Consider the following 115343-nt stretch of genomic DNA (forward strand, 5'->3'; position numbering starts at 1 on the left):
ACCGGCGGGCCTCGCTGTCCTGCTCAAGAGGACGGCGCGCCCGCCGGGGCGCGGCGGCGCTACCGGTGCAGCGAGATCTTGTGGAGCTCGTTCGCGAGATCGTCGCCTTCCTTGAGGAGGCCCGGCGTCTCGGTGGCGGGGTTGTCCTTGTTGCCGTTGAGCAGCTGGTTGATGTCGCGGATCGCGCCCCGGAGCTTGAGCGCGATCTGATCGCTCGTGAGGCCGGCGACGGACTGAGGGTCGACCGGGAGGGCCTGCAGATCGCCGCCGGCGAGATCGCCCTTCGTCCAGCGGGTGGCCTCCTTCTCGACCTCCTTGGCGCCCTGCTGCGAGCGCTCGACCCGGGTCACCGAGTACTTCGCCGGCCAGTCCTTGCCGAACGGGAACGGCGCCTTGTTCGGGACGAGCTCCGCGAGCGTCTTGTCGCCGTCGCGGCGGAAGACGACGGAGAAGTTCACCACCGGCTCGTCCTGCTCCTTCCACGCCTTCTCGACGGGCGCCTGCGCGGCGGAGAGGACGTTCTTGAGGCTGTCCTTGGTCTTGTTGAGATCCTGGACCGCGGTGGTGTAGGCGAGGACCTGGCGCAGCACCTTCCCGGGGAGGCTGCCGACCTGCTTGCCTTCCAGGTTGGTCGCGTCGAACGGGATGTTGATGGCGCCCAGCTCGGTCGAGAGCTGCGCCGGGAAGCTCCTCTTCGACAGCTGCTCCGCGCCGGCGGCGAGCTTGTCGTTGAGCTCCTGCATCTTCTCGTTCGCGGTGCGCACGTCCTTCTCGAGGGCCGCGGCGCCCTCGACGGCGAGCTTGCCGCGGTCGCCGCGCTCCTTCTGGCCGCCGGCCACGAAGCCGATGCCGATGCCGATGAGCGCCGCCATGGCCGCGAAGAGCGCGGTCCGCTTCGAGGCCTTCCGGCGCTCCTGCTCGATCTCCTCGCCGACCTCGACCTTGATCGTCTGCGCGGCCGCCGTGGGCTTGGGCGGCGGCGTCTGGATCTGCGGGCGCGGGGCCGGCGCGAACGCGGGCAGCGGGATGCCTGGAGAGATGCCCGGCGGAGGGGCGATGCCTCCCACCGACGGCATGGGCGGCCGCGCGCTCTGGTGCGGCGGAGGCACAGCCCCCGCGCCCCCATCAGGCGGCGGCCCCGATCCAGGCTGCGGGCCCGGCACGGGGAGGGGGACGGCCGCTCCCTGTGCCCCGCCCATGCTCGTCTTGCCAAGCCGAGCCTTCAGATCGATTTTGCTCTTCTTCTTTTCTTCAGCCATCGGCTCCTCGGGACGGGATCGCTGCACCACTTCGCCCAGAACCTCCCAGCCCGCCCGAGATGGCCGACCCACCACGGCCCGGTCCGGAGCTGCGCCTGCGGGGACAGGTGGTGACACGGGCCGGCGTCCAGTGGGCCGACCTGGGAGCGGGGGAGGAAAAGATCAACAAACAGCGGGAGCGCCGGGCAAGCGGACGACCCGCCCGGCACGTTAGCGGCGCGCCGCCAGGAATGTCAACGCGATGGCGATCGCGGCGCGGCATGTGGTTCGATACGCGACAGGCAGGCCGCGCGGGGACGCGGGCGCGCGGCCGCGTCATCGCCGGAGGATGAGCCCGTCGTCGGCCTCCTCGAAGGCGGGCGCCGCCGGCGGCATGGCCCTCCGTGGAGGGACCGGGTAGGAAGCAGAGGCTCATGGTCTCTTTCAGATCGGGCGGGGACCGGACTCTGCCGCCCTCTTCCATGTTCGGCGGGGGTCGGCCTCCGGCGCCGCCGCGGCGACCGCCTCTCCGGATGGAAACCCGGCGGGTGACGAGCTTTGATGGAACCGAGATCGCCTACCGCGTGACGCGGCCGCCCTTCGAGGGCGCCAACACGGTAATCCTGGTCAATGGACTGGGGGGCCCTTACCTCGCCTGGCGAGGACAGATCGAGTACCTGTCCGACCAATACCGCTTCATCACGTGGGATTACCGCGGGATGTACGAGTCGCAGCGCCCCTCGCCGGATGTCCCGGGCGCCTACGCCGTCGCGAACCACGTGCGCGACCTGGAGATGGTGCTCGCCGCGGAGGGGATCCGGCACGGATCGCTCGTGGGCTGGAGCATGGGCGTCCAGGTTGCCCTCGAGGCGTTCCGCCGGCTCCCCGGGTTCGCCAGGAACCTGGTCCTCCTGAACGGCACCTCCCGCCGGCCGCTGGAGGCGCTGGGGCCGCTGCCGGGGCTCGGCCGGCTGGTCCCGTCGCTCGTGGATCTCGCGACGCGCGCGCACGCCGTGGCGAGCCAGGTGACGCGGCGGGCCATCCGCCAGCCCGACGTGGTGACCTGGCTACGGCGGATGGGGATGCTGGAGACGAGCCTCGACGGCGAGGTGATCGCCGAGCTCGTGCAGCCGCTGGAGCAGCTCGACCTGGAGGTGTTCTTCAGGAACCTCCGCGCGCTCGGCGCCCACGACGCCGAGGACGTGCTCGAGCAGATCGACGTCCCGACGCTGCTCATCACGGGCGACCGCGACACGTTCGCCCCGCGGGCGCTGGCGCAGGCGATGGCGCGCCGCATCGCGATGGCCGAGATCCTCGTCGTGCGCGGCGGGACGCACTACACGGCGGTGGAGTTCCCGGAGCTGGTCTCGCTCCGGATCGAGCGCTTCTTCGCGGACCACGGGTTCTGATCGCCCGGGGGCCGCCGGCGAGCCGACGCCCCCCCCGGGGGATCATTTCCGCAGCAGATCGGCGAACGGGTTGTTGCGGAAGCCGCCCGCGGAGTTGCCCTGTCCCTTCCCCTGCGGCTGGCCTTTCCCCTGCGGCTGCCCGGGCCGGCGGCCGTCGTTGCGATCGTTGCGGCCGCGCGCGTCGCCGCCGCCGGCGGCGGCGCCGGGGCGCGCGCCGGCGGGGGCGCCGCCCTTCTTCGCGGTGAGCGAGATGCGCTTGCGCACGAGGTCGACCTCCAGCACGCGCACCTTGAGCTTCTCGCCGACCTTCACGACCTCGTTCGGGTCCTTCACGAACCGGTCCGCGAGCTGCGAGACGTGCACGAGGCCGTCCTGGTGGACGCCGACGTCGACGAAGGCGCCGAACGCCGTCACGTTGGTGACCACGCCCTCGAGCTCCATGCCCGGCTTGAGGTCCTCCATCGTCCGCACGTCGTCGCGGAAGTTCGGCGGCTCGAACGTGGCGCGCGGGTCGCGGCCGGGCTTCTTGAGCTCGCTCAGGATGTCGTTCAGCGTGAACGAGCCGACGTCGCCGGACTCGTACCGCTTCGGGTCGATCCGCGCGATCGCCGCCGCGTCGCCGATCAGCGACCCGACCGGCACGCCGAGGTCCGCGGCGATGCGCTCGACGAGGCCGTAGCGCTCCGGGTGCACGGCGCTCGCGTCGAGCGGGTGCTCCCCTCCCCGCACCCGCAGGAAGCCCGCCGCCTGCTCGAACGTCCGCGGCCCGATGCCGGGCACGTCGAGCAGCGCCTTCCGGCTCTTGAAGGCGCCGTGCACGTTCCGGTGGGCGACGATCTTCTTCGCGAGGCTCGGGCCGATGCCGGCGACCCTGGCGAGCAGCGGCGCGCTCGCGGTGTTCAGCTCGACGCCGACCATGTTGACGCAGCTCTCGACCACCTCGTCGAGCTTCCGCGCGAGCAGGCCCTGGTAGACGTCGTGCTGGTACTGGCCGACGCCGATGCTCTTCGGGTCGACCTTCACGAGCTCCGCGAGCGGATCCTGGAGCCGCCGGGCGATGCTGATCGCGCCGCGCACGGTGAGGTCGAGGTCGGGGAACTCCTCGCGCGCGACCTCGCTCGCGGAGTAGACGCTCGCGCCCGCCTCGCTCACGGGCACGCAATAGAGCTTCTCTGACGTGGGCCGGACATCGGCGTTCGCCGTCTCCGTCAGCCCTTCGGACGCGAGCACGTCCTTCACGAACGCCTCGGTCTCGCGGCCGTGCGTGCCGTTGCCCACGGCGACGGCGCGGAGGGGGTACTTGCGGCAGATGCGGCGCAGGTCCTGCCGCGCGCGCTCGAGGGAGTCGCTGCTGCCGACGAGGTAGATCGTGGTGTGCTCGAGGAGCTTGCCCGTCTCGTCGACGACGGCGCACTTGCAGCCGGTGCGCTGGCCCGGGTCGATGCCGAGCACCGCCTTCGTGCCGAACGGCGCGGCGAGGAGGAGCTCGCGGAGGTTCTGGGCGAAGACCTCGACCGCGGCGCGATCGGCCTGCATCTTGAGGTCGACGCGCACGTCGCTCTGCACGGCGGGGAGCAGGAGCCGCTTCACGGCGTCCTCGGCGGCCTTCGCGAGCTCGCCGGCCCACGGCGTCTTCGGCCTGAGCCCCACCGCGGCGTGGATGGGCGGGACGAGCGGCTCGGGCGCGAGGTCGATCGAGGCGCGGAGCACGCCCTCGGCCTCGCCGCGGCGGATCGCGAGGTAGCGGTGCGAGGGGATGTTCGCGACCGGCTCCTCGAAGCTCGCGTACATGTCGAACTTCGTCTGCTTGCCCTCGTGCTCCTCGTTCTTCTGGACCTTGATGACGCCCTCCTTCGCGTACGCCTCGCGCACGAGCTTGCGGACGTCGGCGTGCTCGGCGATCCGCTCGGCGCAGATGTCGCGCGCGCCGGCGAGGGCGGCCGCCGTATCGGGGACCTCCTTCTCGGCGCTGACGAAGGCGCGGGCCTCCTCCTCGGGATTGCCGTCCTCGGGCTGCGACCACATGCGATCCGCGAGCGGCTCGAGGCCGCGCTCCTTCGCGATGATCGCCCGGGTGCGGCGCTTCGGCTTGAACGGGAGGTAGAGGTCCTCGAGCTCGGCCTTGGTTCGGCACGCCCGGATCTTCGAGGCCAGCGCGTCGGTGAGCTTGCCCTGCTTCTGGATCTCGGACAGCACCGTGGCGCGGCGCTCCTCGAGCTCGATGAGGTAGGCGCGGCGCTCCTCGATCGCGCGGATCTGCACCTCGTCGAGCCCGCCGGTCGCCTCCTTGCGGTAACGGGCGATGAAGGGCACCGTCGCGCCTTCGGCGAGCAGCTTGGCCACGGCCGAGACGCCCTGGCGGGGAAGGCTCAGCTCCTCGGCGAGGAGCGGGACGGGATCGAAGGTGCTTTCCGTGCGGCTCGGGACGGCGACAGGGCTCTGCGTCTCAGTCATGTGCGCGGCATACGCGCAGGGTGCACGCGCGTCCAGGCTTGACTTGCGGGGTCGGCGCGGGCGCGGATTGCGGACGCGGACACGGGCGCGGATGCGGTCACGGACGCGGACACGGGCGCGGACGCGGGCGCGGACACGGGCGCGGATGCGGTCACGGACGCGGACACGTGCGCGGGCGCGGGCGCGGGCGCGGACGCGGCTTGCGGACGCGGACGCGGACGCGGACGCGGACACGGGCGCGGGCGCGGACGCGGACGCGGACGCGGACGCGGACGCGGATGCGGACGCGGACGCGGACGCGGACGCGGACACGGACACGCTCGCTCGGGACCAGCCAGCGTACCGGCGTGCTCGGGGGGCGCAAAGCCAAGCCGTGCTCGCCGTCCTCGCCGTCCTCGCGCGCTGCGCGCGCTGCGGGCGGCTCCGGGCGGCTGCGCGCGGTGCGGAGCTTCGCTCCGCAGCTTTGCGCCCCCCTGCGCGCGCCGGTGGAGGGCGGGGGCCCGGCGAGCGGGTCGTCGGGCTGGAGGAGGCCATCATGCTTCGAATCTATGACGTCGTTCTCAAGATGATCGCTGGACTGGCTACGGTGGCTGAGCAGATCGAGCGGCGAGACTCGGACCTCGCAAGGCAACTGCGCAGGGCGGCGGCGAGCGTGGCGCTCAACACCGCGGAGGGCATGGGCAATACGGCCGGACACAAAAGACAGCGCTACCAGACCGCCTTGGGCTCGGCTCGAGAGGTCATGGCCTGTGTCGATGTCGCCAAGGCCATGCGCTACGTCACCGAGGTCGACGCAGCTACGGTTGACCACCTCGATCATGTGATCGCCACCCTCGTCCGCCTGGTCCGCCCACGGGCGTGACATCACGGAGGGCGGGCCGTCGAGAAACGGCCCGCCCTCGACGCTGATCACCGCGCGAGCCGGTGCACGGTTGCCACGATCCGGTCCAGTGTATCCCGGAGCGCCGGATCCACCTGGTCGAGGTAGCCCAGCGCCTCGGCCACATCGAGGCAGGCTCTCACCTCCGCCGCGGAGCCGAGCGCATTATGGAAACGTGCACGCACGTTCCTCCCTTGCGAGTACGCTCCTTCGTGCAGGTTCAGCGGCACGCTCGCCGCCGCGCGTCGCAGCTGATCGGCGAGATTGGAGTCCCTGGTCCCGATGCGCTCGATCAGCGGCCGCAGCTGCCGCACCAGGTCGATTGCGATGGAGTAGATGCGAAGAGCCATGATGAACCTCCGTTCGCCCCGCGCCTCCGGGGCCCCCCCGGCCCGCCCGCGCGCGCAGGGAGGCGCAAGGCTGCGGAGCGAAGCTCCGCACCGCGCGCAGCCGCGCGCAGCGCGCGAAGCGCGCGAGCACGGCGAGCACGGCTTGGCCTTGCGCCTCCCGAGCACGCGGGCACGCTTGCAGGCCCGGAGAGCGTCATTCCGACATCCGCGTCCTGAACGAACGAGGTGCCTCAGCGAAGCAAGTACAGAGGCGATTGCGGACGCGGACGCGGACGCGGATGCGGATGCGGATGCGGATGCGGATGCGGATGCGGCTGCGGATGCGGACGCGGACGCGGATGCGGCTGCGGACACGGACACGGATGCGTTAGAGCAGGTCCACGCGGCGAGGTCCGCGGCCGTCGCCCGACCGCTCCTCCCCTGACTTGCTCTCTTCTGATGAGGCCTCCGCGCGCCTCAGCCACGCACCGCGATGATCTCCCCATCGCGCAGCACGGCCTGCGCGCGCGGCGTGCCCCAGGGCTGCACGATCGCGTTCTCATGCGGCAGATCCCAGATAGCCAGATCGGCGCGCAGCCCGGCCCGCACCGCGCCGCACACGTCGGCGAGCCCGAGCGAGCGCGCCGCCTCGCGCGTCGCGCCCAGGATCACCTCGGCGACGGTGAGCCCGTAGAGCCGCACAGCGAGCGCAAGCGCGAGCGGTAGGCTCTCCGTCGGCGCGGTGCCGGGGTTGGCGTCGCTGCCCACGATCAGGGGGACGCCGGCGGCCCGGAGCGCGGCGATCGGCGGCGGATCCTGCCGCAAGGTGAAGCTCGCCACCGGGAGGAGCGCGGCGGCGACGCCCGCCCGGGCGAGCGCCTCGATGCCCTCGGGCGCGACGTGCTCGAGGTGGTCGGCCGAGGCGGCCCCGAGCGAGGCGGCGAGCGCGGCGCCGCCGACGTCCGCGAACTGCCCGACGTGCACGCGCACGCCGAGCCCGAGCGCGCGCGCCCGCTCGAGCACCGGCCGCGCCTCGTCGACCGAAAACGCGCTCCGGTCGATGTACGCGTCGACGTAGCGCGCGAGGCCAGCCGCGGCGACGGCGGGCAGCCAGGAACGCGCGACCACCCCGGCGTAGGCTGCGCGGTCGCCGGCGGCCTCCGGGGGCAGCGCGTGCAGGGCGAGGTACGTCGGCACGACGCGGGGCAAGCGCGCGTCCTCGCCCGCCTCGGCGATCGCCTCGAGTTGCTTGCGCTCCGAGGCCTCGTCGAGGCCGTAGCCGCTCTTCGCCTCCACGGCGGTCACCCCGAGCGCGGCCATCCGGCGGAGGCGGGCACGCAGCGCGGCCGCGAGCTCGCCGGCCGTCGCGGCGCGCACCGCGCGCATGCTCGCGACGATGCCGCCGCCGGCCGCGGCGATCGCCTCGTAGTCGCCCCCGGCCATGCGGACGGCGTACTCCGCGTCCCGCGAGCCGACCCACGGCGCGTGGGTGTGGCAGTCGACGAGCCCCGGCGTGACCACCCCCGCGGCCTCGAACGCGATCTCGAGGTCGGCCCCCGGATGCAGGATCTCCTGGCGGCGCCCGACCGCCTCGATCGCACCGTCCCGCACGACGAGCGCGGCGTCCTCGATGACCCCGAGCGGGTCGCTGGCCGAGGCGCGCGACGGGTCACACGTCACGAGCCGGCGCGCGGCGATCACGAAGCGGCGGTCGGCGCGCGGCGCGGGGTCGCCCTGTGCAGCGCCCGGCGGCGCGGTCACGTCGCCGCCCCCGCGGCCAGCGCGGCGTGCGCCCGCTCGATCTCCTCGAGCACCGCCCTCGACGCGGGGCCGCCCACGATCTCGGCGAGCGCGGCCGGCGAGGCGACGGGCCGCGGCGGGCAGCGGCGGCGCGCCTCGAGGCCGCGCGCGGCGGCCTCGGCGCAGCGGTCGCGGAAGCGCGGATCGCGCTCGGCCTCGCGGACGAGCGCCTCGTGTGCGCGATCCGCGGCGTCCTCGTCCTTGCAGATCAAGAGCACGTCGCAGCCCGCCCGGACGGCCCGGGTGGCGGCCTCCTCGATCGGGAAGTGCGCCGCGATCGCGGCCATCTCGAGGTCGTCGGAGAAGAGCACCCCGCGGAAGCCGATCTCGTCGCGCAACAGGCCGGCGCAGATGGCGCGGGAGAGCGTCGCCGGGACGCCCGGGTCGAGCGCCTCGACGACGATGTGCGCCGTCATCATCGTCGCGAGGCCGGCGTCGGAGGCGGCGCGGAACGGCGGCAGCTCGACCCGCTCGAGGCGGTCGCGGTCGTGGGGGATGCTCGGGAGCGCGAGGTGGCTGTCGAGCGCGGTGTCGCCGTGCCCCGGGAAGTGCTTGCCGCACGCGAGCACGCCCTCGCCCTGGAGCCCCTCCAGGAAGGCGACCCCGCTCTGCGCCACGCGCTCCGGATCGCGGCTGAACGCGCGATCGCCGATGATCGGGTTCGCGGGGTTCGAGTCGACGTCGAGCACCGGGGCGAAGTTCAGGTTGATGCCGACGGCCCGGAGCTCGGCCGCGACCGCGCGCGCCGCGCGGCGCAGCAACGGCAGATCCTCGAGCTCGCCGAGCGAGCGCATCGTCGGCAACGTCAGGAACGGCGCGGGCAGGCGGGTGACGCGGCCACCCTCCTGATCGATGCCGAGGAACGGCGGCCGATCAGGGCCGCCCGCCGCGGCGAGCGCCTGGCAGAGCCGCAAGGTCGAGGCGGCGTCGGGGACGTTGCGGCGAAAGAGGATCGCGCCGCCCCTCCGCCCCTCGGCGAGCGCCTTGAGGGTGCGGGCGGGCGGCTCGGCGCCGTCGAAACCGCCCACGAGGAGCTGACCACACAGGACCTCCAGATCCAACCCGAGCTGCATCGCCCACCGCCTCTCGCTGCCGCGCAGGCGCGCGCCTGCCGCAGGGACCGTGTAGACGACTCGGGCCGGCGGGGCCAACTCCGAGCCGGCGAGGCCGCGCGCCGGAGCGCCGGCCCGCTCAGAACCTGATCGCGATCTTCCCGAAATGCCCGCCGCTCTCCATGAACTCGAGCGCCTGCCGCGCCTCGGCGAAGGGGAAGACGCGGTCGATCACCGGCCGGAGCCCGCCCGCCGCGATCGCGCGGTTCATGTCCTGGAACATCGCCCGGGAGCCCACGAAGATGCCCTGCGCGGTGACCTGCTTCATCAGGATGGGGAACAGGCTGAGCTCCGGCGCGCCGCCCGAGAGCACGCCGATGAGGCTCACGCGCCCGCCGATGCGCACCGCGCGCAGCGAACGGGCGAGCGTGCCGGCGCCGCCCACCTCGATGACGTGATCGACCCCCTCGCCGCGGGTGAGCGAGGCCACGGGCGCGTCCCAGTCGGGCGTCGTGCGGTAGTTGATGGTCTCCCACGCGCCGAGCGACCTCGCGCGCTCGAGCTTCTCGTCGCTGCTCGACGTGACGATGACGCGCGCGCCCGCGAGCCGGGCGAACTGCAGCGCGAAGATCGAGACGCCGCCCGTGCCCTGCACGAGCACCGTGTCGCCGGCCTTGAGGCGGCCCTCCACGAAGAGCGCGTTCCAGGCGGTCACCGCGGCGCACGGCAGCGACGCGGCCTCCTCGTCCGTGAGGTGCGGCGGGATCGCGACGACCCCGTCCTCGCCGAGGAGCACGTGCTCCGAGAGCACCCCCGGCAGGTCCCCGCCGAGCGCCCCCCGCACCTTGGCCAGGGAGACCGCCCCGTCGATCCAGCGCTGGTGGAAGATCGGGCACACCCTGTCGCCGGGCTTCACCCGCGTGACCCCTTGCCCCACGTCCACCACCTCGCCGGCCCCATCGGAGAGCGGGACGAGCGGGAGCTTGAGCTTCGGGTTGTAGAGGCCCTTCGTCACGAGCACGTCGCGGAAGTTCAGCGACGCCGCCTTCATCTTGACGACGACCTGCCCGGGGCCGGGCTTCGGATCCGGGAGCTCGATCGGGCGGAGCGCGTCGAAGCCGAACGAACCCTGGATGGCGAACGCTTTCATGCGGATCCTCCTTGAGCAGAGCAGCGCTATGTCACGCGGCGGCGGCGCCGGCCAACATGCTCGGCGCCGCGCTTGGTCAGCGCGCTCGGCGCCGCGCTTGGTCAGCGCGCTCGGCGCCGCGCTTGGTCAGCGCGCTCGGCGCCGCGCTTGGTCAGCGCGCTCGGCGCCGCGCTTGGTCAGCGCGCTCGGCGCCGCGCTTGGTCAGCGCGCTCGGCGCCGCGCTTCGCGCAGCGCTCGGTCAGCGCGCTCGGCGACGCGCTTCGCGCAGCCCCTGGGCCGCGAGCCACAGGCCGGCCGCCATCACCAGGGTCGTTCCAAGGAGCTGCGCCGCCGACGGGATCTCGCCGAGCCAGGCGGCGGCGAGCACGTGCGAGAGGACGACCCCGACGTAGCCGATGGCCCCGATGCGCGCCGCGCTGTCGAGCGCGTACGCGCGCGTCATCGCGATCTGCGCGAGGCCGCCGGCGAGCCCCGTCGCGACGAGCAGGACCAAGCCGAGGGCGTCGGGGGCGCGGAAGCCGGGGATCGAGAGCGCGACCATCACGGCGCTCGCCACGAGCGAGAAGTGCAGCGCGATCGACTCCGGGCTCGCCCGCCGCGCGCCGGCGCCGATCTTGCGCAGCCAGATCATGGCGAACGCCGAGAAGGTCGCGCCGATCGTGGCGATGAGCGCGACGTCCCCCGCGATCGAGAGCTTCGGTCCGGCGACGAGCGCGACGCCCGCGAAGGCGAGCAGCGTCGCGAGCCACAGGCCGCGGCTGCTCTGCTCGCCGAGCAGCCGCGGCGCCAGGATCGCGACGAAGATCGGGCTCGTCGCGCCGAGGGTGACCGCATCCCCGAGCGCGATCTGCGAGGCGCCGAGCGTGTAGAAGGAGCAGAGCATCGCCCCGGTGCCGCAGAGCGAGCGCGCCCACGCGAGGCGCCGATCGCCCCGGTGCATCGTGAGCGGCGCCCGGCGGGCGAGCGCGACGCCGAGCGCGGTGGCCGCGCCGACCAGCGTGCGCGACGCCGCGACCTCGGGCCACGGGGCGCGCGCCGACGAGAGCCGCGCGAGGACGTTCATCGCGGCGAAGAGCGCCTGGGCCAGGACCATCCAGAGCACGCCCGCGAGCGGCCGGATCGCGGGGCCGTCGCGCTCCGCGGCGAGGACGATCGCGGAGGCCCCCGGCGGGTGCGCGGCGACCGCCCCCTGTGACGACGATGACGTGCTCACGTGGCGCATCGATACCACCTCACCGCACGACACGCCGCCCGGCGCTGGGCGGAAGGCGCTGACCTGACCGAGTGCGCGCGCGGCGACGAGGCGCTACCGTCGCAGCGATGCGCGCAATCAACGCGAGAGGGACAGGATCGATGGATGATCGGCGGCGGCGCTGGCCCGGGGCGCCTGGGTTCGGGCTCCTCGCCGCGAGCGCGTGTGCGCTCGGGTGCGGCGCGAGCGCCGGAGCAAAAGAGCCGGCGGATGGCCCGGCGGGGCCCTGGGCCGCGCAGGAGGCGCAGGGCGCGGACGCGGACGCGGCTGCGGGCGCGGACACGGACGCGGGTGCGGCCGCGGACACGGGCGCGGGTGCGGCCGCGGACACGGGTGCGGCTGCGGGCGCGGCCGCGGGCGCAAAGGCCGGCGGCGGCGGGGCGCAGGGCGCGGCGGCGCCGCCCTCCGCGCCGGGTAAGGGGATGACGCGCGCGGAGGCGGGGCGTTACGTGCTCGCGCTGGTGAACCGCGACCGGGCGGCGCACAAGCTGCCGCCGGTCGTGTGGGACGAGACCGCGGCGCGCGCGGGACGGGGGCACGCCGAGGACATGGTCCGGGTCGGCTTCACCGGCCACTGGGGCAGCGACGGCTCGGTCCCGGAGCAGCGCTACACGGGCGCGGGCGGCGAAGGGTTCGTGATGGAGAACGCCGGCTGCTTCGCCGACGCCGTCCCGCGCGAGCTCGATCCGGATCCGCGCTTCTCCGCGGAGAGCCTCGAGCGGGTCCACCACGCCTTCATGAACGAGAAGCCCCCGGCCGACGGGCACCGGCGCAACGTGCTCACCAAGTCGCACACGTCGCTCGGGGTCGGGCTGGCGAAGGCGAAGGGGCTCGACATCGCCTGCATGGCGCAGGAGTTCGTCGACGACTACGGGAGCTACCAGCCGCTCCCCCGGCGCGCGCAGGTCGGCGAGGTGATCCGGGTGGCCGGCGAGATCAAGGCGCCGGCGAAGATCGCCGGCGTCGGGCTCTCGCGGGTCGAGTCGGGGAAGCCGATCCCGCCGGAGAAGCTGCTCAGGATGGGCGGCTATCCGATCCCGCCGCCCTACGCGACGTTCTTCCCGAAAGGCTACAAGACGCCTATTCCTTTGGAGGTGAACGGCAATCGGTTCAACATCCAGGTCCCGCTCGACGACCAGAAGCGGCCCGGCCTCTACGGCGTCAGCGTGTGGGCGACGTTCCCCGGCTCGAACGAGCTCAAGATGATCTCGCTCCGCACCGTCGACGTCGGCCGCAAAGGAGGCGCGCCGTGAACGCGAGCCGCCCGCCCCCGTCGTCCGACGATCTCGACGCGGTCAAGGTGCTGAACCACCTCGTGCGGCGCGCGGTCTCGATGGGCGCGAGCGACATCCACGTCGAGCCGAAGCGCGACGGCATCCGCGTGCGCTACCGCGTCGACGGCGTGATGGTCGCGCAGGGGCAGATCCCGATCGAGATCGCGCCGTCGCTCGCCTCGCGCGTGAAGGTGCTCGCGCGGATGGACATGACCGAGCGGCGGCTGCCGCAGGACGGCCAGTTCAGCCTGGAGCTGCACGGCCACCCGCTCGTCCACCTGCGCGCCTCGACGTTCCCCGCGATCCACGGTGAGACGCTCGTGCTGCGCGTGCTGCTCAGCCACCAGCTGATCGCGCTCGACAAGCTCGGGCTCGCCGAGGCCGACCTGCCCCGGATCGAGCGCCTCGCGGATCGCCCGTCCGGGCTCATCGTCGTCTGCGGGCCGACCGGGTCGGGCAAGACGTCGACGCTCTACTCGCTGATCAAGGTCATGAAGACCAGCGAGCTCAGCATCGTCACCCTGGAGGACCCGATCGAGGTCGAGTTCGCGGACATCACGCAGGGGCAGACGAACCCGCGCCAGGGCTTCACGTTCGCGACCGGCCTGCGCGCGATCCTGCGCCAGGACCCGGACGTGATCATGGTCGGCGAGATGCGCGACCCCGAGACGGCGCAGATCGCGCTGCAGGCGAGCCTCACGGGGCACCTCGTGCTGTCGACGCTGCACACCTCGGACGCGGTCGACACGGTCGCGCGCCTCGTGGACCTAGGCGCGGAGTCGTGGATCGTGGCGAACGCCCTGCTCGCGGTGGTCGCGCAGCGCCTCGTCCGGCGGCTCTGCGAGGAGTGCGCGGAGACGTACGAGCTCGAGACCTCGGTGACCGGCGACGAGGATCAGGTCCTGATCGACAAAGGCACCGAGCTGAAACGCGCCGTGGGGTGTCCGACGTGCCACCAGACGGGCTACCGCGGCCGGACCGGGCTGTTCGAGGTGCTGGAGCTCGACGACGACCTGCGGGAGCTCGTGAAGGCGCGCTCGGGGAAACGCGCCTACCGGGACGCCGCGCGCAAGGCGGGGCTCGTGCCGCTGCGCGAGGCGGGGCTCGCGCGGGTGAAGGACGGCGTCACCTCGCTGGACGAGGTGCTCCGCGTGACGTGACGGGAGGAGCCCCGAGGCACAGCGACGAGCGATACGCTCCTCGTGCCTCGGGCGCGCGACGGGGACCCGGGGGCGCCGCGCGCTGCGGCGCTCCTCGGTCCGATCCGGCGTGGGTGGGGTGGCGTTGGGTACGGTCGCGTCAGGTCGCCGGCGCGTTGCCGTCGTCCACCGCGTTGGCGGCGATGACGCCCTTGTACCAGAGGGCGCTGTCCTTCGGGATGCGCCGCTGCGTCTCGTAGTCCACCCAGACGATGCCGAACCGCTGCGAGTAGCCGCGGTCCCACTCGTAGTTGTCCATCAGCGACCACACGAAGTACCCGGCGAGCGGCACCCCGGCGTCGATGGCGCGCCGGGCCGCGATGAAGTGATCGCGCAGGAACTGGAGCCGCCGCTGGTCCGGGACGCGCCCGTTCTTGTCCGGCGCCTCCGAGTAGGCCGCGCCGTTCTCCGTCACGTAGAGCTTCTGCACCCCGTACTCGTAGGTCAGGCGGATGAGCAGCTGCCGCAGGCCGTCCGGGTACACCTCCCAGCCCATCTCCGTCTGCTCCGACGCGGGCTGGACATGCACCGTCCTCGGCAGGTTCTGCTCCTCGGGCACCTTCGTGCTCCGCAGGACCGCCCTGGAGTAGTAGTTGAGGCCGAGGAAGTCGCACTGGGTCGCGATGATCTCGAGATCGCCCGGCTTGCACTCCGTCAGCCCCTCCGGCGGGAGGTGCCCCAGCGCGATGTAGTCCGCGATCATGTCCGCCGGGTAGTGCCGGCCGTACAGCGGATCGAGGAACCAGCGGCTGAAGTAGCCGTCGTAGTGCCGGGCCGCGTCGTGGTCCGCGGCGCTCGGCGACGCGGGCACCGCGATGTTCATGTTCAGCGTGATGCCCACCTCGGCGCCGGGGACGTTCTTGCGCAGCACCGGCACGGCGAGGCCGTGCGAGAGCAGCACGTGGTGGCTGACCGCGAGGGCCTTGCGGAAGTCCTTGAAGCCCGGGGCCTGGATGCCCTTCTCGTAGCTGAGGAACGCCGTGCACCACGGCTCGTTGTGGGTGATCCACTTCTTGACGCGATCGCCGAGCCTCCGGCTCACCACGTCCGCGAACTCCACGAACGCGTCCGCCGTCGAGCGGTGCTGCCACCCGCCCACCTGATCCTGGAGCACCTGCGGCAGGTCCCAGTGGAATAGCGTCGCGTACGGCTCGATCCCGGCCTCGAGCAGGCCGTCCACCAGCCGGCTGTAGAAATCGAGCCCCTTCTCGTTCACCGCGCCGCGGCCGTTCGGGAGGATCCGCGGCCACGCGATCGAGAACCGGTAGGCCATCAGGCCCAGGTCCTTCATGAGCGCGATGTCGTCGCGCCACCGGTGGTAGTGCTCGCACGCGACGTCGCCGTTCGTCCCGTCGACGATCTTGCCGGGCGTCTTCGCGAAGCGGTCCCAGATGGACTCGCTGCGGCCGTCCTCGCTCGTGGCGCCTTCGATCTGGTAGGCCGACGTCGCAGAGCCCCAAACGAACTTGTCGGGAAAGCTCAAAGCAGGCATTGGGTCTTGTTGTTCTCCTCAGGCGGGCACAGCCTCGACGGAGGCAGGCACCTTGCGCTCGTGGTGGGCGGACGGCGCAACGGAACCGGGTGAGTACAGGTGGCAGCGGACCCAGTGCCCCGCGCCGACGTCGATCGCGGCGGGCATCTGCTCCCGGCACGTGTTCATCACGCTCGGGCACCGGTCGGCGAAGGGGCAGCCGGGCGGCGGGTTGATGAGCTTCGGGGCGCCCGAGCGGGCCGGGAGCTCGCTCCGGATCGAGCCCGCCGGATCCGGCACCGCCGAGAGCAGGAGCTTCGTGTACGGGTGCGCCGGCTGCTGCATCAGCTCCTCGCTCGGCGCCCCCTCCACGATGTGGCCCGCGTACATGACCATCGTCCGGTCGGCGACGTAGCGCGCGCTCGCGATGTCGTGTGTGATGTAGAGGTACGAGATGCCGCGCTCTTCCTTGAGGCGCTCCATCAGGTTGAGGACGCCCATGCGGATCGAGACGTCGAGCATCGAGATCGGCTCGTCCGCCAGGATGATCGTGGGATCCACGGCCAGGGCGCGCGCGATGGCCACGCGCTGCCGCTGCCCGCCCGAGAGCTGGTGCGGGTACTTGAGGGCGACCTCGGCGGGCGGGTTGAGATCCACCGTCTTGAGCAGCGCGTGGACCTTCTCCCGGAGCACCGCCTGGTTCGCGGCCTTGCCGTGCAGGAGGAGCGGCCGCTCCAGGTGGTAGCCGATGGTGTGCACCGGGTTCAGCGAGCCGAACGGATCCTGGAAGATCATCTGCACCTGCCCGCGGTACGCGAGCGAGGCGCGGGTCGGCTCTTCCTTGAGGATGTCCCTGCCCTTGAACACGATCTGCCCGCTGCTCGGGGGCATGAGCCGCGCGATCAGCCGGGCGATCGTGCTCTTACCGCTCCCGGACTCTCCGACCAGCGCGATCACCTCGCGCTCGGCCAGGGAGAACGACACGTCGTTCAGCGCCCGGAGCTGCTGCGTGCGGAGCCCGCCGCCGACAGTGAAGTACTTGCCGAGGCGCACCACGTCGAGGACAGGCGAGGCGTAGGGTTGCGTCATCATCGTCAGTACAGATGGCAGGCGCCGCGGTGCTCGGGCGCGATTTCACGAAGGGCCGGGATGTCGTTGTTGCAGGGCGCGAAGGCCTGGGGGCACCGGGGGTGGAATCGGCACCCAGGCGGCGGGTTGCGCATGTCGGGCGGCGAGCCGCCGATGCCCTGCAGCCTTCGCCGGGGGCCCCGGACCGAGGGGAACGACCCGAGCAGGCCCTGCGTGTACGGGTGCTTCGGATCCGCGAAGAGCTCCTTGGCGCGGGCCGTCTCCGCCAGCTTGCCCGCGTAGAGGATGGCGATGCGCGTGGAGAACTCGGCGATGAGCGAGAGGTCGTGCGTGATGAAGAGGATCGAGAAGCCGAGCCGGTCCTTCAGATCGGCGATCTGCTGCAGGATCTCCTTCTGCACGACCACGTCGAGCGCCGTCGTGGGCTCATCCATGATGAGGAACGGCGGCTTGAGCGCCATCGCGATCGCGATCACGACGCGCTGGCGCATGCCGCCCGACAGCTGGTGCGGGTAGCTGTCGAGGCGCGACGTGTCGATGCCGACGAGCTTGAGCAGCGCCGCCGCCCGCTCCCGCGCCTGCGCCGGCGTCACCTTGTCGTGCACGAGGATCGGATCCGCGATCTGCTCGCCGATCGTCAGCACCGGGTTGAGCGCGTTCATCGCGCTCTGGAACACCAGCGCCATCTTGCGCCAGCGGAACGCGCGCAGCTGCTCCTCGTTCATCGCCAGGACGTCCTGCCCCGCGAAGAGCACGCGGCCGCCCGTGATCACCGCCGGCGGACGGAGGATCCGCATGATGGCCATCGCCACCGTGGACTTGCCGCTGCCCGACTCCCCCGCGAGGCCGAGCACCTCCCCGGGAGCGATGTCGAAGGAGACGTTGTCGACCGCGCACACCGGGCCGGCCGGTGTCATGAACTCGACCCGCAGATCCTGAACTGAGAGAATCGGACTAGGCGCCATGAGCCCTCACTACCGGCGTCGACGGACCTGCCGCGACCTTGCGGCTGCGGAGGAGACGCGACCAGGATCCCTCCGCGCGGAGCCGCGGATTCGAGATCTCGTCGATCGCGTAGTTGATCAGGGTGAGCGCGAACCCGATGAGCGCGACGCAGAGGCCGGTGGGCACGATGGTCCACCAGGCGCCCGTGAGCAGCGCGGCGTTGTTGCTCGCCCAGTACAGGTTCGTCCCCCAGGTGACGGCGCTGAGATCGCCGAGGCCGAGGAACTCGAGGCCGACCTGCGCGCCGATCGCGTACACCGTCGCGCCGATGAAGCCGGACATCAGGAGCGACGTCATGTTCGGCAGGATCTCGCGGAAGATGATGCGCAGGCTGCCCTCGCCGCTCACGATGGCGGCGGACACGAAGTCCTTCTCGCGCAGCGTGAGCACCTGGGACCGGAGCACACGCGCGTTCCACGCCCAGCCCGTGATGACGAGCACGAGCATGATCGTGAGCGGCCCCGCCGGCAGGTAGGCCGCGATGACGACCGCCATCGGCAGCCCCGGGATGATCAGGAAGACGTTCGTGAACAGCGACAGCACGTCGTCGATCCACCCGCCGAAGAAGCCGCCGACCATGCCGATCAGCGCGCCGATCGCCATGACCGCGAAGCCGGTGGCGAAGCCGACGGCCAGCGACGTCCGCGCGCCGACGATCGTCTGCGCGAGCACGTCCTGCCCCTGCCCCGTCGTGCCGAAGAGGTGCTCGGCGGACGGCGCCTCGTGCGGCATGCCCACGAACGCGTGCGGATCCTGGCGCACGAACAGCGGCCCGAGCAGGGCGATCAGGAGGAAGAAGAGCGCGATGAGGGTACCCACCATCGCCTTGCGGTTCGAGAGGAGGAGGCGGAGCCACCCCGAACGGGCGGAGCTGCCCCCGCTATTGCTTTGTTGCGCAGCCATGCTTCTCCTGAGCCGTGCCGTCAGCGCGCGCGGGCGCGGGGATCGAGGAACACGTACATGATGTCGACCAGGAAGTTCGCTCCCAGCACGGCGAACGTGATGGTGAGGAAGATGCCCTGCATGAGCGGGAAGTCCTGGTTTCGAACTGCCTGGATGAGCAGGTAGCCCTGCCCCGGATACGAGAACACGATCTCGGTGAGCAGCGAGCCGCTCAGCACGAACCCGAGCGCCATGCCGAAGCTGGTGACGTTCGGCAGGAGCGCGTTCCGCGCGGCGTAGCTGAACATGACCCGCCACTGCGAGAGCCCCTTGGCCTGGGCCATGGTGATGTAGTCCTCGGACAGCACGGTCACCATGGCGCTGCGCATGCCGAGCATCCAGCCCCCGATGGTGGCGACGACGATCGCCAGGGCGGGCAGGACCATGTGCGAGAGCACGCTCCCGATGAACTCCAGGTTGAAGCCGGGCGCGAGCGTGTCGCTGTAGGCGTGGCGCAGCGGGAACGCCCCGAGGACGAACCCGAGGACGTAGAGCAGCACCATCGCCAGCCAGAAGTAGGGGAACGCGCCCAGGAACACGAGCAGCGGCGGCAGGGCGGAGTCGAGCCACCCGCCGCGCTTCCACGTCGCGATGACGCCGAGCAGCGACCCCACGCCGAAGCTGATGAGCACGGCGGTGCCCGACAGGAGCAGCGTCCAGCCGAGCCCCGTCGCGATCACGTCCGTCACCTTCGCGGGGAAGTGCGCGACCGAGAGGCCGAAGTCGCCCGTCGCCGTGTGGCTCAGGTAGGTGATGTACTGCTTGTAGAGCGGCTCGTTGGTGAACCCGAACGCCTTCCGCAGCGCGTCGATCGCCTCCGGCTGTAGCTGCCCCTGGAACCGCGCGAACATCGCGGAGGCAGGGTCGCCCGGCATGAGCCGCGGGATGAGGAAGTTCAGGGTGAGCGAAGCCCACGCCGCCATAAGGTACAAGCCCAGCTGTCGCAGGAGGTAACGCACAGACGATCTCTCTTCTAACCTGCTCTCCGGATCAGGTCACGTGCAACTTCACTTCGGATCGAGCGCGGAGGGGACGGGCCGTCTCACTTCGGCTTGAGCTCGGTGAGGACGAGCAGGTACTCGGGCGGGTTGTTCGGCGAGAGCTTCGCGTACGGGTTCTCCTTGCTGGGGAACCCGGTGAAGCGCTTCGTGTTGTACTCGCCCCAGGACGGCCCGGGGAACAGCGGGATGGAGGGCGCCGTCTCGACGAACAGATCCTGGAGCTGGTCGATGATCTTCTTCTGCTCCGCCGGATCGGTCGCGGCCTCGAACGCCTCGAAGAGGCTGTCCGACTGCTTGGCGCCGAAGCGATGCCAGTTGCGCGCCGACGACTCGCCGACCGGCTTCACGGTCGCGGTGCCGAGCAGGTCGCGGTAGAAGTTGTACGGCGTCGGCTCCTCGTTGGACCACCCCATCGACAGGTCGAAGGTGCCCTTCTGGAGCGCCTCGAAGAAGGCGCTGAAGTCGTACGTCTTCAGCGTGGCCTCGACGCCGACCTGCTTCAGCTGCTGGGTGACGATCTGCGCCGCGCGCACCCAGTCGGACCAGCCCGTCACGACGTTGATGTCGAAGCGCAGCGCCTTGCCGTCCTTCGTCGCCCGGACGCCGTCCGCGCCCTTGGCGTAGCCGGCCTCGTCGAGGATCTGGTTCGCCTTGGCCACGTCGAACTTGACCCAGTCGCCCGCGTCGACCGCCTTCGCGCTGCGCCAGCGCTCGTGCGCGTCGCTGAGCCCCGTGGCGTCCGACGGGCGCGTGTAGTTGTTCATGGCGATCTTGACGATCTGCTCGCGGTCGATCGACATGCTGAGCGCCTTGCGCACCTTCGCGTCGTCGAGGGGCTTCTTCGTCGTGTTCGTGTAGACGAACACGGTGCTGCCGACGAGCGGGAACCAGTAGTGGTGATTGGCCTGGTCCTTGGAGACGTAGACCTTCTCGATCTCCGGGACGAAGTTGCCGGCCCAGTCGACCTCGCCGTTCAGGAGCGCCAGGTTCGCCTGGTCGTTGCCCGGGTAGGCCGGCAGGCGGAGCCCCTTGATGGCGGGCTTGCCCGGCTGCCAGTAGTTCGGGTTGCGGCCGAGCTCGTAGATCTGGTTCTGGAACGTCTTCACCTCGGTGAAGGGCCCCGTCGCGACCGGGTTCTCGTTCGTGTACGTGACCGGATCGCTCACGTCCTTCCACTTGTGCTCGGGCACGATCGGCTGGTGGCCGATGAAGACGAGCCCCGGGACGTACGGCCGCGCGAGCGTGAACTCGACCGTGGAGTCGCCCTTGGCCTCAACCGCGGTCACCCACTTCCAGACGCCCTGCAGGTCGAGCGCGGTGTGCTTCTTGAGCAGCCCGAAGGTGAAGGCCACGTCCTTCGCCGTGAAGGGCTGGCCGTCGGACCACTTGACGTTGGGCCGCGTCGTGAAGGTGAGCGTCTTGTTGCCGTTGCTCCACTCGTACTTCGACGCGAGCCAGGGGGTGAACTCCCCCTTCATCGTGTTGTAGACGAGCATCGGCTCGTAGATGCCGGCCACCGTCGGCCAGCGCACGTTTCCAGGGGCCAGCAGCGGGTTGAAGTTGCGCACCCAGGACGCTTGCTGCTCCTGCGAGATGGTGAGGAAGGTGTCCGCGGACTTGGGGGCCGTGGTCGCGGCGTTCGATCCGGAGCCCGCCTTCGACTCCGGCGTGGGCGTCGGCTTCTCGGACGGGCAGCCCGTCGTGGCGCCCGCGGAAAGAAGCAACGCCGAAAGGACGAACGTCCGACGCGGCAAGAACCAATTCCTCATGAGAACGCTCCTCGCGGGCCCTCGTGGGCACGCCCGAGCGCCCACCGTCCCTCTCCCAATCCATTGGATTTCCTGGGAGCCGCCACGCGACAGTGCGGCTCGCCGGAGCTCGGCGCGCGCGACGCAGCGCACCATACCGGCATCCAGACGTCGGCACTGTACCCGTCTTCGCACATCAGTGTCAACGGGATTCGAGGCCGCCACCAAGTTCTCGCACCGCTCACTCTCTCGTGCTTTCAGGAGAGATGTCGTGGCGCGTCATGCTTCACCGCAGCAAACCAATCACGTGTCGTCATAACGCGTCATGGGAAGACGAACGCTCAAGCACTGACACTGTTATTTTCCCGGGTCACAGTAAGCAAGCACGGTGTCGGTGACGCGTCGTTTCAGGCACCCCTATAACAGAGGCCCGCGATCGGTGACAAGAGCATATTTTTCAAGTCTCCCCCCTCGGTCAGCAGGCCCATTCGAGGTGCGGACCTGGACATAAACCCGTCCCCGCCGCGCGGACCATGTACGGCCGGCGCGGGTGATGGGCTCAAGGGGTATTGCGGGGCGCACGATTCGGCGCCTGGACCTGTTGTGGTCGCGCGCGCGAGCGCCGACTCGTCCGCGGGAATACCACGTATCGGCGGGGGATCCATTCGATGTCTTCCTCGTTTCGCGCGAGGTCCGGCGAGCCGGCGAGCGGGGGCGGCCGCTCACGGCAGCGGGGCCGCCGCGGGCACGGGGAGATGGGCGTCCACGAGCTCGTCCGCTTCGCTGTTGCCGGTGAAGACGCTCTCCTTGTCGACGTCGACGCGGGGGACGGGCGAGCCCTGGGCGACCAGCCCGAAGAGGTTCCCCGAGGCGTGGACCCCGGCGAGGTGGCCCGAGCTCCGGTCGTAGAGGATCCCGGCCCGCGCGCAGCCGGCCACCCGGACGCCGCGGAGGTTCACCACGGATCCGGCGAGCGAAAGGACGCCGTCGGCCGCGAGATCGCCGGGGCGGTCGCCGCGGTCGCCGCGGTCGCCGCGGTCGCCGCGGTCGCCCAGGGGAGCGCGGGCGCGGCGGTCGCCCGTCACGCCGTCGACGGCGGTGTCGGTGACCTCCGCCTCGGCGGCGAACAGCGCGACGCCGGCGGTGCGGCTCCTCCGGATCAGGGCCGAGGCGAGCCGGAGGCGATACCCCGCGGCGGCGACGCCAAAGCCGGCGCCGCCGTCGGCCGCGTCGCCCCAGGTGTCCTGGACGAGGTCGCCCACCATCTCGACCTCGCCGCCCTGCTCCTCGGCGCCGGCGAGCACGCCGACGGAGCGGTTGCCGCTGACGACGTTGCCCGCGAGCGCCGCGCTGGCGCCCCGGAAGACGACGATCCCCTGCCCCACCGGCACGCCGCGGTCCGGCGCGACGTGCCCTTCGACCAGGTTGCCCGTCAGCGTCGCCTCGGACCCGGCGTACGCCACCGACACGCCGGCCCCCTCGTTGCCGCGGATCGCGTTCGACGCGAGCGTCGCCCGGCCCTCCAGCACGGAGATCCCGGCGCCGCTGCCCCAGACCCCGCCGGCGAGGGTGCCCTCGACGAGGTTGCCCTCGGCGACGAGCTCGGCGGACAGATCGCCCACGTGGACGCCCGCCGCGCGGTTCCGCACGACGGCGCTGCCCTGGAGGCGCGCCGCGGCGCCGCGGGCGACGGCCACGCCGAGGCCGCCGAGCGGCGACGTGGGCGACGCCGCGACGGTGTCCTTGATCAGGCTGCGCGTCACCTCCGCCGCCGTGCCCCCGCCGAGGACGGCGACGCCGATCTCCGTGTTGCCCAGGATCACGCTCGCGTCGATCGCGACGCGCGCCCGCGCCGCCGCGTGGACGCCGACGCCGTAGAGCACGCCGTCCGGCCCGGGGATCGTCCCCTCGACGAGCGCGCCGGAGAGGATCACCGAGGCGCCGGTCGTCGCGAGGATCCCCGACACGCGGTTGCCGACGATCGCCGCGCCCTCGACCGTCGCGGCGGCGCCGTCGCTGGCGACGATGCCCTGACCCTCGTCGAGGAGCGACGACGGGAGCGTGCCCTCGATGAGGCTGCCCACCACGGACGCCGTGGTCCGGGCCTGGCGCGCCGCCACGCCCGCGCCGCGGTTGCCCGCGATCGCGCTCGCTTTCAACGAGAGCGCGCCGCCGGAGCCCGCGGCCGCGCCCGCCCCCGCGCCGGCGCCGGCGCCGCCGGCGCGTGTGCCCTCGATCCAGCTGTGCGCCACCGAGAGCCGCGCGCCGGCGACCGCCATGACGCCGACGTGGAGCGCGTTCCTGACGTGGACGCGCTCGAGCGCCACGACGCTCGCGCCCGTCGCCACGACGCCGGCCCCGTCCCCGCCGATCTCGACCCCGCGGAGCGTCACCTCCCCGGCGTCGCGCACCGACACGACCGCGGGGGGATCGCCGCGCGGGCTCACCCCGCGGAGGCGTACGCGCGAGGCGCACCGGCCGACGATCGCGAGCGGCCTCTCGAGGACGAGCGGCTCGTCGTAGGTGCCCTCCGCGAGCGCGATCGTCGCGCCGTCGGCGGCGCGGTCGAGCGCCGCCGCGAGCGTCGTGAGCGGCCGCGCCTCGGAGCCGTCGCCGTCCGCGCCGGAGTAGCTCGGGTCCACGTGGAGGGTCCCGGGCCCGCGCGGGATGTCCCCCCACCGGCCGCGCCCGCAGCCGCCGGGGCCATCGACCGGCACGCACCCCGCCTCCGGCACCGCGAACGTGCCCGCCGGGCACGCCGCCATGGTCGGCCTGCACAGCCCGTCGTCGCCCATGAACTCCGGGGCGCAGCGCGGGATGCCGACGGGGATACAGCCCTCATCGAACTTCGGTATCGTCCCCGGAGGGCATTTGGCCATCGCGGGGTGGCAGAGCGCGTCGTCCTCCACGAACAGGTCGGCGCACCCCTGAATGCCCACCGGCATGCAGGCGCCCCCGGGGCCGAGCACGTGCCCGCGCGCGCAGCGCGCGGCGGGGGGATGGCCCACGAGCGCGGCGTCCGAGCCCCGCGTGGAGGCGTCGCACCCCGGACCGAGCAGCGACGAGGCCACGGCGCAGGCGGCCAGCCAGAATGAACCCGGGCGCGTCGCGCACGCGCGCATGCGAACCCCTCCTCGCAAAGCGCGCCGCCTTCGAGCGCGCCGCCAGCGCTTCCGCCGTCGCGGTTCCCCCCTCCTCGTCGAGAGCTCCCCGCCGCCGCGCGAAGGCCGCGCGTGTCCTGCCTGGACCGGCGCTTCAAGCACGTGAGCCGATGTCGCGAGTCCGCTGCACGAGTGACGAGGACAGCGTCCTACCGACGCCGCGCGAACTCCTTCAGCGTAAGGAATCCTACAACAGGAGACAGGTTCCCGCCAGGTGCAGGAGTCGCGATCACGCCGACTCTCCGTGGAGCGCCGCGGACGGCCGCGCGCGCGGCGGCGCCGGCGGAGAAGGCCGTTCCTGCTGCCCCGCGCGCTCGAAGGCCGCGGCCGCGCTCGGGGCCGCCGTCCGCGGCTGAAGCCGCGCGCTGCGCCGCGCGCGCCTCGTCGTTCCGGACGACGGCGGGCGACGCGCGGCCCGAGATGTGGTCTTCCGGGCGCACGACAACGACGGTGCCTGTCGCACGAGCGGCGCCGATCGGGAGCGATATCGGTCCTTGTGGGCTGCGCAGGGCGTGACCAGGCGCCGCGCTCCCGCGCATGCCGCCGCCGAGGAGCGCCGGGCGCGGGCCGCTCCGGGCCTGGAGTGAAGAGATCGGCCAGGTCCTCGGAAATGCGGCGCGGAGGGCCCGAGAAAGCGGCAAGCCGGGCCGCCTTCATCCCGTCCGGCCGCGCGCCGCGCGCGGCGAGATTTGCCTTTCTCCAGCGCCCGGGGGCGTCCCACACCGGCGCTCTCGCGCGGCCGCGAGACGCGCGGGCGCCGCGGGGATCCGGCGCGCTCGAGCAGGGCAGAAATCCCCCCGATGCGGATTCAGACAATGCGTGTTCGCCGTCGCCGTCCGGCAACCACATAAGGCCGACGCGGCAGGCTCTGCACACGGGATCTCGGGCACGCAGCCTGCTCTATCGACCGCTCGACATGCAGCCGCGGGCCTCGAGGCCGTCGCGGAGCATGGAAGGAGGACGAATGGTTAGCTCAATCGATATGAAGATGGCGCAAGCGGCGATGCTCCTCTCTGCGTTCATGGCCGGATGCGCGGTCGACGCGGGCGACGCGGTCGACGCGGGGGACGCCGACTTCGCGCAGGCCGACGTCGACGTGACGTCGAGCGCGCAGGCGCTGGAGGGCGATCAGGACGAGACGCGCGGCGGCCTCGTGGGCGGGCCGGCGATCCCCGGCAAGGGAGTCGGCCAGGCGCCGATCGGCAAGGATCCCGGGCTGCTGGGCCCCGGGCCGCTCCAGGGGCCTGCCCCCATCGGGCAGGGTCCTGTGGGGCAGGGCCCCGGCTACCCCGGCGGGTTCGGCTACGGCATGCCGGGCGGCTTCTCCGGTCTGCCCGGTTATCCCGGCGGGTTCGCGGGCGGGTTCCCCGGCGGCGGCTGGCCGGGCGGGATGGGCCAGTATCCGTTCAGCGGTCTTCCCGGTTATGGCGCCGGGTTTCCCGGGTACGGCGCCGGGTTTCCCGGGGCCGGCGCCGGTATTCCCGGGTACGGCGGTTATCCGTACGGCGGAGCTGGCGTCCCGCCGGGGGTGTTCGCCCCCTGATGTCGCCCGCTGAAGAGGCTCGCCGCGCGCCCCGCCGCGAGCCGTCGTGATGGACGCGACGGGCTGCCGCCTCGCTCCGCGGAGCGCCGCTCTGCCTGCGCGGCGGCAGCCCGTCCGTCGACCGGTCCATCGGAGCGCGCCACCTCGCTGCGGCGGAGCGTCATGCAGCGAGCGGAGCGAGCCGGCGCGAAAGGATGGACCCACGCGGCGAGGTCGAGGCAGCATACGGCGTATGCAAGACGCCCCCCTCCTCGAGCGTGAGCCGGAGACCAACATCTTCGGCGAGTCCATGGCGGTATTCCACACCGCCGCGGACCTCATCGGCCTGGCTCCCCGCATCCGGCTGGAGCTCGAGCAGCCCGACTACGAGCACATCTTCTACATCACGACGCAGCTCCAGGACCGCCTGGTCCCCTTCCGCGGGGAGGCGGCCGCGGCGTACGAGCGGCTGCCTGCGTCGGTGATCCCGAACCGCGCGGCCATCACCCCGCTCTTCAACGGCAAGCTCATCCTCCGCCCCGAGGCGCTCCGGAGCGGCTCGATCCAGGTGCAGGACGGCGTGATCCGCCTCGGCGATCAGGGGCTCTACCGGATCCAGCCCGGCGGGTTCGCCCGCTTCAAGGCGTACCGCGTCCAGCACAACCAGGCGCGGGGGCCGTACAAGGGCGGGCTGCGCTTCCACAAGGCCGTGTCGCTCGACCTGTTCAACGCGCTCGCCGCCGAGATGACGTGGAAGACCGCGATCGCCCACGTCCCGTTCGGCGGCGCCAAGGGGGGTATTCGCATGGATCCGCGCGAGCACAGCAAGGAGGAGCTCGAGGCGATCTCGCTCCGGTACATGTACCGGCTGAAGCAGCTCATCGGGCCCAACGTGGATATCCCGGCGCCCGACGTGGGCACGAACGCCGAGGTGATGGCCTGGCTCCTGCGCCAGTACAGCGACGGCGAGCGCGAGCGGCACAACCACCGCGGCGTCGTGACGGGCAAGGACGTGCGCATCGGCGGCTCCGAGGGGCGCGTCAAGGCGACCGGGCAGGGGCTCGCCTACTGCATCGAGGAGTGGTACGCGCAGCGCGGCCTCTCCCTCGCGGGGGTGCGGTTCATCGTCCAGGGGTTCGGCAACGTCGGCTCCGCCGCGGCCGAGATCCTGTGTAAGATGGGCGCGCGGTGCGTCGCCGTGCAGGACGCCGACGGCGCGGTCTACGACCCGAACGGCGTCGATGTCGGCGCGCTGATGGCGTACGTCAACGACAACCCGGAGAACCTCCGGCGGTCGGTCGCCGGCTTCGGCGGGGCGCAGGCGATCGCGCGGGACGACTTCTGGAGCGTCGACGCGGACATCTGCGTCCCGGCCGCGCTCGGCGACGCGATCACCGGCGAGGTGGCCGAGCGGCTCAAGGCGAAGCTCGTCGCCGAGGGCGCCAACCGGCCCACGACGACCGAGGCGGACAAGGTGCTCGCGGAGCGTGGCATCAGCGTCATCCCCGACATCATCGGCAATGCGGGCGGCGTGACCGTCTCCTACTACGAGTGGATCCAGAACAAGCGCATGGAGCACTGGACCGAGGGCGAGGTGAACGCGCGGCTCGAGCGCGCCATCAAGAGCAACTACCGCCTGATCTGCGATATCGCGGAGGACCGGCCCCGCCGCACGGAAGAGCACGACTCGACCGGGCTCGTCCTCGGCAAGCGCCTGCCGATGCGGCTCGCCGCGATGGTGCTCGCGCTCAAGCGGATCGAGGCGCACTACATGCTGGAAGGGTTCTCGCAATAACGGGAACGGCGCCGGCGGGGCGGGCGTGGTAACATGGCGGCATGATCCGCCTCAACGCCGAATGGACACAGGTGCTCCGCAGGTACAAGGACGACCACCAGGACCGACGCAACCAGGTCTGTCACCAGATCGGCATCCCCCTCATCGTGGCGAGCTTCCCCGTGGGCGCGACCCTCATCGGGCTCCCGCTCGCGGCCGCGATGTTCACGACCGGCTGGGGCTTCCAGTTCGCAGGTCACTGGTTCGAGGGAAAAAAGCCGTCCTTCGTGGACGACAAGCGGAGCTTGATCATCGGCGTCCTCTGGTGCCTTGAGAAATACGGCCTGCGCGTCTTCGAGGAGACCCCCGCCGCCTGACGCGTCGCGCCAAAGGCCCCTCGACGCGCCCATCACCCTACCGCTCCGGCGTGGACACACGTCGCGCCTGAGACCGCCCGATCTTCAAATTTCCCCGACGCAGCCGCTCGTGCTGCGATGCGCAAAGCCTGCTTGACGGGCTGCGCGCAGGGTCGTACCTCTGTCGCGGGCGGGGGAATGACGACTCTCCAGGGTGGGGTCGAGGGCGGCATCACGTCATCTGGGCGTGTGCCCGTCGCATGCGCTGTCGCCGAGGGGCTCCCGGGGCGCTGTGGCCAACCCGCGCCGCGAGCGATGAGAAGGACCAGGACGGCGAGACGAGGAGACGGGCAGATGGAGTGTGCGCAGCGCATGAGGGGGAAAGTCGCCGTGATCACCGGCGGCACATCGGGGATCGGGCTCGCGACGGCGTCCGCGCTGGCGCGGCAGGGCGCCCGCGTGAACGTGCTCTGCCGCAACCCCGGCTCGGACGGCGCGCGGAGGCTCGCCGCGCTGAAGGGGCAGGGCGAGGTCCGCCTGATCGCGTGCGACCTCGGCCGGCTCGCGTCGGTGCGCGCGGCGGCCAGGCAGGTGGCCGACACCTGCGAGGCCGTCCACCTGCTCGTGAACAACGCGGGGATCTCCCTGCGCGAGCGCGCCGAGTCGGCCGACGGCCTGGAGATGACGTTCCAGGTGAACTACCTGTCCCATTTCCTGCTGTCCAACCTGCTGCTCGGCCGGCTCAAGGCCGCGCGCGGCGCGCGCGTGGTCAACCTGGTCGCGCCGGTGGACAGCATCAAGCTCGACTTCGACGACCTCATGTCGGAGCGCTCGTATTCGTTCCTCGCCGCCTCCGCGCGCTCGAAGCTCGCGCTCGTGCTCGCGGCGCGCCGCCTCTCGGAGGCGCTCGCGAGCACCGGGGCCAAGGTGCTCTGTTACTACCCGGGGCTCGTGCGGTCCGGGCTGTTCGAGGGCACGTCGCGCGTCCTCAAGGCGCTGATCGACGTGGTGGGCGCGACCCCGGCGCAGGCCGCCGCGAACCTGCTCGCGATCCTGGCCGGCGCGCCGCCCGCCGAGAGCCCCGCCTTCTTCGAGCGGACCAGGGCGCGGCCCCTCAAGGGGATGGCGACCGACGCGGAGGCGGCCACGCGGCTCTGGGACATGAGCTCGCGGCTCGTCGGCCTCACCTGAGCGGGCCGCGCTTGCCGGGCTCGGCCGCGAGCGAGGCCTGCACCCGCTCGACCTCGCGCGCGATGGCCTGCACCGCCTCCCCCGCGCTCTCCGGCGTCCCGGCGCGCGCCGCCCGGTCGAGCCGCGCGCAGAGCTCCTTCAGGCTGAGCGCGGCGAGCTTGTCGGCGCTCTCGTAGAGCGCCCAGGCGAGCTGCTCGAGCTCCCCGAGCGCGCCGCGCGCCGCGGCCTCGCGCATCGCGGCCACCCGGGCCGGCGCCTCGGTGAGGAAGAGCGCGGTCACCTCGTGGACCACATCGGGCTCGACCGCGCGCAGCGCGCCTCGCCGCGTGGGCGGCGCCGCGGCGGGCGCGCGCGACGCCGGGCTCGGCGGCGCGGGCGAGGGCGTCGTCAGGGTGGGCGGGGCGAGCTCCACGCTCGGCGGGCCGGCGTCGTGGTGCGCGGCCTCGTACAGGCCGGAGCGCGACGCCGCGCACCAGGTCCTGAGCACGCGGTCCACCTCGTCCTGCCGCAGCGGCTTCGCCAGCCAGTCGTCCATCCCCGCCGCGAGGCACCGTTCGCGCGCGCCGCTGCCGGCGTCCGTGGTCATCGCGAGCAGCGGTGTCCGCCGGTCCGGCCGCTCGGCGCGGCGGATCTCCGCGGCCCACGCGGCGACGTCCTCGGCCGGCATCTTCTGGCAGCTCAGCAGCACGGCGGCGTAGGCGCCGCGCCGCACGGCCTCGACGGCCGCGCGGCCGCTGCCCACGGCGTCGACCCGGTAGCCGCGCTTCTCGATCATGAACGCCGCGACCTTCTGGTGGACGGCGTTGCCCTCGACCACGAGGACCCTCGACCGCGACGTGCGCTGCGTCTCGGGCGCCGGCGTCCCCCGGCGCGACCTCGGGGGGTGCGCGCGCGCCCCGGCGGAGACGTGCTCGGGGGAGAGCCCGACGAGCAGCCGCAGGGTCGAGTGCAGGTGCGCGCGGCGGATCGGCTTGACGAGCACCGCGTCGGCCTCGGCGCGGCTCGGCGCGTCCCGGCCGGGGTAGGTCATGAGCGCGCTGCGGACGGGCGCGATCGCGGCGTCCGCCTTGATCCGCTGGAGCAGAGCGAGGCCGTCGAGGTCGGCGAGCTCGATGTCGATCAGCACGAGGCCGTAGGCCTCGCCGGCGCCCGCCGCCTCGCGCAGCGCGGCCAGCGCCGCGGCGCCGCTCGCCGCGGCGCTGCACGCGAGCCCGAGCTCCTCGACCAGCTTCCGCACCACGCGGCGCACCGAGCGGCTGTCGTCGACCACCAGCACCCGCTTGCCGGCCAGGTCGATGCGCGGGATGAGCGCGCGGTCCGCGGCGCGCCCGCGCCGCTCGAGCGGCAGCACGAACGAGATCTCGTGGCGGCGCTCGGCGCGCGCCGCGGCGACGCGGAGCTCGCCGCCCATGGCGGCGCAGAGGCGGCTCGCGATGGCGACGCCCGGCTGCGCGCGGAGCTCGAGCTCGGGCGACGGCCCCTCCCCGCCGCCCGGCGCGCCCCCGGCGTCCGTCGGCGCGCCGCCGTCGCCGGGGTCCGCTGCGCCCGCGCAGCGCACGTCGAAGCGCACCCGCGCGCTCGTGCCCTCGGGCGCGGCCTCGACGCCGCCCGGCGCGCCGTCGTCCTCGCCCGCGTCGAGCGCGGCGCGGATCAGCACCTCGCCCCGCGGCGCCGCGCGGATCGCGGCCGTCGCGGCGTTCAGCAGGATCTGCCGCAGCCGCGCGGCGTCTCCGCGCACCGCGCCCGGCACGTCGGGGCCGATGTCGAGGACGAGCTCGGTCCTGTCGTCGTGCGCGCGCTCGGCGCAGAGCTCGGCCGCGTCCTCGATCGCCCGGCGCAGATCGAAGTCGGCGCGCTCGACGCCCAGGCCGCGGCCGCCCGGCTGGCCGAGGTCGATGAGGTCGTCGATCATCGAGAGCACGGTGTCGCCGCTGCTCCGGATCCGCCGCGCCCAGGCGCGTTGATCCTGATCGAGCTCGGAGTCGAGCAGGAGGCCGCTCACGCCGATGATCCCGCTGAGGAGCGTCCGGATCTCGCCCCGCATCTGCGCGAGCGCGCCCGCGTCTCCCTCCACCTCGACGAGCGCCCGCCGCCGCGGCGTCAGCTCCTCGGGCTGGGTCGCTCGCTCCGCGGGTTCGCTCCTCGGTCCCCGGCCGCTCTCCGGGCCGCTCCGGCGCTGCTCCTTGCCTGCCATCGACGCTCCGACACGGACCCTGGCGCCCGCCCTGCGCGAGCCCACGACGCCGGACCATGGAGTGTACTGCGGACAACGTTCCCGGGAAACATTACCGTGGCGGCTGGAATGACCGCGCCCGATCGCCGCCGAGCGCCGTCACGACGACGCGCTCGCGATCGACGGCCGCCTCCGCGGACAGCACGCTCACGGCGGAGGGGTCCTCGGACGAGGCGAGCGCTCGCCGGCTGTGCCCGAAGAGGCGCAGGAGCAGCTCCGGCGGGGCGAAGTCGAGGTCGCTCTCGTGCACGAAGAGCCGCCCGAGGTGCTCGGCGTAGGCGCCCGCGAGCGTGCGGAACGGGATCCTGTCGAAGGCGAGCGCGCGCCGGCGGCTCGCGGCCGCGGAGGCGAGCAGCGCCGCGAAGAGCGCGGTGTAGATGGCGCGCAGCCTGGGGCGCATCGAGGGCGGGCTGCGCCTGAGCGCCTCGCGCAGGAAGTGGACGTTCAGCGGGACGTGGAAGGACTCGTCGCGCGTGAGGATCGTGAGCATCTGCCGCACCGCCGGGTGGCGGGCCTCCCGCAGCGCGAGGCGGTACGTCGTCGAGCCGATCGTCTCGAACATGAGGTTCGTGAGCACGATGGTCTCGACCCTCTTCGCGCGGCCGTACAGGCGATAGAAGGCGCCGGTGACGCGGCCCATGGGCCGGACCTCGCCGCCGATGTGCGCGAGGAACTTCGTGAGCAGCCGGCGGTGCCACCCCTCCTCGTCGCCGTAGAGCCGCAGGCACTCGCCGAGCTCCGGATCCCAGCGGCCGACCTCGTCGGCGAGCGCGTGGGCCTGCATGAGGCCGGACTCCTCGGCGCGGAACGCGGCGTTGAAGAAGGCGATCGCCGCCTGGCGCTCCTCCTCGCTCCCCCACGCGATCGGCTCGGAGAGGTCGAGGTCCTCGTCGTACATCCGCTCGGCGCGGCGGCGCAGCATGCTGAGCCACCAGGACGTGGGGCGCTGTACGGGAGGGGTGCGGGGGCTCGGCTGGGGTGCTGCGAAGCGCATCGAACGAGGTGCCCGTCATCGACGGAGGGCAGGTCGCCTCCGCGGCCGCTCGAGACGGGAGGGGCGGCGCACCATAGCGCAGTTTGTCGGCGCAGCGAGGCCGCGTGGCCGCGCGGCCGCGTGGCGCCTCCGCGACGCCGCGCGGCCGGCGAGGGGGCGCCCTTTGTGCGCCCCGCCCGGTGGGATACCATAGTCGACCCACCGTGTTGTTCGAGCAGCTTGAGCTCCCCCTCGGAGGGCTCTCCCCGCAGACGGAGCCCACACGTATCCCGCGGACCCGGCGCGTCTTCGTCAACCGCAACCTGAAGCTCGCGGGGATCGACTGGGTCGGCTTCGACATGGACTACACCCTGGCGATCTACAAGCAGGTCGAGATGGACAACCTCTCGATCCAGGGGACCATCTCGAAGCTCGCGGCGCGCGGCTACCCCGAGGAGCTCCTCCGGCGCATCCACTACCCGATCCACTTTCCCATCCGCGGCCTGCTGATCGACAAGCGCTTCGGCCACGTCCTCAAGATGGACCGGTTCAAGGTGGTCCAGCGCGGCTACCACGGCTTCCGGGAGCTCACGCGGGAGGAGCTCAGGTCGCTCTACCAGCACCGCAAGATCCGGCCGAACACCGCCCGCTACCACTGGATCGACACGCTCTACGCGCTGAGCGAGGCCACGCTCTACGCGGGCATCGTGGACGCCCTCGAGGAGCGCGGTGTGCCGCTCGACTACGCGCGGCTGTTCACCGACATCCGCGAGTGCATCGACGAGGCGCACCGGGACGGCACGATCCTCGACGTCGTCCTCTCCGACCTGCCGCGCTTCGTCGAGCGCGACCCGAACCTGGCGCAGACGCTCCACAAGTTCCGGTCGGCGGGCAAGAAGCTCTTCCTGCTCACGAACTCGCGCTGGCCGTTCACCGAGAAGATGATGACGTACCTGCTCGGCGACGCGATGCCCGAGTACCCGAGCTTCCGGCACTACTTCGACGTGGTGGTGGTCGCCGCGCAGAAGCCCGCGTTCTTCCAGGAGCGCCGCCCGCTCCTCATCCGCGACGGCGCCGAGGTCCGCCCCGCCGCGCCGCCGCTCGAGCGCGGCGCCGTCTACGAGGGCGGCAACCTCGTCGACTTCGAGAAGTTCCTGAACATCTCCGGCGACCGCGTCCTCTACGTGGGCGATCACATCTACGGCGACATCCTCCGCTCCAAGAAGGAGAGCGCGTGGCGCACGGCGATGATCATCCAGGAGATGGAGGCCGAGGTCATGGCCCACGAGTCGTGCCGCCGCGAGCACATGGAGAGCGCGATGCTCGAGGGGCGCCGCGAGGAGCTCGAGGATCAGCTCCGCTTCTACCAGCAGCGCTACAAGGACCTCACGCGCAAGATCGAGGAGGAGCAGCAGAAGAAGAACGGCGCGCACAACGGGGGCGGCCGGCCGCTGCTCGCGGACGCGGCCGGCGAGCCGGTCCAGATCGACTACGCGACGTCGTTCTACGAGGCGGAGCGGGGCCGCACGAAGCGCGCGGTCGAGCGCATCCGCGGCCAGCTGCGGGCCGTCGACGCCGAGGTCGCCAAGCTGGAGCGCGAGATCGCCCGGCGCTTCCACCCGTACTGGGGCTCGCTGCTCAAGGAGGCGAACGAGACCTCGAGCTTCGGCGATCAGGTCGAGGAGTACGCCTGCATCTACACGTCGCGCGTCTCCAACCTGCTCGCCTACTCGCCGCTGCAGTACTTCCGGAGCCCGCGCGACCTGATGCCGCACGAGCTCTGATCGCGCGCCCGCCGCGCGCCCGCTGCGCCCGCGCCGCGCGCCCGCGCCGCGCGCCCGGCGTCACTTGCAGCAGCGGAAGCCGGTCGAGTAGTCGTGGTATCCGGTCGAGTGCGCGGTCGTCTTGTAGTCGCAGCCGTCGCCGTGCCGGGCGCTGTCGAGGTAGTAGCCGCCGCGGAACGTGCCGCGGGGCGCGCTCGTCCACTCGTGCAGGTTGCCGACCATGTCGTGGACGCCGAAGCTGCTCTTGCAGCGGCGGAACGCGCCCGCGGGCGCCAGCGTGCCCTCCAGCTGGTTCAGGCGGGCGTCGTTCATGTTGGCCCACGTGTACGCCGACCGCGGCGCCTCGCCGCCCTGGCCGAAGTAGCGGTTGAACGACGAGACGCCGGTGTCGTTGCAGAGCCCGCGCTCCCGCTCGTTCCCGTACGGGAACACCGTCGGGCGCTTGCCCTTGCAGGCGGTGACCCACTCGTCGTCGGAGCAGAGCCGCTTGCCGGCCTCACGGCAGGCCGCCTCGGCCTGATCCCGGCTGATGTACGCCTGCGGCTTCACGCCGCGCCGGCTCACCGCCTTCACCTTCAGCTTGCCCACCGGCTCGAACGGAGAGTGCCGGCGCTTGCCGTCGCCGGGGAGCAGCTCGACCGTGCTCGCCTCGAAGCGATCGATGCAGAACACGCCGCGGATCGAGACCATGCCCGCGGGGCACCCCTTGCGCGCCGCGACCGCCGGCCGGGGGCTCGGCAGCCCGAGGATCGCGAGGCCGAGCGCCGCGACCCCCGCGGCGAGCAGAGGAGAGCGCCGGAGCGCGCGGCGGTGAAGCGGGAGAGGCGGTCGCATCTCGAAGAGGGCCGGGGCCCGAGGCCGGATTGTCCCATAACCGATCCCCGCCGCGACGGCCAAACGCGGCGCCCGCGGTCCGGCGGCGCGCGTCGCCGCTGGACGTCGAGGCGATTTGGGTCACGCTGGCGCTCCCATGGGAACCACCGCCCCGCCCGTCGCGGACCCCGCGGCCGCGGGTACGTCCGGCGACCTCCCCGCGGCCGTCCTCAGGACCTCGCCCGCGGACTTCGTCGTCGAAGAGATCCCCGCCTACGCGCCGAGCGGCCGCGGGGAGCACGTGTTCGTGACGTTCCGCAAGACGGGGCGCACCACGCCCGACGCGGTGCGGGCGATCGCGCTCGCGCTCGGGGCCGACCCGGGCGCCGCCGGCTTCGCCGGGATGAAGGACCGGCACGCGGTGACGACGCAGACCGCGTCGTTCCAGCTCCCGCTCGCGCGGGATCCGGAGCCGCTGCTCGCGAAGGCCGAGCTGCCCGGGATCGAGATCCTCGCGGTCGCCCGCCACGACCACAAGCTCAAGCCGGGGCACCTCATCGGCAACCGGTTCCGCATCGCGCTCCGGGGCATCGACCCCGCGGCCCTGCCGCTCGCCGAGCGCCGCCTCGCCGAGATCGGCCGCGCCGGCGTGCCGAACGCGTTCGGCCCGCAGCGGTTCGGCAGGGGCGGCGACAACCCGGAGCGCGCGCTCGCGTGGATCGCGGGCCGGGAGCGCGGGCCGCGCGACAAGCGCGAGCAGCGGCTGATCTTCTCGGCGCTGCAGTCGCGCTGGTTCAACGAGGTGCTCGCGCGGCGCGAGGCGGACGGCACCTGGAGCGCCGTGCTCCCCGGCGACCTCGCCAAGAAGCGCGACAGCGGCGGGCTGTTCCTCGTGCCGCTCGAGGGCCCGGAGCTCGACGACGCGGCGGCGCGCGCCAGGGCGGGCGCGATCTCGGCGACGGGCCCGATGTTCGGCCGGAAGATGCGCTGGCCCGAGGGCGCCCCGGGCGCGCTGGAGCGCGAGATCCTCACGGCGGCGATCGGCGACCCCCGCAAGCTCGACGCGTTCGCCCACGCCGGGGAAGGCACGCGGCGCCCGCTCCGGCTGGAGGTCGACGACCTCGCGGTGTCCGCCGCCGAGGAGGACACGGGCGCCGCGCGCGCCGGCCAGACCGCCGCTGGGCACGGAATTGTCGTCTCGTTTGTGCTACCGAAGGGCGGCTACGCCACGACCGTCCTCGGGCGAGCCTTCCGGCTCGTCGACGCCTCCGCCCCCCAGCCCTCCGCCAGCAGGGAGGGGGCGGCGAGCGCCCCCGCCCCGGAGCCGGAGGAGGACGCGGTCGAGGAAGGGCAGCCCGGCGCCGAACCGTAATCGTCCTCGCAGCGCGGCGCTCACCCAACACATCCATCGGAAAAGGCACCAAGGAAGAAGATGAACCTCGTCGAGTGGCTGCAGCGCATCATGGTCGGGTTCGGGGCCGCGTGGGTCATGTGGCTGATGATCGGCCTCAGCGTCATCTCGGTCGCCATCATCCTGGAGCGCGCCTGGTTCTTCTGGTCGCTCCGCGACGACCTCGCCGTGCTCGCGCGCGACCTCCGGACGTCCCTCGACGACTCGATCGAGGCGGCGCGGCGGCGCATGGACGCCTCGCCGTCGGCCGAGGCAGCGGTCGTCTCGGCGGGCCTCGCGGTGGCGCACCAGGGTCCGGACGCGGCCGAGGAGGCGATGGCCGGGGCCGCGGCGCTCCAGCGCATGAAGCTGGAGCGGCGCCTCGCGTACCTGGGCACGCTCGGCAACAACGCGCCGTTCATCGGCCTCTTCGGCACGGTCATCGGCGTCGTCGGCGCCTTCGACGCGCTCGGCCAGGCGGCGAAGACGCCGGCCGCGCAGGCCGCGTCGCAGGCCATGGCGCCGCAGGCGGTCATGTCGAGCATCGCCGAGGCGCTCGTCGCCACCGCGGTCGGCCTCGCGGTCGCCATCCCGGCGGTCGCGGCGAACAACTTCTTCCAGCGCATGATCAAGTCGACGCTGGCCAACACCGAGGCGCTGACGCGGGTCCTGCTCGCGCACCTCAAGAGCGATCCTGCGTTCGCCGGGGCCGCGCCCGTCGCCGCCGAGCCGCGCGGCAAGGCCGCGAGGGCGGCCCGGCAGGACGAGGGCAAGAAGAGCGGCGCGGACCGGGAGGAGACCTGATGGCCGCGTCGAGCCGCAACGACGATGACGACGTGATCACGGGCATCAACGTCACGCCGCTCGTCGACATCACCCTGGTGCTCCTCATCATCTTCATGGTGACCGCGAAGATCATCGTCTCGCAGTCGCTCCCCCTCGACCTGCCGAAGGCGGCGCAGGGGCAGGAGGTGCAGCTCGTCTTCGGGCTCGAGCTGCACGCGAACGGCGACACGCTCGCCGACGGCAAGCGGCTCGCGAGCGAGGACGCCATCCTGCCGATCGCGCGCGAGGCCCAGGCGAAGAACCCGGATCTCCGGGCGGTGATCCGCGCCGACACGACGGTCCCGCACGGGCGGGTGATCCGCGCGCTCGATCTGCTCAAGCAGGCGGGCGTGTCCAAGATCGCGTTCGGCGTGACCCCGATCGCGCCCGAGTCCGGCGCGGCCCCGGGCGCGCCGGGCACCCCCGCCGCGCCGGGCGCCCCCGCCGCTCCGCCCGCGGCGGCCCCTCCCCCGGCGGCCCCTGCGCCGGCAACACCGAGCCCCGCGCCCTGAGGAGCCGACCGAGAGCTTATGAGCCAGGCCACGAGCGACCGCGCCTCGGGGGCGCTTTCCAACGGCCGACCGCGCGGGAAGCGCGGCGGCGCTGACCCTGGGGGAGCGCCCGAGCCCGAGACCGCGCTCGCCGGCCCGACCGAGGGCCACGGCGGCGGGCGGCGACGCGCCGCGGATCCGCTCGCGTCCGTGCTCACGCTCGGCGATCGCGCCGCGCGCGTCGGCGCCGCGATCGGGATCGCGCTGGCGCTCACCAGCCACGGCGCGGCCTCGGCCAAGGCCCTCGCCTCGGCGGCGCTGCACGACATGCGCGAGATGGCCGAGGAGATGCGCCGCGGCATCCACGACCACCTCTGGGCGATGTACGAGGTCGACCTCACGCCGCCGAAGGCCGAGCCGCCGCCCAAGGAGCCCGAGCCGGAGCCGGAGCCGGAGCCCCAGCCCGCCCCCAAGCTCGCGGCGCCGCCGCCCGCGGCGAACACCCCGCCGCCGCCCAAGGACGATCCGTACGAGCCGCCGCCCGCCGCCGCCGCGGCGGCGAAGGTCCTCACGCAGGAGCCGGATCCCGACGAGCCGCTCGACATGCTGGACCAGGGGATCGTGAGCGGCGACGGGCAGGGCGTCGGCTACGGCCGGGTGGCCGCCGCGGGCACCGCGACGGCGCCGACGTACAACCCGAACGCCAAGGTCGGCGGCACCCAGGGGGGCAAGGGCACGGGGGATCCGGCGCCCCCCCCGGCCCCCGCAGGGCCGGACCGCTCGGCGCCGGCCGGCCTCGTCGGCGGGAGCTCCTGGAACTGCGCCTTCCCTCCGGAGGCCGACGTCGAGCAGATCGATCAGGCGAACGTCGTCCTCATGGTGACCGTGCGCCCCGACGGCAGCCCGCTCTCGGTCAAGATCGTCAGTGATCCCGGCCACGGTTTCGGCCGCGCCGCGCGCATGTGCGCGCTCGGGCGACGTTACACCCCCCAGAAGGATCGCGCGGGCGCCGCCATCAGCGGCACGACGCCGCCCATCACGGTGCGGTTCACGCGGTAGGTTCTCGGTCGCGCTCCCTTTAAATTCGCTCCGCGGCCGGCCCCTCGGCTATCCTCCGCGGAGCTTGTGATCGTCCCCGAACGGATCGAGCAGCTCTCGAAGGTCCCCCTGTTCAGGGGTCTCACCCCGGCCGCGCTCGATCTGATCTCGCGCGTGGCGAGCGAAGAGACCCACGCGCTGGGCACCAAAATTTTTCAGCACGGCGACCCCGGCGACAAGCTGTACATCCTGATCGAGGGCAAGGTCCGGATCAGCCGCGAGATCCCCGGCATGGGCGAGGAGGCGCTCGCGGTGCTCGGCCCCGGCGCGGTGTTCGGCGAGATGGCGCTGCTCGACGAGGCGCCGCGCTCCGCCGACGCGCGCGTGCACGAGCGCTGCCGGCTGCTCACCGTGTCGAAGGACGCGTTCGAGGATCTGCTGTTCCTGCACAAGGAGCTCGCGTACGAGGTCCTCTGGAACGTCGTCCGGATGCTCGTGCAGCGGCTCCGAGAGACGAACAACAAGCTCACGTTCCTCTCGGTCTCGGGCAAATTCGAGTAAAGTGCGGGCCTGATCGCCCGGCGACCGTGGGAGCGCGCCTCCGTCGACTACGCGCGCGGCCTGCTGCACGGGGCGCGGCGATCTGCTCGAGCATCGACGATCCTTTGGAGGAGTATGGCAGCCAGGATGAAGCACGCAGCGCTCGCCCTCGCGCTCTGGATGGGCGCCTTCGCAGGAGCATGTGGCTCCGCCACGCCGCCGCCCGAGACGGCGGCCGACAAGGAGTTCGACGGCGAGTCGCCCCCCGGCGACGGTGCGGCGACCGCGGAGTCGGAGGGCGCGAAGCCTGAGAAGCCGGCGAAGACCGCGGACAAGGCCCCCGAGGCGGACGAGGCAGAGAAGGACGAGTCGCCCGCCAAGTCGACGCCGATCCAGGCGACCAAGTTCGAGGCGGAGCTGAAGAAGATCGGGATCAACCTCAAGAAGATCCCCGAGCTCGAGAAGCTCTCGTCGGCCCAGAAGAAGAAGGTGATGCCGCTGCTCCAGAAGTCGCTCGGCCTCGACACGTGCCAGGGCTGCCACGCCGAAGGCGACTTCAAGAAGGAGACGCGCGACATGAAGGTCGCCCGCGAGATGTGGCGTCACTTCGTGGTGCCGCTCCGCAGCGAGAGCGGCGGCACGTTGTTCTGCGACAGCTGTCACGGGGGGAACGAGCACGTCCTGAACCGCAAGGACAAGAAGGCCCTGCAGGCGTTCATGGAGGAGGAGTACCAGGGCAAGCTCTCGCGGGCGAACAAGGAGGACATGGAGTGCGGCACGTGCCACGGCGACGCCATGGAAACCAAGATCATCGAGAAACTCTGGAACATCCCGGAGTAACCGGCGCCGCCCGCCTCCCGAGGCGCGCCTCCTCCGCAGCGGACGACGGCCGGAGCGCCGCGCCGCGATCGCCTGAAATTCGTTAGCCTCGTCACAACCCTGCGCACAAGGCCCGAGGTCTGCCCCGCGCGCCGACCTCGCCCCGGGTCCACGCTCCGCGCTGCGCCAGCGCCCGCCCGCTCTATCCTGTCGACGGATCACTATGGCGGTGGGTCATGCCCCGATTTCGTACTAGATAGGCGGCATGTGCGGTGTGTTCGGAATCTTTGGCCACCCCGAGGCGGCCAACATGACGTACCTCGGGTTGCATGCGCTCCAGCATCGAGGGCAGGAGTCTGCCGGAATCGTCAGCAGCGACGGGGAGCGCCTCTTCGGCCACCGCACCATGGGGCGGGTGCAGGCCGGCTTCGCCCCGGCCGATCTCGCGACGCTGCCCGGCGATCGCGCGATCGGCCACGTCCGCTACTCGACCGCGGGCGGCTCGCACCTGAAGAACGCGCAGCCGCTCGGCGTCGACTACGCGCGCGGCTCGCTCGCGGTCGCGCACAACGGCAACCTCACGAACCACGAGGCCCTGCGCGAGCGGCTCGAGGCGCGCGGCTCGATCTACCAGACCGCGAGCGACACCGAGTCGATCGTCCACCTCATCGCGATGAGCAAGAGGGAGACGCTGCGCGACCGGATCGCGGAGGCGCTGGAGCAGGTGGAGGGCGCCTACTCGCTGCTCTTCCTGACCGAGCGCGAGATCATCGCGGTGCGCGACCCGCGCGCCATCCGGCCGCTCTGCCTCGGCGAGATACAGAGCGGCAACGGCGTCGCCCACGTGGTCGCGAGCGAGTCGACCGCGTTCGATCTCATCGGGGCGCGCTTCGTGCGCGACGTGGCGCCCGGCGAGATGCTGATCATCAGCGCGGACGGGGTCCGCTCCGAGTTCCCCTTCGCGCCCGAGCCGCGCAAGCTCTGCATCTTCGAGCACGTGTACTTCGCCCGCCCCGACTCGATGATCCAGGGCGTGAGCGTCTACGAGGTCCGCAAGGCGTTCGGCCGGCGGCTCGCCGCCGAGCAGCCGGTGGATCCCGGCGACGATCTCGTCGTGATCCCGGTGCCCGACTCGGGCCTGCCGGCGGCGATCGGCTTCGCCGACCGCGCGCGCGCCCCCTTCGAGATGGGGCTCATCCGCAGCCACTACGTGGGCCGCACGTTCATCGAGCCGCAGCAGTCGATCCGGCACTTCGGCGTCCGGCTCAAGCTGAACCCGAACCGGGCGGTGATCGAGGGCAAGCGGGTCGTCGTGGTCGACGACTCGATCGTCCGCGGGACGACGAGCCGGAAGATCGTCAAGATGATCCGCGACGCCGGCGCCCGCGAGGTGCACGTCCGCATCTCGAGCCCGCCCACGCGCTGGCCTTGCTACTACGGCGTCGACACGCCGACGCGCTCGGAGCTCATCGCCTCGTCGCACTCGGTGGACGAGATCCGGAGCTACCTGACGGCCGACAGCGTCGGCTACCTCTCGCTGGAGGGGATGGTCGAGAGCGTGCGCTCCCTCGAGGTGCGGGGCGGAGACGCCGGCAGCCCGCGGCCGTCGGCGGACAGCTACTGCCACGCGTGCTTCTCGGGGAGCTACCCGATCGCGTTCACGCCGGCCGCGCCGAACCGGCAGCTCCGGATGGTGAGCGGTTGACATGGCCTCGCGCAGACGCTGAAGGTCAGGAGATGACCGAGGGCACCGCCGAGCTCTCCCGCGAAGGTCGCGCCGCCGCCGCCGCGCCCCTCTTCGCGCGCGTCCCGGACGCCGTCTCGATCTACGAGGTGAGCCCCCGCGACGGGCTCCAGAACGAGTCGGCGATGATCCCGCTGGAGGGCAAGCGGCGGCTCATCGCGGCGCTCGTCGACGCCGGCCTCCGCCGGATCGAGATCACGAGCTTCGTCTCGCCGAAGTGGGTCCCCCAGCTGGCCGACGCCGAGGAGCTCGCGCGGACGCTCCCGGCGCGGGACGACGTGACCCTAAGCGCGCTCTGCCCGAACGCGCGCGGCCTCGAGCGGGCGCTCGCGGTGGGCCTGCGCGAGATCGCCGTCTTCCTGAGCGCGAGCGAGGCGCACAACCGGGCCAACGTCAACAAGTCGATCGACGACACGCTCTCGGTGTTCTCGGAGATCGTGCCGCCGGCGCGCGAGGCGGGCGTCGCCGTGCGCGCCTACGTCTCGACCGTGTGGGGCTGTCCGTACGAGGGCGACGTCGATCCGGCGCGGGTCGTGCGCATCGCGGAGCGGCTCATCGAGCTCGGGTGCTACCAGGTCTCGCTCGGGGACACGATCGGCATCGGCACCCCGAAGCAGACGCACGACATCGTCCGCCGCTTCCTCGACGCGATGCCGCCCGAGCGGTTCGCGCTCCACCTGCACGACACGCGGGGCACCGCGCTCGCCAACATCCTGATCGGCCTGGAGCTCGGGGTGCGCGACTTCGACGCGTCGGTGGCGGGCGTGGGCGGCTGCCCCTACGCGCCGGGCGCGGCCGGCAACATGGCCACCGAGGACCTCGTGTTCATGCTGCACGGGATGGGCGTGCACACCGGCATCGATCTCGACAAGCTCATCGAGGCGGGCAACGTCGCCGAGCAGGTCATCGGCCGCCCGCTCCCCGGCAAGGTCCACCGCGCCGGCCCGTTCCGCCTGCGCCGCCAGCCGACGAAGGGCTGAGCCGTCGCGCCGGTGCCGCGTGCTGGGCCGCGCGCCGGCGCGACGAGCGCCCGTCGCTTGAACGCTCCCGCGACGAGCGCCCGCGCGACGGGCGACCCGGCACGCGAGCGCTCGCGCGACGAGCGCCCGCGCGGGGACACGGTCATGGCCCGCCCGCGATGCAGCCGAGCCGGGTGAAGAAGACGTGGTGCGCGCCGCCCTCGCGATCGTCGCGGAAGAGGATGCCGACGTCGCCCTCGGGGCCGAACGCGGCGACCGGGTAGATGCTGTCGCGGCCGGCGAACGTGAGCCGTTGCTCGGCGCTGAGGGGGAGGAGCTCGCTGCTCACCGTGACCGCGTAGAGCTCGTAGCCGTCGTTCTGGTCGCGATCGTCCGAGTAGATCGCGAGCAGCCGGTCGCCGAGCGGGCGGAGGAACGGGTACCGGGAGCGGAAGGGGCCAGGGTCCGAGATGGGGGTGGGCCGCACGAGGACCTGGCCGTCCTCCGAGATCGCGGCCGCGTAGATGGCCTTGGGGCTCGCCGACTTGTCGAACCACGCGACGACGTAACGGTCGTTGTTCCAGACCACGGTCGGGTAGACCGCGTCGGTGTCGCCGGTGGTCAACGTGACGGGCGGCGAGAGCGGCTCGAGCTCGGCGGTGAACGTCTGGAACATGATGAAGTGCGTGATCGCGTCGCCCGTGGACCACGCGACGCCGATGCCGCTCTTGCCCGCCGCGGCGGCGGGCGCCTCGTTGCCGAAGCCGCTCGACGTGTCGGTGAGCTGGACGTTCTCGCCGATCAGGTTGCCGTCGACGTCGATGCGCTGGGCGTACAGGTCGAAGAGGCCGTTGCGCTCGTCCTGCCAGACGGGGATGAACTCCGTGCCGTTCCACGTGAGCGCCACGTTGACCGAGAAGCCGGGCGCGCTCGAGAGGCGCCGGTCGCCGCCCTCCACCTTCTCGCCGTCCTCGTCCAGCAGCGAGAAGTACACCTCGTAGTCGCCGTCGCGCCGGTCCTGCCAGGCCATGCCGTAGCGATCGCCGACCCAGACGACCGGCCCGCCGGAGGCGTCGCCGTTCCTCGGCGTCATGATCTGCTCGCCGGGCGCGAGCGGCTGCCCCTCGGCGCTGATCATCGAGCGGTACACGCTGAAGCCCTGCGTGGTCCCGGAGTAGATCGCCGCGTAGGACGTCCCGCTCCAGGCGAGGCCGCCGGAGCCGGCCGGCGCGATGTCGCCCGAGATGCGGGTCGCGTCGGCGTCGAGCGGCACGAAGCGCGCCCCGTTGTCGACGGTGCCGTCGCAGTCGTTGTCGACGCCGTCGCAGATCTCGATCCCGCCGGGGAAGGCGGCGGCGCTCGTGTCGTCGCAGTCGTCGCCGCACGCGAGCGGGTCGCCGGGGGTCGTGCCGGGCAGCGGCGCGTGGTGGCTGTCGCCGTCGCTGTCGAGCGTCGACGGCCCGTAGCTGCACGTGCCGGTCTTGCGCTCGCACGTGTCGCGGGTGCAGGGGTCGCCGTCGTCGCAGTCGACGGGCGGGAGGGCGACGCACGTGCCGCCGCGCGGCGCGGCGCCCCCGCCGCCCTGCGCGCCCCCCTCAGGCCCGGCGCCGCCGTCGGGCTGCCCCTCCGTGAAGAGCTGGCAGATCACCGGGTTGCAGAGATCGTCGGCGCCGGGGCAGTGGGCGTCCACCTCGCACTCGGGCGCGGGCGGCGGGATGTTCAGCCCGGTCCGCGCCCCGCACCCCCCCGCGAGGGCGGCCCCGGCGGAGGAGACCCCGAGCAGGAGCAGCGCCAGCGTCGTCTTCGAGACCACAGGTCGCATCATGAAAGACCTTGTCACAAACATCCACCGATCCCCTCGACGTCGATCGGCTCGCAGACGAACCCGGGATCGCAGTTGTCGTCGCCGTCGAGCGGGCAGAGCTCGACGCACTGCGTGCCCGAGCCGGTCACCACACAGGCGAACCCGGCGCCGCACTCGCCGCCGCCGCTGCACGGATCGCCCTGCCGGCCGGGCCCGGCCGGCGCGCAGAAGGAGCCGTAGATCTCCTGCCCGCACGGCTCGTCCGGATACTGCACGAAGATGAAGCACCCCTCTCCGGGCGCGCAAAGGCCGCTCGATTGATTGTAGGGGTCGCACAGGAAATCGGTGATCGGCGGCGGCGCGTCGGGGCAGCCGGGGTCGACGTACTCGTCGAGCGGCTCGGTCCCCGCGTCGACGCCGCCTCCGCCGCTCGGGTCGGGGGGCGCGCCGGCCTGTCCGCCGCCGCCGCCGTCGGCGGACGGATCGTCCACGATGACCGTGTGGCCACAGCCGGCGGCGAGACCCAGCCAGGGGAGCGGCACGCCGAGAAGTACGAGGAGGAGCGAGAAGCACCGTCGCATGGCGTCATGCTATCGATTCCTCGCGTGCCTGCCACGCATTTGAGGCGCGAGCAGCCTCCAGACGCGCCCGCCGAGACGGCTCCGGCGGGCGCCTCGACGGCACGGCCGAAGCAGCTCCGGCGGACGCCTCCGCGCGGGCCGCGGTGGCAGCGCCGAGGAGTCCGCCGGAGCGCGCCGCCGTCGTCTCTGCGCCACCGTGAGAAGTGGATTCTTGCCCCTGCGCTGCAATCCCACTTGCCTGTTGGCCGGCGCTCTGATGTATCTCTCACCAATGCACAAACGCACTCTGCTCAGGCTCGCACTCCTCGCTGCTTTCCCCCTCGCGCTCGCCCCGTTCACGGCGTGCGGAGGTGATGATGGGAACGGAGGCGGCGGAGCGAGCGCATCCAGCACGACGACGAGCTCCACCGGCGGTGACGGCGGGGGTGATGTCGGCGGCGGCGGCGCGGGCGGCGGCGGCGGCGCCGGCGGAGACGGCGGCGGCGGCAGCGACGCCACCGGCGAGCCCGCCGGCCACCTGCTGATCTCGGAGATCGCCGCCGCGCCCGGAGCGTCGGAGTTCGTCGAGATCTGGAACCCGACCGAGACCGAGGTCGACCTCAGCAATTACTACCTTGCTGACAACGCCGTCTATTATGGCCTCACCGAGGGCCGCGCCTGGGCGCCCGCCGGCACCCAAGGCACGGACTTCCTCGTCCAGTTCCCCGCCGGAACGGTGATTGCGCCGGGGGCGTACATCGTGCTCGCGTCCGACGACGACTTCGAGTCCGAGTACGACCGGTGCCCGGACTTCGCGCTTGACGAGGCGCCCATCCCCTGCGGGGGCGCTGACGTGCCGGCCATGATCGCGCCCGAGAACGGCGCGCTCGGCGCGCAGTCCGGCGGGCTGCTCACCGACACCACGGAGATGGTGGTCCTCTTCGAGTGGGATGGCACGATCGGCAGCGCGCTCAAGGACGTCGATTACGTCACCTGGGGCGAGCCGGCCGGGAACTCGGAGCGCGCGGACAAGACCGGGAAGGATGGTTATGAGCCGGACACCGAGCGCCAGAGCCAGCGCGCTGCCTCGGCCCCGGTCCGCGGGCAGTCCATCGCGCGCTGTGACGACATCGAGTACGGCGAGCTCTTGACCGACGGCAACGGCCTCGTCGGGCACGACGAGACGAGCGAGTGGCTCGACGTCAGCTTCGCCGCGGCGACCAAGCGGACGCCCGGCGAGCCCTACGAGTGCCCGTAGCCTCGAGCGCTCGCTGGGTCCGAGGCGCCCGCGCGGGATCCGGGGCGCGCGCTCGAGGCGCGCCCCGGGCGAGCGCCCGGATCTCCCGTGAAGGGGTCGCCGCGGGCGCGCGCGGCGGGCGGGGGTGCGGCGGGCCGGCCGGCGTCCCCGCGGCGGGCGCGATCATTTCCGCGTGATCGTCACCTTCTTGATGACGGGCGGGTTGGCCGGGCGTTCGCCCTTGACCTCGACGCTCGCCAGCTTGTGGACGAGCTCCTCGGGCCCGCACTCGCCGAAGATGGTGTAGCCGCCGTCGAGGTGGAAGGCGGGCGCGTCCGTGATGAAGAACTGGGCGGAGTTCGTGTTCTTGCCTCGGTTCGCCATGCAGAGGAGGCCCGCGCGGTCGTGGCTGCCGTCCTCCCAGACCTCGTCGGGGATCACGTAGCCGGCCTCGCCCGTGCCGTTCTTCTTGGCGTCGCCGCCCTGGATCATGAATCCCTTGATGATCCGGTGGAAGATCGTTCCGTCGTACGCGGGCTTCTTCTCCCAGGCGCCCTCCGGCGTCTTCCAGGGCCTGATCCCGCGCGCCAGACCGACGAAGTTCGCCACGGTGATCGGCGCCTTGTCATGGAGCAGCTTGCAGGACAGGGTGCCGAGGTCGGTCTCGATCGACGCGGTCAGCGTCTCGCCGGGCGGGAGGCCCTTGGTCGCGTCGTCGAGCGTCCACTTGCCCTTCAGCGGGTCGTCCTCGCTCGGCTTGACCTCGGCCACCGGCTTCGCCGTGACCTTGCGCCGCTGCGGCTGCGGGCGCGCGGCCTCCTTCTCGACCTTGTCACCGGCCGGCTGGGCGGCGGCCGACGGCTTCGACGCGGGCGCCGCCTTCGTCGCGGGCGCCTCCTCGGCCGTCGGTTCCGGGGTCTTCGAACATCCCGCGAGGAGCGCCAGCGCGGCGAGGGTGGAGAGGGACGGGGTGACGAGGGCTCGGGCGATCATCGTGCGAGGATTTCGCGCGTCGCGGTCCGGCGGTCAAGGACGAGCCGCGCCGTGGTAGGAGGAGCGGCATGAGCTCGCGCCGCGCCCTCGCGATCCGTCCACCGTCGCTCGCCCCGCTCGCCTCCGCCCTGGCCGCGCTGCTGCTCGGGATCACCTCCGGCGGGTGCGAGCGCCACATCGACGAGCCGCTGCCGCTCAAGCCCCGCGGCGACCTGCGCGACGGCCCCGCGCCGGAGGGCGCGCCGACCTCCCCCGTCGACGCGCCCCGTTCGCCGGTCGCCGCCGCGTCGTCCCCGGTCGCCGCTCGGGGCGCCGGCCGCTGCGTCCGTCCGACCCCGGCGACGCCGGCGCGGCCGGCCCCGGCGCGCACCGGTCCGGATCCCGCGTGCCCCGAGGACCCGACCGGCCCGTTCCAGCTCGCGACCGGCAAGGTGATCTTCCCCGAGGCCAAGGCGCCCGACGTGCTGGTCGAGATCGCGCGGAAGGAGCAAGAGCGCGCCCGCGGGCTCATGTACCGCAAGAACATGCCCGAGAACCGCGGGATGATCTTCGTCTTCGAGCAGCGGACAAACCACAGCTTCTGGATGCACAACACCTGCCTCCCGCTCGACATGCTGTTCATCGACAGCGACGGCACGATCGTCGGTATCGAGGAGAACACCCCGACGCTCAACGACTCGACCTTTCAGGTCGGCTGTCCCTCGACGTATGTCCTCGAGCTGAACGCCGGCTGGGCGCGGCGCCACGGCGTCGTCGCGGGCCAGAAGGTCCGGCTCGAGGGGATCTGACGGCGCGCAGGCCCCGCGTCCTCCGCGCGGGCCGAGGCGCGACCGGCGCCGAGACGCGACCGCCGCCGAGACGCGACCGCCGCCGAGACGCGACCGCCGCCGGGGCGCGGCGGCGCGCGAGGCCGTACCCGCCGCGCTACAAGCTCGAGAACAGATCGAGCTGGCGCACGCCGAGCGGCGGCGGCGGCGGCAGCGCCGCGTCGAGGACGAGCGGCCCGCGCGGCGGCGCCGCGACGAGGCGCGTGCGCTTGCCGAAGAGCGCGTCCCGCGCGGCGTCCAGCGCGAGATCCGGGCGGTTGTTGCGCTCGGAGAGGTGCATCAGCGCGACCGTGTGGGTGCCGCCGGGCAGCGCCGCGAGCAGCGCGCACGCCTCGCGGTTCGACAGGTGGCCGCGCGACGACCGGATCCTGCGCTTCAGGTGCTGCGGGTACGGGCCGCTCTCGAGCATGTCCACGTCGTGGTTCGACTCGAGCAGCAGCACGTCGCAGCCGGCGACGTGCTCGAGCAGCCCCGGCGGGATCTCGCCGAGGTCGGTCGCGAGCGCCGCCCGCCGGGCGCCGTCGTCGACGACGAGCGCGACCTGCGCCGCGTCGTGCGGCAGCGGCCGCGGGGAGAAGGTGAGCGCGCCGATCGCGAACGGCTCGCGCGACGAGAAGATCCGCACGCGCTCTGGATCCCCGAGCGCCGCCGCACGCGCGGTGGCCTCCGACGCGTAGATCGGGATCTTGAGCTTCTTGTTGTACCTGGCCGCCGCGCCGACATGGTCGGCGTGCGCGTGTGTGATGACGATCGCGTCCAGCGCGCAGCCCGCCGCGCCGCCCGCGCCGCCCGCGTCCACCGCCGCGACGCACTGCGAGAGCGTCCGGGGCCCGACGCCCGCGTCCACGAGGACCCTCGTGCCGCGGGAAGCGAACAGCGTGGCGTTGCCGCCGCTCCCGCTCGCGATAATGGTGATCTTCATGTCGGGCTCCGCGGGACGGGTGGCCCCAGACCCGTAGCGCAGCCCCTGCCCCGGCGGCAAGCGCGCTGAGCGGCGCGAGGCGCTCGCGGGGGCGCGCAAACGACGCTACAGGAATTCCACGCCGTGGAGCCCGCCTCTCCCCCCTCCCCTGCCCCCGACGCGGAACCGCCGCGCAGCGAAGCCCCCGGCGGCGGCAGCGCGCGCCGCCGCCGCCGGCGCGCCGCGATCGCGGCGCTCGTCGTCGCGATCCTCGCGGCGGCCGTCGCCGCGGTCGTCTTGCTCGCGCCGCCCGCGATCCGCCGGGAGATCATCGCCGAGGCCCGCGCGCGCGGCGTCGCGCTGGATCCCGGCGCCGTCGACCTCGGGCTCGGCGCGATCCGCCTGCGCGGCGCGCGCTTCTCCCTGCTCGGGGTGCGCGGGCTCTCGGGCACGATCGCGCGCGCGACGATCGAGCTGCGCGGGCTCTCGCCGGCGCGGATCGCGGCGGAGGACGTCGCGATCACGGCGGCGGGCGTCGACGCGCTGGAGGGCCTGCCGGCGTGGGCGGCGCAGCACGGCGCGCGCGCGGCAGAGCTGCCGCTCGCCGCGAGCCGCGTCCGCGTCGGCTACCGGGATCACGAGGGGGCGCCGGAGGTGTTCGCGCTGGCCGACACCGCCGTCCGGCGGGGCGCAGCCGGCGCGGGGCAGCGCGCAGCCGGGCCGCAGCCGGGCGCGCCGCCTCCGGAGACCGGCGTCCTCCGGCAGGCGCGCGTGCTGGTCGCCGGCGAGGAGGTGGCGCGCACCGACGTCGCCTGGTCGCTCGGCGCGGCCTCGCTCTCGCTCGGCTTCGGCGGGGGGGATGTCCCCTCCGCGCCGGTGCGGGCCGAGCTCCGGCCGCTCCCGTCGCCGAGCGCCAAGCTCGAGCTCGCCCCGGCGCCGCTCCCCGCGATCGCCACCTTCCTCGGGCTCGACGTCGGCGCCTCGCCGGTGATCGTCGCCGGCACGGTCGATCTGCGGCTCGCGGGCGGCGCGGACCGGGCGGCGCTCTCGGCGGCGCCGCTCGACGGCGCGGTCGCCCTCACGCTGAAGGGTTTCACCTTCCCTCACCCCAAGGAGCTCGACGGCCTCCTCTTCGGCGACACCACGACCTTCAAGGCCGATGTGCACCTCCCGGCGGACCGCCAGCGCGTCGCGCTCAGCCGCGTGGAGGTCGCCGCCGGCGCGCTGAAGCTCGGCGGAGCGGGCGAGATCCAGCGCGCCGGCGCGGACGCCTCGATCGGGATGGATCTGTCGGGATCCGTCCCGTGCTCGCTGCTCGCCGGCTCCGCCGCGAAGGCGCACCTGACCGGCGTCGTGGGCGTGCTCGCGGGCGACCTCGCGCGGCGGGCGCTCGCGGGGTCGGTGTCGGTCCAGGTGCGCGTCGACGCGCGCGCGAGCCGGCTGACGGCGGCGCGTGTCACCCCGCGCGCGATCCTCCACTGCAAGGTCCGCCTCTGACGGCGGCGCGGAACAGGCGAGACGCGCGAGACGGGCGAGACGCGCGAAACAGAGAAGACCGATGACGCAGACGAATTGACGCAGCGAACCAGGGCGGGAAACACGGGGAGCGCTGCGCGCGGCCTCGACGAGAGAGCGCCGCTCTGGCACTCTGAGCGTGAGGAGCCCGCAATGCGCTCTGGAGCTCTCGCGTTCTCTCGCGCCGTCCGGACCACGTCGCTCCTGGCGCTCATCCCCCTCTCCAACGCTGCTTGCACCGGCGATGTCGGCGGCCGCCATGACGACGCTCCCGGCAGCGGCGGAGAAGGATCCGCGGCGACGTCCTCGTCCTCGATCACCTCCGTGGCGTCGGCCAGCGGCGACGGCGCGGGCGGCGCGGGCGTGGCCGGCGCGGGCGCTGGCGCGGGCGGCGCGGGCGGCGACGAGACCACGCTGGCGGAGCAGCCGCTCGAAACGGAGCCCGAAGGGCCGTGCCCGCCGGACATGGCGCACGTCGACGCGTATTGCATCGATCGCTACGAGGCACCGAACGTGGAAGGCGCGCTGCCGCTCGTGATGGAGAGCGCCGTGTCGGCGCAGGCCTGGTGCGAGGAGCGCGGCAAACGCCTCTGCACCGAGGACGAGTGGGACGCGGCCTGCGAGGGGCCCGAGGGGTACGTTTATCCGTACGGGAACACCCACGAGGCGGATCGCTGCAACGACGGCAAGACGTGGAGAGCGCCCGATGAGGCCGCGCTCAACACCTGGCCTTCCGAGGAGGCGATGGCCGAGGTCCAGGCGCTGTACCAGGCCGAGCCGAGCGGCTCGCGGCCCGGGTGCGTGAGCGCCTTCGGGGTGTACGACATGACGGGCAACGTCGAGGAGTGGGTGGTCCGCACCCGGTACCACGTCAACGAGTATCCCCACATCCTCATGGGCTGTTACTGGTCGGGCTGCTTCGGCGGCGCGAAGCCGCGGTGCGGCTCCACGAACCCGGCGCACGCGGACGGTTTCCGGTTCTACGAGACCAGCTTCCGCTGCTGCCGCGACGCCCGGTGAGCGCGCGCCGCCCTTCGAGGGCGCACGGGCGCGCGGCGACGGCGGGACGGTAACCCGGAAGCGGACGCGCGGCGACGGCGCGCGGGCGCGCGGGCGCGCGCCGACGGGGGTCCGCAGCTGGCCAGCGGGCGCGCGGGCGACCCGGCGGATCCGCTTCCCCTCGGGCGCGCCGCAGGTTAGGGCGAGAGGACCGGTGCTGACCCTGCCAAGAGAGACCCGCCCCGGCCTCGATCTCGTGAAGGACGCGCTCGCCGCGCTGAGAGAAAAAGGCCGCGAGCGCCCCCGCCCGAACGACCTCGACGCCCGCGATCCGGCGTTCATCGCCCGGCTGCTCCCGCTGCTCGGGCTCTTCTACGACGACTACTTCCGCTGCGAGACCGAGATTGAAGAGGAGCTGCCCGAAGGCCCCTTCCTCGGCGTCAGCAACCACAACGCGATGACCGGAATGCCGGATATGTACTGCCACATGACGGCGTTCTGGCGCCGTTACGGGCCCTCGCGCCCGGCCTACGGGCTCATGCACGACCTCCCGTTCAGCGTCCCGAAGGCCGGGATCTGGCTCAACGCGTGCGGCGCCATCGCCGCGAGCCAGGAGAACGCGCGCCGGGCGCTCGCGCGGGGCGCGGCGGTGCTGGTCTTCCCCGGCGGAGATCTCGACGCCTGCAAGCCCACCTCGGCGCAGTACACGATCCGCTTCGGCCGGCGCCGCGGCTTCGTCCGGCTCGCGATCCGCGAGGGCGTGCCGATCGTGCCCGTCGTGAGCGTGGGCGCGCACCAGTCGCTCTACATCGCCACGGACGGGCGCAGGCTCGCCGAGTGGCTCCGCCTCCCCCGGATCGCGCGCTCGAACGTCGCGCCGCTCGGCCTCGCGCTGCCGTGGGGGCTCATCGTCGGCGTCCCCATCCCCCACGTGCCGCCCCCCGTGAAGATCCACACACGCATGTTGCGCCCGCTGCACCTCGGGCTGCCCCGGGAGGCCGCGGACGACCCGGCCGAGGTGGAGCGCGCGTTCGAGCGGATCGTCGCGGTCATGCAGGCTGGGCTCGACGCGCTCCGCGCAGCGGGCAGGCACGGCCTCTTCCCCCGGGGCTGACCGGCCGAGGCAGCTTGATGCGGGCGCGCATCGCGCCGGTGGGCGACGCTCGCGGGCGGCGAAAGCTGCTGGCCTGCGACAAAGGTCGCTCGACCTCGCGCAGGTCTCGGAAAAAGGAGTCCGTTCATGTAGGCTCGAGCGCCAGCCGTGACCCCCGACCGCACCGCGCAGCTGCTCGCACCGCTGGCCCAGCCCGGAGAGCTCATCGGCGGCAAGTACCGCGTCGAGCGGGTCGTGGCCATCGGCGGGATGGGCGTCGTGCTCGCGGCGCGCAACGAGGAGCTCGGCCTCCCGGTCGCCATCAAGATCCTGCGCCTGGACGCCCTCTCGAACCACGAGGCGGTGGCCCGATTCCTGCGTGAGGCGAGCACGGCCAAGCGCCTGCAGGGCGAGCACGTCGCGCGCGTGTTCGACGTCGGCACCACGGAGAGCGGCGTGCCCTTCATGGTGATGGAGTTCCTGAGCGGGCTCGATCTCCAGCAGGCCATCGAGACCCGCGGCCCGCTGCCCATCCAGGACGCGGTCGACTACGTGCTGCAGGCGCTCGAGGCGGTGGCCGAGGCGCACGCGGCCGGCATCGTGCACCGGGATATCAAGCCTTCGAATCTGTTCCTGGCCGAGAACGCCGACGGGACGCGGCACATCAAGGTCCTCGATTTCGGCATCTCGAAGGGGCAAGGGCTCGACTCGCCCGCCGAGCCGGGGCTCACGTCGACCAAGCAGGTGATGGGCTCGCCCGGATACATGTCGCCGGAGCAGATGATGGCCCCGAAGAGCGTCGACGGGCGCGCCGACGTGTGGTCGTTCGGTGTGCTCCTGTACACGCTCGTGACGGGCGAGCCGCCGTTCCAGGGCGAGACGGTCGCGGCGGTGATGGCGAACATCCTGCACCAGCCGGTGCCGCGGCTGCGCGACAAGCGCGGCGACGCGCCGGCCACGCTGGAGCGCATCGTCGAGCGCTGCCTGGAGCGCGACGTGACCGCGCGGTACGCGAACGTCGGCAAGCTCGCGCAGGCGCTCGAGCCGCTCGGGTCGAGCTTCGCGAAGCTCTCGACCTCGCGCATCCAGAGCGCGATCGGCGCGGCGTCGCCGGCGGGACAGACGCTGCTCAACTCGCGGGGCCCCGAGGACAGCGACCGGCTCTCCGGCGCGTCCTGGACGCGCACGACCTCCCGCCGGCGGTCGCGGCGCAGGCTGATCGTCGCCGCCGGCCTGGCCGTGCTCGCCGGCGTCGCGGGCGCGGGCGTGTGGCTGATCGCCTCCCCGCGCGGGGCGCCGAGCGAGGCGAGCTCCGCCGCGGCGCGCGAGCCGGCCGGCGCCGCGCGGCTCGCGCCGCCCGCGTCGGCCGCGCCGCCGGTGCCGAGCGAGCCCGCCCCTGCCGGGGTCGGCGCGACGGGCCTGGCCTCGGCGGTGGAGCCCGCGGCGCCGGCGCCGACGGGGTCTCCGTCAGGAGCTGAATCCGCATCACGGCCGAGGGTCATGGCCTCCGGGGCGCCGGTCAGGCCAGGCCCCGCGCCGAGACCGCATGCGCCGGCGAGGCCGGCGAGCGAGGCTGACATGCTGAGGAGTCGCCATTGAGATTGTTCCGAGCGCGAAACGCGGGCGCATGGCTCGCGCTGCTCTCCGCCATGGGCCTGCCGCTGGCCTCGCAGGCCCAGCCGACGGCGGCCGACAAGGCCCTTGCGGAGGGGCTGTTCCAGGACGGCAAGAAGCTCATGGATGAGGGCAAGATCCCGGAAGCGTGCGCGAAGCTCGCCGAGAGCCAGCGCGTCGACCCCACGGTCGGCACGCTGCTGAACCTCGCGGTCTGCCACGAGAAGGAGGGCAAGACGGCGAGCGCGTGGGCCGAGTTCAAGGAGGCGTCCGCGCTGTCGGCGGGCATCGGGCAGCAGGATCGCTCGCAGTTCGCGGCGAAGCGCGCGGCGGCGCTGGAGGCGCGCCTGACGCGCCTCGCCCTGGAGGTGGCGCAGCCGGTGCCGGGGATGGTGATCACGCTGAACGGCAAGGAGCTGAGCGCGGCCGCGGCCACGGGCTCGGGCATCCCGGTCGATCCGGGCGCCGCGGCGATCGAGGCGAAGGCGCCGGGCAAGCAGCCCTGGTCGCAGCAGGTCACGCTCGAGCCGGGGTCGGGCACGAAGCAGGTGACCGTCCCGCCCCTCGCGGATGTCCCCGCGCCGGCGCCGGCGGCGCCGTCCCCCCCTCCCCCCCGCCCCGCCGCGGCGCCTCCGCCGCCGGCGAGCTCGACCGCGGCGGCGCCCGGGTCCGGTTCCGCGGGCAGCCCGATGCGCACGCTGGGCTTCATCGCCGGCGGCGTCGGCGTCGCGAGCCTCGGCGTGGGCGCGGTGCTCGGGGTGCTGACGCTCCGGAAGGCGGCCGACGTCGAGGACGGCTGCAGCGGCAGCTTCGGCTGCAGCCCGGCGGACGTCGCGATGAACGAGGACGCCCGGACGACCGCGATGGTCTCGACCGTCACGGTGGGCGCCGGGCTGGCGTGCCTCGGCGCCGGCGTCGCGCTGGTGCTGATGTCCCCGTCGCCGGAGAAGACGGCCGCGGGAGAGCGGCGGCTCTGGGTCGCGCCCGGCGTCGCCTCGGACGGGGGTCGCGTGATGCTCGGAGGCCGATGGTGATGCGAAGCTCAGGCGTGGCTGCCGCGGCGCTCGCCGCGATCGCGCCGGTTCTGCTCGGCTGCGCGCAGATCGCGGGGCTCGAGGAGCGCCAGGCGTTCGAGCTCGTCACGATCGCCAGCGACCAGCCAGGTCCTCTCGCCGTCGCGCTCGACGAGGAGGCGGTCTACTGGATCACCGAGGGCAACGACGGGCCCGAGGGGGAGTTCCAGGGCGGCGCGCTCCGCAAGCAGGTCAAGGACCACCTGGAGGTCATCGATCTGATCAAGCCCTCCCACGAGGCGCCGCACGCCCTCGCGGTGGACGCGGCGCAGATCTACTGGTCGACCACCGACCTCGCTTACAGCCTCGACTGCGCGGAGCTCGAGGACGGGGATCCGGACAAGGACCGTGACAAGCTGTGGCGGCTATCGAAGCAGGCGGCGTTTCCGGCCGCGAGCGGGGAGACGCTCTGGGGCAGCTGCGGCGAGGCGGTGGCGATCGCGCTGAACGACGCGAACGTCTACAGCGCGCGGCCCGGCGCCGAGGGCATCACCTGGATTCCCAAGGACGGCAGCAGCGGTCGAAAGTGGCTGGTGCAGGGCACCGTGCCCGCCGGCGTGGCGGCGGACGGCGACCACATCTACTGGACGGACGACGCGGACGAAGAGATCTACGTCATCGACCTGAGCGAAGCGGAGCCCAAGGCGACCTCGGTTACAGACACCACGCTCGGGCCGCGCCAGATCGTGCTGGATAACGAGAACCTCTACTGGGTCACCTCGGACAGCGTCATGCGGCGCCCGCGGACGGCGTCGCCCGACGAGGCCTCGGTGTCGCTCTTCCAGGGCTCCGTGAGGCCCAATGGCATCGCGGCCCACGGCGACTACCTCTACGTCACGGACAAGGACGCGGGCGTCGTCTACAAGGTCCGGAAGGACAAGTCCGCCCCCGAGGTCGTGATCGCGCTGGGCCAGAAGGAGCCGATGGGGATCGCGGCGGACGAGACGGGCGTCTACTGGGCGAACAGGTTGTCCGGAGAGATCGTCAGGTACTACGACTACTGACGTGCCGCCGCTGGACAGGCGGCGTCCGCCCGGGAGGCGCTCTGTCCACCTGCCGGGCTTCCGGGCTCACTCGACCTGCAGGTGGTAGTGCGGCGGCCGCGACTCCTCCAGCGCGAGCACGCCGCCGACCTCCTCGACGCCCTCCAGGAAGGCGCGCCTCTCGGAGGCCGTCATGTCGCGGTTCCGGATGTCCACCGCGCCCTCCCGGAGGTGCGCCGAGATGAACACGCCGCGCTCGATCTGGGCGCGGATCACCTGCTCCAGGCCCTCGATCACGGCCTCCGAGGGCTCGTCGGCCGAGACCGCTTCCTCGTAGGCGCTCTTGATCTCGCGGGCCGCCGCCTTGTCCCGGTACAGGCCGAGCACGTCGGCCCCGTGCCGGAAGAGCCCGAGCATCGCCTCGGCCTGCCGCGCTGGGTCCCGCGTGCCGCTCGTGACCACGAGCTCCTTTCCGGTCCGCCGGAAATAGGCTTCGGCGATCTCCGCGACCTTCTGCTCCACGGCAGGCGCGAGATCGACGCCGGGCAGCACCACGTAACGGACGTGCTCGCGCGCCTCCTCGCGCCCCAGCGACGGCGCGCTCCGCGGCCGCTCCGCCGGCGCGCGCGGGGCGATCTCGGGCGGCTCGGCCTCGTCGAGGTCGAGGTCCTGGACCTGGAGCGACAGCACCCTGGCCGCAGGTCCGTCGGGCAGCCAGAAGTTGAGCCCCACGTGCGCGGGACCACGCGCAGACGACGAGGGGCGTCCCGACGCGGAGAGCTCGGGCTGGGACGCGGGCACCGAGGCGCAGCCGCCCGCGAAGAAAGCGATGACCAGGACGGCAGCGGCACCGGCGCGCTGGAGGAGCGACGGGCGCGAGCGCAACTTGCAAACCACGGGTGTCTCCCTACTTCGTGATCGTGAACGAGGTGCGCGCGAGCTCGTTGCCTGCCGCGTCGCCGACCGTGACCGCCCAGACCCCGGCGGCGCGCGCCTTGCGCGTCGCCGCCCACGTGCGGAAGCGCCGCTCTGCGCCGACCGCGAGCCGGATGGGCAGCGGCGCGCCCCCGTCGGGCGGCGTGAAGGTGACGGTGATCTCCGAGGTGGCCCGCGCCTTGTTCGAGAGCTCGACGAAGGCGTAGAGGCGGTCGATCTCCGCGCTGACGAACGAGGTCGCCGGCTCGAGCGGCTCGCGGCCGGTGATGCCCCGCGACACGACGAGCCGCGTCACCTGGAGCTCCGGCGCCGCGGCGGCGCGCTCCTCGCCGGCGTCCTGCGCCGCGCGCCCAGCGCCCTCCTGGGCGATCACCTCTCCGGCCGACCCCGACCTGCGGCGCCTCCCCCGCGCCGAACCGCGCGCCGAGGGGGACGTGCTCCCCTGCTCGAGGCGCCCCGCGTCGCCGCTGCCCTCCGCCGCCGCGTCGCCGTCCGCGGCCGCGGCGAGCGGCGGCGTGCCGCCCTTCGGCAACCCCGGGGCGGCTGCGCGCGCCGGCCCCTCTGGCCCGGCGCCCGGCCTGGCCTGGGCGGCGCGGCTCAGCGCGGGCGGCTCTTCCCGGGCGATCCGCGCGATGGCGTCGCTCGGGTCACCGCACCCCAGCGTTGAAACGAGCGCTGCGCCGCCGAGCGCGGCCGCGAGCGCCAAGACCTTCCCTGTCCGCTTCGTTCCCCGGGTGTCCACACCGACGAGGTGCCACGATTCAGCGGAGCGGGCGAAAAAACGGCGACCCCGCGGCCCGAGGCGCCGCCATGCGGCCGGCGCAGCGTGGGGCCCGCCTCGAGGCCTGTCCCGGCGAGCGCCTGGAGCGCCCCGGCGTCAGCGTTTCTTGCGGGACCAGCGCGAGCCGTTGGTTAACTCACCGTCTGGTGCGGTGCCGAAGGTCTTCACCGCGCTGTCCTCGATCATCAGGATGAGCAGGCCTCCGCTCGCGCCTCGTGCCGTCGTCGCCCGGGATCCCTGGCTTGGCTCCCGCGACAAATGGTCCGAGCCTTCCGCTGCGATCTGCTTCATCTCCGAACTCCTTACAACGCTGCAACCTGGCGACTCCACCCCAGCTGCCTGGCCGGCTGCACTTCTGTGCACCGTCCGAGGCGAGAAACTGAGCTCGGCGCGAGGACGCCAATAGTTACAGAATAGTCACGGCTCGCTCCGGAAATCATCAGGAAAAAGCGAGCTCTTCCGGCACGTCTGTCTGTTCTGCCTGTTCTGTCTGTCTAGACGAATTTTGGCCGGATTCTGTCCGACATTCAGTGTTCGCGTGTCTAGCACGTCGTTGAGCGATCCCCCACCGCGACCACCGACGTCCCGCACATTCAGCGCCCAGCGTTCAGTTTCAGTCGCACTGAATTCTCGCTGCGCTTTGTCGTTTCAGCGGCGGCCGAAGCCGGACAGCTGTCGCGCTGCGGCGACCACCTCATCGCAGTCGATGCAGCGCATGACCCCATCGACGAGCTCCATGCTGCCCAGGCTGCCGCACTCGGGGCAGCGGCTCGCGACCTGATGTTTGCTCTCCTCGCAGAGCCGGTTCTGCTCCGCCGCGGCCTCGGCTTCGACGCGGAAGACCTCGGCCGGCGGGCGGGCGTCTCGCTTTCGCTCCTCCATGGTGGCGCGCAACCTACCACAGGCCCGGAGCTCACCGCGAGCGCTGCGCGGGCAACCTGCCGTGTCGCTCGCGCCGAACGTGCTTGACGTGCTCAACGCACCGATTCCAGCAGGTTCCGGAGCGCCGAGCGCGCCGACTGCACGGTCTCGTCCGGCCCCACCATCCTGAAGAACCAGGTGCCGCGATCGGGCGTCCTCACCGCCGCGCCGAGGAGCCGGTAGCCGTCCTTCACCATCTCCACCGGCGCCCGCTTGCGGGCCCGGGCCTTCGGTCCGAGCGCGATCGTGTACGTGCCGCTCACCTCCACCGTCTCGACGCGCATGCCGCGCACCTCGAAGGCGCCGCGCTTGGCCCTCGCCCCGACATCGCCGTCGAACTGCGAGAACCACTCCTTGAAATTCAACTCGACGTCTCCCTGGCTCCCCAGCCCGAACCAGAGGACGTGCACCTCGACATCGTCCTTGTCGTCGGCCGACCGAGGCACCCGGTACACCACCTTCTGCGGGCCGCCGCGCGGCGCGTCGAGCGCGGCCCAGCCCCCCGGGACGTCCCACCGGAGCGGCTCGACCCCGGGCGCGCTGGAGACCGCCGGCGGCGGCGGCTCCGGTTCGGCCGCGGTCCGCGAGCACGCGCAGACCCCGACCGCCAGGAACGCTGCTCGGGCGAGCGACGAGCCGCGTGGGCGCACGGGGCCGACTCTACCACCGCGATCCTTCGATGCGGCGTCGGAATTCGGTACCCCGGGCGGCGCAGAGCCGCGATCCTCCTGACCGGGGACCGGCCCGCGCGAACGGCGACCCTGGAGGCGGCGCGCGGCGTCCGCCCTCCGTCCGCGCGCCAGCGCGCCGGGGGGATCCGGGACGGCGCTCGGTTCGGTGTAAGCCCTGGGACCCGCTCGTACGTACAAGAGACGCCCGGCCTGGGAGAGGAGACGGCGCGCATGGATCAGATCGGCGAGTACCTCGTTCGACGCCTCATCGGCGAGGGCGGGATGGGCAAGGTCTACGAGGGCGAGGAGCGCCTGTCGCGCCGGCGCGTCGCGCTCAAGGTGCTCCGCCCGGAGCTCGCCCGGAGCGAGCAGGGGCGGCGGCTCTTCCTGAACGAGATGCAGATCCTCGCGCACCTCGAGCACCCGAACATCGTCAGGAGCCTCGCCAGCATCGAGGCGTCCGGCGAGCTCGTGATGGTGCTCGAGCTCCTCGACGGGGAGACCCTCCGCTCGGCGCTCGCCGACGCCGGCCGCCTCCCCTGGCAGGAGGCGGTGCGGATCGCGTCCAGCGTGGCGAGCGCGCTCTCGGCGGCCCACGGGCAACAGCCGCCCGTGATCCACCGCGATCTCAAGCCAGAGAACATCATGGTGCTGAAGGACGGCGCCGTGAAGGTGATGGACTTCGGCATCGCCAAGGTCGTGGAGGCGATGAACCAGACCAACACGCAGAGCGTCGGCACCCTGCAGTACATGAGCCCGGAGCAGGTCGACGCGCGCTCCATCGATCACCGCTCGGATCTCTACTGCCTCGGGCTCATCCTCTACGAGGCGCTCTCGGGGCGCCCGCCGTTCCAGTCGGCCTCGCCGCGCGAGCTGCTCAACCTCCAGTGCACGGCCGAGCCGCCGCCGCTCGGGGACGACGTGCGCAGCGGGCTGCCCCGGGGCGTCGAGCAGCTTCTGTTCCAGCTGCTCGAGAAAGCGCCCGAGGATCGCCCGTACCTCGCGCAGGACGTCGTCGACCGGCTGGAGCCGTTCCTGGCCGCGGCGGCGGCGCCCCGCGGCGCCAGCGAGCGCGCCCCGGCGTCCCGCGGCGCCAGCGCCGGCGAGCGCACCCCGGCGCCGGGCAGCGCGCCGCGAGCCCCGGGCAACACGGAGCGCGCGAGCGCGCCGGGACAGGCGCGCGCCGACGGCGGGGCGGGCGCGCCGCGCGCCGACACGATCGCGCTGGTCGAGCAGATCGACCGGACGCGCGACGTGCCGGCGGGGATCGCGATCGCGATCATCGTGGCGCTGTCGGCGCTCGCCGGCCTCGGGACGTGCGCGCTGCGCTCGGCGTCGAGCGCGCCGGCGGCGCCGGCCAGCGCCGCGGCGCCGGCGCCGCCTCCGGGGGCGCGGTGAGGCGAGCGCCCCCCGAGCAGGCGGGCTACCCGGAAGGCGCGGCCCTCCCGGCGGTCGGCCGCGCCGCGCGCTTTCGCTGCGGCGCCGCCGACGAGCTGTGGCGGCTCGGCGCCGCCGACCAAGGCGGCGCGGCGGCGCCGGAGCTCGAGGCCGTCGCGGCGCGCCTGCTCGCGCTCGGCAGCGCGGGCGTCGGCGGCTTCGTCGACGGCGGCGTGGCCGCCGCGCCGGCACGCGAGGCGCGCGCCGACGCGGAGAGCCCCGGCGGCGCGCGCGTGTGGCTCGTGCGGCGGCTGGCCGGCGAGCCGCTCTCGGACCGCATGCGCGCGCGGCGCGGCCCGTGGCCGTTCACCGAGGCGCTCCGGATCGGGATCCCGATCGCCCGCGCGCTCGCCGCCTGCGAGCGGGCCAGCCTGTTCCCCGGCCCGCTCTCGCCCGACGCGATCCTCGTGGACGACGCGGGCCAGGTGGCGTTGGCCGCGAACACGCTCGTCGCGGCGCTCGTCGGAGCGCCGCCGGACCGCGGCGCCGGCTCGGAGCCGCGCGCCGAGGGCGCGCGCGTTTCCGCAGGGATCCCGCCGCTCTGGACGCCACCCGAGCAGGCCGACGGCGCGGTCTGGGACAGCGCCGCGAACCGCTACGCCCTCGGCCTCGTGCTCTACCGTCTGCTCGCGGGCGAGCACCCGTTCTCGGGCGCCGGCCTGCGGCACGCGCTCGACGAGGCCGCGCGCCGCGAGCCGCCGCCGTTCGTCGAGGCGATCGCCGCCTCGCTCCCCCCCGGCTTGCAAGGCTACGTCCTGAGGCTGCTCCACCCGGATCCCGCGCAGCGGCCGCCGCGCGCCGAGGGGATCGCGGGCGCGCTGAACGGATTCCTGGACGAGGGCGCGGCCGCGGCGCCGCCGCGCGACGACGGCGCGCCCCCGGCGCCGCCGCGCGACGACGGCGCGCCCCCGGCGCCGCCGCGCGACGACGGCGCGCCCGCGGCGACGCCGCGCGACGCCCGTCCCCCGCGGCGCGACGGCGCGGCCGCCGGCCGCGCTGGCGGCGACGGCGCCGCGCCGCGCGAGCCCGACCGCCCGACCGAAGGGCGCGCCCGCCGCCCGGCGCAGCCGCCCGAAGGCGCGGGCGCGCGCCGCGCCCAGCTCGCGCGGCTCGCGCCGATCGGCGCCGGCGCGCTCGTCGCGCTGGCCGCGCTCGCGCTCCCGCGCGCCGCGCCGCCGCCGCCGGCGCGACCGGCGGCCCCCGTCGCGCAGGTGCAGCCGCTCGGCGCGCAGCACACGGCGGCGGAGGACTGCGCCGCGTGCCACAGCCGCCAGGCGGCGGAGTGGCGCCGCTCGGTGATGGCGCACTCGGTGAAGAGCCCGCTCTTCAACGCGCTGGAGAGCCTCATCGAGGAGCAGGTCGGGCGCGACGTCGACTGCCCGAACGGCGCGGGCATCCTGCGCAAGGCCGATCCCGCGCGCGCGTGCCGCGACCGGCAGAGCGGCGTCGTGGTCACCGGCTCGGGCGGCGAGCACTGGTGCGTGAACTGCCACAGCCCGGCGGAGAACCTCGACGCCGCCATGCCCGCGTGGGACGGGCGCCCCGGCGGCGATCCCCGCGCGCGCCTCCCCGTGCGCGACCTGCTCACCCGCCGCGGGCTGGAGGGGATCTCCTGCGGCTTCTGCCACCAGGTGCACGGCCCGGTCAGCCCGGGCGATCGCGCCGGTTATCGGGGCAATCCGACGTGGAGGTCGTTCACCACGGGCGCCGTCTTCGCGGCGCGGCCCGAGGACACGCGCGGCCTGTTCGGGATCGCGAACAGCGGTTATGCGCTGCGCCCCGAGGAGCTCCTGCTCGCAGCGGGCCAGGGCGCAGGCCTGCGCGCCGGGCGCCCGCCGCCGGCGCCGGCCGGCCCCGACGAGCCGATCGTGCACGGGCGACCGTCGGCGAGCGCGAGGGCCTACCTGCGATCGAGCGAGTTCTGCGGGGCGTGCCACGACGTGCGCCTCTTCGGCACCGACAGCCTCGGCGCGGCGCGGGGCGAGCACTTCAAGCGCCTGCGCAACGCCTACACCGAGTGGTCGGAATGGGCGAGCGCCGAGGAGCGCGCGGGCCGCCGCGCGGCGACCTGCCAGGACTGCCACATGAGCACGTACCCGGGCGTCTGCGAGGCGGGCGCCGCGCCGGCGACGGCGGAGGATCCCGGGTGCCCGCCGGGTACACGCTTCGCGCCGCGCCCGCCGGGGTCGCGGCCGCGAGGCCGGGTCGCCGATCACGCCACGTCCTTGGCCGACGTCGCGACCCATTACTTCTCGGGCGTCGACGTGCCGCTCTCGGACGAGTTCCCCGGCGCGCTCATCGACGAGGCGGCGGTCGACGTGCACGGCGTCCCGGCCGGCGCCCGCCGCCGCCGCGATCTGCTCCTCCGACGCACCTTCCGCTTCGGCCTCGGCGCCGCGCGGCGCGCGGGCGCGACCTCCGACCGCCTCGAGATCCCGGTCGAGATCGAGAACGTCGGCGCCGGGCACAAGGTGCCTGCCGGGTTCAGCCAGGAGCGCGAGATCTGGATCCACCTCGTGGTCAGGGACGGCGCCGGGCGGGTGCTCTACGAGGTCGGCCGCGTCGACGCCGCCGAGGAGGACCTGAGAGACAAGGTGTTTGCCCGGGTGACCACCCGCCCTGACGCGAACGACCCCTTCGGGGCGGCGGGCGCGCGCGGGGGGTTGTTCGGCGCCGACGTGCGCGACGGCCCTGACGTCCCCCGCTGGGACCCGCCTCCCCAGCGCGGCGGCACCTCGTTCCGGGGGCGAGGGCTCATCAACTTCCAGAACGGGTTCCTGCGGTGCGTCCGCTGCATCGGCGTCGTGGCCGCGGACGGCACCTGTCAGCCGGGGACCGGCCAGGGGCTGCACCACGCCGATCGGTTCGTGGACGGCGACTACGACCAAGACACCGGGGCGTGCGGCTCGAACCTCGCCGGGCTGAACGCCTTCTTCGAGGTCTACTTCCCGGTCGGCGCGCTGGACGCGAGCCGCGGAGTCGTCAAAGGGCCGGACGCGATCATCGACACGCGCTCCGTCCCGCCCGGCGTGCCGCTCCGGTACACCTACGAGCTCTCGACCGAGCGCCGGCGCGGCCCCTTCCGCGCGGAGGCGAGGCTGCTCTTCCGGGCCTTTCCGCCCTTCCTCATCCGCGCCTTCGCCGCCTACGAGCGGGAGCAGGCGCGGCGCGGCCTGCGGCCGACTGGCCCGCTCGTCACGGACGCGATGCTCGCGCGGCTCGAGGTCGTCGAGCTCGCGCGGGCCGAGGCGGAGATCCCCTGAGGCGGAGGCCCGCGCGATGGAGACGCCGAACAGGCAGAGAGCCGGGCAGGACGGCGTACAAAAAGGGGCGAGCCCCCACCCCGGCCTGCGGGGTGAGGGCTTCGCTGGAAGAGGGCTCGGGAGCTCGGCTCACCGGCCTCGTCGCGCGCGGACGCGCGGATCAGGGAGGGGGCGGGGGCAGGTCGGTCGACTCCGGCTCGGGCAGCTTCCACAGCCGGCCGATCCGGTAAGGCCGCGCCGTCGGGGAGTAGTAGCTCGACGTGGAGGAGGTGACGCTCCAGGTGAAGCCGAGCAGCATGCCCGTCGACGCGTAGGTGTAGATGCGGATATACCCCGTCCCGGCGCCTCCCGCCATGACCCCGGTGGTGCACGACCCGGACCACCGGCTGTCCGGGTACGAGGCGTTGCAGCCGTGCGACGAGTTGGTCGAGTCCGCGATCGGCACCGCGAACTGCCTCGTGTCCGCGTAGCGCGGGTTGATCTGCGGGTAGATCTCGGTGGGCTCGCCCGTGATGATCATCGTGTGGCCGGCATAGGTGACGGTGCTGCCGACCCGGACCTCGCCGACCGCGAAGACATCGCCCTTCTGGATGTCGGCCACCCTGGTGACGCGACGGAAGTAGTACTCGCCCTCCGGCGAAGGGGGCGCGCCGACCACCGGACTCCGGTTGATCCAGTCGAAGTACATCGCGGACGTCGGGCTGCTCGAACCCCAGATTTTGTAGGTGTCCCGGTCCGTGTAATTCATCGACTTCTGGAGCATCAGCGTGAAGAAGCACGCCGCCTTGGTCGTGGCCCTGTAGCCCTCCCAGTCGATGGAGCAGGGCAAGCCCCACTCGTTGTTGTCCGCGGTCGTGTTCTCGACGAACTCGACGGCGAAATCCGCGTGGTCCTTGGCGCTCGCGGACGCCGAACCGAGCGTGATGAGGGACGCGGCAGCCAGGGATGCAACAGCCAAACTCGTCGTGCGCCTAGTCATGCTTCTACCTCTTAAAATTTTGAATGACCTTGCATGTGCGGTTGGAACAAATGCTAGTCATTTCACGCTGAGCCACGAAACGAACCCTGGCGCCGAAGATGCCGAGTCTAGCAGGATGGATAATCACGTTAATCGGCTTAGGTGTCAAGGCTTTTTCAGGACGCTCATCCAATTTTTTCTCAATTTTCCACGGGAAGTGAGCGCATGTCGGCATTCAAGAGCGATGATGCGTGGTGGTATGGAGCGATGATGTCCCGCGCTATGCGACCGGGTCGTCCTACCGCTCCTGCCGGCGCAGATCCGCGCGCGCCGGTCGCGTGGCGCGGCCCGGCCGGCGCGGCGCAGCTGCCCGCTCACCGCGACCGGGAGCCGCGCTGATGTCCCCCGCGGACGACGGCCTCGGCGGCGCCCGCCGCGCCGCGCTCGAGCGCCCAGGCGCCTTCCCCCGAGCGGTGTTCGACGCCCCCTTGCTGCGAGGGCTCGACGAGCGCGCCCGGCGCGAGATCGCCGAGGCGGGGCGGCTCCGCTCCCTCGCCCCGGACGAGGTCGCCTATCGCGCCGGCGACGCCGGCGGGGCCTTCTTCGTCGTGGCCTCCGGGCGCCTGAGCCTGCGCGCGACACGCCGCGGAGACGATCGCGAAACCGAGGTGCGCGCCGCCGCGCCGGGCGACGTCCTCGGCGAAGAGGCGGTCGTGGGCACGCCGCGCAGGACCACCGCAGTCGCGCTCGCCCCCAGCGTGCTCGCCGAGATCCCGGTCCACCTCTTCCGCCGCGCCGCCGGCCGCTCCGGCAAGGCCGCGTTCGCCGAGAAGCTCGAGCGCGCGCTGCGGAGGAGCGCGACACGCGACCTCCTCAGCACCCTTGCGTTCACACGCGACCTCGCCCCCGACGACATCGAGACTCTCCTTGACGCGGTGAGTCATCGGCGCTTCGAGCGAGGTCAACCCGTCTATCGCCAGGGCGACCCGGCGTCCGAACTGTGGCTCATCGCCGAGGGCATGGTGCAGATCCAGACCGAGGAGGGCGATAGAATCCATGTGCGCGCCTACCTCACCCGCGGCGATTTCTTCGGCGACGTGGAGCTCGGCGCCGGCCGCGTCCGGGCGGCCAGCGCCGTGGCGAGCGGCGCCGCGACGCTGCTGTCGGTCCCCGCGAAGACGTTCGCCGCCCTCGCGCGGAAGCACCCTGAGCTGATCCCGCGGCTCCGGCGGATCACCGGAGAGCAGCAGGCCGCCCAGGAGGCGATCGTCGCCGGCCACGCGCGGAGCCACACAGCGCACGTCTTCCGGGACCTCTACCGCCTGGAGGTCGCGCGGTCGCTCCTCGTCATCGACCTGGAGACGTGCGCCCGCTGCGGGCACTGCGCGTGGTCGTGCGCCGACGTACACGGGGTCTCGCGGCTCGTCCGCCGCGGGGACAAGGTGATCGCGCGGGTCGACGACGGCCGGCAGGCCGCCGGGCAGGGGGCGCCGCGCAGCCTGCTCCTGCCGAACTCCTGCCAGCATTGCGAGCGCCCCGCCTGCATGATCGAGTGCCCGACCGGCGCCATCGGCAAGGACACGGGCGGCGAGGTGTTCATCCGGGACGCGCTCTGCACCGGCTGCGGCGCCTGCGCCAAGGCGTGCCCCTGGGAGAACATCGCGATCGCGCCCCGCCCCGCCGCCGCGCCGCGCCCGGGCGGCGCCGGGTTCGAGGACGTCGCCGTCAAGTGCGACCTCTGCCGCGGCCACGGCGCGCCCGCGTGCGTCGAGGCCTGCCCCACGGGCTCCCTCTTCCGCGTGAACCCGGCGGAGGAGATCGCCGACGTGCGCGACCTGCTCGGCGGGGCGCGGCGCGAGCACGGGCGCGGCGCGGGCGCGCCGCGCGGCGACGCGGCGCTGCTCGCCGGGAGCGCGATCGCGGCGGCCGGGATCGGCGCGGCCGGGCTGTCGGCGCACGCGGCGGGCGCCGCGCGCCCGGGCGACGGCGCCGGCTGGGCGGCCGGCGCCGCCGCCGCCGCGGGCGTCGCGCTGCTCCTGCTGTACGCCGTCCCCAAGCGCGCCGCCCGCTGGGGCTGGATGCGCCGCCTGCGCCGCGGCGCCGCGGCCGACGGGCCCGGAGAGGCCGGCGAGCGCGGCGAGGTCGGCGCGGCCGCGCCCGTGAAGAGCCGGCTCCGCCCGCAGCTGTCCGCGCACCTCGCGATCGGCCTCGTCACGGCGGGCCTCGCGCTCGCGCACGCGCCGTGGCCGCGGTCCGGGCGCCCGACGCTCGGCGCGGCGCTGCACCTGGTCTTCTGGGCGACCGCGGCCGCCGGCGCCTTCACCGCCGTCGCCTACCGGCTCGCGCCGCGGCGCCTCGCCCGGATCGAGCGCACCGCGGCGCTCCCCGAGGACTTCGCCGCCGCCCGCAGGGAGCTCCTCGACCGCTTCTACCGCGAGGTGAGCGGGCGCAGCGACCTCGTGAAGAAGCTCGTCGAGAAGGTGCTCGTGCCGTACGTGCAGAGCCCCCTCGGCCCGCTCGCGCTCCTCGCCTCGGGGCGCGGGCTGCACGCCGAGGAGCGCGCGCTGCGCGCCCGCATCGACGTGATCCTCGAGGGCCGCGGCGCCGAGCGCCTCGCCGGCCTGGCCGAGCTCATCCGCATCGCCGTGGAGCTGCGCGCGCTCCCGGCCCAGCGCGCGCTCCTCGCCGCGCTCCGCGCCGGTCTGCCGGCGCACATCGTCAGCTTCGGCGTCGCCGCCGCGCTGCTCGTGCTCCATGTGCTCACCGCGAGCGCGCGCCCGTGAGCGCGGCGCATGACCGGCGCGCGCGCGCAGTCCGGGACCGCGCCCACGCCGACGCACACGCGCGCAACCGCGGCGGGCGCCGCGCACACGACAGCAGGTCGGACTCGCTATGAAATGGTTGCGAGGCGCAGCATTTGTTTGTGCGCCGCGCGGCGCGCCGCCCTCGCCGCGCCGCGCCCGCGCGGAGCGCGCGCGTGGGTTGCGACCCGTTTTCTCTCGACCCGCCGCGCGCCGGCGAGAGGCCTGGACTTTGCCTTCAGCGCCCAGGTACAATTTTCACGACAGTGCCCGAGTGGGAGGTAGAAAAGCCGATGGCTGGTCCCTCGACCAAGTGGATGGGAGCGCTCTCCCGATCAGGCTCCGCCGAGGTGTGGGCGCCGAGAGCGCTGCTGCTCCTCACGCTGCTCACGGCCTCGGCGGTCATCGCCGGCGCGTGCAGCGGAGACGACAGCGATCTCGAAGGGCCGCAGGGCGGGACGGTCGACGGGCCCGACGGCGGGCCGGGCACGGGCGACCCGTGCGCCGACGGCGAAGAGGTGGAGTGTCACGTCACCGTCGGCGAGCACGAAGGTGTGCTGACGTGCCTCGACGGGATCCGGCGGTGCGAGGGCGGGCGCTACGGCGCCTGCGAAGGATCGATGTCGATGCGGCGGTCCCCGCTCGGCGCAGCGCCGAGCGGGAGCGGCGAGGGAGCGTATCCTCGCCCGCTCGCCAACTCCCAGGCTTCCGACGGGGGGCTCTGCGCGACCAACCCGTGTGATCCGACGTGCCAGTCGTTCGAGGAGACGCCCGACGGGGGGCCGATCGCGCTCGAGGGGACCGGCACGACCTACTCCTGGGAGGTCGGGGACATCAATGAGATCCCCGAGAACGTGGCGCGGCAGGGCACGCACCAGCCCTGCACCACGAGCGAAGACTGCCAGTTCGACCAGTACTGCGAGAACCCGGCGAGCGGCGCGTGCGCTCACGACGTGTGCGCGACCGGCGCGTCGCTGCTGTCGAGCTGCAGCGGCTGCGTCTCGAAGGTGTGCGCCGCGGATCCGACCTGCTGCACGAAGACCGACGTGCCGGGCGACTGCGCGCATGACGCCTGCGTGGCGGTGAACGCCGAGGCGATCGGCATGAACACGACGTGCGGCGATCCGTGCATCGCGGCCATCTGCGCCGCCGATCCGCGCTGCTGCACGCCGTACTGCACGTCGAACCTGGACTGTCAGACCCGGGTCGCGCCCACGAGCACCTGCAACGCCGCGCGCAGGTGCGTGCTGCCCTCGGCCACGTCATGCCCGCCGGGGACTCGCACGCAGAGCGGCGGCAGCTGCACGGGCGTGTGGAGCGCCAACTGCGTGGCCCTCGTCGCCACCCACTGCCCTGGCAAGACGTGCGCCGAGCCGCCGCGGAGCTGGAGCGCCAGCTGCGTGAACCTGGCCGAGACGATGTGCGGCGCCGACTGCACGAACAACACCCCGACGTGCGCGCACGACAAGTGCACCACGGGCCCCCGGCTGAGCGCGGCCTGCGATCCATGCGTCGCCCAGGTCTGCGCGCAACCGGGGGCGGCGAGCTGCTGCCTGAGCGAGTGGACCGAGCAGTGCGTCGACCTCGTGGAGAGCGTCTGCGGCGAGAGCTGCCCCCAGCAAGGCGTCTGCAAGTCCTACCTTCCGAACGAGACGAACCCCGAGTGCGCCGGCGTGGATCTCACGATCGGCGTGCCCTGCGGCGGGACTGTCCCGGTCTGCAACCGCGGGAACACGCAGGCCCCCGCCGGCATCCGCATCCAGCGTTACGCGGCGGGCGCGGGGCAGCTCCCCTCCTCGGCCCCAGGCCGGATCAACAACGCGTGCAACCCGACCGGCGGCACCCTCGCCTGCACGACGGCGGAGCCGATCGACCCCGGCGAGTGCATCAACGTGGCCGGGTGCACCGGCCTCGCCGACGGGATGGAGCTCTTCGTCAATCCTCCGGGCGCGGCGCAGGTCGCCGAGTGCCGGTGCGGCAACAACGGGAGCATCTACCAGTCGGGCGCGTGCGAGTCTCCGGGCTGCATCGCGACGGCGAGCGTGTCGCTGGTCCGGCCGGTGACCCTGTTCGTGGCGCTCGACAAGTCCGACTCGATGCGCCGGACCGCCGGCTCCCCCACGAACGACAGGCTCACGGACCGGTGGCTCCCGGCGGCCAACGCCCTGAAGTCGTTCTTCTCCGATCCGGAGTCGGCCGGGCTCGGCGTCGCGCTCAGGTTCTGGCCGTACGACAACCCCGGGCCTTGCAACGACAACCCGAGCTGCCAGCCCCCCGGCGGCGGCGGCTGCGCCCTGCCGATCGTCCCGTTCGACGGCACGGCGGCCCGGAGGTTGACCGCGGACCCGAGACCGACGGACCAGCAGGAGCTCGCGCTCATCAACGCGATCGACAACATCACGAACGAGCTCCCCAGCGGGGACACGCCGATGTACCCGGCGCTGGACGGCGCCGCGACCTGGGCGATCAACTACAAGAACGCCCACCCGGAGGAGGAGGTAGGGGTCGTGCTCGTCACCGACGGCCTCCCCTCGCACTGCAACACGGGCACCAACTCCATCGCGAACCTGGCGGCAAACGCCTTCCGGAACCACGGCGTCCGCGTGCACGCGGTCGGCTTCGGCGAGGCGAGCGCGACCGTCATCAACGCCATCGCCGACCGGGGCGGCGGGCAGGCGTACAACCTCGGCGTCGGGACGGCGCTGCAACAGGGCCTCGGCGCCGCGCTCGTCTCGATCCGGGGGGACGCGCTGCCGTGCGACGTGACCGTCCCGCTCGCCGGCGTCGCCGACCCCGCGTCGGTGTCCGTCGTCTACGAGAGCAGCGCCGGCGCCCAGACCCCGCTCACGCGCGTCGCCAGCGCGGGGGCGTGCGGCAACGGCTGGTACTTCGCCGACGCGACGAACACGAGCGTGAAGCTCTGCCCGCAGACCTGCGAGACCGCGCGCGAGAACCCGGGCGGGAGGATCCGGGCGATCGTTCCCTGCGTGTCGACCGAGCTCGATCCGATGGAGACGACCTGGGAGCGGTACCACGGCGTCTGTCCGCCGGGGAGCAAGGCACAGTGGGGTTTCCTCCGGTACAGGACGGTGACCCCGGGCGACTCGAGCGTCGAGTTCTACGTGCGTTCGGCCGACGATCCCGCCGATCTCGGCGCGGCGACCGTGCGGCTCGCCGCCACCGCCCACGCCGTCCCGACCGACACGCAGGTGTGCGACGAGACCTCGACGCCGATGTGCGCGGTCGATCTCTTCGACGTGCTCGGGGAGCTCCCGGACGCGCAGCGCGAGTATCTGGACGTCCGGATGACGCTCAACCCGACGAGCACCGGCGGGGGTGGCGTTCAAGTGCAGGACTGGGAGATCACCTATTCATGTCCAGACACCGAGTGAGCCGCGGCGCCGCGACAGCGGCCCTGCTGTTCGCCGCCGCGGGGGCGGCGGCGTGCGGCGGAGACGAGGGCAAGCCGCCGCCGAAGCCCCCGGCGCACACGAGCGGCGGCGACGGCGGCGACGCCGGCGGCGGGGCGGAGGGCGGCGGAGGCGCCGCCCCGGGAGCCTGCGGGAACGGCGTCGCCGAGGCCGGCGAGGCGTGCGACGGGCCCGATCTCCAGGGCGCGGACTGCCGCAGCGTCGGCTTCGAGACCGGCGAGCTCGGGTGCAGCCCCGGATGCGCCCTCGACACGTCGCGCTGCGCCGGCGTCGAGGTCTGCCAGGACGGCAGGGACAACGACGGCGACGGCGGCGTCGACTGCAGCGATACGGACTGCGCGGAGGCCTGCGCGGACATGTGCGCGGCGCCCGTGGCGCTCCCGGATCCCGCGGTCGTGACCGGCGACACGAGCGGCCACGAGATCGTCGGGAGCGACTGCACGTTCGGGGCCCCGGGCGTCGCGTACACGTTCACCGCGACGACGACCGGGTTCCTCGACGTGTTGCTCACCCCCCAGACCGACGCGGCGCTCGTCCCCATCGTGCGCAGCGCGTGCGACGATGAGGCGACGGCGATCGCGTGCGGGGGCGAAAGCCCGGGCACGGGCGTCGAGAACCGGCTCAGCGTGCCCGTCCGCGAGGGCGACGCGCTCTACGTGGTCGTCACCGGGGCGGACCCGAACCAGGCAGGCGCGTTCGACCTCACCGTGAGGAGCCGCGAGACCGTCTGCGGGGACCGGATCCAGGATCCCTCCGAGGCGTGCGACAACGAGGTCGGGCGGCCGGACGACGGCTGCAGCGACGAATGCCGCCTCGAGGCGACCGAGGTGGAGCCGAACGACACCACGGCGACCGCCAACGTCCACAGCGCGCCGTTCTTCGCCGCCATCTCCCCGGGCAACGACGTGGATTTCGTCCGCGTCACGGTGCCGAGCGGCCCCATCAATCTCGTCGCGGAGACGGCCGACGTCACGAGCGCCGACTGCCTTCATCACCGGATCGATACCGCCATCGAGATCCTGGACGACAGCGGCGCGCGGATCGTCCGGAGCGAGGCCGGGGGGACCGGCCGCTGCGCCCGCGCCGCCGCGCCGGGGCTCGCGGCGGGCGACTACTACGTTCGCGTCTCGGCGGGGGCCGGCGCCGCCGGTTCGACCTTCCCGTACCGGCTCGACGTGGCGCTCGTCGCGACGGTCTGCGGGGACGGGAACGTCTCCGATGGAGAGCAGTGCGACGACGGCAACACGGCTCCCAACGATGGATGCAGCCCCACCTGCCGCTTCTACCTCACCGAGACCGAGCCCAACGCCACGCCCGCGCAGGCGGACGTCTACGTCGCCCCGTGGCTCGCCGAGATCGGGCCCGCGCGCGACGTCGACGTGGTCGCCGTGGAGGTGCCGGGGCCGAGCTCGACCCTGCTCGTGAACGTGCACGACAACGGCACGGGCACGTGCGTGGACGGCCGGCTCGACAGCTACATCGAGCTCATCGACGACGACGGGGTCACCGTGCTCGCGTGGGACGGCGATTCGGGGGAAGGCAACTGCTCCTTCCTCTCGCAGGCCGATCTGGCCGCGGGCACGTACTACGTGAGGGTGAAGGCCCCGGAGTTCATCGGCGACGCGACCTTCTTCTACCGACTGAATGTCACGATCCTCTAGCGCCGGGCGCGGCGGCGGCGCGGCCGGCGGCGGGAGCCGGACGGACGCGCCGCCCCGCGACGCCGCGGAGCAAGCCGGGGCGGCGGGCGCTCCCGAGCTCGCGAGGACGCTCTACCGCGCCGACCTGTCCGATCCGCGCCAGCGCGCGGCGCAGCCGCGGGAGGTGGTGCGGGGGCGCGCCGCGCGCCGCGCCGAGTCGACCTCCGACGTCACGCGCTTCCGCGGGGTCCTGCCGGCCACGCTCGCGGGCGCCGTCGCCACCGGCGCGGCGGCGCTGCTCTTCCCGCCGCCGGGCGGGCACGCCGCGCCGGGGCCGCTCTCGCTGCCCCACGCGCGCGCGGGGCTCACGTGCGCGTCGTGCCACGCCGAGCCGGCGCCGGGCGCCGCGCAGGGGACCAGCGCCGCGCGGCGGCCCGGCGCGACGACGGACGGCGCAACGACGGACGACGCAGCGACGGACGACGCAGCGACGGACGGCGCAACGACGGGCGCGCGCGCGCTGGACCAGGCCTGCACGGGCTGCCACGGCGCCCACGGCACGATCCGCCGGAGCCACGCGCAGCTGCTCGCGCGCGGCGCGCTGGCCTGCGCCACGTGCCACCCCATCCACCGCGCCGACCAGGGGGTCGTGTTCGATCCGGCGAGGCCTCCGGTGCGCTTCGCGCCGGGCGTCGAGGTGGAGCTCCCGGCGACGGCCTTCCGCCCGAGCCGGCCGGCCACGGTCGCGATCGTCACCGCCGGGAGCTGCGCGCCGTGCCACGACCTCGCCGCGCCGCGCGACCCGATCGCGCGCTGCCTCGCCTCGACGCAGGCGCCGCTCGGCGACGCGCGGCCGATCACCTGCTTCGACGAGCACCGCCCCGCCCTCCCCGAGGACGCCCCGGCGGCCCGCGGCGGCGCGCCGGGCGCCGGGGACGGCGGCGTGTGCCGCGGCCAGCACACGGAGGATCGCGCGCTCGCGTGGGACGCCGCGCGCGACGCCGCCGCGGTGTTGCCGGTCGTGACGGGCGCGGCGGCGGGCGGCGCGGCGCGCGCTGCCCTGGACCGCCGCGCGCTGCTCTGGCTGGGCGCGGGGGTCGCGGCGGCCGCCGCCGCGCTCGCGGGCGCGCGCGGCGGCCACGCCCTGCGCGCGCGGCGCGCGCGGCGGGCGGCGCCCCCCGCGGCGGACCTGATGCTGCGCGCGTCCATGGGCGCGCGCGTGCGCCTGCCCGTGATCGACACGACCACCTGCCTCGGCTGCTACGCGTGCGTCGACGCGTGCCCCTACGACGTGCTCGCCGTCGAGCGGTACGTCGCGGTGGTGGCCCGCCCGGAGGCGTGCTGCGGCCTCACCCTGTGCGAACAGCGCTGCCCCAACGGGTCGCTCACGATCGAGGGCGGCGCGGGCGGCGCGCCGATCGAGGGTCGCCCGCGCCTCGGCGACGACCTCGAGAGCCTCGACGTGCCGGGCCTTTACCTCGCCGGCGATATCACCGGGCTCCCGCTCATCAAGAACGCCATCCACCAGGGCGCGCACGCGGCGACGCGCATCGCGGAGGACCTCCGGAAGGCGGGCCCGGGCGGCCCAGGGCTCGATCTGATCATCGTGGGCGCGGGGCCCGCGGGGATCAGCGCCGCGCTGCGCGCGAAGGAGCTCGGCCTCTCGTTCGAGGTGATCGAGCAGGGCAGCGTGGCGCAGAGCATCCAGAGCTTCCCGCGCGGCAAGCTGGTCTTCGACCAGCCGCTCGACCTGCCGGTGACCGGCAAGCTGTGGCTGAAGGAGTCGACCAAGGAGGAGCTTCTCTCCCACTGGCTCCGCGTCGTGCGCAAGGAGCGGCTCCCCATCGTGCAGGACACCCGGATGCTGTCGATCGCGCGCGCGGCCGGCGCCGCGACGGGAGCGCGCGCGGCTGGCACGGACGTGGGCGGCGCGGACGCGGGCGCGCGCGGCGCCGACGCGGGCGCGCGCGGCGCCGCGGAGGCGTCGGCCGGGTTCGTCGTGACGACCGCGCCGCGCGACGGGGGGGCGACCGGCGCGCCGACCGAGCGACGGGCGCGGCGCGTGCTGCTCGCGATCGGCCAGCGCGGATCGCCGCGCCGGCTGCCGTTCGAGCTGCCCGCGGAGGTCGAGGGCCGGGTGTATTACCACCTCGCTGACGCCAGGAGCCTCGCCGGCAGCCGGGTGCTCGTCGTCGGGCTCGGCGACGTCGCGATGGAAGCGGCCATCGCGCTGGCCCGCCAGCCGGACACCGCGGTCGCCATCGCCTACCGGGGCGGCGGGTTCCGTCGCGGAAAGACGAGGAATATCGAGGAGATCCGGAGGCTTGCGGCCGCGTCGCGCCTCTCCCTCCTGCTCGAGACCGAGGTGACGGCGCTCGCCGCGGATCCGCGCGGCGGGCTCGCGGCGACCCTCTCCTCGCCCGCGGGGGCGCGGGTGCACCCCTGCGACGCCGTGCTCGTCCTCGTCGGGAGCATCCCGCCCTGGAGCGCCCTCCGCGCCGCCGGGATCCAGCCGACCGCCGCGCCGACAGATCGTCCGCGGGCCGAGGACGTCGAAGGGAGCACGCCCGCCGGCCCGCCGCCGTAAGCCGTACGTAAGATCAAGGGTCTCGGGGAGTTCTCTGGAGGAGCCATGAAGCCGACCCACGTCGCCCTGTTCTCCGCCCTCGGCATGATGTTCACCAGCCTCTCGGTCTACTCGCTCGCGCCGTCCGGGGACGGGAGCCCGGCACCGGTCGTCGAGGTGACCGCCGAGCCGCCCCGCGTCACCCCGGAGACCGCGGGCGGCGCCGCGGCCGTGGCCGATCCGAGCCGCTTCACCACGGGCTCGCGGCTGATGCTGGAGGGGCGCGTCGGCCACGCCCGCCTCCCCCGCTCGGCGCGCGAGACGTTCCTGATGTTCGAGGTGCGCAGCGGCGAGCCGTCCGCGAGGGCGCAGGCGCAGGCGAACCTCTCGCTGGTCATCGATCGCTCCGGGTCGATGAAGGGCACGCGCCTGGCGAACGCCGTCGACGCGGCGACGACCGCCGTGAGCCGCCTGAACGACGGCGACACCGTCTCGGTGGTCACGTTCGACACGAGGACCGCCGTGGTCGTGCCGCCCACGACCGTAGGGCCGGACACGCGGGGCCGCATCCTCGCGAGCGTCCGCGGCATCTCGCTCGGCGGCGACACCTGCATCTCCTGCGGCATCGAGGAGGGCCTCGCGCTGCTCGCCCAGGCGAGCGGCGGGGTGAGCCGGATGCTCGTCCTCAGCGACGGCGACGCCAACCACGGGGTCCGCGACGTCCCCGGCTTCCGCGCGATGGCGCAGCGGGCGCGCGATCGCGGCGTGAGCATCACCACGATCGGCGTCGACGTCGACTACAACGAGAAGATCCTCTCCGCGATCGCGCTCGACTCGAACGGGCGTCACTACTTCGTGGAGAACGACGCCGCGCTCGCGCGCATCTTCGAGGCGGAGGCGGACCAGCTCACCTCGTCGGTCGCGAGCGGGGCGGAGCTCGCGATCGACCTCGCGCCCGGCGTGGAGCTCGACCGGGTCTTCGATCGCTCGTTCCGTCGGGCCGGGGGCCAGGTCGTCGTGCCGCTCGGGGCGTTCGCGGCCGGGGAGGTGAAGACGGTCCTGCTCAAGGTGCGCGTCGACGGCCTCGGCGGCGGCGCCGGCGGTCCCGGCGGCGACCCGCGCGGCGCCGCGCCCATCGCCGACGTCCACCTCGCGTACCGGGACCTCATCGCGAGGACCGACGCCCGCTGCGAGGGCAAGCTGGGCGCCTTCGTCGCGGAGCGCGACGGCGACGCGAGCGAGATCGACGCGCTCGTGGCGGGCCGGGTGCAGCGCAGCGAGACGGCGGCGACGCTGAAGCAGGCGAACTTCCTGTTCGAACAGGGGCGGCTCGACGAGGCGCGGAGCAAGCTCGACGCGCAGCAGCGGTCGCTCCGGGCGGCGGCCGACAAGGCGAAGGGCAGCGCGCCGGCGGGCCGCGCGAAGGACGTGGAGCGCGACTTCGAGAGCCAGATCGCGGCGCTGGAGAGCGCGAACACGACCCTCGCCGGGCGGGTCTTCGCCTCGCCGCCTCCTGCGGCGTCCGCCGCGAGCGCCGGCGTGTTCGCGCCGGCGCCGGCGGCGGCGCGGCCGGCTCCGGCGCAGTCGCGGGAGGGCAAGAGCGCCGTCCGGCGCAACGAGGTGCAAGCCTTCGATCTCGCGCGCTGACGCGCGGCCCGGGGGTGAGCGGCGCGCGCGCCGACCCTGGCCAGCGGCGCGGGGCGTTGACACTGGTCGGGCTTTCGGGTTTTGACTCTCCGCGGTGGGTGTTCGACCGAGGGCGAGCCGGCCGGGGAGCCGCCGGACGGGTGGCGACGGCGCGCAGGGGTCGACCCCGCGCGAGCCTCAGGGGTCGACCCGGAAGTCCTCGCCCGGCCCTCGCGGGGCGGGGTCGCGCGGGCAGCGCGCGCCGGCGTCGCGCCGCCCGCGCGCGCGGCGCCTGGGGCGCGGGCGGCCGCTCCTCCTCGGGCTCGCGGGCGCGCTCGCGGCGGCGGCCGCGGCGCTCGCCGCGCTGGTGTTCGGGTTCGGGCGCATGACGGCCCCGGCCGACGGGCGCGTCGTCGAGATCAACTGGCCCGAGGGGCTCGACGCGGACGAGGCGGCGGCGCTCCTCGCGGCCGAGGGGCTCGTCGAGAGCGAGCGCGCCATGGCGCTCTACCTCGGCGCGACGGGCGGCACCGAGGCGTTCGTGCCGGGCCCGCACCTGCTCTTCGCGGGCGCGACGCCGAGGGAGCTCCGGCAGCTGCTCACGCGGGCGGAGGGTCGCCCGACGGCGAAGGTCACGATCCCCGAGGGCTGGAACCGCTTCGACATCGCGGCCCGGCTCGAGAAGCTCCACGTCGCCGGGAAGAAGACGTTCCTCGCCGCGACCGCCGACGGCGCGTTGCTCGAGGCGCTCGGGATCGAGCGCGGCGGCGCCGTGGGGGCGGAGAGCGCGGAGGGGTACCTCTTCCCCGCCACGTACGAGTTCGCGCTGGACTCCGACGCGCGCGACGTCGCGAAGCGCCTCGTCGGCGAGGCGGATCGGCGCTGGAGCGCGCTCGCCGCCCAGGGCAAGGACGGCCTCGCGGCCCTCCAGGCGACGCTCGGGTGGGGGCGCCGCGAGGTGCTCACGCTCGCCTCGATCGTCGAGAAGGAGGCGGTCGTCGAGGAGGAGCGGCCGCTCATCGCGAGCGTGTTCCTGAACCGGCTCCTCGATCCGGCCTTCCGCTCGCGCCGGCTGCAGTCCGACGCCACGGCGCTCTACGGCTGCGTCGCCTCGCCCGATGAGGCGCCCTCGTGCGTCGGGTGGGACGGGAAGCCCACGCCCGAGGTGGTGCGGGATCCGAGGAATCGCTACAGCACCTACGCGCACCCGGGCCTGCCGCCCGGGCCGATCGCCAACCCGGGGGCGCCGTCGATCGCGGCCGTGCTCGCGCCCGCGGCGACGAAGTACCTCTATTTCGTGGCGGCAGGCGGGGGCCGCCACACGTTCAGCGAGAGCCTGGACGCGCACAACGACGCCGTGCGCAAGCGCCGGGACGCGACGGCGCCGCCGTAGGCGCGGGAGGTCCGCGCTCCGGGTCTATCGGCGCCCCTTCGACCGGCGCTCGATCTCATCTGCGGTGGACTCAAGCGCTGAGCGCAGATCAAACATCGACCGCTCCAGCTCTTCGACTCGCCGACGGCTGGCCACAAGCTCCGCGGTGAGCTTGGCCTCCGCCTGCCGCGCGCGCCGGTAAGACACGATCTGCGGGCGGTTCAGCCGTAGTCGCTGGATGAAGAACTCGCCCTCGGGGGTGAGCCCGACGAAGCATCCGTCGTCGCTCTCGCGCAGATGCTGCGCCAGCTCATCTTGCCCGGGATGGAGCAAACGAACATGAGGAGGATCGTGCTCGTGCCAGTAGGCCCCCTTGTGCTCGTTGCAGCGGGCACAGCAGTAGACGAGGTTCTCCACCTCGTCGGTGCCCCCACGGGAACGCGGGCGATGATGGTCGATGGTCAGCGTGGCCCCGACCGCATCCTCGTGGACCCCGCAGTACGCGCAGCGTGCGTGAAAGCGCGCCCGGACCTGCGCGCGCGGCTCGTCGGCCACGGGGGCGCGCCTTCAGCGGGCCGCGGCCAGCTCGTGTCCCATGAGGCGCCGGTAGTCCTCCGCCAGGGCGGCGCTCTTCGCCCGCAGCCTCTCGAGGTAGGTGGTGGCATCCGCCAGGAGCCCCTCCTGCTCGGCCACGATGCGCGCCAGTGCGTCAGCCTGGGCTTCGAGCTGCGCCTTCTCCGCTTCCAGCGCTCCAGCACGTGTGACCGCCTGCTCCGTCGCCGGACGCAGCGCGTCGGCCTCGTCGGCGTCGAGGTCCTCGAGCAGACGGGCGAGCTCCACATGCTCAGGGCCCGTCAGCGCCCCCTGCGCCTCGGCCGCGCGGAGAGCCTGAAAGCGCCGGCTTTTTTGCTCGTTCCACCGCACGCCAAGAGGATGCCACGACCGGCATGGTCCGCCAAGCCGGCGTCGTCCCTCGTCAAATTGTTCTTCTCGCGTTCTCCCCGGCCGCGCCGTCCGCCCTTCCTGAATCGGCGCGAGCCGCAGTAGATTCGCGCGCCATCATGCGTCGCCCCGCTCCGCTCCGCCTCGCGCTCTGCGCTCCCCTCGCCTTCGCCGCCCTAGCCGCTTGCTCCTCCGGCGCCACGCCCCAGGCCGAGCGCGGCGTCGCGCCGCAGGTCGAGGCGACCCCGGCCGCGCCCGCGCCGCCCGAGCCGACCGCGCCCGCCGCCGCCTCCGCGACCGCCGCGAGCCCCGCCCCCGCGCCCGCCGCGAGCGCCTCCGCGGCGCCCGCCGCGGGCGCTTCGGCCTCCGCGGCGCCCGCCGCGAGCGCCGCGGCCGACGGCGCGGATCCGGTCGGCGACGGGCCGCTGCCCAAGGTGAAGGTCGCGAACATCGGCATGCACATCGGCGGCGGGCCACACGACGACTACACCAAGGAGCCGATCAAGAGCTCGGTCGCGCCCCACTTCGACGAGTTCCGCCGCTGCTTCGCGCTCGCGGAGGACCCGACGAAGGGCGGCGACTTCGGGATCGACCTGCGCATCGAGAAGGACGGCGGCAAGGCCGAGGTGCGCAAGCCGCGGACGGCGCTCAAGGGCGAGGCGTTCACGCGCTGCGTGGTCGGCGTGTTCGAGCGGATCGACTTCAAGAAGCCCCGGCGAGGGCCGACCGTGGTGAGCTACTCGCTCCGGTTCACGCCCTGATCGGGCGGGCCGCGCTCACTTTCGGGCAGCGACGCCCGGCAGCGAGCCGCGCGAGGCCTCGACCGCCGTCTCGCCCGCGCGATCGAGCGCGTACTTGAACAGGATCGGGCCGAACACCTCGTTCAGCGCCACGCACCCCACCACGAGCGAGCGGAAGCCGGCGCCCAGGCTCGGGAACGCGCGCTCGATGGTCAGGCTGATTCCCAGCGTGAGGCCGGCCTGCGACACCAGGCCGCACCAGGCCCACCGCCGCAGCAGCGGCGGATCGTCCGCGAGGCGGCTGCCGATGCGGCTCGCGACCCAGGTCACGAGGGCGCGCGTCGCGCCGAAGAGCAGCGCGACGGGCCACATGAGCCGGAGCAGCGGCAGGTCGAGGTGCGCGCCGGCGGTCGCGAAGAACAACACGAACACCACGCTCGCCGCGTCCTCGACGGCGTGGACCAGCTTCTCGCCCTGGCTCGACAGGTTCGCCACCACGAACCCGGCGACCACGAACACGAGCAGCGCGTCGAAGCGGAGGTAGCGGAGCACCTCGGTCGCGCCGAAGCCGAGCGCCACGAACACGAGGATGAGCTGCCGGCCGATGAGCCGCATGTAGACCGCGAGCGCGAGCCCGAGCGTCGTGCCGATCGAGATGCTGCCGAGGACCTCGCGGCCGAGGAGCTCGATCTCGTGCATCGACATCGTCGTGCCCGGCTCGATGAGCGGCCGCACCGTGGCGAGCGCGATCGCCGTCACGATGATGACGATGATGTCCGACGTCATCACGAACGCGAGCGTGTTCATCGCGACCGGGCCGGTCGCGCGCGTCTGGGAGAGGATGCCCAGCACGGCCGAGGGGCTCCGGGTGATCGCGATGACGCCCCAGAGGATCGCCACGCCGATCGCCGCGGCGAGCGGGAGGTCGGCCGCGAACGGGACGAGCGAGCGCGCGGCGAAGAAGACGCCGGTCATCGTCACGAAGACGAGGACCGTCTGGACGAGGTTGTTCAAGAGGAGGCTCTTCACGCTCTTCTTGACGATCTCGATCCGGAGCTCGGCGCCGCCGGCGAGCGCGATGAGCGCGAGCGCCAGGGTGTTGACCCGCGAGATCTCCTCGACGGCGTGGTGATCGACGAGGTTGAAGACGTGCGGCCCGGCGAGGATGCCCGCGAGGATGTACCCCGACAGGTGCGGCAGGCGGAGCGGCTCGACGAGCTCGCTCGCGAGCGTGCCGGCGAGGAGGAGGAAGCCGATCGAGGCGATGGTGCCCGCCGGCCCGTGGCCGTGCGGGACCGCGCGCGTCGTGACGTAGAGCACGCCGAACAGGAGGACGAGCGCGACCGCGTGCGTGAGGTGGTTCAGCGGGCCCTTGGGCGCCCCCCCGTGGTGGCGGCCGGCGGGCGCGCCGTGCTGCAGCGCGGGCTCGGCGGTGGGCGCCGCGGCGGCGCTCATGGCGGCGCGTCCTTCGTCGATCACACGGGCGTCCTGGCCGCTCACGCCTCCCCCCTCCCCGCTCGCGGCGTGCGCTCGGCCTCGACGGGCGCGGGGTCGCGCGCCGGATCACGCGCGGCGCGCGCGAGGCCGCGGCCGAAGAAGAGCGACTCGCGCTCGGGCGCGGCGAGCTCGCCGGCCTTGCGGAGCGTGGCGCGCAGCGCCTGCGGGCCGACGAACTCGCCGAACACGGCGGCCGCGGCCGCGGTGAAGAGGACCGTGGCGCCGATCGGGCCCGGGAACCGCAAGGAGAAGGCCAGGCCGACGCTCATCGCCACGGCGCCGGAGGAGAGCAGCCCCGCGCCGAGCAGCGGCGACGTCTCGCGCGCGTCGGGCGACACCACCCGGAGGACGAGGCCCGTCGTGAGCTTGCCGGCGACCCGCGCCGCGAGCGCGATCGCGACCACCCACGGCAAGAACGGCGCGGCCTTCGGGCTCAGGTGCGCGCCCGCGAGCAGCAGCGACGGCAGGATCACGGGCCGCTCGGTCGGCGCCACCATCGCCACGATCTCGTCGCGGTGCCGCGAGACGGCGGCGATCGTCACGCCCATCGAGAACGTCGCGAGGAGCGGCAGCAGGCCGACCCGGGCGCTCGCCCCGATCGTCAGCAGCGACGTGCCGAGCAGCACGCCCCAGCTCTGGATGAGGCGGAAATCGGTGCCGAGCAGCACGACCGCGATGAGCCCGAGCACGACGCCGATGAGCGCCGTCACGATCGTCCAGCCCCAGAACGGGATCGGCCAGAGGCTCGTCGCCTGCGGGACGAGCGCGAAGACGCCCCCCATCATGAGCAGCGGGCCGAGATCGTCGCAGTCCGCGATGTCGGAGATGAGGTCCGAGACTTTTCCGCTGGCGCTGTAGCGTTGCGTCACCCAGAGCACGGCGTGGCGCGTCGTCTCGGCCGAGACGGCGCCCACGCCCGCCGCGAGCAACGTCCGGTCGGCGGCGTCCAGCGACGGCACGCCGCGGGCGACCGCGAACCAGACCGCGACCGCCACCGAGCAGCCGGTCGCGAGGCTCATCAGCACGCCGAGCGCGATGCGGGACGGGCGGACGCGGCGGCTGCCGACGAAGCCGAAGTCGAGGCCGACGACCAGCGCGAGCCAGCCGAGCGCGACGCCTAAAAGCGGCTCGAGCGCGGCGATCGACGACGGCTCGAGCAGGCCGAGCGCGGAGGGACCGAGCACGAAGCCGAGCACGACGTACTCGGCGCCCGAGGGGAGCCCGATGCCGCGGAGCACCCGGCCGCTGACGAGCGAGCTGCCGAGGTACGACAGCACGAGCAGCCCCATCAGGAGCCAGACGGCGTTCACGAGGCGCCGCCCCGATCGACAGGACCGCCGACCGGACCGCCGCGCCGCGCGCGCTCGGCGCCCGGCTGCCCCGGCGCCCGCCCGAGCGAGATGCCTGCGCCGAGCAGCACCTGCGCCGCGGCCGTCAACCAGCGGCTGCGCACGTCGTCGCCGTCACACGCCATCGTGGCCCGGAAGTGCGCGCCCCCCTCGTCGATCGCGACGAGCACGGCGCGGGCGCGGCTGCCGAGGGCCGCGCCCGTCTTGACGAGCAGCTCCCGCACCCGGTCGAGATCGGCGGAGGGGTCGACGCTGATCTCGATCGCGACGAGCGGCGGCCGGCCGCGGATCCGCGTCGGATGGAACAGGCTGAGCAGGTGCGGCACACGTACGACGCACCCGTCCTCGTCCTCGAGGCGCGCCTCGATCAGCGTCAGCTCGCGCACCCGCCCGGATCGGCCCCCGACGTCGGCGACGTCGCCGACGCGCAGGCGCCGCCCGTAGATGACCGCGATGCCCGCGGCCGCCGAGGCGACGAGCGGCGTGCTGGCGAGCCCGGCCGACGCGATCACGACGAAGCCGACCCGCGTGAGCGCGCCCTCGTCGGTCCCCGTGATGAGCGGCGCCGCGAGGAGCAGCGCGGCCACGAGGATGCCGAAGCGGACGAGGACGCCGGTGGGGACCGCGAGGTCCGAGGGGAGCCACCCGAGCGACGTCTCGCCGCGGCTGACGCTCCCGAAGAACAGCCCCACGAAGCGGACGAGGATGACCACCGCGAGCGTCGCGATGATCGCGAGCACGAGCACGGGGACGCTCCGGGCGATGCGCCCCATGAGCTCCGACACCGGCGCGAGCACGAAGCCGGTGAGCCGCTGGCTGTAGCCGCTCGTGGCCTCGAAGAGCGAGAGGGCGAAGAGGATCCAGATGTAGGCGATGCCCACCCGGACGAGCACGCCGGCGACGCCGAGCGCGACCGAGAGCGCGCCCTGGGACGCCGCGGGCCGGAGCATCTCGATGCCGCGCACGCGCAGGGCGGGGAGCCGCTCCGGGTGCTCGGCGACCCACGCGCGCGCCCGCTCGACGAGCTCGCCGACCTTGCGGAGCAGGAGCGCCGCGATGAGCCCCGAGAAGACGAGCAGCGAGAACGAGAAGACGCTCTGCGCGATGCGGTTCCTGCTGTGCTCCTTGGCGAGCACGTCGCGCACGGTCGCCGCGACCGCGACCGCGTGCACCGCGACCGTCGTGCTGCCCGCCGCGGCGGCGTCCTCGGGGCCGAGCTGGATGAGCGGGCTCTCGCCGACATAAACGACGGCCACGCCGGCCTGCTCGTCGATGCGGATCTCGGGGACCTGCTTCTCCTGGGCGGCCCGCTCCAGCACCTTCGCGGCCTCGCGGGCGCGCTCCTGCGGCGAGAGGTTGCCCCGGTGCACGCGGATCGCGAAGACCGTCCGGCCGAGCAGCTGGACGCGCGCCTCGGGCTGATCGACCACCGGCGGCGGGAGCTGCCCGTCGGGAGCGAGCGCCGCGGTCGGATCCGCGGGCGGCGCGACCTGCGGCGCGACCGGCACGGACGGCGGCGCCCCCTGCGGCGGCGCGATCTCCGCGGACCGCGGCGCCACCTGCACCGTCGCCGCCGGCGCCGCCGGCGCCGCCGGCGGCGGCTGCGGCGGCACCTGCGCGCGCAGCGACGGCGCGATGCGCGTGGGCGGCGGCGCGGCCTGAGCGGACGCGGGCGGCGCCGGCTCGGCGAGCGCAGGACCGGCGAGCGACACGAGGCCGGCGAGCGCGACGAAGAGCGCGGGAAACAGCCGCTGCACGCCGGCACTTTCGACCGGAGGTGGGGCACCGGTCAAGCGACGCCGCGGAGATCCACGAGGAGACGCCGCCCGCCGGGCCGCGGGGTCCCGGTCCCGCGCGATCGGCCGCGGCCCGGGGCTCACCGTAGCGCTCGCCTCGATCGCGCTCGCCCGGTGATGGATCGCCTTGCCGCCGGGGCAGGGCGCTGGCAGGGCGGCCGCGTGGCAAGGACCAAGAGATCCGTGACGCCGTCGCTGCTCGTCGGGGACATCGGGGGCACGAACACGCGGCTCGCCCTCTACGACGCCGAGAGCGACAGGCCGCGCTCCGAGGCCGTCTTCCGCAGCCGCGAGCACGCGAGCTTCGAGGAGATCGCCCTCCCCTTCCTCGTCCGCAGCGACGCGCCCCACCCGGCCATCGCCGTGCTCGGCGTCGCGGGCCCGATCAAGGACCACGTCGCCACCGTGACGAACCTGCCCTGGCGCATCTCCGAGCGCGAGCTGTCGCGCCGGCTCAAGATCGCGCGCGTCCAGCTCGCGAACGACCTGGTCGTCGGCGCCCGGGGCTGCCTGCACGTCCCCCGCGGCGCCATCTCGCCGCTCACCGAGCGCAGGCCCCGGCTCAAGGGGAGCAACCTCGCGGTCATCGCGGCCGGCACCGGGCTCGGCGAGGCGCGGCTCATCTGGGACGGCGCCCGCCACCTGACGCTCCCGACCGAGGGGGGGCACGCCGACTTCGCCCCGCGCAGCGCCCTCGAGATCGAGGTGTGGCAGTTCCTCGCCGAGCGCCACCCGGATCACGTGAGCTACGAGCGCGTCCTCTCGGGCGACGGGCTCGGCGCCCTGTTCGACTTCTTCGTCGCCCGCGCCGCCCGCGTGCCCCGCGCGATCGAGCGCCGCCTCGCCGAGGGCGACCGCAACGCGGCGATCGCCGAGCTCGGGCTCGCGCGCGCCTTCCGGCCCGCCGCCCGCGCGGTCGACCTGTTCGTCGAGATCTACGGCGCCGAGGCGGGCAACCTCGCCCTGCGCGAGCTCGCGCTCGGCGGCGTCTTCATCCTCGGCAACATCGCGCGGCACCTCGTCGCCGCCCGGCGCGAGCTGTTCATGAAGTCCTTCCTGAAGAAGGGGCGCCTCGCCCCGCTCCTCGAGGAGGTGCCGGTCGCGCTGGTCACCGACGCCCTCGTCGGCGTGCGGGGCGCGCTCGCGCTCGCGAAGGAGCTCGCCGCCGAGGACGAGCCCGCCGCATCGAGCGAGCGCCCGGCCCGGGCGGCGCGGCGGCGGGCCTGAGCGCGCGCCCGGCTCAGCGCGCCGGCGCGTCGCCGGCCGCCGCGTCGCCGCCGGCCGCCGCCTCGTCGATGGCCGCCGGGACCTCGAAGACGAACCGCGCGCCGCCGCCCCGCGCGCCGGCCTCCACCCCGATCGAGCCCCCGTGCAGCGCGATGATCCGCTGCGCGATGTAGAGGCCGAGGCCAGCGCGGCCCGAGCGCGGCCCGTGCTTCCTGAAGCGGGCGAACACGTCGACGCGGCGCTCGGGCTCGACGCCGAGGCCCGAGTCCTCGACGGCGCAGCGCACGCGATCGCCGCGCGCCGCGACCTCGATGTAGACGTCGCCCCCCCGCGGCGAGTGCCTGATCGCGTTCTCCACGAGGTTCAGCAGGACCTGGTAGAGCCGCCGCGCGTCGCCGGTCACGAGCCCGGGCTCCGCGGCGTCGACGTGGATCTCCACGGAGGCCTCGCCCGCGATCGGGGCCACGGTGTCGATCACCTCGGCGATCACGTCGCGGAGGGCCATGCGCTGAGGCCCGATCCGCAGCTCGCCCGCCTCGGCGAGCGCGGCGTCGAGCAGGTCCGAGATGAGCGACGTCATCCGGTCGACGTTGCGGAAGAGCACCCCGGCCATCCGAGCGCACTGGGCGGGCTCCGGCGGGCGCTGCACGCGCGCGAGCAGCGCCGCCTGGAGCCTGACGGCCTGCAGCGAGGCTTTCAGGTCGTGCGAGACGATGGACATGAACTCCTCGCGCTGCTGGCCGAGCTCCTCCAGCCGGGCGCGCGCGGCCTCGAGCTCGGCCCCCTTCCTCGCGAGATCCCGGGTGATGTCCGCGAGCTCGCTCGTGAGGGTGACGACCACCTCCTCCAGCCGCCGCGCCTCCTCGGGCGAGGAGGCCCGGCCGAGGAGGACACGCGCGCCGCCCGCGGCGGGGATGACGAGGAACTTCACCGCCCGCGGGACGTCGCTCCCACAACGCGCCTGGAGCTCCCAGGGGGCGGCGACGTCGTGGGCCAGGGCGGCGGAGAGCTTCGCGCGGGAGCGCTCGTCGAACAGCGACGCGACGCTCCCGCCCGGCGCCGCCCCGTCGCCGAGCAGCCAACCCGCCGCCGCGCTGGCCAGCGTGATCTCGCCGCGCTGCACCACGAGGAGGACGGCGTCCTCCGCGGCCGAGAGGAACGCGTGGAAGAGCGCCGCCGCGTCGGGCTGCGTCACCGCCACCCCCGCGCGATCTCGACGGCCATGGAGCCCGACGCCGCGACCGCGTGGGCCCCGAGCTGCTCCGCGGGGTCGGGCAGCGCCGCGACGGCGCGCCCGCCCGCGAGGATCTTCGCCGCGGGCAGCTCCTCGCGCACCTGCCGGATGAGGTCGCGCGCCGCGGGCAGGTGCGCGGACAGCGTGACCGACACCGCGAAGAGCTTCACCTCGCTCCACCGGAGGTCCTCGATCCTGGCCGCGAGCGAGATCCCCCCGCGCGCGAACGTGATCTGCCAGCCGTCGAGGGCGAGCAGATCCGCGACCATGCGCGCCCCGAGCGAGTGGAGCTCGGGCTCGACGCAGCCGACCACCGCCCTCGGGCCCCCGGACGGCCACCGGATCCGCGGGTACGTGGAGGCGATCGCCGCCTGCGCGACGGCGGTCGCGAGGTGCTCGTCCGCCACGGTGAGCCGGTTTTCGTACCAGAGGTCCCCGACCTCCTCCAGCGCCGGCGCGACGATGCGCTCGTAGACGTAGCCGAGCCCCCCGTCGAGCGCCGCGTGCAGCACGCCCCGGGCCGCGGCGTAGTCGCCTGCCAGGATCGCCGCCGTGAACAGGCGCGCCTCGGCCCTCTCGTCCTCGGAGGCCCCGCGCGCCCCCGCGGCCTTGGCAGCAGCCCGCTCTGCGCTCATCCCTCCCCTTCGTCGTACGGAGAGCCCCACGGCCGCAGGGGTCACATGACCAGCTCGCCTCGCCCGACCCCATCGGCCGCCCGACCGCACCATCGTCGAGCAAAGGCCGGCGCCGTCAAGCCCCACGCCGGCCGGCACCTCACGACGTGGCCCCCGCGGCCGCCGCGTCGAGCAACCAGACGAGCCGGCCGGATCCGCCGCGGACGATCCGCGCCGGCACCTCGTCGGCCGGCCCCGACCGCTTCGCCTGCTCGATGACCGCGCGTTTGCTCGCGCCGCGGGCCAGGAGCAGCTTGAGGCGCGCCTCCCGGATCACCGGGGACGTCAGCGTGAGCCGCGCCTCGAGCTGCTTGTCCGGCTGCGCCGGGATGGCGGCGACCAGGCGATCCTCGATGTGCACCGCGCCCGTCCCCGGGAAGAGCGACGCGGTGTGGGCGTCGTCGCCGATGCCCATCGTCATGACGTCGAACGCCACCCCCCCGGCGACCCCGAAGCGCGCGCGCAGGATCTGCTCGTAACGCGCGGCGGCCCCGGTGAGATCGGGCGACTCCCCCTCCATGCGGAAGAAGTTCGCCTCCGGGATGTGCGCCGCCGCGAGGTCCCGGCGCGCGGCCCCGTAGTTCGAGCGGGGGTGGTCGGGCGCGACCGCGCGCTCGTCCACCCAGAACCACTCGGTCTGCGCCCACGGGAGATCGAGCGCGGCGAGGCGCTGGTACGCCTCCGACGGCGTGCTCCCGCCCGAGAGCGCGATCCGCGCGACGCCCCGGGCCTCGATCGCCTCCGCGATCGCGCGCGCGGCGAGCTCCGCGGCGAGGCGCGACATCTCGGCCGCGTCCTTCGCGACGCACGTCTCCTCGGCACCGCTGTTCATCTCGGTCCTCCTCCCAGCGCGCTCCAGGAGGCGGCGGCGAGCACCGCGTCGCGCAGGAGCCGATCGCCCTCCAGCGAGTCGATCGTCTTGGTCAGCACCCACGTCTCGTCCCGGTAGCCGAGCGGGTGGAGGTGCTCGGCCGACCGCGCCCCCTCCATCGTCCACCGCACCGTGGCCGGCGCCTTCTCGAGCCGCACGCACCCGAGCGCGAGCGGCTTCCCGCCGAGCGACGTCTCGAGGCGCACGCCGTCGATCCGGCGCGCCGCCTGCTCGTCGGCCGGCGGCCCGTCGACGAGCGCGATCTCGATCGGCGCGCCGTCCGCGGCCCGCGCGCGGCCGACCACCGCGGCGGGGCCGCCGGCCTGCGCCGGCCCGCGCGCCTCGAACGTCCAGCCGAGCCGCGAGCCCATCCAGCCGAGGAAGAGCGCCGCCGGATCCGGCTTCGAGCCCGCGCTGCGCGCGATCTCCACCCGCCGGATCGACCGGCACGCCTCCGGCATGTCGTCGAAGAACCGCGCCACCAGCTCGCGGAACGAGAACGTCCGCACGAACGCGCGGTCCGCGAGCGGCGCCTTCGTCTCGCGCGCGACCGCCGCGAGGCGCTCGATGCACGTCTCGGCCGAGTCGAACACCAGCCGATCACACACCGGCGCGAGCGCGTCGCCGAGCACGTTCGGCGCCCCCGGCGCCAGCTCGACGATCACCGTGACGTCGGAAATCGTAAGCGCGCTCACCACCGAAGCCACACGCTCGGCGGCGGCGACGCCGAACGAGAGCTCCACGCTGTCGTAGCAGATCGGCACCTCGCCATCGCGGCGGCACATGGCCGACCAGTCGGCCTGGACGCAGAGCGGGTCGAGCCGGTCGTCGATCGTGATGAGCAACGTCCGGCCCGCGTGGGTCTCGGCGAGCGCCTGGGCCTGCTCCTTCAGGCGCTCGACCTCGGCGCGGCTGCCCACCGCGACGAAGTTCATCGTCGACGCGCGCGTCTTCACGGCCGGCTTGTCGCGCGAGTCGTCGGGGGACGCCCAGAACGCGGCGAGCTCCGACTCGACCCGCTTGATGACCTCGGCGATCGGGCCCGCGCTCACGGCCGCCTCCAGGTCCGCCCCTGGCCCTCGCGCTCGCCCTCCGCGCCGCACGCGGCGGCGTCGCGCGGCGGCTCGATCAGGGCGTCGGCCTCGGCGGGCCCCCAGCTGCCGGCGGCGTAACGCGCGACCGGCGCGCCCTGCGACCCCCACCCCTCGAAGATCGGGTCGACGAAGCCCCACTGCGCCTCCACCTCGTCGGCGCGCGTGAAGAGCGTCGCGTCGCCTCGCAGCGCGTCGAGCAAGAGCCGCTCGTAGGCCTCCGGCGTGCTGGAGCCGAACGCGGCGCCGTAGCGGAAGTCCATCGTCACGCCGCGGATCGCGATGCCGCCGCCCGGGATCTTCGCGGCGAACCGGAGCGAGATCCCCTCGTCCGGCTGGAGGCGCATCACGAGGGCGTTCGGCTCCTCGGTGGCGCCGGGGGCGCCCTTGAACAGGCCGTGCGGCAGCGGCTTGAAGTGCAGCACCACCTCGGCCACCCGCTTCGCGAGCCGCTTGCCGGCCCGCAGGTAGAACGGCACGCCGCCCCAGCGCCAGCTGTCCAGGTGGAGCTTCATCGCGACGTAGGTCTCGGTCATCGAGTCCTTCGCGACGTCGGGCTCCTCGGTGTAGCCGGGCACCTTCTCCCCGCGCACGATGCCGGGCGCGTACTGCCCGCGCACCGTCGACGTGAGCACGTCCGGGCCCGCGATCGGCCGGAGCGTCCGCAGCACCTTCACCTTCTCGTCGCGCACCGCGTCGGCGTCCCACGACGACGGCGGCTCCATCGCGACCAGCGTGAGCAGCTGGAGCGCGTGGTTCTGCACGATGTCCCGGGTGATGCCGACCTTCTCGTAGAACTTGCCGCGGCCCTCGACGCCGATCTCCTCGGCGACGGTGATCTGCACGTGGTCGACGTGCTGGCGCGACCAGAGCGGCTCGAAGATCGTGTTGCCGAACCGGAGGACGAGGAGGTTCTGGACCGTCTCCTTCCCGAGGTAGTGGTCGATCCGGTAGACCTGCGACTCGGCGAGGTGGGCGAGCAGGTCCCGGTTCAGGGCGCGGGCGCTCGCGAGGTCCTCGCCGAACGGCTTCTCGACCACGACGTGCTGGAAGGGCGCGTCCTTCTCGTGGGACGGCGGCGCGATGAGGTTCGCCGCGCGCAGGCCGCGCACGATCGGCGCGAACTGGTCGGGGGCGACGGCCAGGTAGAAGACCCGGTTTTTGCGGGTGCCGCGCTCGTTGTCGAGCCGCGCGAGCTCCGCCGCCAGGCGCGTGTAGGTCTCGGCCTCGTCGAACGAGCCCTGGACATAACTGATGCCCTTCTCGAGCTCGCTCCAGGTGGCCTCGTCGAGCGGGCGTCGCGAGTACTTCCCGACAGCCTCGCGCATTTCTCGCGCAAAATCCGGCTTCGGACGGCGCGCGACGCCCACGACGGCGAAGCCGCCGGTGAGGAGGCGGCTGAGCGCGAGGTTGTAGACGGCGGGCAGCAGCTTGCGCCGCGTCAGGTCGCCCGAGGCGCCAAAGATCACGAGCGCTGCCGGCGAGGCCGTGCGCTCCTCGGGCATTCCTTCGCGAAGCGGGTTCTTCTCGGCTTGAGTCATGGTGGATGAGCTCCGGTCGGTGACGTCGGGCGTGATGCTCGCGCGCCTTCGGCGCTTAGGGTAGCCCTGATCGCGCGCAGGAACGCCGAGAGGCGCGGGTGGGCGCCCTCGGTGTGCCCGCGCGCCCGCTCCGCGCGGGCGCCCACGCCGGCCGCGCGGGCACACCGAGGGCCTCGCGCGGCCGGCGTGGGCGCGCGGGCTCACCCGGGCGCCGAGCCGGCGCGCCCACAGCGAGCCCGCAGCGAGCCCACGAGCGAGCCCGCAGCGATCCCAAAAAAGAGCGCGCCCGCCGGCTCGCGGCGCCTTCCATCCGATCGCGACCGGTACTAGGGTCCTCGGCGCGATGGCCGCGCCGGTGCTCCCGCGAATCCGCGTCCCTCACCCCCACGTGCGGTGTGACAGCCAGGTGCTCGCCGGCAGCCCGCACGTCGTCGGATCGCGCGTCCCGGTCCGGCGGCTCTGGGCCTGGCACCGCGGCGGCGCGTCGGTGGAGACGCTGCTCAAGCGGTACCCGAACCTCGGGGCGGCGCGCGTGCTCGACGCGCTCGCCTTCGCCTACGACAACCAGGATCTCATCGAGGCCGACATCGCGCGCGAGCAGGCGCTCTTCGAGAAGAAGGGCGGGCCCACGGTCGGCGCGCGGCCGCTCTCGCAGCTCTCCCTGCCCTTCGACGACGACGACGCCTGACCCGGCGCGGGCCCCGCGCGACACGGCTGCCGCCGCCGACATACCGCCACATCCGCCGCGCCGGCGCGCGCGGCGGGCTGAGCTTGTTTCTTTACAGCCATCGTGACTTGGGGCAATTAGGGCCCTCTCTCGCTGGGGCCCGAAGTGCGGGGCCGCTCGTCGTCGCGAGCGAGAGCCGCGCGGGATCGCGGCTGTCCCAGCTTTCAAGGTCGCGGTCGCTGGTGTAGGGTCCGCGCTCCATGGGGCGCCCATCGAGGTGCCGGAGGGTTTCTGAAATGAGCGTCAATCGATGGAAGTTGGTCGCGATGCCCGTGGCCCTGCTCGGGCTGGCCTCGCCTCTCCTCGTGAACTGTGGCGGCAAGGGGATCCCCGGAGCGGATAACCTGCCCGGGCCCGCTGGCGACCTGGCGTCGGCCGCGGGCGGCTGCGAGGAGCTGAAGAACGGCGGGATCGCGAACCTGAAGTTCGAGGGCGGCGCCGACGTGGACGCCAAGATCAAGGGCTTCCTCGAGGCGGCCGCGTCGCTCGACAAGCTGACCGCGGACATGGAGGCGAGCCTCATCGCGTCGTGCGGCAAGCTCGGCAAGGACCTCGGCATGAGCGAGGCCGACCTCAAGGCGGAGCCGAGCGGCGGCAAGGGCGCCGAGAAGGTCTGCAACGCGGTGTCGGCCAAGGTGAACGCCGCCGTGAAGGCGAACGCCGAGGCGAAGCTCGCCGTCGCGATCGACCCCCCGAAGTGCTACGCGGACATCAACGCGATGTCGGAGTGCCTCGGCTCCTGCGGCCCCGCGTTCGAGCCGGGCAAGCTCCAGGCGTCCTGCACGGGCGGCGAGATCAGCGGCAAGTGCGACGCGGAGTGCAAGGGCAAGTGCACCGTCGACGCGGGCGCGGCCTGCAGCGGCGCCTGCAAGGCGACCTGCGAGGGGAAGTGCGACGCCAACTTCAAGGGCACCTGCGGCGGCAAGTGCGACGGCAAGTGCGACGGCAAGGCCTCGACGGGCGGGGCGTGCGCGGGCACCTGCGAGGGGAAGTGCGACGCCAAGGCCGAGGGGACCTGCGGGGGCACCTGTGACGGCTCCTGCACGGGCACCTGCGAGCTCAAGGCGGCCGCGAAGTGCAGCGGGTCCTGCTCGGGCGGCTGCAGCGCCGAGATCAAGGAGCCGAAGTGCTCGGGCGAGATCCAGCCCCCCCAGGTCGACCTCACGTGCCGCACGCAGTGCGCCGTGAAGACGGCCTCGTCGGCGACCTGCGATCCGCCGAACGTCCGCATCGTGGCGAACGGCAAGGTGAACGCCGACGCGCAGAAGCTCGTCGACGCGCTCCAGACGTCGCTCCCGGCGATCGCGAAGGTCCAGCTCGGGACCGGCAAGAAGCTGGCGGCGGCGGTGTCGGGCGTCGGCAAGGCGGGCGCCGAGGTCAAGGACGCGGCGCTCAAGGCGGGCGGCAAGGCGGTGGCCTGCGTCGCGGCCGCGGTCGACGCGTCGGCGAGCGCCACGGCCTCGATCGACGTGAACATCAAGGCGAGCGCGAGCGTCAGCGGCTCGGCCAGCGGCTCGGCCAGCGGCGGGACCTGATCCCGGAGCGGCGCGAGGCGGCGGCGGCGGTTCCCTCCGGGGGGCCGCCGCCGTTGTCATTTCGATGGCACGAGCGTGGGGCTCATTACCAGCGTACCGGGCGAACATGGGTGTCGGCCGCCCGAGGTGACATCCATGTTTCTTGTCCAGACTTGCGGCGTGCTGCAAGGTCGTTGAGGCACTCTGCAGCTCGCGCCGCCTGTCTCGGGCGCCCGAGCGCGGCGGTGCGCGCCCGCGTGCGTACCGTGGGAGCGTGGAAGTGCACCCGAAGCGCGCAGCGCCCGGAGCGCCGCGCGGCGCCGCGCGGCGCCGCGCAACCTGCGCGACACACGGCGGGCGAGCCGCCCCGCCCGCGGCGGAGCCCATGTTCGTCGTGCCGGGGGCCACTGCGCGCCGTCACGGCCGCGCGTCCACGCTATCATGGGGGTTCGGCTGGGAGTGACGGGGTACTCGGAAGGGCAGGAGTGATGATCGGCGGTCCCTTGATCGAGCGCGGAGCCAGGATCGGCGAGTACACGATCGACGCGCCCCTCGGCGAAGGCGGCTTCGGCGCCGTGTTCCGCGGCCGCGACGAGGCCGGCAACGACGCCGCCATCAAGATCTTCAAGGAGGTGAGCGCGCAGAGCGCCGGGCAGCTCCTCGTGCAGCAGAACGAGATCGAGGCGCTCCTCCGGCTGCGGCACCCGGCGCTCGTCAAGCTGTGCTCGTACGGCGTCCTGGACGGCGTCGGCCTCTACCTCGCGATGGAGCTCGTCGAGGGCGAGACGCTCGACCGGTACCTCGCGCGGATGCGGAAGCTCGACACCATCGAGGCGCTGCGCATCGCGCGCCGCGTGGCCGAGGCGCTCGCGCACTGCCACGCGCTCAACGTGCTGCACCTCGACCTCAAGCCGAGCAACATCGTCCTCACGGATCCGTACGAGCCGAGGCTCAAGATCCTCGATTTCGGCCTGGCCACGCTCACGGTGAGCTTCCAGCCCGAGCACGCCCGCGTCAACGCGGGCACCATCGCCTACCTCGCCCCCGAGTGCCTGACGCGCGGCGGGCTCGGGCGCCCGAGCCCCCGGATGGACCTCTACGCGGTCGGCGTCATGCTCTACGAGCTGCTCTCCGGGCGGCTGCCGTTCTCGGGCAGCACCATGCCCAGCATCATCCAGCAGAAGGTCCAGGGCGCCCTGGTGCCGCTCGCCCAGGTCGCGCCGGAGACGCCGGCGCCCGTCGTCGCGCTCGTGGACGAGCTCCTGGAGCGCGATCCGGCGCGGCGCTTCGCGAGCGCGGCCCGGCTCTGCGCGCGGCTCAAGGAGCTCTACTACGTCACGCTCCACGGCGCGGCGTCGCTCACCTCGAGCGAGGCCGAGGGGCCCGGGGACCCCGACGCCGCCGCGGCCGAGGCCCTCGACGAGGCGCCGCTGCTCGGCCGCGCGCAGGAGCTCGGGCGGCTCACGGAGCTGCTCCAGGGCGCGGTGCGCGGCGAGCCGCGGCCGGCCGTGGTCGTCGGCGACACGGGCGTGGGCAAGAGCCGCCTCGTCGGCGAGCTGCTCCGGAGCGTGGAGCAGGCCGGCGCGGCGATCGTCGCCTACGGCAGGTGCCGCGAGCTCTCCGGGCTCGTCCCCTACTCCGCGATCCGCGAGGCGCTGACGCAGATCGCGCTCTGGCTGGAGCGGCACACGGACAGCCGCGCGGCGCGCATCCGCCGGCTGGTCAGCCTGGTGATCGCCGAGGACGCGGGCCTGCTGCAGGAGCTCGCCCCGGAGCTCGTCCGCGCCGTCGGCCTCGCCGACGAGGGCGGCGCGATCGGCCCGGGCGGGACGCGCTGGATCGCCGACCTGATCCTGCGGCTGCTCGGCGCGATCGCCGAGGAGATGCCCGTCGTCTTCGCGATCGAGGACGTGCACTGGGCCGACGAGGCGACGAGCGAGGTGCTCACGCGGCTCTCGGACCAGCTCGGCGAGAAGCCGATCCTGCTGCTCGGCACGGCCCGGCCGCCCTATCCCGGCGCGCGCAGCACGGCGGGCGGCTCGATCCCGCCGCCGGGCTCGGCCGGGCTCCGCAGCGCGCCGCCCGGCTCGTCTCCGATGACGCCGCGGGGCGCGGCCTGGCTGTCCTGGAAGGACGTCGAGCGCCTCGACCTCGGGCCGCTCCCGCCGGACGCGAACCGGGCGCTGATCTCCGAGCTCGGCCGCGGCGCCGGCGACGACCTCGTGCTGGAGCTGATGCGACGCGTGCCGCTGCTCGGCGCCGGCAACCCGCTCTTCAACATCCAGGTCGTCCGCAACATGGAGGCCGAGGGCTTCCTGCAGCGCGGCCGGGGCGGCGCGCTCGAGCTCTCCCGCGGCGACGCGGAGTACCGCGCGCCCGCGTCGGTCTCGGACGTGCTCTCGCGCAGCATCGAGGCGCTCGACCCGACGGCGGTCCAGGTGCTCGGCGTGGCCGCGCTCATCGGCCGCCAGTTCCTGCGCGACGACCTCGTGGCGCTCGGCCTCTTCGACCCCGCGGAGGTCGACGGCGCCCTGCGCGACGCCGCCGCGCACTGCGTGTGCGTGGGCGAGGACGGCGGCCTCACGTCGTTCTCCCACGACGCGGCGCGCGAGCAGCTCGCCGCCCGCGTGCCGCCCGAGGAGCGCGGGGAGCACCACCGCCGGATCGCGCGCCGCATCGAGCAGCGCGGCGGCGACCCCGGGACGCTCGCGCACCACCTGGAGCGCGCGGGCGACCTCGATCGCGCGGCGTCGACGTACCTGCTCGCGGCGCTCGAGGCCGACCGGCTCCAGGATCCACACGGCGCCAGCCGGCGGCTCCGCCAGGCGCTCGGGCTGCTCGAGCGGCTGCCGCTCGACCCGGCGCGCGTGGAGCTCCGGGCCCGCTGCGCCCACGAGCTCGCGCGCGTGGCCTGCCTGCTCGGCAGCACGGCGGAGCCGCTCGATCTGCTCCGCCGCACGTCCGGCGCGCTGCCGGAGACGCCGCTCGTGACGGCGGCGCTCAGCAGCGCGCTGTCGCGCGTGCACTACGTGCGCGGCGAGTTCGCCGACGCGGTGGCCCACAGCCGCAAGGCGCTCGCGGCGATCGGCGCGAGCCCCGAGCTCCGCCGCTACCAGTGCCTGCCCGCGAACATCCTCGGGCGGGCGCTGTGCGCGGCCGGCAAGGTCGGCGCGGCGCTCGAGCCGCTCCGCCGCGGCTGCGAGCTCGCCGAGGCGGCCGGCGAGTACATCGAGCTCTGCCACTCGCGCGGCATCCTCTGCGTGGCGCTGAGCCAGACGGGCCTGTACGCCGAGGCCGAGCTCTGCGTCTCGGAGGCCTCGCGCATCGCCGAGCGCCTGCACGATCCGGTGCGGCTGCTCGGCACGTGGTTCTACTACGCGGTGCTCGCCGAGGGCCGGTTCGACTGGGATCTCGGGGTACGGTCGACGACGCAGCTGCTCTCGTACGCCGAGGAGCACGGCCTGAGCGGGCTCTACCTGTACGTGGGCACGATGTACGCGGGCCGGCACCAGTTCCACGTGGGGCACCTCTCCCGGGCGCGGGTGCTGCTCTCGAACGCGTGCAACCTGAGCAGCGTGCTCGGCATCGGCATGGGGCGCGGCTGGGCCGAGGGGTTCCTGGGCGACGTGTTCTTCGTCCAGGGCTCGCTGCCGGAGGCGCTCGCCGCCTACGAGCGGGCGATCGAGATCGGCTCGGCGGGCTCCGGCGACGCGTACGCGGTGGGCCTCGGCCGGGTCGGTCGGGCGCACGTGGCGGCGCTCCAGGGCCAGGCCGCCGACGAGGTGAGGGCGTACGGCCAGGAGGCGCTCGAGTTCATCCGTGGCTCGGGCAACCGGACGCAGCTCGTGACGGCGCTCGAGCGCGTCGCCGAGGCGCTCGACGCGATCGGGGACGAGGAGGGCGCGCGCGCCGTCCGCGCGGAGCGCGCGGCGCTCGTGGAGGAGCTCGGCCTGGCGGAGCCGACGTTCTGGCCGCGGCCTCCGGCCGAGGCGGCGTTCCGGGGCAGCCCGCGGGCGTACTGGAGCGCGGTGCCGCGCGCGCTGAAGCCGGCCCGCCCGCGCAACCTGGGCACGACGGAGATCGTCGGCGCGACGCTGGCGGACCTCGCGGAGGCGGCGACGCTCGCGGTGCCCGAGGAGGGCGCCGGCCCCGCGACCGAGCAGCCGGTCGGCCCCGCGACCGAGCAGACCGTCGGCCCCGCGACCGAGCAGGCCGTCGGCGCCGACACGAGGGAGGACGTCGGCCCCGCGATCAGGGAGGGCGTCGGCTCCGCGACGATCGTGAGCATCCCGCGCCTCCGGCACGTGACCTTGCTGGAGACGCTCGCCTCGGTGGAGGGGTTCGTCCCGTCCTTCGACGAACCGGAGGCTCCCCCGGTGGCGCGGTGACGCCGGGCCCCGTCGGGGTCGCGCGCACGGCGCTCGCCCAGGCGTGGGCGATGCTGTTCCTGCTCGTGCTGCTCCCCGTCGGCCTGCTCTGCTTCCCCTTCGACCCGCGGCAGCGAATACACGACCGGCTCTCCGTCGTCTGGGCGCGCGGCGCGCTCTGGCTCGCCGGCGTGCGCGTCGAGGCCGAGGGGGTCGAGCACGTGCGGCCGGGCGAGCGGTACGTGGTCGCGGCGAACCACCAGAGCGCGCTCGACATCCTGGCGTTGCTCGTGGTGCTGCAGGGGCGCACGCCGATCCGGTTCCTCGCGAAGCGCGCGCTGTTCCACGTGCCGCTGCTCGGCTGGGGCATGCGCCTGTACGGCCACACGCCGGTCGACCGGCGGGCGGGCCGCGGCGCGGCCGCGGATCTCGGCGAGGCGCAGCGCAACGTGATGCGGCGCTGGTCGACGGTGTTCTTCCCGGAGGGGACGCGGAGCGCGACGGGCAGGCTGCTGCCGTTCCGGCTGGGCGCCTTCCGGACCGCCTCGGCCGCGGGCGCGCGCGTCCTGCCGGTGACCGTCGACGGCTCGGGCGCGCTCCTGCCGAAGGGCCGCTACGCCGTCGCGCCGGGCGTCGTGCGGGTCGTGGTGCACCCGTCCGAGGGCCCGCCGGGCCCGTCGCTCGAGGAGCTCCGCGCCGCGGCGGACGCGTGCCGCGCGGCCGTGGCCGCGGCGCTGCCGGAGCCGCTGCGCGACGGGGCAGAGGCTTGATGTTTCATCGGTCTGGGCAACATGGGAGTCTGTCCCGACAGGCCACCTCCGGCGGAAGCCGCGGTGGCGGATCTCGGGCGCGGTCGAGGCGACATCCGGGACTTCCGCGACGCTCTATCAGGAATTCTCCGAATTCATGGTCTGCTGCGGCAGGGCGTCGGCCGGCCTCGGTTCTGCTCGGTCCGCGACCGTACCGACAAGCCCGCTGACATCGCCGCGTCGCGCATTTTGTTCCCATGTCGAGCACCGCGCCGCGGCCTGCGGGAGTATATGAGCCCCATCACGCACTCATGACAGAAGCCCGTACCAAACCCCAGCTCGTCGTGATCGGCTGCTCGGCCGGCGGTATCCAGGCCCTGTGCATGCTGGTGTCGACCCTGCGGGCCCCCTTCCCGGCGCCGATCGTGGTCGCCCAGCACCTCGACCCGAAGCGTCCGAGCCACCTCGTCGAGGTCCTCTCCCGCCGCAGCGCGCTGCCGGTCCGCGCCGTCGCCGCCGTCTCCCCGCTCGAGAACGGCGTCCTCTATGTCGTGCCTCCGGGACGCGACGTGGAGCTCACCGACCACGAGCTCCGGCTCCGGCCGGAGAACAACGACCGCCCCAAGCCGTCCGTCGACATGCTCTTCCGCACCGCGGCGGAGGTGTACGGCGAGAGCCTCATCGCCGTCATCCTGACCGGCAACGGGTCCGACGGCAGCGCCGGCGCCCGCCACGTCAAGAAATGCGGCGGCACCGTGGTCGTCGAGAACCCGAACACGGCGAGCTTCCCGAGCATGCCCGAGTCGCTCTCCCCGAGCACGATCGACGTCGTGGCCGACCTCGAGCGGATCGGGCCCCTCCTCAACGAGCTGCTCACGGGCTCGTACGTCGAGCCCCCCGCGGACGACGAGAAGAGGCTCCAGGACATCCTCGACGTCGTGCGCGAGCGGAGCGGGATCGACTTCAGGAGGTACAAGCAAGCGACCATCCTGCGCCGGCTCCGTCGCAGGATGGCGGCCACGAACACGGACACCCTCGAGGCGTACAGGCAGCACCTCGCCGACCACCCCGAGGAGTTCCAGCGGCTGACCAACAGCTTCCTCATCAAGGTGACCGAGTTCATGCGCGACCCGGAGCTCTTCGCGCAGCTCCGGGACGTGATCCTGCCCGCGCTCATCGCGCACGCCCGGAACGACCACCGCGCGCTGCGGATCTGGTCGGCCGGGTGCGCCACCGGGGAAGAGGCGTACTCGCTCGCCATCCTGATCAGCGAGCTGCTCGGCGACGAGCTCGACGGCTTCAACGTGCGCATCTTCTCGACCGACGTCGACAGCGATGCGATCGCCTTCGCCCGCCGCGGGATCTACGCGGCGAACGCCGTCGAGGACCTGCCCGCCGACCTCATCGAGCGCTACTTCGTCGCGGTGGACGGCCAGTTCCAGGTCAAGAAGCGCATCCGCAACCTCACCGTCTTCGGCGAGCACGACCTCGGCCAGCGCGCGCCCTTCCCGCACCTCGATCTGGTGCTGTGCCGCAACGTGCTCATCTACTTCACGAGCGACCTCCAGCGCCGCACCCTTCACCTCTTCGCTTTCTCCCTGCGCGAAGGCGGCTACCTCGTGCTCGGCAAGGCCGAGACCACGAGCCCGCTGAGCGAGTACTTCGTCCCCCAGGACCTCCACTACAAGATCTACGTGCGCCGCGGCGAGCGCATCCTCGTTCCCCCCTCGCCGGCCGCCCCACCGGTGCTGCCCAGGCGAGCCCCCCGCGGCAGGAGCAACACCATGGCCATACGGCCGCTCAAGGAGCTCTCGCGCTCGCGCATGTCCATCGACGTGCTGCTTTCGGGCTTCCGCCACGGGATCGTGCTCATCGACAGCCGGTACGACATCCTCGAGATCAACTTCGCGGCGCGGCGCCTGCTCGGCATCCACGGCACGGCGCTCGGGCAGGATTTCGTGCACCTCGCGCAGTCCGTCCCCCACCGGCCGCTGCTCGACGCGATCGACGCCGCGTTGCGGGGCGAGGCGCCGGATCCGATCGAGGTCGCCGTCGAGGCGACGCCCGGCGGCGAGACGTCGTATCTCCAGATCTCGTGCCACGCTCCCCAGCTCGAGACCGACCCGAACAAGGTCGGCCCCGTGGTGATCCTCATCGAGGACGTCACGACGGCCGTGCGGCGCCGGGCGGACGGCGAGCTCGCGAGCACGGAGGCGGCGCAGCTCCGGGCCGAGCTCGAGAGGACACAGGCCGAGCTCGCACGCCTGCGCTCGGAGACGGCGGCGCAGACCGCCACGCTCGCGCAGGCGGAGGCCGCCCGCGAGGAGGCCAGGGCGGCGCTCCGGAAGGTGTCGGAGCAGAACCGGCAGCTGCTCCGCGCCAACGAGGAGCTCACGGCGGCGCACGAGCAGCTCCGGTCCCTCAACGAGGAGCTGATGGTCTCCACCGAGGAGGCGCAGGCCGCCATGGAGGAGGTCGAGACGCTGAACGAGGAGTTCCAGGCGACCAACGAGGAGCTCGAGACCGTCAACGAGGAGCTCCAGGCGACGATCGAGGAGCTGAACACGACGAACGCCGATCTCGAGGCGCGGAGCCGCGAGATCCAGGAGCTCGCCGTGCCGATCGAGGCCGAGCGGGCGCGGCTCTCGGCGATCCTGCGCAGCATGGGCGACGCGCTCCTCGTGGTCGACGGCGCGGGGCGGCCGGTGCTCACGAACGACGCCTATCACGCGATGTTCGACGAGGGCCGGCCCATCGCCATGGACGAGAAGGGCCGACCGCTGCCGACCTACGACACGCCGGAGCAGCGGGCCGCGCGCGGCGAGAAGTTCCAGATGGAATTTTCCATCCCCGGCCCGGGCGGCACGAGCCGGCACTTCGAGGCGACCGGACACCCGATCGGCGCGGCCGGCCCGCGCCCCCCGGGGACGGCGGAGCGCGGCGTGATCGTCATCCGCGACATCACGGAGCGGAGCCTCCGCAAGCTGCAGGACCGCTTCATGGCGATGGCGAGCCACGAGCTCCGCACGCCGCTCGTGCCCCTCCACGGCTACCTCGACATGCTGATCAGCCTGATCCCCGAGGCCGGCGACCCGCGCCTGCGCCGCTTCGCGTCGCTCGCCCGCACCCAGAGCGAGCGGCTCGAGCGGCTGGTCGGCGATCTCGTGAACGCGAGCCGGATCCAGACCGGGAAGTTCGAGCTCCAGCTCGCGAGCATCGACCTCATCCCCCTGGTCGCGCGCACCGCCGAGGGCGCGCAGACGCTCGCGGAGACCCCGAAGATCCACGTCGATCTGCCCCCCGGCACGGCGGAGCCGCTCGTGGTGAAGGGCGACGCCGCGCGCCTCGAGCAGGTCGTCATGAACCTGCTCGCCAACGCGTTCCGGCACGCCAACGGCAGCCCCCGGATCGAGGTGCGCCTGCGGCGCGCCGGCGGCGGCGCCGAGCTCGACGTGGAGGACTACGGCCCGGGGATCCCCGCGGCCAACCTGCCGCACGTGTTCTCGAGCTTCTACCAGGTGGAGCGAGCCGGCCAGCCCACCGGCGGGGGCATGGGCCTCGGGCTCTTCATTTGCAGGGAGATCGTCCGGGCGCACGGCGGCCAGATCTTCGTGCGCAGCACGGAGGGTAAGGGTGCAACCTTCACCATCAGGCTACCCCTGATGGATAATCGAGATGCGCACGATTGATGCATCAGATCGGCGCTGCTCTCCTTCGTGCTGCTGGCGCTGCCGAGCGCTTGTCCGAGAGGAACCCTGTCCATGAAGGCGACAATCCTGGTGGTGGAGGACGACCGTGACTCGACGGATATGCTCCGGGAGATGTTCAGGATGGCCGACTACGAGATCGAGTCCGCCGACACCGCCGACGGGGCGATCGCCGCGATGACCCAGCGGCGCTACGGGGCCGCGCTGCTCGATCTGACCGTGACCGGCGCGACGACCTCGGAGCTGATCGAGCGGCTCCAGGGCGTGCCGGAGAGGCCGCCCATCGTGATCTTCTCGGCGCGGACGCCCGACGATCTCCGGCTCGCGGCGGAGAAGCTCTCGGCGGCTGCCGTGCTCCAGAAGCCGGCGAGCATGGCGACGCTGCTCGCCACGATAAAGCGGGTGCTCCGCCCTGCTTCGTAGACGGCGCCGCGGCCGGCCGCGTTTTTGCTCCCTCTTCTCTCGCGAGGCGCACAGTGGCGAAACACGACATCATCACGATCGGGGCGTCGGCCGGGGGCGTGGAGGCGCTGATCGTGCTGCTCGGGGGGTTGCCTGCCGATCTCCCGGCGTCGCTGTTCGTGGTGCTCCACATGCCGCCGACGGCGCGCAGCATGCTCCCCACGATCCTCGGGCGGTCGACCCGGCTGGAGGTGGCGGCGGCGGTCGACGGCGAGCCGATCGAGCGAGGGCGCGTGTACGTCGCGCCGGTGGACAACCACCTCATGATCGGCGACGGCTTCGTGCGGGTGGTGCACAGCGCGCGGGAGAACGGGCACAGGCCCGCCGTGGACCCGCTGTTCCGGACCGCCGCGGAGGTGTACGGCGGCCGCGTGATCGGCGTGGTCCTCTCCGGAACACGCGACTGCGGCACGGCTGGGCTCCTGGAGATCAAGCGCCAGGGCGGCATCGCCGTGGTCCAGGATCCCGACGACGCGCTGTTCTCGGAGATGCCGCAGAGCGCGCTCGACAACGTGCCCGTGGACCACTGCGCCCCGCTGGCCCGGCTGCCACCGCTGCTCGCGGATCTGGTGCACCAGAAGGCCGGAAGAGCGCCCGCCGAGGCGCAGGCGCCCGAGGGAATCGTGGGGGAGAAGGTGGAAGCAGTCGAGAGCGAGTTCACCTGTCCGGAGTGCGGGGGCAACCTGGTCCGGAGCGGCGACGGCGCGACGCTGAACTACAAGTGCAAGGTCGGCCACCGCTACTCTCCGGAGAGCCTGGAGGACGAGCAGGCCTCGGCGCTGGACGCGGCGCTGTGGATCGCGCTCCGCACGATCGAGGACACCGCGGCGCTGGCGCGCCGGATGGCGGCGCGCGCGGCGGAGCGGAGTCAGACGCACATGCAGGCCCACTTCGAGGAGAAGGTCCGGGTGGCCGAGGAGCGCGCCAGCCTGGTGCGCCGGGCGTTGCTCGGCACGAGCGAGGGGAACGGGACCAGCGCGGTCCCGCGCTCGAAGCGCGCGTGGCGGCTCCCGCCGACCTCGTGAGCGCCGCGCGCGCCGAGGCGCGGGCTGGCGTGGTGGGCTAACCGCCGCCAGGCAGCTTGCCGAACCGCTGCTCGTACGCGGCGAGCCGCGCGGCCAGCTGCTTCGCCTCGTCCTCGGCGGTGCGCGCTCGTTCTGTCGCCGCGCGGGCTTGCTCCTCCGCCGCGCGGGCCTGCCCCTCCGCCGCGCGGGCCTGCTCCTCCGCGGTGGGCAGCACACGCCCTTCGCGGTCGAGCCAGCGCAGCCAGTCCGCCTCGAGGCCGCTGTACACGCCGCGGCGGACGCCCAGGCCGAGGTGCAGCCGCGCGCTCGTCACGTCGCCGCCCGCGGCCGGCGAGACGGGCACGAAGGACATCGTGGCGAGATCGAGCGCGTATGCCTCGAGCACACCGGTGAACGGATCGAACAGGTAGTACTCGGGCACCCGCAGGAGCTTCGCGTACACCCGCATCTTGTCGTTGCGATCGACCGCCTCGGTGCTCTCGGAGAGCAGCTCGATCACCACATCGGGCGTCCTGCCCCCTTCCTGCCACACGACCCAGGACTTGCGCTCGCGCTTCACCGTGTCGAGCACCACGAAGACGTCCGGCCCGCGAAAGTCGTTCTTCCTCGCCTGGAGCTCGCTGAAGTAGACGGCCATGTTGCCGCCGACGTAGACGTCGTCTCGGTCCTTCCAGAGCAGCTCCAGGACGTCGATGAGCAGGTTCATCTGCTTGCGGTGACGCGGCGATTCCATCGGCTCTCCGTCGTCGTACGGCAGCTCGTCCTCGCCCGGCGGGATCGGAACGAAGAAGGTGTCACCCTGGAAAGACATGCGCAGCTCCTCCGAGGAGAGCACCGCTGCTCCTCGTCGCCGTGGTCATCCAGGCCGAACGTTCCGTGGAGCGCACCTGGAGCACGAGTCTGGATAGCACGGAGCGGGGCGGACGGCGACGGCGCGCCGTGTCGAGCGCTCGACGCGGCCGCCCGGCCGCGGACGGCCGAGGAGAACGGGTGGGGCTGCGCGTCGGCCGGCTCGACCTGACGCAACTACGCGTGAAAAGATGTGGGGCGAGCGCGTAATGCTCAGGATGGTTACGGAAGAGCCATGAATTTGACCGAGGTGATGAGCGAGCTCGAGCGGCTCGGCACCGAGCAGAACCGGAGAGTCTACCGGCGCCACGGCGCGACCGACCCGCTCTTCGGCGTGAGCTTCGCCCACGTGAACGCGCTGGAGAAACGGATCAAGCGGGACCACGAGCTCGCCGAGGCGCTCTGGGCGACGGGCAACTCCGACGCGAGGACGCTGGCGGCGGCCATCGCCGATCCGGGGCGCTTCACCCGGGAGCGGCTCGAGGTGTGGCTCGCCGGCCTGCGCTCGCCGCTGCTCATCGACCTGTTCGTGAAGCACATCGCGGCGAAGACGCCGTTCGCCCGCGAGGCCATGGAGCAGTGGACCGCCTCGGACGACGAGTGGGTGGGCCGCGCGGGCTTCAGCCTGCTCGGCGCGCTCGCGGCCGAGGACCCGTCGCTGCCCGACAGCCTGTTCGAGGAGCGGCTGGCCGTGATCGAGGCGTCGATCCACCGGGCGAAGAACCGCGCCCGGGAGGCGATGAACGGCGCGCTCATCAGCATCGGTGGGCGGAACGAGCCGCTGCGCGGAAAGGCGCTCACGGCGGCGCGGCGCATCGGCAAGGTCGAGATCGATCACGGCGAGACGAGCTGCAAGACGCCCGACGCGACGGCGTACATCCTGAAGATGTGGACCCGCAGGCCGACCGCCCCGGCCGCGGCGAAGCCGGCCAAGACGGCCGCCGGCCAGGGCAAGGCGGCGGCCGCCAAGGCGGCCAAGGCGCCAGCCGCCGCGAAGGGCGCGGCGAAGCCGGCCAAGGCGCCGGCCGCCGCGAAGGCCGGGGCGAAGCCGGCCAAGGCGCCAGCCGCCGCGAAGGGCGCGGCGAAGCCGGCCAAGGCGCCGGCCGCCGCGAAGGCCGGGGCGGAGCCGCCGAGCGGCGCGGCAGCCCGGACGGGCGCGCGCCGGGGGTGATCCCCTCCCTCTCCCCCTCTCCTCTTGGCGTCCTTGGCGCCTTGGCGCCTCGGCGTTTTTTCTTCTGATCCAGGGCGCCTTCCGCGGCCGTGTTCTCCCCTGGTCCAGGGCGACCTCCGCCGCCGTGTCAGGTCGGGTGGGCCGCCGCCACGACCTCCGCGGGCGAGCCGAGCAGCTCCGTCCGCGTGAGCCGCTCCACGATCTCCCGCGTGAAGATCAGGTGCTCTTCCTCCTCGTGCAGCCGGCGCCGGAACGCCTCCCGCGCCTCGTCGTCGTCCGCCTCGTCGGCGAGCTCGAGCAGGAGCTGCCAGCCGGCGTTGTCGACGAGCTCCGCGGTGAGCAGCGCGTGGAAGAGGTGGGCCGGGTTCTGATCGCCGTCGAGCACGACCTTCTCCAGGCCCTGCGACTCGAGCGCGATCAGCCGCGACCGCTCGGTCTCGGCGTGGGCATCCCCGCCGAGCGCGCGGATCTGCGCCTCCAGCCACTCCTCGTGCTCCTTCTCCTGATCCCGGTGCTGCCGGAGCTGGCCGAGCGAGCCCTGGAGCTCGGGATCGGCCGCGCGGCCGACCTTCTCCAGCATGGAGTCGTAGAGCCGCACGCTCGCGCGCTCGAACGTCAGCCGCTCGTTGAGCAGGTCGATCGCCTTGTCCTTGTTCCCCTGTGCAAGCCTCTGCATCGATGCCTCCGGCCGGGGCAGATGCGATTCGCAGGCCGGCGCGCAGCCGGGGCGGCGATCAGAGGTGCTCGACCAGGTACTCCACGATGGCGCGGCTCGAGAACCGGCTCGCGACCGGCGAGCGGTACCCGTGCCGCTCGCCCGGGAACACGATCATGTCGAACCGCTTGTCCGCGGCCATCAGCGCCTCGATCATCTTCGCCGTGTGCGCGAAGTGCACGTTCTCGTCCATGAGCCCGTGCAGGAGGAGCAGCTTGCCGCGCAGGTCGCCCGCGTGGCGCGTGACGTCGGTCGCCTCGTACCGCGCCGCCGCCTCGCCGAGCAGGCCCATGAACCGCTCGGTGTAGCCCGTGTCGTAGAGCCGATCGTCGGTCGCCGGCGAGGCCGCGACGCCGACGTGGAAGCGGTCCGGCGCCCGGAGCATGGCGAGCAGCGCCATCCTGCCGCCGTAGCTGTGGCCGTAGACGCCGACGCGGCCCGGGTCGACGTACGGCAGCGTCGCCAGGTAATCGAGGCCCGCGATCTGGTCGGCGAGCTCGACCTCGCCGAGCCGCCCGTAGATCGACGCCTCGAACGCGCGCCCGCGGTTCGCCGACCCGCGGTTGTCGAGCTGGAAAACTACGACGCCACGGTCCGCGAGGTGGTTCCAGAGCAGGCGCGGCGACCAGGCGTTGAAGACCGTCTGCACGCCGGGGCCGCCGTACACGTTCACGACGACCGGGTAGCGGCGTCCGGGCTCGATCGTGCGCGGCGCGAGCAGCGCGCCGTAGAGCGTGTCGCCGCTCGCGGCGCGGACCTTCACGATCTCCGGGGCGCGCAGCCCGAGGCCCGCGAGCTCCGGATCCACGGCGACCGGCATCTCGCCGAGCTCGCCGCCGTCCGCGCCCCGCACCACGGCCCGCGGGGGGCGATCCAGGGCGGCGTGCACGTCGACGAAGCCCGCGCCCTTCGGGTCCACGAAGACGTTGTGCACCCCCGGCTCGGCCGTGAGGCGCTTCACCTCGCCGCCCGCGAGGGGCACGGCGTAGAGGTGCCGCTCGGTCGGGCCGTCCTTCGTGGCCACGAAGCGCGCGACGCCGCGCTCCTCGTCCGGGGCCGCGAGGAGGACGACGTCCCAGTCGCCGGAGGTGAGCCGCGTAACCTCCGCGCCCGAGTCGGCGTCGCGCAGCGCGAGGTGGGTGTGGCCGCCGGCGGTCGCCGCCCAGAGGAACCGCGGCGAGCGCTCGAGCAGCCGCATGGGCGCGAAGTCCACCCAGGTCGGCGACGTCTCGACGACGACCTCCGCCGCCTCGCCCGTCCGCGGGCTCGCGCGGAGCAGCCCGAGGCGCTTCTGGTCGCGCGACAGCGCCTGGAACCAGAGCGCCTTGCCGTCCGGCGCCCACGCGAACCGGCCGAGGTACCGCTCCTCGTCGCCCTTCCCCTTCAGCCAGACCGTCCGCTTGGTCGCGAGATCGAGGACGCCCGCCCGGACGCGGGGGTTCTTGCCGCCCACGCGCGGGAAGCGCGCCATCATGAGGTCTTCCTTGCCGCTCCGGACCCCGAAGACAGGCACCTTCTCGACCTCGCGCTCGTCGACCTCCAGGTAAGCCACCCTGTCGCAGCCGGGGGAGATCCAGAATCCGCTCGGCTCGTCGAACTCCTCCTGACCGTTGAAGTCGGTCAGGCCGCGCGAGACGCCCTCCGGCGCGCCCTTGGTCAGCGCGGTCTCGCGGCGCGTGGCCACGTCGATCATGAAGAGCTCGCGCCCGCGGACGAACACGACGCGCTCGCCGCCGTCGCAGATCTTCGGGTCGATCTCGGGCTCGGGCGTCTCGGTGAGCCGCGTGATCGCGCCCGCCGCGTCGCGCACGAAGAGGTCGCCGCCGAGGGGGACGAGCAGGACCGGCGCCCGACGGGCCCACGTGTAGGTGGTGATCCCCTTCGAGAACATCCGCTGCCGCTCGCGGCGGAGCTCCTCCTCGCGGGAGAGCGGCGCCGCGTCCTTCACGAGGTCGCTCGCGGCGAGGAGCTGCCGCGTCTCGCGCGACGCGAGATCCAGGGCGAAGAGGGCCTGCTCGGGGCTGTCCGGCCGCCTCTGGAGGTACGTGAGCAGCTTGCCGTCGGGCGCGTGCCGGATCGCCACGGGCGCGCGCGCGCCGACCGGCGGCTGCCGGCCGAGGAGCTCGTAGGTGACGCGGCTCGCCTCCGGCCCGGCGATCGCCGTCTTGCCGGCCGCGGCGCCCGCGCCCGGCGCGGCGGCGCCCCCGCTGGGCGCGGCCGCCGCCGGCGCGGCCGCCCGCGCCGGCGACGAGCCGGCGGGCGGGGCGCAGCCGGCGGCCGGGAGGAGGGCCAGGGACGCGAGCGACAACCACGTTGCGGTGAGCGGACTTCGCATGGCCGCGATCTCGCCCGCCGCCGCGGGGATGTCAAACCGCGCTGCGCGCGGCCCGTCGATCAGCGGCTCGCTGAGTCAGCCGGTCGGTAAGCCAGTCAGCCAGTCAGCCGTCCCGCCCACGCCGCGGCGCCGCTCACCGCCCGAGGTAGAGCTCGAGGCTCTTCTCGAGGTGCAATGGGCCGAGCGTTTTGGCGATGAACCCGTCGGCCCCACACGCGTTGGCCGTGTCCGCGAGCACGTCGACGTCGAGCGCCGAATACAGCACGAGCCTGGTCCGCGAGATCTCCGCGTCCTTCCGGATGAGCGTGACCAGGGTGGGGCCGTCGAGCCCCGGCATCTTCACGTCGAGGAGCACGAGCGACGGCCGGTGCATCGCGATCCGGTTCATCACCCCGAACGCCTGGGGCACCCTGATGACCTCGACCGCCATGCGCAGGAGGACGCGCTCGACCACCGAGGCCACCGTGGGGTCGTCGTCGACGACCATCGCGCTCCGCGCGGCGGGGCGCGGCGTGCCGGGGAGTCCGCGCGCCGAGGTGTCCGGACTGCTCAGCAGGTGTGACATCGTCGCCTTTCGTCTTGCCGGTTACATGCAGTGTAGCTCTGCCCTCGGCGCAGGCCCGTCAGGATCGCTCATGATACCACAAAGCCGGGGCTCCCCGATATTCGCACGTTCGACAGTCCATGGAACGTATGTGAACCGCTCAAAGCCTCTCCCGGCGGCTCAGGCGCCCTTCTCCGACTCCAGCGCTTCGTGCGCGCGCGCGCACGCGGACTCCAGCGCCTCGAGCCGCTCGCGCGCCTGCCCCGCGAGGTCCTCGCGCGCGGCGCGCTCGAGCGCGGCGCAGCGCTCCGCCACGGCGAGCGCGCCGAACATGCCGCTGCTCCCCTTGAGCTGGTGGGCGGCGGAGGCGAGCGCGTCCGCGTCCCCCCGCGCGAGCGCGGCGCGCATGGCGGCGAGCTGCTCGCGCGCGTCCGCGAGGTGCACGTCGATCAGCGCGGCGAGCTCGCCGGGCCCGTCCATGAGCTCCCGCAGCGCCCGGAGCGCCTCGCCGTCCAGGGGCGGCGCGGGCGCGGCGGCGGCGCGCTCCGCCGCCCTCGCCGCGTCGGCCGCGCGGCGGAGCACCGCCACGAGGTGGTCGATCCGGATCGGCTTCGCGAGGAAGTCGTCCATGCCCGCTTCCCGGCAGCGATCGCGGTCGTCCATCATCACGTTCGCCGTGAGCGCGACGACGCGCGGCCGGCCGTGGACCTCGGCGGGCAGGGCGCGGATCTTCCGGGTCGCGGCGAGGCCGTCGAGCTCCGGCATCTGCACGTCCATCAGGATCACGTCGTAACGGCGCCGCTCGAGCGCCTCCAGCGCCTCGCGCCCGTTCGCGACGACATCGGCCCGGTACCCGAGCCGCTCGAGCAGGAGGGCGATGACCTTCCGGTTCACGACGTTGTCCTCCGCGACGAGGATGGCGAGCGGCGCCTCCCGGCCGAGCGCCGGGTCGAGCCCCAAGACGCGGGGCGGCCGCGAGGACGGCGGCTCCGGGGCGCGCTGCGCGGCGACGACGGCGTGGAACGTCGAGCCGACGCCGGGCGTGCTCTCGGCCCACACCCTGCCGCCCATGAGCTCGGCGAGCCGCTTCGTGATCGCGAGGCCCAGGCCGGTGCCGCCGTGGCTGCGTGCGACCGACACGTCGGCCTGGCTGAACGGCCGGAAGAGCCGGTCCATGCGGTCGGCCGGGATGCCGACGCCGGTGTCGCGCACCTGGAAGTGCAGCGCGCACGTCGCGTCGGGCGGCGCGCCCGCTTCCGCGCCCGCGTCCGCTTCCGCGCCCGCATCCGCGTCCGCGCCCGCCGCCCCGCCGGGCGCGTCGAGCAGCGACACCTCGACCCTCACCGCGCCCCGCTGCGTGAACTTGACCGCGTTCCCCGCGAGGTTCACGAGGATCTGCCGGAGCCGCGCGGCGTCGCCGAGGACGGCGCGCGGGACGTCCGGCGCGATGTGGATCCCGAGCGCGAGCCCCTTCTCGGCGGCCTTCGGCGCGAGCAGGGCGAGCGCCTCCTCGACGCACGCGCGGAGCTCGAACGGCCGGCTCTCGAGCTCGAGCAGGCCCGCCTCGATCTTCGAGAAATCGAGGACGTCGTCGACGATCGCGAGCAGCGCGTCGCCGCTCGTCCGGAGGGTCTCGACGAGGTCGCGCTGCTCGGCCGTGAGCGGCGTGTCGAGCAGCAGCCCGGCCATGCCGAGCACGCCGTTCATGGGCGTCCTGATCTCGTGGCTCATGGTCGCGAGGAAGCGCGACTTGGACTCGCTCGCCGCGTCGGCGGCCTCGCGGGCCGCCGTGAGGGCGGCGTTCTTCTCGCGGAGCTCCTCCTGCGCGAAGTGCTCGGCGGTCACGTCCATGAACAGCCACAGGCGGCCCCGCTCGCCGCGCACGCTGGTCGGCGTGCTGGCCACGCTGAACGCCCGGCGCGGCGGCCCCGAGAAGATCCAGCGCCAGTCCCGGAGCTCCACGTCGGGCCGCGCGAAGGCGGCGGCGGTCTCGCGCTGGATCTCGGCGCGGTTGTCGGCCCGCGCGCGCAGGTTCGCCATCGCGCGCGCGACCTCGGGGAGGCGCACGACCCCGCCCGGGACGCCGAGCAGCGCGGCGGCGGCGCTGTTCACCCACGCCTCCGAGCCCCACTCGTCGAGGAAGACGAGCCCGTGCGGCACGGTCTGCACGATCGCCTCGAAGCGCGCGTGCAGCGCGTCGGCGCGCAGCGCGTGCCCGTGCAGGTGCACGAGCGCGTGCAGGAGGCCCGGCAGCGCCTCGAGGAAGCCGCGCTCCTCCGCGGTGAACGGCGCGGCCTCGCGGCGGACGAGCACCAGCGCGCCGTCGATGCCGCCGACGCGCGACCAGGGCAGGACCGCGGTCGCGCCGCGCAGCGCCCGCGGGATCGCGCCGAGCGCGCCGCTCGTGTCGCGGTAGACGCCGCGGCCGATCTCGATCGCCCCCGCGAAGACCGCCGGGGTCGTGATGCCGTCCGGGAGCACGCCGGGCGGGTCGCCCGCGAGCACCTCCGCGGTCACCTCGTCGACCCGCCGCAGCGCGAGCGCCACGTCCGCGCCGGCCGCGCCGCGCAGGACCGGGATCACGCGCCGGAGCGCCGCGTCCGCGTCCCCCTCGGCCGAGGCCTGCGCAAGGGCCGCGAGCACCCGCTGGATCGAGGGCGCGAGGTCCACCGCCGCCGGCTCAGCCGAGGAACCGGCGCAGGGCCTCGTTGACGGCCTCGGGCGCGCTCAGGTGCGGGAGGTGCCCGTACGCGTCGATGACGGCGAGCCTCGCCCGGGGGATGTGGTCGGCGAGGTACCGGCCGACGACGACGGGCACCGCGATGTCGTCCTGCGCCTGGAGGATGAGCGTGGGCACGGCGAGCGCGGCGAGGTCGCCCCGGTGATCCGCGTTCCAGATCAGGCGGGCGACCGAGAGCGCGATGTCCGGCCGGATCGCGCCGAGGCCCCGCGCGAACTCCTCGGCGACCTCCGGCCGCTCGGGGTTCCGCGCCGCGACGCCCGCGAAGCCGCTCACCCACGCGTGGTAGTTCGACGCCATGGCGTCGAGGAACCCGTCGAGGCTCGCCTGGGAGAAGCCGCCGACGTACCCGTCGCCGTCGACGTAGCAGGGCGAGGCGTCGATGAAGGCCATCGAGCGGAAGCGCGCCGGCTCCGCGATCCCGGCGAGCAGGCCGATCATCCCGCTCATCGAGTGGCCGACGTAATCGACCGGCGCCTCCGGCGAGACCTCGGCGAGCACCTCCAGCACGTCGGCGCTGTAGCTGTGCAGGCTGCGGTAGCGCTGCGGGCTGTAGGCCGTGAGGTCCGACCCGCCCGCGCCGACGTGGTCGAACAGGACCACGCGGTGGGTGCGCGCGAGCGCCGCCGCCTGGTGCCGCCACGCGGTCTGGTCGGTGCCGAAGCCGTGCGCGAGCACCACCGTGCGCTCCCCATCCCCCACGACCCGAACGTTGTTGCGCCGCAGCGCCGCCGGCATGCTCATCGGATCACCTCGTCACAAGCACACCGCGTCTCCGGCGCCGCTTCAACGTCGCTTTGCTGTCGCCCCCGGCGCTCTCGACGCCTGCTCGACCTCCGATCGAGGTCTGTTCGAGGTCTGCTCGACGTAGGCTCGGCGTCGCTCGACGCAGGATCACGTCTCGCGACGTCTCCCGACCTGTCGGACCGCGTCCGCGCCTTCAGCTCGCGATCCGCCGGAGCACGATGACCGGCCGCCCCGCCTCGCGCGAGCGGTCGATATCCACCTTGCAGTCGAGCATCCAGTCGTTGTCGTCCTCCGGATCGACGATGATCTGCTGCACCACCCAGGAGCCGCCGTCCTCGGAGGGGTGGATGATCGTGTTGCTCGGGCTCCTCGCCGCCGGATCGGTGCGGATCGCGGCGTGCTCGGCGTAGTAGCCGCGGATCGCCTCGTCGAGCCGCTCCGCCGTCCAGGGGGCCTCCTCGCCCTCGACCATCTCGGCGGCGACCTCGTAGTCGCGGCGGGCGAGCGCGCGCAGGAAGAAGAACAGCTCGTTCCGGACGAGCACCGTGAACTCCTTGGCGTTCCGGGTGACGTCGAACGCGGACGGCTCGACGGCGCCGCCCGAGGCCGCCGCGCGCGGCTGGAACGAGGGGTCGCGCATCCGCTCCCACTCGTCGAGCAGGCTCGAGTCGACGCCGCGCACGAGCGCCCGGAAATAGGCGGTCATGTCGTCGGTGTCGCCGTTCTTCGCGTACTCGGGGACGGTCTGGACGAGCGCCTTGTACACCTCGGAGACGTACCGGAGCAAAAGCCCCTCGGCCCGCTCCAGGTTGTACTCGCGGATGTACTCGCTGAACGACAGGTACTGCTCGTACATCTCGCGCGCGACGCTCTTCGGCCGGATGTTCTCCTGGCCGACCCAGGGGTGCCGCCGCGCGTAGTCGTTGAACGTGCCGTAGATGAACTCCTTGTTCGGCTTCGGGTACTCGAGCTTCTCGAGCTCCTCCATCCGCTGCTCGTACTCGACGCCCGCCGCCTTGAGCTCCGCGAGCTTGTCGGTCTTCAGCCGATCGAGCTGCTTTTGCAGGATGAGATCGGGGTTCTCCAGGATCGACTCGACGAGGGTGAGCAGGTCGAGCGGGTACGTGCCGCTCTCGGGATCCAGCTTGTCGACGGTCTCGAGCACGTAGAGCGAGAGCGCGTGGTTCAGCGAGAAGTCTTCCTGGAGATCCGCGTTGATGCGGATGCGCTTGCCCGGCCCGTCGTCCTTCGGGACGAGCTCGATGATGCGCGCCTCGACGAGCGAGCGGAAGAGGAGCATCGCGGTCCTGCCGTGCTGGCGCCGGACCGCGGGCCGGTCGTGGGTGCTCCGGATGAGCCGCTTGAGCGCCCGGCAGCCCCCCTCCTCGCGGCCGAGCACGTTGACCAGCATGCCGTGCGTGACCTGGAACCGCGACACCAGCGGCTCGGGGGGCGCCTCTATGAGCCGCTCGAACGTCTTTCGGTCCCAGTGGACATACCCCTTCTCCGGCGGCTTCTTCCTCACGATCTTGCGCTTCTTCGCCGGATCGCTGCCCGCCTTGGCCTCGAGCCGCATGTTCTCGATGACGTGCTCCGGCGCCTGGGCGACGACGCTCCCCTGCGTGTCGAACCCCTTCCGGCCGGCGCGGCCGCTGATCTGCTGGAAGTCGCGGACGCTCAGGATCGCCGTCTTCTCGCCGTCGAACTTGCAGAGCTTCGTGAACAGCACCGTCCGGATCGGGATGTTGACGCCGACCCCGAGCGTGTCCGTGCCGCAGATGATCTTGAGGTGGCCCTGCTGGGCGAGCTTCTCGACGAGCA

86 protein-coding genes and 1 pseudogene (1 of these 87 running past the window's edge) are annotated in these 115343 nt (G+C 73.4%); 43 read left to right on the plus strand and 44 right to left on the minus strand.

Annotated elements, in window-relative coordinates:
• Nucleotides 1-59: 59 nt before the first annotated feature.
• A complete protein-coding gene (locus tag WMF43_RS25000) occupies nt 60-1259 on the minus strand; it encodes a formin (RefSeq protein ID WP_437683741.1) in 1200 nt (399 codons plus the stop codon).
• Between the two features lie 527 nt (nt 1260-1786).
• Between WMF43_RS25000 and WMF43_RS25005 the strand changes: the two genes are divergently transcribed.
• Nucleotides 1787-2647, plus strand: a complete 861-nt coding sequence (locus WMF43_RS25005; RefSeq protein ID WP_437683742.1) for an alpha/beta fold hydrolase — start codon at nt 1787-1789, stop codon at nt 2645-2647.
• A 42-nt stretch (nt 2648-2689) separates the two neighbouring features.
• Here WMF43_RS25005 and WMF43_RS25010 read toward each other — a convergent pair whose 3' ends face one another.
• The gene (locus tag WMF43_RS25010) at nt 2690-5101 is read right to left on the minus strand and encodes a Tex family protein (RefSeq protein ID WP_437683744.1); all 2412 of its coding nucleotides are present in this window, start codon (nt 5099-5101) and stop codon (nt 2690-2692) included.
• Nucleotides 5102-5636: 535 nt separating this feature from the next.
• Between WMF43_RS25010 and WMF43_RS25015 the strand changes: the two genes are divergently transcribed.
• The gene (locus tag WMF43_RS25015) at nt 5637-5963 is read left to right on the plus strand and encodes a four helix bundle protein (protein ID WP_437683745.1); all 327 of its coding nucleotides are present in this window, start codon (nt 5637-5639) and stop codon (nt 5961-5963) included.
• 47 nt (nt 5964-6010) lie between these two features.
• On the opposite strand, the gene WMF43_RS25020 is transcribed toward WMF43_RS25015, so the two are convergent.
• From WMF43_RS25020 to WMF43_RS25040, 5 genes are all read right to left on the minus strand, one after another.
• On the minus strand, nt 6011-6331 hold the full coding sequence (locus tag WMF43_RS25020) for a four helix bundle protein (protein ID WP_436609282.1): 321 nt from the start codon (nt 6329-6331) through the stop codon (nt 6011-6013).
• Nucleotides 6332-6787: 456 nt separating this feature from the next.
• Nucleotides 6788-8071 (minus strand): imidazolonepropionase, encoded by a 1284-nt coding sequence (gene hutI / locus WMF43_RS25025; RefSeq protein ID WP_437683747.1) that lies wholly within the window; start codon nt 8069-8071, stop codon nt 6788-6790.
• Entirely contained in the window at nt 8068-9183 is a 1116-nt protein-coding gene (gene nagZ, locus WMF43_RS25030; protein ID WP_437683749.1) for a beta-N-acetylhexosaminidase, read from the minus strand. Before nagZ ends, hutI begins: the two co-directional genes overlap by 4 nt.
• Before the next feature lie 118 nt (nt 9184-9301).
• The gene (locus WMF43_RS25035; RefSeq protein WP_437683751.1) at nt 9302-10312 is read right to left on the minus strand and encodes a zinc-dependent alcohol dehydrogenase family protein; all 1011 of its coding nucleotides are present in this window, start codon (nt 10310-10312) and stop codon (nt 9302-9304) included.
• Nucleotides 10313-10550: 238 nt separating this feature from the next.
• Nucleotides 10551-11534 carry a DMT family transporter gene (locus WMF43_RS25040; protein WP_437683753.1) on the minus strand — a complete coding sequence of 328 codons (984 nt, stop codon included), beginning with the start codon at nt 11532-11534 and terminating at the stop codon, nt 10551-10553.
• 131 nt (nt 11535-11665) lie between these two features.
• Here WMF43_RS25040 and WMF43_RS25045 point away from each other — a divergent pair, with 131 nt between their 5' ends.
• Nucleotides 11666-12817, plus strand: a complete 1152-nt coding sequence (locus WMF43_RS25045; RefSeq protein WP_437683755.1) for a CAP domain-containing protein — start codon at nt 11666-11668, stop codon at nt 12815-12817.
• Nucleotides 12814-13998: a GspE/PulE family protein gene (locus tag WMF43_RS25050; protein WP_437683757.1), complete on the plus strand. Its 1185-nt coding sequence runs from the start codon at nt 12814-12816 to the stop codon at nt 13996-13998. Before WMF43_RS25045 ends, WMF43_RS25050 begins: the two co-directional genes overlap by 4 nt.
• 139 nt (nt 13999-14137) lie before the next feature.
• Here the strand turns inward: WMF43_RS25050 and WMF43_RS25055 are convergent, their stop codons facing one another.
• The 7 genes from WMF43_RS25055 to WMF43_RS25085 form a co-directional block, all read right to left on the minus strand.
• Complete coding sequence (locus WMF43_RS25055; RefSeq protein ID WP_437683758.1) at nt 14138-15529, minus strand: GH1 family beta-glucosidase; 1392 nt, start codon at nt 15527-15529, stop codon at nt 14138-14140.
• Nucleotides 15530-15547: 18 nt separating this feature from the next.
• The gene (locus tag WMF43_RS25060) at nt 15548-16600 is read right to left on the minus strand and encodes an ABC transporter ATP-binding protein (RefSeq protein WP_437683760.1); all 1053 of its coding nucleotides are present in this window, start codon (nt 16598-16600) and stop codon (nt 15548-15550) included.
• A 2-nt stretch (nt 16601-16602) separates the two neighbouring features.
• Nucleotides 16603-17514 carry an ABC transporter ATP-binding protein gene (locus WMF43_RS25065; protein ID WP_437683762.1) on the minus strand — a complete coding sequence of 304 codons (912 nt, stop codon included), beginning with the start codon at nt 17512-17514 and terminating at the stop codon, nt 16603-16605.
• A gap of 37 nt (nt 17515-17551) precedes the next feature.
• Entirely contained in the window at nt 17552-18505 is a 954-nt protein-coding gene (locus WMF43_RS25070) for an ABC transporter permease (RefSeq protein ID WP_437683763.1), read from the minus strand.
• 20 nt (nt 18506-18525) lie between these two features.
• Nucleotides 18526-19503: an ABC transporter permease gene (locus WMF43_RS25075; protein WP_437683765.1), complete on the minus strand. Its 978-nt coding sequence runs from the start codon at nt 19501-19503 to the stop codon at nt 18526-18528.
• An 83-nt stretch (nt 19504-19586) separates the two neighbouring features.
• Nucleotides 19587-21314, minus strand: coding sequence for an ABC transporter substrate-binding protein (locus WMF43_RS25080; RefSeq protein WP_437683767.1), 1728 nt, complete (start codon nt 21312-21314; stop codon nt 19587-19589).
• Nucleotides 21315-22015: 701 nt separating this feature from the next.
• A complete protein-coding gene (locus tag WMF43_RS25085) occupies nt 22016-24415 on the minus strand; it encodes a right-handed parallel beta-helix repeat-containing protein (RefSeq protein WP_437683769.1) in 2400 nt (799 codons plus the stop codon).
• Nucleotides 24416-25418: 1003 nt separating this feature from the next.
• Between WMF43_RS25085 and WMF43_RS25090 the strand changes: the two genes are divergently transcribed.
• The 4 genes from WMF43_RS25090 (at nt 25419) to WMF43_RS25105 (ending at nt 29297) form a co-directional block, all read left to right on the plus strand.
• The gene (locus WMF43_RS25090; protein ID WP_437683771.1) at nt 25419-25997 is read left to right on the plus strand and encodes a hypothetical protein; all 579 of its coding nucleotides are present in this window, start codon (nt 25419-25421) and stop codon (nt 25995-25997) included.
• A 232-nt stretch (nt 25998-26229) separates the two neighbouring features.
• Nucleotides 26230-27771, plus strand: a complete 1542-nt coding sequence (locus WMF43_RS25095; protein WP_437683772.1) for a Glu/Leu/Phe/Val family dehydrogenase — start codon at nt 26230-26232, stop codon at nt 27769-27771.
• Nucleotides 27772-27812: 41 nt separating this feature from the next.
• Entirely contained in the window at nt 27813-28127 is a 315-nt protein-coding gene (locus WMF43_RS25100; RefSeq protein ID WP_437683774.1) for an Mpo1-like protein, read from the plus strand.
• A 351-nt stretch (nt 28128-28478) separates the two neighbouring features.
• On the plus strand, nt 28479-29297 hold the full coding sequence (locus WMF43_RS25105; protein WP_437683775.1) for an SDR family NAD(P)-dependent oxidoreductase: 819 nt from the start codon (nt 28479-28481) through the stop codon (nt 29295-29297).
• Here the strand turns inward: WMF43_RS25105 and WMF43_RS25110 are convergent.
• Complete coding sequence (locus tag WMF43_RS25110; RefSeq protein WP_437683776.1) at nt 29290-31491, minus strand: response regulator; 2202 nt, start codon at nt 31489-31491, stop codon at nt 29290-29292. The two genes, WMF43_RS25105 and WMF43_RS25110, sit on opposite strands and share 8 nt — an antisense overlap.
• 91 nt (nt 31492-31582) lie before the next feature.
• Nucleotides 31583-32452 carry a ferritin-like domain-containing protein gene (locus WMF43_RS25115; protein WP_437683778.1) on the minus strand — a complete coding sequence of 290 codons (870 nt, stop codon included), beginning with the start codon at nt 32450-32452 and terminating at the stop codon, nt 31583-31585.
• A gap of 275 nt (nt 32453-32727) precedes the next feature.
• Here WMF43_RS25115 and WMF43_RS25120 point away from each other — a divergent pair, with 275 nt between their 5' ends.
• Entirely contained in the window at nt 32728-34287 is a 1560-nt protein-coding gene (locus WMF43_RS25120) for an HAD-IG family 5'-nucleotidase (protein ID WP_437683780.1), read from the plus strand.
• A 60-nt stretch (nt 34288-34347) separates the two neighbouring features.
• On the opposite strand, the gene WMF43_RS25125 is transcribed toward WMF43_RS25120, so the two are convergent.
• Nucleotides 34348-35121: a formylglycine-generating enzyme family protein gene (locus tag WMF43_RS25125; RefSeq protein WP_437683782.1), complete on the minus strand. Its 774-nt coding sequence runs from the start codon at nt 35119-35121 to the stop codon at nt 34348-34350.
• Between the two features lie 136 nt (nt 35122-35257).
• On the opposite strand from WMF43_RS25125, the gene truD reads away from it, so the two are divergent.
• The 8 genes from truD (at nt 35258) to WMF43_RS25165 (ending at nt 42927) form a co-directional block, all read left to right on the plus strand.
• Nucleotides 35258-36472, plus strand: coding sequence for a tRNA pseudouridine(13) synthase TruD (gene truD / locus WMF43_RS25130; protein WP_437683783.1), 1215 nt, complete (start codon nt 35258-35260; stop codon nt 36470-36472).
• Between the two features lie 60 nt (nt 36473-36532).
• Nucleotides 36533-37294, plus strand: a complete 762-nt coding sequence (locus WMF43_RS25135) for a MotA/TolQ/ExbB proton channel family protein (RefSeq protein WP_437683784.1) — start codon at nt 36533-36535, stop codon at nt 37292-37294.
• Complete coding sequence (locus tag WMF43_RS25140) at nt 37294-37827, plus strand: ExbD/TolR family protein (RefSeq protein ID WP_437683786.1); 534 nt, start codon at nt 37294-37296, stop codon at nt 37825-37827. The genes WMF43_RS25135 and WMF43_RS25140 overlap by 1 nt, the downstream gene beginning before the upstream one ends.
• Nucleotides 37828-37845: 18 nt before the next feature.
• The gene (locus WMF43_RS25145) at nt 37846-38865 is read left to right on the plus strand and encodes an energy transducer TonB (RefSeq protein WP_437683788.1); all 1020 of its coding nucleotides are present in this window, start codon (nt 37846-37848) and stop codon (nt 38863-38865) included.
• A gap of 66 nt (nt 38866-38931) precedes the next feature.
• Nucleotides 38932-39405 (plus strand): cyclic nucleotide-binding domain-containing protein, encoded by a 474-nt coding sequence (locus tag WMF43_RS25150; protein WP_437683789.1) that lies wholly within the window; start codon nt 38932-38934, stop codon nt 39403-39405.
• Between the two features lie 126 nt (nt 39406-39531).
• Complete coding sequence (locus tag WMF43_RS25155) at nt 39532-40224, plus strand: hypothetical protein (protein ID WP_437683791.1); 693 nt, start codon at nt 39532-39534, stop codon at nt 40222-40224.
• A 244-nt stretch (nt 40225-40468) separates the two neighbouring features.
• A complete protein-coding gene (purF, locus tag WMF43_RS25160; RefSeq protein ID WP_437683793.1) occupies nt 40469-41908 on the plus strand; it encodes an amidophosphoribosyltransferase in 1440 nt (479 codons plus the stop codon).
• 32 nt (nt 41909-41940) lie between these two features.
• A complete protein-coding gene (locus WMF43_RS25165; protein WP_437683795.1) occupies nt 41941-42927 on the plus strand; it encodes a hydroxymethylglutaryl-CoA lyase in 987 nt (328 codons plus the stop codon).
• Nucleotides 42928-43069: 142 nt separating this feature from the next.
• On the opposite strand, the gene WMF43_RS25170 is transcribed toward WMF43_RS25165, so the two are convergent.
• Nucleotides 43070-44731 carry a MopE-related protein gene (locus WMF43_RS25170; protein WP_437683796.1) on the minus strand — a complete coding sequence of 554 codons (1662 nt, stop codon included), beginning with the start codon at nt 44729-44731 and terminating at the stop codon, nt 43070-43072.
• An 11-nt stretch (nt 44732-44742) separates the two neighbouring features.
• Nucleotides 44743-45291 carry a hypothetical protein gene (locus tag WMF43_RS25175; protein WP_437683798.1) on the minus strand — a complete coding sequence of 183 codons (549 nt, stop codon included), beginning with the start codon at nt 45289-45291 and terminating at the stop codon, nt 44743-44745.
• A gap of 271 nt (nt 45292-45562) precedes the next feature.
• Between WMF43_RS25175 and WMF43_RS25180 the strand changes: the two genes are divergently transcribed.
• The gene (locus tag WMF43_RS25180; RefSeq protein ID WP_437683799.1) at nt 45563-46528 is read left to right on the plus strand and encodes a lamin tail domain-containing protein; all 966 of its coding nucleotides are present in this window, start codon (nt 45563-45565) and stop codon (nt 46526-46528) included.
• Nucleotides 46529-46690: 162 nt separating this feature from the next.
• Here the strand turns inward: WMF43_RS25180 and WMF43_RS25185 are convergent, their stop codons facing one another.
• Nucleotides 46691-47500 (minus strand): peptidylprolyl isomerase, encoded by an 810-nt coding sequence (locus WMF43_RS25185; protein WP_437683801.1) that lies wholly within the window; start codon nt 47498-47500, stop codon nt 46691-46693.
• A gap of 68 nt (nt 47501-47568) precedes the next feature.
• Here WMF43_RS25185 and WMF43_RS25190 point away from each other — a divergent pair, with 68 nt between their 5' ends.
• Nucleotides 47569-48288 carry a DUF192 domain-containing protein gene (locus WMF43_RS25190; RefSeq protein WP_437683802.1) on the plus strand — a complete coding sequence of 240 codons (720 nt, stop codon included), beginning with the start codon at nt 47569-47571 and terminating at the stop codon, nt 48286-48288.
• A 136-nt stretch (nt 48289-48424) separates the two neighbouring features.
• On the opposite strand, the gene WMF43_RS25195 is transcribed toward WMF43_RS25190, so the two are convergent.
• Nucleotides 48425-49249 carry an MBL fold metallo-hydrolase gene (locus WMF43_RS25195; RefSeq protein WP_437683804.1) on the minus strand — a complete coding sequence of 275 codons (825 nt, stop codon included), beginning with the start codon at nt 49247-49249 and terminating at the stop codon, nt 48425-48427.
• A gap of 123 nt (nt 49250-49372) precedes the next feature.
• Between WMF43_RS25195 and WMF43_RS25200 the strand changes: the two genes are divergently transcribed.
• The 6 genes from WMF43_RS25200 (at nt 49373) to WMF43_RS25225 (ending at nt 56526) form a co-directional block, all read left to right on the plus strand.
• The gene (locus WMF43_RS25200) at nt 49373-50725 is read left to right on the plus strand and encodes a hypothetical protein (protein WP_437683805.1); all 1353 of its coding nucleotides are present in this window, start codon (nt 49373-49375) and stop codon (nt 50723-50725) included.
• A gap of 171 nt (nt 50726-50896) precedes the next feature.
• Nucleotides 50897-51763 carry a formylglycine-generating enzyme family protein gene (locus WMF43_RS25205; protein WP_437683807.1) on the plus strand — a complete coding sequence of 289 codons (867 nt, stop codon included), beginning with the start codon at nt 50897-50899 and terminating at the stop codon, nt 51761-51763.
• A gap of 193 nt (nt 51764-51956) precedes the next feature.
• Nucleotides 51957-52856, plus strand: a complete 900-nt coding sequence (locus WMF43_RS25210) for a 1-acyl-sn-glycerol-3-phosphate acyltransferase (RefSeq protein ID WP_437683809.1) — start codon at nt 51957-51959, stop codon at nt 52854-52856.
• A 147-nt stretch (nt 52857-53003) separates the two neighbouring features.
• Nucleotides 53004-54434: a protein kinase domain-containing protein gene (locus tag WMF43_RS25215; RefSeq protein ID WP_437683811.1), complete on the plus strand. Its 1431-nt coding sequence runs from the start codon at nt 53004-53006 to the stop codon at nt 54432-54434.
• Nucleotides 54431-55483 carry a hypothetical protein gene (locus WMF43_RS25220; RefSeq protein WP_437683813.1) on the plus strand — a complete coding sequence of 351 codons (1053 nt, stop codon included), beginning with the start codon at nt 54431-54433 and terminating at the stop codon, nt 55481-55483. The genes WMF43_RS25215 and WMF43_RS25220 overlap by 4 nt, the downstream gene beginning before the upstream one ends.
• Nucleotides 55483-56526, plus strand: coding sequence for a hypothetical protein (locus WMF43_RS25225; protein ID WP_437683815.1), 1044 nt, complete (start codon nt 55483-55485; stop codon nt 56524-56526). Before WMF43_RS25220 ends, WMF43_RS25225 begins: the two co-directional genes overlap by 1 nt.
• Before the next feature lie 66 nt (nt 56527-56592).
• On the opposite strand, the gene WMF43_RS25230 is transcribed toward WMF43_RS25225, so the two are convergent.
• The 5 genes from WMF43_RS25230 to WMF43_RS25250 all read right to left on the minus strand — a co-directional run bounded on the left by WMF43_RS25230 (nt 56593) and on the right by WMF43_RS25250 (nt 59793).
• Entirely contained in the window at nt 56593-57402 is an 810-nt protein-coding gene (locus WMF43_RS25230) for a hypothetical protein (protein WP_437683816.1), read from the minus strand.
• A 10-nt stretch (nt 57403-57412) separates the two neighbouring features.
• The gene (locus WMF43_RS25235) at nt 57413-58183 is read right to left on the minus strand and encodes a DUF2914 domain-containing protein (RefSeq protein ID WP_437683818.1); all 771 of its coding nucleotides are present in this window, start codon (nt 58181-58183) and stop codon (nt 57413-57415) included.
• 135 nt (nt 58184-58318) lie between these two features.
• The gene (locus tag WMF43_RS25240) at nt 58319-58513 is read right to left on the minus strand and encodes a hypothetical protein (protein WP_159397320.1); all 195 of its coding nucleotides are present in this window, start codon (nt 58511-58513) and stop codon (nt 58319-58321) included.
• Nucleotides 58514-58870: 357 nt separating this feature from the next.
• The gene (locus WMF43_RS25245; protein WP_437683820.1) at nt 58871-59104 is read right to left on the minus strand and encodes a hypothetical protein; all 234 of its coding nucleotides are present in this window, start codon (nt 59102-59104) and stop codon (nt 58871-58873) included.
• Nucleotides 59105-59196: 92 nt separating this feature from the next.
• The gene (locus tag WMF43_RS25250) at nt 59197-59793 is read right to left on the minus strand and encodes a hypothetical protein (RefSeq protein WP_437683822.1); all 597 of its coding nucleotides are present in this window, start codon (nt 59791-59793) and stop codon (nt 59197-59199) included.
• 252 nt (nt 59794-60045) lie between these two features.
• Here WMF43_RS25250 and WMF43_RS25255 point away from each other — a divergent pair, with 252 nt between their 5' ends.
• On the plus strand, nt 60046-61212 hold the full coding sequence (locus WMF43_RS25255) for a serine/threonine protein kinase (RefSeq protein WP_437683823.1): 1167 nt from the start codon (nt 60046-60048) through the stop codon (nt 61210-61212).
• The gene (locus WMF43_RS25260; RefSeq protein WP_437683825.1) at nt 61131-64514 is read left to right on the plus strand and encodes a serine/threonine protein kinase; all 3384 of its coding nucleotides are present in this window, start codon (nt 61131-61133) and stop codon (nt 64512-64514) included. The genes WMF43_RS25255 and WMF43_RS25260 overlap by 82 nt, the downstream gene beginning before the upstream one ends.
• 160 nt (nt 64515-64674) lie before the next feature.
• Here the strand turns inward: WMF43_RS25260 and WMF43_RS25265 are convergent, their stop codons facing one another.
• Nucleotides 64675-65472, minus strand: a complete 798-nt coding sequence (locus WMF43_RS25265) for a hypothetical protein (protein WP_437683826.1) — start codon at nt 65470-65472, stop codon at nt 64675-64677.
• 398 nt (nt 65473-65870) lie between these two features.
• On the opposite strand from WMF43_RS25265, the gene WMF43_RS25270 reads away from it, so the two are divergent.
• The 6 genes from WMF43_RS25270 to mltG all read left to right on the plus strand — a co-directional run bounded on the left by WMF43_RS25270 (nt 65871) and on the right by mltG (nt 78929).
• Nucleotides 65871-68255, plus strand: coding sequence for a cyclic nucleotide-binding domain-containing protein (locus WMF43_RS25270; RefSeq protein WP_437683827.1), 2385 nt, complete (start codon nt 65871-65873; stop codon nt 68253-68255).
• A gap of 311 nt (nt 68256-68566) precedes the next feature.
• Nucleotides 68567-71665 (plus strand): vWA domain-containing protein, encoded by a 3099-nt coding sequence (locus WMF43_RS25275; RefSeq protein WP_437683829.1) that lies wholly within the window; start codon nt 68567-68569, stop codon nt 71663-71665.
• Nucleotides 71647-73365: a pre-peptidase C-terminal domain-containing protein gene (locus WMF43_RS25280; protein ID WP_437683831.1), complete on the plus strand. Its 1719-nt coding sequence runs from the start codon at nt 71647-71649 to the stop codon at nt 73363-73365. The genes WMF43_RS25275 and WMF43_RS25280 overlap by 19 nt, the downstream gene beginning before the upstream one ends.
• Nucleotides 73349-75931, plus strand: a complete 2583-nt coding sequence (locus tag WMF43_RS25285; RefSeq protein WP_437683833.1) for an NAD(P)-binding domain-containing protein — start codon at nt 73349-73351, stop codon at nt 75929-75931. The genes WMF43_RS25280 and WMF43_RS25285 overlap by 17 nt, the downstream gene beginning before the upstream one ends.
• 45 nt (nt 75932-75976) lie before the next feature.
• The gene (locus tag WMF43_RS25290; RefSeq protein WP_437683834.1) at nt 75977-77557 is read left to right on the plus strand and encodes a vWA domain-containing protein; all 1581 of its coding nucleotides are present in this window, start codon (nt 75977-75979) and stop codon (nt 77555-77557) included.
• A 94-nt stretch (nt 77558-77651) separates the two neighbouring features.
• Nucleotides 77652-78929 (plus strand): endolytic transglycosylase MltG, encoded by a 1278-nt coding sequence (gene mltG, locus WMF43_RS25295; RefSeq protein WP_437683836.1) that lies wholly within the window; start codon nt 77652-77654, stop codon nt 78927-78929.
• 24 nt (nt 78930-78953) lie between these two features.
• Here the strand turns inward: mltG and WMF43_RS25300 are convergent, their stop codons facing one another.
• Nucleotides 78954-79463, minus strand: a complete 510-nt coding sequence (locus WMF43_RS25300; RefSeq protein WP_437683838.1) for an HNH endonuclease — start codon at nt 79461-79463, stop codon at nt 78954-78956.
• Nucleotides 79464-79475: 12 nt separating this feature from the next.
• Nucleotides 79476-79832 carry a hypothetical protein gene (locus WMF43_RS25305; RefSeq protein WP_437683840.1) on the minus strand — a complete coding sequence of 119 codons (357 nt, stop codon included), beginning with the start codon at nt 79830-79832 and terminating at the stop codon, nt 79476-79478.
• Nucleotides 79833-79969: 137 nt separating this feature from the next.
• On the opposite strand from WMF43_RS25305, the gene WMF43_RS25310 reads away from it, so the two are divergent.
• Entirely contained in the window at nt 79970-80611 is a 642-nt protein-coding gene (locus WMF43_RS25310; protein WP_437683842.1) for a hypothetical protein, read from the plus strand.
• A 15-nt stretch (nt 80612-80626) separates the two neighbouring features.
• Here WMF43_RS25310 and WMF43_RS25315 read toward each other — a convergent pair whose 3' ends face one another.
• Genes WMF43_RS25315 through WMF43_RS25325 form a run of 3 tightly spaced genes read right to left on the minus strand, consistent with a single transcriptional unit; the run spans nt 80627 to nt 85193 of the window.
• Entirely contained in the window at nt 80627-82069 is a 1443-nt protein-coding gene (locus WMF43_RS25315) for a cation:proton antiporter (RefSeq protein ID WP_437683844.1), read from the minus strand.
• A gap of 17 nt (nt 82070-82086) precedes the next feature.
• Complete coding sequence (locus WMF43_RS25320; protein ID WP_437683845.1) at nt 82087-83397, minus strand: cation:proton antiporter; 1311 nt, start codon at nt 83395-83397, stop codon at nt 82087-82089.
• The gene (locus tag WMF43_RS25325; protein ID WP_437683847.1) at nt 83394-85193 is read right to left on the minus strand and encodes a mechanosensitive ion channel domain-containing protein; all 1800 of its coding nucleotides are present in this window, start codon (nt 85191-85193) and stop codon (nt 83394-83396) included. The genes WMF43_RS25320 and WMF43_RS25325 overlap by 4 nt, the downstream gene beginning before the upstream one ends.
• A 222-nt stretch (nt 85194-85415) precedes the next feature.
• Between WMF43_RS25325 and WMF43_RS25330 the strand changes: the two genes are divergently transcribed.
• Nucleotides 85416-86459, plus strand: coding sequence for a glucokinase (locus WMF43_RS25330; protein ID WP_437683849.1), 1044 nt, complete (start codon nt 85416-85418; stop codon nt 86457-86459).
• Between the two features lie 13 nt (nt 86460-86472).
• Here WMF43_RS25330 and WMF43_RS25335 read toward each other — a convergent pair whose 3' ends face one another.
• The 5 genes from WMF43_RS25335 to zwf all read right to left on the minus strand — a co-directional run bounded on the left by WMF43_RS25335 (nt 86473) and on the right by zwf (nt 91870).
• Nucleotides 86473-87654 (minus strand): sensor histidine kinase, encoded by a 1182-nt coding sequence (locus WMF43_RS25335; RefSeq protein WP_437683850.1) that lies wholly within the window; start codon nt 87652-87654, stop codon nt 86473-86475.
• On the minus strand, nt 87651-88328 hold the full coding sequence (locus tag WMF43_RS25340) for a cobalamin B12-binding domain-containing protein (RefSeq protein WP_437683852.1): 678 nt from the start codon (nt 88326-88328) through the stop codon (nt 87651-87653). The genes WMF43_RS25335 and WMF43_RS25340 overlap by 4 nt, the downstream gene beginning before the upstream one ends.
• Before the next feature lie 139 nt (nt 88329-88467).
• A complete protein-coding gene (gene pgl, locus WMF43_RS25345; protein WP_437683854.1) occupies nt 88468-89199 on the minus strand; it encodes a 6-phosphogluconolactonase in 732 nt (243 codons plus the stop codon).
• A complete protein-coding gene (locus tag WMF43_RS25350; RefSeq protein WP_437683856.1) occupies nt 89196-90290 on the minus strand; it encodes a glucose-6-phosphate dehydrogenase assembly protein OpcA in 1095 nt (364 codons plus the stop codon). The genes pgl and WMF43_RS25350 overlap by 4 nt, the downstream gene beginning before the upstream one ends.
• The gene (zwf, locus tag WMF43_RS25355) at nt 90287-91870 is read right to left on the minus strand and encodes a glucose-6-phosphate dehydrogenase (RefSeq protein WP_437683858.1); all 1584 of its coding nucleotides are present in this window, start codon (nt 91868-91870) and stop codon (nt 90287-90289) included. Before zwf ends, WMF43_RS25350 begins: the two co-directional genes overlap by 4 nt.
• A 355-nt stretch (nt 91871-92225) precedes the next feature.
• Between zwf and WMF43_RS25360 the strand changes: the two genes are divergently transcribed.
• The 7 genes from WMF43_RS25360 to WMF43_RS25390 all read left to right on the plus strand — a co-directional run bounded on the left by WMF43_RS25360 (nt 92226) and on the right by WMF43_RS25390 (nt 104421).
• On the plus strand, nt 92226-92558 hold the full coding sequence (locus tag WMF43_RS25360) for a DUF433 domain-containing protein (protein WP_437683859.1): 333 nt from the start codon (nt 92226-92228) through the stop codon (nt 92556-92558).
• A 275-nt stretch (nt 92559-92833) separates the two neighbouring features.
• Nucleotides 92834-94132 (plus strand): hypothetical protein, encoded by a 1299-nt coding sequence (locus WMF43_RS25365; protein ID WP_437683860.1) that lies wholly within the window; start codon nt 92834-92836, stop codon nt 94130-94132.
• Nucleotides 94133-94599: 467 nt separating this feature from the next.
• Entirely contained in the window at nt 94600-98499 is a 3900-nt protein-coding gene (locus tag WMF43_RS25370) for a serine/threonine-protein kinase (RefSeq protein ID WP_437683862.1), read from the plus strand.
• Nucleotides 98496-99248, plus strand: a complete 753-nt coding sequence (locus WMF43_RS25375; protein WP_437683864.1) for a lysophospholipid acyltransferase family protein — start codon at nt 98496-98498, stop codon at nt 99246-99248. The genes WMF43_RS25370 and WMF43_RS25375 overlap by 4 nt, the downstream gene beginning before the upstream one ends.
• Before the next feature lie 290 nt (nt 99249-99538).
• On the plus strand, nt 99539-102916 hold the full coding sequence (locus WMF43_RS25380) for a CheR family methyltransferase (protein WP_437683865.1): 3378 nt from the start codon (nt 99539-99541) through the stop codon (nt 102914-102916).
• 72 nt (nt 102917-102988) lie between these two features.
• A complete protein-coding gene (locus WMF43_RS25385) occupies nt 102989-103357 on the plus strand; it encodes a response regulator (RefSeq protein WP_437683867.1) in 369 nt (122 codons plus the stop codon).
• A 53-nt stretch (nt 103358-103410) separates the two neighbouring features.
• Entirely contained in the window at nt 103411-104421 is a 1011-nt protein-coding gene (locus WMF43_RS25390) for a chemotaxis protein CheB (protein ID WP_437683869.1), read from the plus strand.
• A gap of 37 nt (nt 104422-104458) precedes the next feature.
• Here WMF43_RS25390 and WMF43_RS25395 read toward each other — a convergent pair whose 3' ends face one another.
• A complete protein-coding gene (locus tag WMF43_RS25395; protein WP_437683871.1) occupies nt 104459-105232 on the minus strand; it encodes a Uma2 family endonuclease in 774 nt (257 codons plus the stop codon).
• Between the two features lie 273 nt (nt 105233-105505).
• Between WMF43_RS25395 and WMF43_RS25400 the strand changes: the two are divergent.
• Nucleotides 105506-106156: pseudogene (locus WMF43_RS25400) on the plus strand (DNA alkylation repair protein); the annotation flags it as partial.
• 412 nt (nt 106157-106568) lie between these two features.
• Here the strand turns inward: WMF43_RS25400 and WMF43_RS25405 are convergent.
• The 6 genes from WMF43_RS25405 to WMF43_RS25430 form a co-directional block, all read right to left on the minus strand.
• Nucleotides 106569-107117: a DUF892 family protein gene (locus WMF43_RS25405; protein WP_437683873.1), complete on the minus strand. Its 549-nt coding sequence runs from the start codon at nt 107115-107117 to the stop codon at nt 106569-106571.
• A 58-nt stretch (nt 107118-107175) separates the two neighbouring features.
• Nucleotides 107176-109491: an alpha/beta fold hydrolase gene (locus tag WMF43_RS25410; RefSeq protein WP_437683874.1), complete on the minus strand. Its 2316-nt coding sequence runs from the start codon at nt 109489-109491 to the stop codon at nt 107176-107178.
• A gap of 133 nt (nt 109492-109624) precedes the next feature.
• Nucleotides 109625-110056, minus strand: a complete 432-nt coding sequence (locus WMF43_RS25415) for a response regulator (protein ID WP_437683876.1) — start codon at nt 110054-110056, stop codon at nt 109625-109627.
• Nucleotides 110057-110215: 159 nt separating this feature from the next.
• Nucleotides 110216-112705, minus strand: coding sequence for a response regulator (locus WMF43_RS25420; RefSeq protein WP_437683878.1), 2490 nt, complete (start codon nt 112703-112705; stop codon nt 110216-110218).
• Nucleotides 112706-112715: 10 nt separating this feature from the next.
• The gene (locus tag WMF43_RS25425; RefSeq protein ID WP_437683879.1) at nt 112716-113519 is read right to left on the minus strand and encodes an alpha/beta fold hydrolase; all 804 of its coding nucleotides are present in this window, start codon (nt 113517-113519) and stop codon (nt 112716-112718) included.
• A 196-nt stretch (nt 113520-113715) separates the two neighbouring features.
• On the minus strand, nt 113716-115343 hold the 3' portion of the coding sequence (locus WMF43_RS25430) for a DEAD/DEAH box helicase (RefSeq protein ID WP_437683881.1). Its footprint extends 922 nt past the window's final position; 1628 of the gene's 2550 nt are visible here — the last part of the coding sequence; the start codon falls outside the window, past its right edge; it ends in the stop codon at nt 113716-113718.

This window comes from Sorangium sp. So ce131 (assembly GCF_051519095.1).
Lineage (GTDB): Bacteria > Myxococcota_A > Polyangia > Polyangiales > Polyangiaceae > Sorangium.

What these genes read in the sequence shown, in the direction of transcription:
- WMF43_RS25000 (WP_437683741.1), bottom strand. Translation starts at nt 1,259, where the DNA reads ATGGCTGAAGAAAAGAAGAAGAGCAAAATCGATCTGAAGGCTCGGCTT.
- WMF43_RS25010 (WP_437683744.1), bottom strand. Translation starts at nt 5,101, where the DNA reads ATGACTGAGACGCAGAGCCCTGTCGCCGTCCCGAGCCGCACGGAAAGC.
- WMF43_RS25015 (WP_437683745.1), top strand. Translation starts at nt 5,637, where the DNA reads ATGCTTCGAATCTATGACGTCGTTCTCAAGATGATCGCTGGACTGGCT.
- WMF43_RS25020 (WP_436609282.1), bottom strand. Translation starts at nt 6,331, where the DNA reads ATGGCTCTTCGCATCTACTCCATCGCAATCGACCTGGTGCGGCAGCTG.
- nagZ (WP_437683749.1), bottom strand. Translation starts at nt 9,183, where the DNA reads ATGCAGCTCGGGTTGGATCTGGAGGTCCTGTGTGGTCAGCTCCTCGTG.
- WMF43_RS25035 (WP_437683751.1), bottom strand. Translation starts at nt 10,312, where the DNA reads ATGAAAGCGTTCGCCATCCAGGGTTCGTTCGGCTTCGACGCGCTCCGC.
- WMF43_RS25040 (WP_437683753.1), bottom strand. Translation starts at nt 11,534, where the DNA reads ATGCGCCACGTGAGCACGTCATCGTCGTCACAGGGGGCGGTCGCCGCG.
- WMF43_RS25045 (WP_437683755.1), top strand. Translation starts at nt 11,666, where the DNA reads ATGGATGATCGGCGGCGGCGCTGGCCCGGGGCGCCTGGGTTCGGGCTC.
- WMF43_RS25055 (WP_437683758.1), bottom strand. Translation starts at nt 15,529, where the DNA reads ATGCCTGCTTTGAGCTTTCCCGACAAGTTCGTTTGGGGCTCTGCGACG.
- WMF43_RS25060 (WP_437683760.1), bottom strand. Translation starts at nt 16,600, where the DNA reads ATGATGACGCAACCCTACGCCTCGCCTGTCCTCGACGTGGTGCGCCTC.
- WMF43_RS25065 (WP_437683762.1), bottom strand. Translation starts at nt 17,514, where the DNA reads ATGACACCGGCCGGCCCGGTGTGCGCGGTCGACAACGTCTCCTTCGAC.
- WMF43_RS25070 (WP_437683763.1), bottom strand. Translation starts at nt 18,505, where the DNA reads ATGGCTGCGCAACAAAGCAATAGCGGGGGCAGCTCCGCCCGTTCGGGG.
- WMF43_RS25080 (WP_437683767.1), bottom strand. Translation starts at nt 21,314, where the DNA reads ATGAGGAATTGGTTCTTGCCGCGTCGGACGTTCGTCCTTTCGGCGTTG.
- WMF43_RS25085 (WP_437683769.1), bottom strand. Translation starts at nt 24,415, where the DNA reads ATGCGCGCGTGCGCGACGCGCCCGGGTTCATTCTGGCTGGCCGCCTGC.
- WMF43_RS25090 (WP_437683771.1), top strand. Translation starts at nt 25,419, where the DNA reads ATGGTTAGCTCAATCGATATGAAGATGGCGCAAGCGGCGATGCTCCTC.
- WMF43_RS25095 (WP_437683772.1), top strand. Translation starts at nt 26,230, where the DNA reads ATGCAAGACGCCCCCCTCCTCGAGCGTGAGCCGGAGACCAACATCTTC.
- WMF43_RS25100 (WP_437683774.1), top strand. Translation starts at nt 27,813, where the DNA reads ATGATCCGCCTCAACGCCGAATGGACACAGGTGCTCCGCAGGTACAAG.
- WMF43_RS25105 (WP_437683775.1), top strand. Translation starts at nt 28,479, where the DNA reads ATGAGGGGGAAAGTCGCCGTGATCACCGGCGGCACATCGGGGATCGGG.
- WMF43_RS25110 (WP_437683776.1), bottom strand. Translation starts at nt 31,491, where the DNA reads ATGGCAGGCAAGGAGCAGCGCCGGAGCGGCCCGGAGAGCGGCCGGGGA.
- WMF43_RS25115 (WP_437683778.1), bottom strand. Translation starts at nt 32,452, where the DNA reads ATGCTGCGCCGCCGCGCCGAGCGGATGTACGACGAGGACCTCGACCTC.
- WMF43_RS25125 (WP_437683782.1), bottom strand. Translation starts at nt 35,121, where the DNA reads ATGCGACCGCCTCTCCCGCTTCACCGCCGCGCGCTCCGGCGCTCTCCT.
- truD (WP_437683783.1), top strand. Translation starts at nt 35,258, where the DNA reads ATGGGAACCACCGCCCCGCCCGTCGCGGACCCCGCGGCCGCGGGTACG.
- WMF43_RS25135 (WP_437683784.1), top strand. Translation starts at nt 36,533, where the DNA reads ATGAACCTCGTCGAGTGGCTGCAGCGCATCATGGTCGGGTTCGGGGCC.
- WMF43_RS25140 (WP_437683786.1), top strand. Translation starts at nt 37,294, where the DNA reads ATGGCCGCGTCGAGCCGCAACGACGATGACGACGTGATCACGGGCATC.
- WMF43_RS25145 (WP_437683788.1), top strand. Translation starts at nt 37,846, where the DNA reads ATGAGCCAGGCCACGAGCGACCGCGCCTCGGGGGCGCTTTCCAACGGC.
- WMF43_RS25155 (WP_437683791.1), top strand. Translation starts at nt 39,532, where the DNA reads ATGAAGCACGCAGCGCTCGCCCTCGCGCTCTGGATGGGCGCCTTCGCA.
- purF (WP_437683793.1), top strand. Translation starts at nt 40,469, where the DNA reads ATGTGCGGTGTGTTCGGAATCTTTGGCCACCCCGAGGCGGCCAACATG.
- WMF43_RS25165 (WP_437683795.1), top strand. Translation starts at nt 41,941, where the DNA reads ATGACCGAGGGCACCGCCGAGCTCTCCCGCGAAGGTCGCGCCGCCGCC.
- WMF43_RS25170 (WP_437683796.1), bottom strand. Translation starts at nt 44,731, where the DNA reads ATGATGCGACCTGTGGTCTCGAAGACGACGCTGGCGCTGCTCCTGCTC.
- WMF43_RS25175 (WP_437683798.1), bottom strand. Translation starts at nt 45,291, where the DNA reads ATGCGACGGTGCTTCTCGCTCCTCCTCGTACTTCTCGGCGTGCCGCTC.
- WMF43_RS25180 (WP_437683799.1), top strand. Translation starts at nt 45,563, where the DNA reads ATGCACAAACGCACTCTGCTCAGGCTCGCACTCCTCGCTGCTTTCCCC.
- WMF43_RS25185 (WP_437683801.1), bottom strand. Translation starts at nt 47,500, where the DNA reads ATGATCGCCCGAGCCCTCGTCACCCCGTCCCTCTCCACCCTCGCCGCG.
- WMF43_RS25190 (WP_437683802.1), top strand. Translation starts at nt 47,569, where the DNA reads ATGAGCTCGCGCCGCGCCCTCGCGATCCGTCCACCGTCGCTCGCCCCG.
- WMF43_RS25195 (WP_437683804.1), bottom strand. Translation starts at nt 49,249, where the DNA reads ATGAAGATCACCATTATCGCGAGCGGGAGCGGCGGCAACGCCACGCTG.
- WMF43_RS25205 (WP_437683807.1), top strand. Translation starts at nt 50,897, where the DNA reads ATGCGCTCTGGAGCTCTCGCGTTCTCTCGCGCCGTCCGGACCACGTCG.
- WMF43_RS25225 (WP_437683815.1), top strand. Translation starts at nt 55,483, where the DNA reads ATGCGAAGCTCAGGCGTGGCTGCCGCGGCGCTCGCCGCGATCGCGCCG.
- WMF43_RS25240 (WP_159397320.1), bottom strand. Translation starts at nt 58,513, where the DNA reads ATGAAGCAGATCGCAGCGGAAGGCTCGGACCATTTGTCGCGGGAGCCA.
- WMF43_RS25245 (WP_437683820.1), bottom strand. Translation starts at nt 59,104, where the DNA reads ATGGAGGAGCGAAAGCGAGACGCCCGCCCGCCGGCCGAGGTCTTCCGC.
- WMF43_RS25255 (WP_437683823.1), top strand. Translation starts at nt 60,046, where the DNA reads ATGGATCAGATCGGCGAGTACCTCGTTCGACGCCTCATCGGCGAGGGC.
- WMF43_RS25270 (WP_437683827.1), top strand. Translation starts at nt 65,871, where the DNA reads ATGTCCCCCGCGGACGACGGCCTCGGCGGCGCCCGCCGCGCCGCGCTC.
- WMF43_RS25275 (WP_437683829.1), top strand. Translation starts at nt 68,567, where the DNA reads ATGGCTGGTCCCTCGACCAAGTGGATGGGAGCGCTCTCCCGATCAGGC.
- WMF43_RS25280 (WP_437683831.1), top strand. Translation starts at nt 71,647, where the DNA reads ATGTCCAGACACCGAGTGAGCCGCGGCGCCGCGACAGCGGCCCTGCTG.
- WMF43_RS25285 (WP_437683833.1), top strand. Translation starts at nt 73,349, where the DNA reads ATGTCACGATCCTCTAGCGCCGGGCGCGGCGGCGGCGCGGCCGGCGGC.
- WMF43_RS25290 (WP_437683834.1), top strand. Translation starts at nt 75,977, where the DNA reads ATGAAGCCGACCCACGTCGCCCTGTTCTCCGCCCTCGGCATGATGTTC.
- WMF43_RS25310 (WP_437683842.1), top strand. Translation starts at nt 79,970, where the DNA reads ATGCGTCGCCCCGCTCCGCTCCGCCTCGCGCTCTGCGCTCCCCTCGCC.
- WMF43_RS25340 (WP_437683852.1), bottom strand. Translation starts at nt 88,328, where the DNA reads ATGAGCGCAGAGCGGGCTGCTGCCAAGGCCGCGGGGGCGCGCGGGGCC.
- pgl (WP_437683854.1), bottom strand. Translation starts at nt 89,199, where the DNA reads ATGAACAGCGGTGCCGAGGAGACGTGCGTCGCGAAGGACGCGGCCGAG.
- zwf (WP_437683858.1), bottom strand. Translation starts at nt 91,870, where the DNA reads ATGACTCAAGCCGAGAAGAACCCGCTTCGCGAAGGAATGCCCGAGGAG.
- WMF43_RS25365 (WP_437683860.1), top strand. Translation starts at nt 92,834, where the DNA reads ATGAGCGTCAATCGATGGAAGTTGGTCGCGATGCCCGTGGCCCTGCTC.
- WMF43_RS25370 (WP_437683862.1), top strand. Translation starts at nt 94,600, where the DNA reads ATGATCGGCGGTCCCTTGATCGAGCGCGGAGCCAGGATCGGCGAGTAC.
- WMF43_RS25380 (WP_437683865.1), top strand. Translation starts at nt 99,539, where the DNA reads ATGACAGAAGCCCGTACCAAACCCCAGCTCGTCGTGATCGGCTGCTCG.
- WMF43_RS25385 (WP_437683867.1), top strand. Translation starts at nt 102,989, where the DNA reads ATGAAGGCGACAATCCTGGTGGTGGAGGACGACCGTGACTCGACGGAT.
- WMF43_RS25395 (WP_437683871.1), bottom strand. Translation starts at nt 105,232, where the DNA reads ATGTCTTTCCAGGGTGACACCTTCTTCGTTCCGATCCCGCCGGGCGAG.
- WMF43_RS25405 (WP_437683873.1), bottom strand. Translation starts at nt 107,117, where the DNA reads ATGCAGAGGCTTGCACAGGGGAACAAGGACAAGGCGATCGACCTGCTC.
- WMF43_RS25410 (WP_437683874.1), bottom strand. Translation starts at nt 109,491, where the DNA reads ATGCGAAGTCCGCTCACCGCAACGTGGTTGTCGCTCGCGTCCCTGGCC.
- WMF43_RS25415 (WP_437683876.1), bottom strand. Translation starts at nt 110,056, where the DNA reads ATGTCACACCTGCTGAGCAGTCCGGACACCTCGGCGCGCGGACTCCCC.
- WMF43_RS25425 (WP_437683879.1), bottom strand. Translation starts at nt 113,519, where the DNA reads ATGAGCATGCCGGCGGCGCTGCGGCGCAACAACGTTCGGGTCGTGGGG.